Origin of the sequence: Pseudomonas danubii (genome assembly GCF_042980055.1) — a bacterium.
Classification (GTDB): Bacteria; Pseudomonadota; Gammaproteobacteria; order Pseudomonadales; family Pseudomonadaceae; genus Aquipseudomonas; species Aquipseudomonas danubii.
The window spans coordinates 5,128,256-5,243,598 of the sequence record NZ_CP116502.1 but is presented as its reverse complement, the minus strand read 5'-3'; the positions used below and the strand labels follow the sequence as shown (position 1 = coordinate 5,243,598).

General features: G+C 63.3%; 84 protein-coding genes and 1 tRNA gene (2 of these 85 running past the window's edge). 52 read left to right on the top strand and 33 right to left on the bottom strand.

Translation table 11 applies throughout. The features are described from left to right. From PFZ56_RS23640 to PFZ56_RS23590, 11 genes are all read right to left on the bottom strand, one after another. Positions 1 to 1,901 carry the 5' portion of a PAS domain-containing sensor histidine kinase gene (locus tag PFZ56_RS23640; protein WP_170004120.1) on the bottom strand. It extends 640 nt beyond the left edge of the window, so 1,901 of the gene's 2,541 nt are visible here — the first part of the coding sequence; its start codon is at positions 1,899 to 1,901; its stop codon lies beyond the left edge, outside the window. Positions 1,902 to 2,243: 342 nt separating this feature from the next. Next, complete coding sequence (locus tag PFZ56_RS23635; protein WP_170004013.1) at positions 2,244 to 4,199, bottom strand: acetoacetate--CoA ligase; 1,956 nt, start codon at positions 4,197 to 4,199, stop codon at positions 2,244 to 2,246. Between the two features lie 66 nt (positions 4,200 to 4,265). Continuing rightward, positions 4,266 to 5,039: a 3-hydroxybutyrate dehydrogenase gene (gene hbdH / locus PFZ56_RS23630; protein ID WP_102881504.1), complete on the bottom strand. Its 774-nt coding sequence runs from the start codon at positions 5,037 to 5,039 to the stop codon at positions 4,266 to 4,268. A 7-nt stretch (positions 5,040 to 5,046) separates the two neighbouring features. Beyond that, on the bottom strand, positions 5,047 to 6,438 hold the full coding sequence (locus tag PFZ56_RS23625; RefSeq protein WP_170004015.1) for a GntP family permease: 1,392 nt from the start codon (positions 6,436 to 6,438) through the stop codon (positions 5,047 to 5,049). Positions 6,439 to 6,757: 319 nt separating this feature from the next. Then, positions 6,758 to 8,176, bottom strand: a complete 1,419-nt coding sequence (locus PFZ56_RS23620; RefSeq protein ID WP_123394466.1) for a sigma-54-dependent Fis family transcriptional regulator — start codon at positions 8,174 to 8,176, stop codon at positions 6,758 to 6,760. Positions 8,177 to 8,551: 375 nt separating this feature from the next. Then, on the bottom strand, positions 8,552 to 10,126 hold the full coding sequence (locus PFZ56_RS23615; RefSeq protein WP_110653575.1) for an ABC transporter ATP-binding protein: 1,575 nt from the start codon (positions 10,124 to 10,126) through the stop codon (positions 8,552 to 8,554). A 14-nt stretch (positions 10,127 to 10,140) separates the two neighbouring features. Continuing rightward, on the bottom strand, positions 10,141 to 11,163 hold the full coding sequence (locus PFZ56_RS23610) for an ABC transporter permease (RefSeq protein WP_102881500.1): 1,023 nt from the start codon (positions 11,161 to 11,163) through the stop codon (positions 10,141 to 10,143). After that, a complete protein-coding gene (locus PFZ56_RS23605) occupies positions 11,163 to 12,227 on the bottom strand; it encodes a microcin C ABC transporter permease YejB (RefSeq protein WP_102864941.1) in 1,065 nt (354 codons plus the stop codon). Before PFZ56_RS23605 ends, PFZ56_RS23610 begins: the two co-directional genes overlap by 1 nt. Then, on the bottom strand, positions 12,227 to 14,089 hold the full coding sequence (locus PFZ56_RS23600; RefSeq protein ID WP_170004017.1) for an extracellular solute-binding protein: 1,863 nt from the start codon (positions 14,087 to 14,089) through the stop codon (positions 12,227 to 12,229). The genes PFZ56_RS23605 and PFZ56_RS23600 overlap by 1 nt, the downstream gene beginning before the upstream one ends. A gap of 131 nt (positions 14,090 to 14,220) precedes the next feature. Next, entirely contained in the window at positions 14,221 to 14,502 is a 282-nt protein-coding gene (locus PFZ56_RS23595) for a peptidylprolyl isomerase (protein ID WP_007924449.1), read from the bottom strand. A gap of 212 nt (positions 14,503 to 14,714) precedes the next feature. Beyond that, a complete protein-coding gene (locus PFZ56_RS23590) occupies positions 14,715 to 15,806 on the bottom strand; it encodes a 3-deoxy-7-phosphoheptulonate synthase (RefSeq protein WP_170004019.1) in 1,092 nt (363 codons plus the stop codon). A gap of 639 nt (positions 15,807 to 16,445) precedes the next feature. Here PFZ56_RS23590 and PFZ56_RS23585 point away from each other — a divergent pair. From PFZ56_RS23585 to PFZ56_RS23450, 28 genes are all read left to right on the top strand, one after another. Next, complete coding sequence (locus tag PFZ56_RS23585; RefSeq protein ID WP_170004021.1) at positions 16,446 to 17,201, top strand: carbon-nitrogen hydrolase family protein; 756 nt, start codon at positions 16,446 to 16,448, stop codon at positions 17,199 to 17,201. Continuing rightward, complete coding sequence (locus tag PFZ56_RS23580) at positions 17,201 to 17,665, top strand: GNAT family N-acetyltransferase (RefSeq protein ID WP_170004023.1); 465 nt, start codon at positions 17,201 to 17,203, stop codon at positions 17,663 to 17,665. The genes PFZ56_RS23585 and PFZ56_RS23580 overlap by 1 nt, the downstream gene beginning before the upstream one ends. Positions 17,666 to 18,106: 441 nt before the next feature. Then, on the top strand, positions 18,107 to 18,748 hold the full coding sequence (gene uvrY / locus PFZ56_RS23575; RefSeq protein WP_011061841.1) for a UvrY/SirA/GacA family response regulator transcription factor: 642 nt from the start codon (positions 18,107 to 18,109) through the stop codon (positions 18,746 to 18,748). Position 18,749: 1 nt separating this feature from the next. Then, positions 18,750 to 20,573 carry an excinuclease ABC subunit UvrC gene (uvrC, locus tag PFZ56_RS23570; protein ID WP_102864946.1) on the top strand — a complete coding sequence of 608 codons (1,824 nt, stop codon included), beginning with the start codon at positions 18,750 to 18,752 and terminating at the stop codon, positions 20,571 to 20,573. 32 nt (positions 20,574 to 20,605) lie between these two features. Then, on the top strand, positions 20,606 to 21,166 hold the full coding sequence (gene pgsA, locus PFZ56_RS23565) for a CDP-diacylglycerol--glycerol-3-phosphate 3-phosphatidyltransferase (RefSeq protein WP_060839891.1): 561 nt from the start codon (positions 20,606 to 20,608) through the stop codon (positions 21,164 to 21,166). A gap of 65 nt (positions 21,167 to 21,231) precedes the next feature. Next, positions 21,232 to 21,307 (top strand) — tRNA-Gly (locus PFZ56_RS23560). A 1,693-nt stretch (positions 21,308 to 23,000) separates the two neighbouring features. Then, positions 23,001 to 24,557 carry a type VI secretion system protein TssA gene (gene tssA / locus PFZ56_RS23555; protein WP_170004025.1) on the top strand — a complete coding sequence of 519 codons (1,557 nt, stop codon included), beginning with the start codon at positions 23,001 to 23,003 and terminating at the stop codon, positions 24,555 to 24,557. Between the two features lie 32 nt (positions 24,558 to 24,589). After that, on the top strand, positions 24,590 to 25,093 hold the full coding sequence (tssB, locus tag PFZ56_RS23550) for a type VI secretion system contractile sheath small subunit (protein WP_102864948.1): 504 nt from the start codon (positions 24,590 to 24,592) through the stop codon (positions 25,091 to 25,093). A gap of 26 nt (positions 25,094 to 25,119) precedes the next feature. Next, complete coding sequence (gene tssC, locus PFZ56_RS23545) at positions 25,120 to 26,595, top strand: type VI secretion system contractile sheath large subunit (RefSeq protein ID WP_102864949.1); 1,476 nt, start codon at positions 25,120 to 25,122, stop codon at positions 26,593 to 26,595. A gap of 14 nt (positions 26,596 to 26,609) precedes the next feature. Continuing rightward, positions 26,610 to 27,017: a type VI secretion system baseplate subunit TssE gene (gene tssE / locus PFZ56_RS23540; protein ID WP_102881492.1), complete on the top strand. Its 408-nt coding sequence runs from the start codon at positions 26,610 to 26,612 to the stop codon at positions 27,015 to 27,017. Between the two features lie 196 nt (positions 27,018 to 27,213). Further along, positions 27,214 to 29,001: a type VI secretion system baseplate subunit TssF gene (gene tssF, locus PFZ56_RS23535; RefSeq protein WP_110653589.1), complete on the top strand. Its 1,788-nt coding sequence runs from the start codon at positions 27,214 to 27,216 to the stop codon at positions 28,999 to 29,001. Beyond that, positions 28,965 to 29,972 (top strand): type VI secretion system baseplate subunit TssG, encoded by a 1,008-nt coding sequence (gene tssG, locus PFZ56_RS23530; protein ID WP_102881490.1) that lies wholly within the window; start codon positions 28,965 to 28,967, stop codon positions 29,970 to 29,972. Before tssF ends, tssG begins: the two co-directional genes overlap by 37 nt. A 13-nt stretch (positions 29,973 to 29,985) precedes the next feature. Beyond that, entirely contained in the window at positions 29,986 to 32,628 is a 2,643-nt protein-coding gene (tssH, locus tag PFZ56_RS23525) for a type VI secretion system ATPase TssH (RefSeq protein ID WP_394304473.1), read from the top strand. A gap of 10 nt (positions 32,629 to 32,638) precedes the next feature. Then, on the top strand, positions 32,639 to 34,156 hold the full coding sequence (locus PFZ56_RS23520; protein WP_110596735.1) for a sigma-54-dependent Fis family transcriptional regulator: 1,518 nt from the start codon (positions 32,639 to 32,641) through the stop codon (positions 34,154 to 34,156). Positions 34,157 to 34,248: 92 nt separating this feature from the next. After that, positions 34,249 to 34,389 (top strand): type VI secretion protein, encoded by a 141-nt coding sequence (locus PFZ56_RS23515; RefSeq protein ID WP_102864953.1) that lies wholly within the window; start codon positions 34,249 to 34,251, stop codon positions 34,387 to 34,389. Between the two features lie 17 nt (positions 34,390 to 34,406). After that, the gene (tagH, locus tag PFZ56_RS23510; RefSeq protein ID WP_170004029.1) at positions 34,407 to 35,603 is read left to right on the top strand and encodes a type VI secretion system-associated FHA domain protein TagH; all 1,197 of its coding nucleotides are present in this window, start codon (positions 34,407 to 34,409) and stop codon (positions 35,601 to 35,603) included. A 5-nt stretch (positions 35,604 to 35,608) separates the two neighbouring features. After that, the gene (tssJ, locus tag PFZ56_RS23505; RefSeq protein WP_102864955.1) at positions 35,609 to 36,112 is read left to right on the top strand and encodes a type VI secretion system lipoprotein TssJ; all 504 of its coding nucleotides are present in this window, start codon (positions 35,609 to 35,611) and stop codon (positions 36,110 to 36,112) included. Next, on the top strand, positions 36,112 to 37,443 hold the full coding sequence (tssK, locus tag PFZ56_RS23500; protein ID WP_170004031.1) for a type VI secretion system baseplate subunit TssK: 1,332 nt from the start codon (positions 36,112 to 36,114) through the stop codon (positions 37,441 to 37,443). Before tssJ ends, tssK begins: the two co-directional genes overlap by 1 nt. 5 nt (positions 37,444 to 37,448) lie before the next feature. Continuing rightward, positions 37,449 to 38,318 carry a type IVB secretion system protein IcmH/DotU gene (icmH, locus tag PFZ56_RS23495; protein WP_102881486.1) on the top strand — a complete coding sequence of 290 codons (870 nt, stop codon included), beginning with the start codon at positions 37,449 to 37,451 and terminating at the stop codon, positions 38,316 to 38,318. Between the two features lie 14 nt (positions 38,319 to 38,332). After that, complete coding sequence (gene tssM / locus PFZ56_RS23490; RefSeq protein WP_170004033.1) at positions 38,333 to 41,872, top strand: type VI secretion system membrane subunit TssM; 3,540 nt, start codon at positions 38,333 to 38,335, stop codon at positions 41,870 to 41,872. Further along, positions 41,872 to 42,600 (top strand): PP2C family serine/threonine-protein phosphatase, encoded by a 729-nt coding sequence (locus tag PFZ56_RS23485; RefSeq protein ID WP_102881484.1) that lies wholly within the window; start codon positions 41,872 to 41,874, stop codon positions 42,598 to 42,600. The genes tssM and PFZ56_RS23485 overlap by 1 nt, the downstream gene beginning before the upstream one ends. Next, on the top strand, positions 42,597 to 43,658 hold the full coding sequence (locus tag PFZ56_RS23480; protein WP_170004035.1) for a serine/threonine-protein kinase: 1,062 nt from the start codon (positions 42,597 to 42,599) through the stop codon (positions 43,656 to 43,658). Before PFZ56_RS23485 ends, PFZ56_RS23480 begins: the two co-directional genes overlap by 4 nt. 76 nt (positions 43,659 to 43,734) lie before the next feature. Beyond that, on the top strand, positions 43,735 to 46,782 hold the full coding sequence (locus PFZ56_RS23475; RefSeq protein WP_394304472.1) for a type VI secretion system Vgr family protein: 3,048 nt from the start codon (positions 43,735 to 43,737) through the stop codon (positions 46,780 to 46,782). 3 nt (positions 46,783 to 46,785) lie between these two features. Further along, a complete protein-coding gene (locus tag PFZ56_RS23470; protein ID WP_170004648.1) occupies positions 46,786 to 47,280 on the top strand; it encodes a hypothetical protein in 495 nt (164 codons plus the stop codon). A 218-nt stretch (positions 47,281 to 47,498) separates the two neighbouring features. Further along, positions 47,499 to 47,930, top strand: a complete 432-nt coding sequence (locus PFZ56_RS23465) for a hypothetical protein (RefSeq protein ID WP_267268423.1) — start codon at positions 47,499 to 47,501, stop codon at positions 47,928 to 47,930. Positions 47,931 to 48,001: 71 nt separating this feature from the next. Next, positions 48,002 to 50,176 (top strand): DUF3274 domain-containing protein, encoded by a 2,175-nt coding sequence (locus PFZ56_RS23460; protein ID WP_170004644.1) that lies wholly within the window; start codon positions 48,002 to 48,004, stop codon positions 50,174 to 50,176. Continuing rightward, entirely contained in the window at positions 50,176 to 51,765 is a 1,590-nt protein-coding gene (locus PFZ56_RS23455; RefSeq protein ID WP_346010648.1) for a DUF2875 family protein, read from the top strand. Before PFZ56_RS23460 ends, PFZ56_RS23455 begins: the two co-directional genes overlap by 1 nt. Positions 51,766 to 51,783: 18 nt before the next feature. Further along, positions 51,784 to 52,044, top strand: coding sequence for a PAAR domain-containing protein (locus PFZ56_RS23450; RefSeq protein WP_170004642.1), 261 nt, complete (start codon positions 51,784 to 51,786; stop codon positions 52,042 to 52,044). 125 nt (positions 52,045 to 52,169) lie between these two features. Here PFZ56_RS23450 and PFZ56_RS23445 read toward each other — a convergent pair whose 3' ends face one another. Continuing rightward, positions 52,170 to 52,772, bottom strand: coding sequence for a DUF4265 domain-containing protein (locus PFZ56_RS23445; RefSeq protein ID WP_262379912.1), 603 nt, complete (start codon positions 52,770 to 52,772; stop codon positions 52,170 to 52,172). A 216-nt stretch (positions 52,773 to 52,988) separates the two neighbouring features. Here PFZ56_RS23445 and PFZ56_RS23440 point away from each other — a divergent pair, with 216 nt between their 5' ends. Genes PFZ56_RS23440 through PFZ56_RS23415 form a run of 6 tightly spaced genes read left to right on the top strand, consistent with a single transcriptional unit; the run spans position 52,989 to position 58,587 of the window. After that, positions 52,989 to 54,062 carry a glycosyltransferase family 2 protein gene (locus PFZ56_RS23440; RefSeq protein WP_249735669.1) on the top strand — a complete coding sequence of 358 codons (1,074 nt, stop codon included), beginning with the start codon at positions 52,989 to 52,991 and terminating at the stop codon, positions 54,060 to 54,062. A gap of 53 nt (positions 54,063 to 54,115) precedes the next feature. Continuing rightward, complete coding sequence (locus tag PFZ56_RS23435; protein WP_170004638.1) at positions 54,116 to 55,138, top strand: hypothetical protein; 1,023 nt, start codon at positions 54,116 to 54,118, stop codon at positions 55,136 to 55,138. Next, a complete protein-coding gene (locus PFZ56_RS23430; RefSeq protein WP_170004636.1) occupies positions 55,135 to 55,869 on the top strand; it encodes a hypothetical protein in 735 nt (244 codons plus the stop codon). The genes PFZ56_RS23435 and PFZ56_RS23430 overlap by 4 nt, the downstream gene beginning before the upstream one ends. Next, positions 55,866 to 56,960 (top strand): hypothetical protein, encoded by a 1,095-nt coding sequence (locus tag PFZ56_RS23425; RefSeq protein WP_170004634.1) that lies wholly within the window; start codon positions 55,866 to 55,868, stop codon positions 56,958 to 56,960. Before PFZ56_RS23430 ends, PFZ56_RS23425 begins: the two co-directional genes overlap by 4 nt. A 51-nt stretch (positions 56,961 to 57,011) precedes the next feature. Beyond that, positions 57,012 to 57,635: a phosphatase PAP2 family protein gene (locus PFZ56_RS23420; RefSeq protein WP_170004632.1), complete on the top strand. Its 624-nt coding sequence runs from the start codon at positions 57,012 to 57,014 to the stop codon at positions 57,633 to 57,635. Further along, positions 57,622 to 58,587 (top strand): fatty acid desaturase family protein, encoded by a 966-nt coding sequence (locus tag PFZ56_RS23415; protein ID WP_170004630.1) that lies wholly within the window; start codon positions 57,622 to 57,624, stop codon positions 58,585 to 58,587. The genes PFZ56_RS23420 and PFZ56_RS23415 overlap by 14 nt, the downstream gene beginning before the upstream one ends. Here the strand turns inward: PFZ56_RS23415 and PFZ56_RS23410 are convergent. From PFZ56_RS23410 to PFZ56_RS23395, 4 genes are all read right to left on the bottom strand, one after another. Further along, the gene (locus tag PFZ56_RS23410) at positions 58,557 to 60,179 is read right to left on the bottom strand and encodes an EAL domain-containing protein (protein ID WP_170004628.1); all 1,623 of its coding nucleotides are present in this window, start codon (positions 60,177 to 60,179) and stop codon (positions 58,557 to 58,559) included. The two genes, PFZ56_RS23415 and PFZ56_RS23410, sit on opposite strands and share 31 nt — an antisense overlap. 176 nt (positions 60,180 to 60,355) lie before the next feature. After that, a complete protein-coding gene (locus PFZ56_RS23405; protein WP_170004626.1) occupies positions 60,356 to 62,095 on the bottom strand; it encodes a dipeptidase in 1,740 nt (579 codons plus the stop codon). Positions 62,096 to 62,306: 211 nt separating this feature from the next. After that, positions 62,307 to 63,551, bottom strand: a complete 1,245-nt coding sequence (locus PFZ56_RS23400; protein WP_102863073.1) for a saccharopine dehydrogenase family protein — start codon at positions 63,549 to 63,551, stop codon at positions 62,307 to 62,309. A 29-nt stretch (positions 63,552 to 63,580) separates the two neighbouring features. Further along, positions 63,581 to 64,678 carry a carboxynorspermidine decarboxylase gene (locus PFZ56_RS23395; RefSeq protein WP_102863074.1) on the bottom strand — a complete coding sequence of 366 codons (1,098 nt, stop codon included), beginning with the start codon at positions 64,676 to 64,678 and terminating at the stop codon, positions 63,581 to 63,583. Positions 64,679 to 65,030: 352 nt separating this feature from the next. Here PFZ56_RS23395 and PFZ56_RS23390 point away from each other — a divergent pair, with 352 nt between their 5' ends. The 7 genes from PFZ56_RS23390 (at position 65,031) to PFZ56_RS23360 (ending at position 73,354) form a co-directional block, all read left to right on the top strand. Beyond that, entirely contained in the window at positions 65,031 to 66,356 is a 1,326-nt protein-coding gene (locus PFZ56_RS23390; RefSeq protein WP_102880183.1) for an NAD(P)/FAD-dependent oxidoreductase, read from the top strand. After that, positions 66,356 to 66,766 (top strand): RidA family protein, encoded by a 411-nt coding sequence (locus PFZ56_RS23385; RefSeq protein WP_011061806.1) that lies wholly within the window; start codon positions 66,356 to 66,358, stop codon positions 66,764 to 66,766. Before PFZ56_RS23390 ends, PFZ56_RS23385 begins: the two co-directional genes overlap by 1 nt. A gap of 70 nt (positions 66,767 to 66,836) precedes the next feature. Then, positions 66,837 to 67,514: a DUF1028 domain-containing protein gene (locus PFZ56_RS23380; protein WP_170004622.1), complete on the top strand. Its 678-nt coding sequence runs from the start codon at positions 66,837 to 66,839 to the stop codon at positions 67,512 to 67,514. Continuing rightward, complete coding sequence (gene argE / locus PFZ56_RS23375) at positions 67,507 to 68,670, top strand: acetylornithine deacetylase (RefSeq protein ID WP_170004620.1); 1,164 nt, start codon at positions 67,507 to 67,509, stop codon at positions 68,668 to 68,670. The genes PFZ56_RS23380 and argE overlap by 8 nt, the downstream gene beginning before the upstream one ends. 221 nt (positions 68,671 to 68,891) lie before the next feature. Then, positions 68,892 to 70,382 carry an aldehyde dehydrogenase gene (locus PFZ56_RS23370; protein WP_170004618.1) on the top strand — a complete coding sequence of 497 codons (1,491 nt, stop codon included), beginning with the start codon at positions 68,892 to 68,894 and terminating at the stop codon, positions 70,380 to 70,382. 108 nt (positions 70,383 to 70,490) lie between these two features. Next, positions 70,491 to 71,939, top strand: coding sequence for an APC family permease (locus PFZ56_RS23365; RefSeq protein ID WP_394304470.1), 1,449 nt, complete (start codon positions 70,491 to 70,493; stop codon positions 71,937 to 71,939). 2 nt (positions 71,940 to 71,941) lie between these two features. Then, positions 71,942 to 73,354, top strand: a complete 1,413-nt coding sequence (locus tag PFZ56_RS23360) for an aspartate aminotransferase family protein (protein ID WP_102880188.1) — start codon at positions 71,942 to 71,944, stop codon at positions 73,352 to 73,354. A gap of 155 nt (positions 73,355 to 73,509) precedes the next feature. Here the strand turns inward: PFZ56_RS23360 and PFZ56_RS23355 are convergent, their stop codons facing one another. The 7 genes from PFZ56_RS23355 to PFZ56_RS23325 all read right to left on the bottom strand — a co-directional run bounded on the left by PFZ56_RS23355 (position 73,510) and on the right by PFZ56_RS23325 (position 83,207). Next, positions 73,510 to 77,688, bottom strand: coding sequence for a putative Ig domain-containing protein (locus PFZ56_RS23355; RefSeq protein ID WP_394304469.1), 4,179 nt, complete (start codon positions 77,686 to 77,688; stop codon positions 73,510 to 73,512). Positions 77,689 to 77,806: 118 nt separating this feature from the next. After that, positions 77,807 to 78,343 (bottom strand): GNAT family N-acetyltransferase, encoded by a 537-nt coding sequence (locus tag PFZ56_RS23350; RefSeq protein WP_102880190.1) that lies wholly within the window; start codon positions 78,341 to 78,343, stop codon positions 77,807 to 77,809. Continuing rightward, entirely contained in the window at positions 78,340 to 78,891 is a 552-nt protein-coding gene (locus PFZ56_RS23345; RefSeq protein WP_102880191.1) for a phage tail protein, read from the bottom strand. Before PFZ56_RS23345 ends, PFZ56_RS23350 begins: the two co-directional genes overlap by 4 nt. Before the next feature lie 29 nt (positions 78,892 to 78,920). Continuing rightward, positions 78,921 to 79,496: a phage tail protein gene (locus PFZ56_RS23340; protein ID WP_102880192.1), complete on the bottom strand. Its 576-nt coding sequence runs from the start codon at positions 79,494 to 79,496 to the stop codon at positions 78,921 to 78,923. A 35-nt stretch (positions 79,497 to 79,531) separates the two neighbouring features. Continuing rightward, positions 79,532 to 80,077, bottom strand: coding sequence for a phage tail protein (locus PFZ56_RS23335; protein WP_102880193.1), 546 nt, complete (start codon positions 80,075 to 80,077; stop codon positions 79,532 to 79,534). A 601-nt stretch (positions 80,078 to 80,678) separates the two neighbouring features. Then, entirely contained in the window at positions 80,679 to 81,812 is a 1,134-nt protein-coding gene (locus PFZ56_RS23330; protein WP_170004814.1) for a branched-chain amino acid ABC transporter substrate-binding protein, read from the bottom strand. Positions 81,813 to 81,947: 135 nt separating this feature from the next. After that, positions 81,948 to 83,207 carry a methionine gamma-lyase gene (locus PFZ56_RS23325; protein ID WP_170004816.1) on the bottom strand — a complete coding sequence of 420 codons (1,260 nt, stop codon included), beginning with the start codon at positions 83,205 to 83,207 and terminating at the stop codon, positions 81,948 to 81,950. 124 nt (positions 83,208 to 83,331) lie between these two features. Between PFZ56_RS23325 and PFZ56_RS23320 the strand changes: the two genes are divergently transcribed. After that, a complete protein-coding gene (locus tag PFZ56_RS23320; RefSeq protein ID WP_102863087.1) occupies positions 83,332 to 83,802 on the top strand; it encodes an Lrp/AsnC family transcriptional regulator in 471 nt (156 codons plus the stop codon). A 150-nt stretch (positions 83,803 to 83,952) separates the two neighbouring features. Here PFZ56_RS23320 and PFZ56_RS23315 read toward each other — a convergent pair whose 3' ends face one another. The 3 genes from PFZ56_RS23315 to PFZ56_RS23305 form a co-directional block, all read right to left on the bottom strand. Further along, positions 83,953 to 84,462, bottom strand: a complete 510-nt coding sequence (locus PFZ56_RS23315; protein WP_102880195.1) for a flavin reductase family protein — start codon at positions 84,460 to 84,462, stop codon at positions 83,953 to 83,955. A 113-nt stretch (positions 84,463 to 84,575) separates the two neighbouring features. Then, positions 84,576 to 85,610, bottom strand: coding sequence for a methionine synthase (locus tag PFZ56_RS23310; protein ID WP_170004818.1), 1,035 nt, complete (start codon positions 85,608 to 85,610; stop codon positions 84,576 to 84,578). Between the two features lie 27 nt (positions 85,611 to 85,637). Next, the gene (locus PFZ56_RS23305) at positions 85,638 to 86,621 is read right to left on the bottom strand and encodes a DUF1852 domain-containing protein (RefSeq protein WP_170004820.1); all 984 of its coding nucleotides are present in this window, start codon (positions 86,619 to 86,621) and stop codon (positions 85,638 to 85,640) included. 466 nt (positions 86,622 to 87,087) lie between these two features. On the opposite strand from PFZ56_RS23305, the gene PFZ56_RS23300 reads away from it, so the two are divergent. The 4 genes from PFZ56_RS23300 to PFZ56_RS23285 all read left to right on the top strand — a co-directional run bounded on the left by PFZ56_RS23300 (position 87,088) and on the right by PFZ56_RS23285 (position 91,132). Further along, entirely contained in the window at positions 87,088 to 88,143 is a 1,056-nt protein-coding gene (locus PFZ56_RS23300; RefSeq protein ID WP_170004822.1) for a sugar phosphate isomerase/epimerase, read from the top strand. A 22-nt stretch (positions 88,144 to 88,165) separates the two neighbouring features. After that, entirely contained in the window at positions 88,166 to 89,053 is an 888-nt protein-coding gene (locus tag PFZ56_RS23295; protein WP_102863092.1) for an alpha/beta fold hydrolase, read from the top strand. Between the two features lie 142 nt (positions 89,054 to 89,195). Beyond that, positions 89,196 to 89,792, top strand: coding sequence for a TetR/AcrR family transcriptional regulator (locus PFZ56_RS23290; protein WP_102880200.1), 597 nt, complete (start codon positions 89,196 to 89,198; stop codon positions 89,790 to 89,792). 161 nt (positions 89,793 to 89,953) lie between these two features. After that, on the top strand, positions 89,954 to 91,132 hold the full coding sequence (locus tag PFZ56_RS23285; RefSeq protein ID WP_102880201.1) for a sugar transporter: 1,179 nt from the start codon (positions 89,954 to 89,956) through the stop codon (positions 91,130 to 91,132). A gap of 307 nt (positions 91,133 to 91,439) precedes the next feature. Here the strand turns inward: PFZ56_RS23285 and PFZ56_RS23280 are convergent, their stop codons facing one another. The 7 genes from PFZ56_RS23280 to PFZ56_RS23250 all read right to left on the bottom strand — a co-directional run bounded on the left by PFZ56_RS23280 (position 91,440) and on the right by PFZ56_RS23250 (position 99,835). Continuing rightward, positions 91,440 to 92,654: an MFS transporter gene (locus PFZ56_RS23280; protein ID WP_110596534.1), complete on the bottom strand. Its 1,215-nt coding sequence runs from the start codon at positions 92,652 to 92,654 to the stop codon at positions 91,440 to 91,442. 3 nt (positions 92,655 to 92,657) lie between these two features. Beyond that, complete coding sequence (locus tag PFZ56_RS23275) at positions 92,658 to 93,488, bottom strand: ABC transporter ATP-binding protein (RefSeq protein ID WP_253085354.1); 831 nt, start codon at positions 93,486 to 93,488, stop codon at positions 92,658 to 92,660. Next, positions 93,485 to 94,552, bottom strand: coding sequence for an iron ABC transporter permease (locus PFZ56_RS23270; protein ID WP_123394426.1), 1,068 nt, complete (start codon positions 94,550 to 94,552; stop codon positions 93,485 to 93,487). Before PFZ56_RS23270 ends, PFZ56_RS23275 begins: the two co-directional genes overlap by 4 nt. Continuing rightward, positions 94,549 to 95,682, bottom strand: a complete 1,134-nt coding sequence (locus PFZ56_RS23265) for an ABC transporter substrate-binding protein (RefSeq protein WP_170004826.1) — start codon at positions 95,680 to 95,682, stop codon at positions 94,549 to 94,551. Before PFZ56_RS23265 ends, PFZ56_RS23270 begins: the two co-directional genes overlap by 4 nt. Beyond that, entirely contained in the window at positions 95,669 to 96,541 is an 873-nt protein-coding gene (locus PFZ56_RS23260; RefSeq protein WP_273923374.1) for a PepSY-associated TM helix domain-containing protein, read from the bottom strand. Before PFZ56_RS23260 ends, PFZ56_RS23265 begins: the two co-directional genes overlap by 14 nt. A 16-nt stretch (positions 96,542 to 96,557) precedes the next feature. Next, positions 96,558 to 98,789 carry a TonB-dependent siderophore receptor gene (locus PFZ56_RS23255; RefSeq protein ID WP_170004686.1) on the bottom strand — a complete coding sequence of 744 codons (2,232 nt, stop codon included), beginning with the start codon at positions 98,787 to 98,789 and terminating at the stop codon, positions 96,558 to 96,560. A 143-nt stretch (positions 98,790 to 98,932) separates the two neighbouring features. Then, on the bottom strand, positions 98,933 to 99,835 hold the full coding sequence (locus PFZ56_RS23250; RefSeq protein ID WP_102863102.1) for an AraC family transcriptional regulator: 903 nt from the start codon (positions 99,833 to 99,835) through the stop codon (positions 98,933 to 98,935). Between the two features lie 375 nt (positions 99,836 to 100,210). Here PFZ56_RS23250 and PFZ56_RS23245 point away from each other — a divergent pair, with 375 nt between their 5' ends. The 6 genes in view from PFZ56_RS23245 to PFZ56_RS23220 are tightly spaced (each overlapping or abutting the next) and all read left to right on the top strand, a layout consistent with a single transcriptional unit that may run on beyond the window. Then, positions 100,211 to 101,878, top strand: coding sequence for a (2,3-dihydroxybenzoyl)adenylate synthase (locus PFZ56_RS23245; RefSeq protein ID WP_170004684.1), 1,668 nt, complete (start codon positions 100,211 to 100,213; stop codon positions 101,876 to 101,878). Continuing rightward, the gene (locus PFZ56_RS23240) at positions 101,865 to 103,616 is read left to right on the top strand and encodes an ABC transporter ATP-binding protein (protein ID WP_222933850.1); all 1,752 of its coding nucleotides are present in this window, start codon (positions 101,865 to 101,867) and stop codon (positions 103,614 to 103,616) included. Before PFZ56_RS23245 ends, PFZ56_RS23240 begins: the two co-directional genes overlap by 14 nt. Then, the gene (locus tag PFZ56_RS23235) at positions 103,613 to 105,376 is read left to right on the top strand and encodes an ABC transporter ATP-binding protein (protein ID WP_170004680.1); all 1,764 of its coding nucleotides are present in this window, start codon (positions 103,613 to 103,615) and stop codon (positions 105,374 to 105,376) included. The genes PFZ56_RS23240 and PFZ56_RS23235 overlap by 4 nt, the downstream gene beginning before the upstream one ends. Next, positions 105,369 to 108,839, top strand: coding sequence for a non-ribosomal peptide synthetase (locus tag PFZ56_RS23230; protein ID WP_170004678.1), 3,471 nt, complete (start codon positions 105,369 to 105,371; stop codon positions 108,837 to 108,839). The genes PFZ56_RS23235 and PFZ56_RS23230 overlap by 8 nt, the downstream gene beginning before the upstream one ends. Further along, on the top strand, positions 108,836 to 114,256 hold the full coding sequence (locus PFZ56_RS23225; protein WP_170004676.1) for a non-ribosomal peptide synthetase: 5,421 nt from the start codon (positions 108,836 to 108,838) through the stop codon (positions 114,254 to 114,256). The genes PFZ56_RS23230 and PFZ56_RS23225 overlap by 4 nt, the downstream gene beginning before the upstream one ends. Continuing rightward, positions 114,253 to 115,343, top strand: the 5' portion of a protein-coding gene (locus PFZ56_RS23220; protein WP_222933849.1) for a saccharopine dehydrogenase NADP-binding domain-containing protein. Its footprint extends 25 nt past the window's final position; the window shows 1,091 of its 1,116 coding nt (coding positions 1-1,091); it begins with the start codon at positions 114,253 to 114,255; its stop codon lies off the right edge, out of view. Before PFZ56_RS23225 ends, PFZ56_RS23220 begins: the two co-directional genes overlap by 4 nt.

Here is a 115,343-nt window from a genome sequence, read left to right as displayed (position 1 = left end):
ATCACGTAGTCGCCGGCCTTGACCGGCTCCAGGGTGCTGATGTCGCTGCCGTCGAGGTAACTGTTGGCGGTCTCGATCAGCAGTCGGCCGCCGTCGGGCATGGCGTCGCGGGCGTTGATCACCAGATTGAGCAAGGCGTTTTCCAGCTGGCTGGCATCGGTGTTTACCGGCCACACCTCGTCCGCCAGTTGCATCTGCAGCTGGATGTGTTCGCCCTTGGTGTGGTTGAACAGCTCCTGCAGCGAGCGCACCAGCTGGTTCGGGTCCAGGGGCTGGCGGTCCAGGGACTGGCGTCGGGAGAAGGCCAGCAGGCGGTGGGTCAGGGACGCGGCACGTTTGGCCGAGGACATGGCGGCTTCGGTGAAACGACCGATCTCATCGCTGCGGCCGTTGTCGATGTAGCGCTGCATCAGGTCCAGACTGCCGATGATGCCGGTGAGCATGTTGTTGAAGTCGTGAGCGATGCCGCCAGTGAGCTGGCCCACAGCCTCCATCTTCTGCGCGTGGCGCAGGGCGTCCTCGGCGCGCTCGCGCTCGAACATTTCGTTCTGCAGGCGCTGGTTGACGGCGGCCAGCGCCTCGGTGCGGCGGTTGACCCGTTCTTCCAGGGTTTCGTTGAGGTTGCGCAGAGCCTCCTCGGTCTGTCTGCGCTCGGTTTCATCGATAACGAAAATGTAGAAACCGTTGATGGCACCGTCGGCGCCATGGCGGGGCAGGTACTTCATCAGGGCATGGCGCGGGCGGCCGTCGCGGTGGGGCGAGTTGGCTTCGAAGCTGCAAGGCTTGCCCGCCAATGCGGCGGCAATGTTCTCGGCGCGGGTGGCGTAGATCTCGTCGCCCACCACTTCGCGGATGGTCTTGCCGTACAGCTCCTGCGGGGTCAGGCCGTACCAGTCCAGATAAGCGCTGTTGTTCAGGCGAAAGCGCTCTTCGCGGTCGACATAACCGATCAGCACTGGCATGGCGTTGATGATCAGTTGCAGTTCGGTCTGGCTCTGACGCAGTGCTTGCTCCATCTGCTTGCGCTCGGTCAGGTCCAGGGCGGCGCCGAGAAAGCGCGTCGGTCGGCCGTGGTGATCCTTGTAGCAGCGACCCCGGGCGAACACCCAGCGCACCTGGCCGTCGGCCAGTTGCAGGCGGTATTCCTCGGCGTATTCGCTGCCCTGGGTGATGCAGTGCTTGATGCTCCGGGCCACCATGGCCCGGTCTTCCGGGTGCACGCCTTTGAGGTACTCACTGATGGGCAGTTGTCGGGATCGCTGCGGGTCGACGCTGTGCAGCTGGGCAAAATGGGTATCGGCGATAAAGCGATCTTCGCCAATGTCCCAATCCCAGGTGCCCACCGCATCGGTGGCCGCCAGGGCCAGTTGCAGGCGCTCCTCGGTCTCGTGCTGGGCCCGCAGGCTGTCGTCGGAGCGCTGCTGCAGTTCGAGGGCGATGCGCCGGCGCTCGTTGGTCTCGATGGCGGTCACCAGGATTCCGGCAACGTCGCCGCGTTCATCGCGGATCGGGCTGTAGGTCAGGTCCAGCCACAGGTCGTGTGCAGTGCCGTCGCTGCGTTGCAGGCTGAAGCGCTGCTCGCTGAAGCTGCGCACCTGGCCGTTGAGCACCGCGCGGTAGACCGGGTCGGTGAAGTCCATCAGCTCTGGCCAGATCAGGTGCGCCGGCTGGCCGAAGGCCTGGGGGTGCTTGTTGCCTGCCAGCAGGGCGAAGCCGTCGTTGTAGATCTGGGTCAGCTCGGAGCCCCACAGCAGCAACATCGGCATCGGCGAATGGATCACGATGTCCACAGCGGTACGCAGGCTCTGGGGCCAGTGGCCGGATTCACCGAGGGCCGTGGCGGACCAGTCCAGACGGGCTATCAGGTGGGCGGCTTCGCTGCCGGAGTGGGGGGCATTCATCTCGGGTGTGTCCTGGGCGCAGCGGTGTTACGCGGCAAGGTCATGGCTCGCGTACTGGAAAAGTCGCATGGACATGCCGTGCATATTCAAACGGATGGATTGTAGGTGTTTCTGGCGGGGTTATTTTCACCTGCTTTTGCGGCAGATGACCAGTCTAGAGGGGCTGAACGGTCTCTGTAGCCGCTGCCGCAGGCTGCGAACGCTCTGGGCGGCACTGCGTCGCAGGAAGCGCTGCTCTTGAGATCGCTGAAGGTCCTGCGGCCCTTTGCGCAGCCTCGCGGGCTCGGCAGCGGCTACAGGTCCTGCGTCGCGAAGGGCTGCGCCGGCGGTGGTTGGCCGTCGTCAGTGGCGCAATTCCTCGCGGTCGCGGAACTGCTCCAGGGCTTCGGGGTTGGCCAGGGCGTCGGTATTCTTCACCGGCAGGCCATGCACCACATTGCGCACCGCCAACTCCACGATCTTGCCGCTGATGGTCCGGGGAATGTCGGTCACTGCGAGGATCTTTGCCGGCACATGGCGCGGCGTGGTGTTGCTGCGGATCACCTGGCGAATCCGCTCCTGCAACGGCTCATCGAGCACCACGCCATCCTGCAGGCGTACGAACAGCACCACCCGCACGTCATGTTCCCAGCTCTGGCCGATGGCCAGGCTTTCCAGCACCTGTTCCAGCTTCTCCACCTGGCGGTAGATTTCCGCGGTGCCAATCCGCACTCCACCCGGGTTGAGCACCGCATCCGAGCGTCCGTGAATCAGCCAGCCGCCATGGGGCAGCTGTTCGGCGTAGTCGCCCTGGGCCCAGACCCCGGGAAACAGGCTGAAGTACGAGGCCTTGAGCTTGCTCTGGTCCGGGTCGTGCCACAGGCCTACGGGAATACTCGGAAAGTGCCGGGTGCACACCAGTTCGCCTTTCTCGCCGGTCACCGGCTGGCCCTGGTCGTTCCACACTTCGATGGCCATGCCCAGGCTCTTGCCCTGCATCTCGCCACGGCGCACCGGCTGGATCGGGTTGCCGGCGACGAAACAGGCGACGATGTCGGTGCCGCCGGACATCGAGGCCAGGCACAGGTCGTTTTTGATCTCGCGGTACACGTAGTCGTAGCTCTGTGGCGACAGCGGCGAGCCGGTGCAGAGCAGGGTCTTGAGGCTGTCCAGGCGGTGGCTGAGGCGCGGTCGGCTGCCGGCCTTTTCCTGGGCGGCCAGGTACTTGGGGCTGGTGCCGAAGACGCTGATGCCTTCGCTATCGATCAGGTCGATCAGGCGCTCGTTGGTGGGATGGAAGGGCGATCCGTCGTAGAGCACCAGGCTGGCACCGGTGGCCAGGGCCGAGACCAGCCAGTTCCACATCATCCAGCCGCAAGTGGTGTAGTAGAACAGCCGCTCGCCGGGCCCCAGGTCGGTGTGCAGGCCATGTTCCTTGAGGTGCTGCAGCAGCACCCCGCCAGTGCCGTGGACGATGCACTTGGGCACCCCGGTGGTGCCGCTGGAATAGAGGATGTACAGCGGATGGGCGAAGGGCACCGGGACGAATTCGGGTTCGCCGCCGGGCTGATAGAAGTCGTCCCAGAGGCTGATCCGGGCCTGGCTACGGTAGTCCTCGACCCGGGCTTGCGGACGGGCGTAGGGCACGATGAGCAACTGCTCCAGGGACGGCAGGCGCTCAAGGATCTCGTTGACCTTGGCGGTCTGGTCGATGTCCTTGCTGGCGTAGCGATAGCCGGCGCAGGTGATCAGCACCTTGGGTTCGATCTGGCCAAAACGGTCGATCACCCCCTGGGTGCCGAAATCCGGCGAACAACTGGACCACACCGCGCCGAGGCTGGTGCTGGCCAGCATGCCCACCAGGGTCTGCCAGGTGTTGGGCAGGCAGGCGGCAACTCGGTCGCCGAGGCCGACCCCGGCAGCCCGCAGGCTGCGTTGCAGGCCGGCGACCTGGGCCGCCAGTTCGGCGTAGGTCAGTGGTTCGCGCTCGCCGTTCTCGTTGATCGCCACCACCGCCACGGCGTCGTCCCGGCGCTTGAGCAAGTGCTCGGCGAAGTTCAGCGTGGCCCCTGGAAACCATTGGGCGCTGGGCATCTGCGGGCCTTCGCGCAGCACAGATTCAGCGGGTTGGTGAAAGCTGACCTCGAAGAAGTCGACGATGGTCTGCCAGAAGCTTTCTCGCTGGTCGATGCTCCACTGGTGCAGGGCGGGAAAGTCGGCCAGGTTGAGGTCGTGACGGTGGTTGACCAGGCGCCGGAAGGCTTCCATGCGGGTCTTGCTGATGCGCTCGGCGCTGGGTTGCCAGAGTATTTCGGACATGGGATGCCTCTTATTTTTCTTGAATTGCACGCAAACCGATTTTAATGCCGGATGCAGGGCGCGGGGTTATTGCGCCAACCAGCCGCCGTCGATGTTCCAGGCCGCACCGCGCACCTGGGCGCCGGCTTCGCTGCACAAAAATAGCACCAGCTCGCCCAGTTGCGACGGGGTGACGAATTCCAGGGACGGCTGCTTTTCCGCCAGCAGATCATGCTGGGCCTGTTGCGGGTCAGCCCCGGCCGCCACCCGGTCGTCGATCTGCTTCTGCACCAGTGGTGTCAGCACCCAGCCTGGGCAGATGGCATTGCAAGTGACGTTGCTGGTGGCGGTTTCCAGGCCCACTACCTTGGTCAGGCCGATCACCCCGTGCTTGGCCGCGACGTAGGCGGCCTTGCCCACCGAACCCACCTGGCCGTGCACCGAGGCGATGTTGACGATCCGTCCCCAGCCCTTGGCGCGCATCCCCGGCAACCCCAGGCGGGTGCTGTGGAACACTGAGGACAGGTTGATGGCGATGATCGAATCCCAGCGCTCCACGGGGAACTCCTCCACCGCCGCCACGTGCTGGATGCCGGCGTTGTTCACCAGGATATCGACGCCACCAAACTCCCGTTCGGCGTAGGCGAACAGCTCGGCGATCTGTGCCGGGTCGCTGACGTCCGCCGGGTGATGGCCGACCTGGCCGCCGAACTGTGCGACCTCGGCGATGGCCTTCGAGGCATCGCCAAAGCCGTTGAGAATCAGCTTGGCCCCGGCCTTGGCCAGGACCAGGGCGATGCCCAGGCCAATGCCGCTGGTGGAGCCGGTGACCAGGGCGGTCTTGCCAGAAAGAGTGGTCATGAATACCTCACACAATGCCGGTGGCGTAGAAAGTGGCGATGACGACGAAGACCGCCAGGGTCTTGATCAGGGTGATGCAGAAAATGTCCTTGTAGGCTTCGCGGTGGGTCAGCCCGGTGACTGCCAGCAGGGTGATCACCGCGCCGTTGTGGGGCAGGGTGTCCATGCCGCCGCTGGCCATGGAGGCCACCCGATGCAGCACTTCCAGGGGGATGTTGGCGGCATGGGCGGCGCTGATGAAGCTTTCGGACATGGCCGCCAGGGCGATGCTCATGCCTCCCGAGGCCGAGCCGGTGATGCCCGCCAGCAGGGTCACGGTAATGGCTTCGTTGACCAGTGGGTTGGGAATGTTTTTCAGCCAGTCCGCCAGCACCAGAAACCCTGGCAGGGAGGCGATTACCGCACCGAAACCGTATTCAGAGGCGGTGTTCATGGCGGCCAGCAAGGCGCCGCTGACCGCGCTTTTGCTGCCTTCGGCGAGCTTGCTGCGAATGGCCGAGTAGCCGCACACCAGCACCATCACAATGCCCACCAGCAACGCAGCCTGCACCGCCCAGATGGCGGTGAGCTTGGCGATTTCACTGGTCACCGGTGTTGCCATGCCCGGCAGGCTGAGGCTGTGGGTCTTGCCGTACCACTGGGGAATCCAGTGGGTGAACAGCAGGTTCATGATGCCCACCAGCAGCAGCGGCGACAGCGCCAGCCAGGGGTTGGGCAGCTTCAGGTCCTCGGCGGTTTCCGGCTCGTTGTGCAGCTCGGTGCCGTAGCCTTCACCGGCCTTCTGCGCCTTGTTGCGCTGGCGCTGGAGGAACAGCATGCCGGCGCAGAACACGAAAATGGTACCGATCACCCCCAGCCAGGGCGCGGCCCAGGCGGTGGTGTTGAAGAAGGTGCTGGGGATGATGTTCTGGATCTGCGGGGTGCCGGGTAGCGCATCCATGGTGAAGGAGAATGCACCCAGAGCAATGGTGGCCGGGATCAGGCGCTTGGGGATATTGCTCTGGCGGAACATCTCGGCGGCGAACGGGTAGACCGCGAACACCACCACGAACAGCGAAACCCCGCCGTAGGTCAGCAGGGCGCAGACCAAAACGATCACCAGTATCGCCTGGCGGGTGCCCAGCAGGCGGATCGCGGCGGCGACGATGGAGCGGGAAAAGCCCGACAGCTCGATCAGCTTGCCGAACACCGCGCCCAGCAGGAATACCGGGAAATACAGTTTGATGAAGCCGACCATCTTCTCCATGAACACCCCGGTAAAGGCGGGCGCCACGGCAGAGGGATCGGTGAGCAGCACCGCGCCGAGGGCGGCGATGGGGGCAAAGAGGATAACGCTGTAGCCACGGTAGGCAGCCAGCATCAGCAGCGCCAGGGCTGCCAAGGCAATGATCACACTCATGGTGTGTCTCTCCAGGATTGTTATTTTTGTCGGGTGTTGCGTGTGGAGAGCGTTATAGCGAGAACTGTGCCAAACAGATAAGTAATTGAAATATATGAGTATTTTTTATTTTTTTAAGTGTTATCCAGATTTTATTCTCCAAATGGAGACAGTAAGACGAAGGTGCAGGCTCCCGCTGGAGTGCGCGGCACTCCCCAGGCTGGCTGTCGGGTTGTATCAGAAAGTCCACAATCAAAGGGTTTGGGGGCACTGTCCGGCCCAGTGAAAGTAAACCCCTCGCGACAAAAGCAGCTGTCTCTAAATCGGGATCTATGTCTCGTTATTGAGACTCGACGATTCCCAGCGCCGCCATCTTCTTGTACAGCGTCGAGCGCCCCAGCCCCAGGCGTCGGGCCGCTTCATCCACCTTGCCGGCGCATTGGGCCAGGGTGGTGCTGATCAATTGCCGATCGAATCGCTCCCGGGCGGCGGCGAAGGTGTCCTGGTTCGGCGACTCGGCCGGCACCGGGGCCGCATTGCGTTGCACCGGGCTGAAGCTGCCAATCGCCGCGCGAATGTCCGCAGCATTGAGTATCAGGTCGTCGCTGAGCAGCGCCGCGCGCTCCAGCACGTTGCGCAGTTCGCGGATATTCCCCGGCCAGGCATGTTGCGCCAGCAGGGCCAGGGCTTCGCGATCCAGTTCATGCTGGCTGCGCAGCTCTTCGAGAATCCCTTCGCTCAGGGCCGGCAGATCGTCCAGGCGTTCGCGCAGGGCCGGCACCTGGATGGGCAGCACGTTGAGCCGGTAGTACAGGTCGGCCCGGAACTCGCCGCGCTTGATCGCCGCTTCCAGGTCGGAGGAGGTGGCGGCGATCACCCGCACATCGCTATGAATCACTTCGTTGGAGCCCACCGGCTCGAACTCTTTTTCCTGCAGCACTCGCAGCAACTTGCTTTGCAGGGGCAGGGGCATGTCGCCGATTTCATCGAGGAACAGGGTGCCGCCCTGGGCGATCTGCAACTTGCCGGCGCGGCCCTTGCGGTCGGCGCCGGTGAAGGCCCCAGGGGCGGTGCCGAAGAACTCCGCCTCCAGCAGCGCCTCGGGAATCGCCGCGCTGTTGATGCTGACAAAGGGCTTGTGGGCTCGGGGCGACGCGGCATGAATGGCCTGGGCCAGCAGTTCCTTGCCGGTGCCGGTCTCGCCTTGCAGCAGTACCGGGGATTCGGCGCTGGCGCTGCGTCGGGCCCGGCGTTTGACTTCCAGGCTGGCGGCGCTGGTGCCGATGAAATGGGCGAAGTTGTACTTGGTCTGCCGGGCCCGCAACAGAGAGCGGGTGGAGGCCAATTCTTCCTGCATGCTCAGGTAGCGCTTGAGCATCGGCGACAGGCTGCGCAATTCGTCGAACAGGGCAAAGCCGATGGCGCCGATCACTGTGCCGGCGGCGTCGTGGATCGGTAGGCGCATCACCACCAGCGGTTCCTTGGGGGTGTCCTGCATGTCCAGCAGGATCGGGCGGCCGGTGCGTACCACTTCCCGCAGCAGGCTGCCGGGGATCACGCTTTCGCAGGGCTTGCCGATGGCGAAGGCCGCCGATTCCAGGCCGAAGCGCCGGGCGTAGCGCTCGTTCATCCAGACGATATTGGCGTCGCGATCGACGATCACCGTGCCTTCGCTGGACTGCTCGATGATCTCGAACAGCGAACGGATCGCCAGTTGGCGCACACGCTGGTAATCCTTGAGGCTTTCGCTGTCGTTCATGGCGGCATCCTGAAAATGGGCGCAGGGATTATGCCGCAGTCTGCCCTGGTTGTTGCGCTGTAGCCGCTGCCGAGCGCCAGCGAGGCTGCGCAAAGGGCCGCAGGACCTTCGGCGGCCTCGAGGGCAGCGCCTGCTGCGCAGCCGTTCGCAGCCTGCGGCAGCGGCTACAAAGAACAGCGCGCCTTCTGTAGCCGCTGCCGAGCCTGCGAGGCTGTGCAAAGGGCCGCAGGACCTTCGGCGGTCTCAAGGGCGGCGTCTCCTGCGACGGAGTGCCGCCCAGAGCATTCGCAGCCTGCGGCAGCGGCTACACGATGCAGCATCTGTAGCCGCTGTCGAGCCTTGGCGAGGCTGCGAAAAAGGGACGTCGGCGACGGGTCAGCCGGGGTGGGCGGCGGCCAGCAGTTCCTGCGTGTAGGGGTGTTGCGGGTTGGCGAATACTTCATGGCTGGCGCCGCGCTCCACCACCTGGCCGTCCTTGATCACGATCATGTCGTGGGCCAGGGCCCGCACCACTGCCAAATCATGGCTGATGAACAGGTAGGTCAGGCCGTACTTTTCCTGCAACTGGCGCAGCAGGGCCACCACCTGTTTCTGCACGGTGCGGTCCAGGGCCGAGGTCGGTTCGTCCAGCAGGATCAGCGCCGGTTTGAGCACCAGGGCCCGGGCAATGGCGATGCGCTGGCGCTGGCCGCCGGAGAACTCGTGGGGGTAGCGGTGGCGGCTGCCGGGGTCGAGGCCGACTTCCTCCAGGGCGCGGATCACCTGTTCGTCGCATTGGCGGGCGTCGTACTGGCTGTGCACTTCCAGGCCTTCGCTGATGATCTGCGCCACCGACATGCGCGGGCTGAGGCTGCCGAAGGGGTCCTGGAACACCACCTGCATCTGCTTGCGCCAGGGCCGCAGTTGCTTCTGGTTGAGGCCATCCAGGGCCTGGCCCTGGAAGCGGATGCTGCCTTGGGAATCCAGCAGCCGCAGGATCGCCTGGCCCAGGGTGGACTTGCCCGAGCCGGACTCGCCGACGATGCCCAGGGTCTTGCCTTGCTCCACGCTGAGGCTGATGTCGTCCACTGCCCGCAGGTATTCCTTGCGCCGGAACAGGCCGCCGCCTATCTGGAAGTCAACGCTGAGATTGTTCACTTCCAGCACGGTTTCGCGGCTGTCGCGGCACAACGGTCGGCCCTCGGGCTCGGCGTGCAGCAGTTCGCAGCTGTAGGGATGTTGCGGGGCGTTGAACAGGGTGTCGCAATCGGCCTGCTCGACGATTTCCCCGGCCTTCATCACGCACACCCTCTGGGCGATGCGCCGCACCAGGTTGAGGTCGTGGCTGATCAGCAGCAGGGACATGCCCAGGCGCTGTTGCAAGGATTTGAGCAGCAGCAGGATCTTGCGCTGCACGGTCACGTCTAGGGCGGTGGTGGGTTCGTCGGCAATCAGCAGCTCCGGCTCGCAGGCCAGGGCCATGGCGATCATCACCCGCTGGCGTTGGCCGCCGGAAAGCTGGTGCGGGTAGGCCTTGAGTCGCTCCTTGGGTTTCTGGATGCCCACCAGTTCCAGCAGTTCGAGAATCCGCGCCTGGGCCTCCTTGCCCCCCAGGCCGCGATGCAGGAGCAGGGTTTCGCCGATCTGCTTCTCCACGCTGTGCAGCGGGTTGAGGGAGGTCATGGGCTCTTGGAAGATCATGGCGATGCGGTTGCCCCGCAGTTTTTGCAGGGTTGCCGGATCGCAGCCCATCAGCTCCTGGCCGCGGTAGCGCACGCTGCCGGAGCTGCTACAGCCGGTCTGCGGTAGTAGCTGCAGGATCGAGTGGGCGGTCACCGACTTGCCCGAGCCGGACTCGCCCACCAGGGCCAGGCATTCGCCGGGGCGGATGTCCAGGCTCAGGTCGCGAACCACGGTCTGCTCGCCGAAGGTGACCTTGAGCTGGCGGATTTCGATAAGGTTGTCAGGCATTTCTACAGTCCGCTTCAAGATCGTGGATCAAAGGCATCGCGCAACGCTTCGCCGATAAACACCAGCAGCGAAAGGATCAGCGCCAGGGTGAAAAACGCCGTCAGCCCCAGCCATGGCGCCTGCAGGTTCTGCTTGCCCTGGCCGATCAGTTCGCCCAGGGAAGCGCTGCCGGCGGGCATGCCGAAGCCGAGGAAGTCCAGGGCGGTGAGGGTCGAGATGGCGCCGGTGAGGATGAACGGCAGGTAGCTCAGGGTGGCGTTCATGGCATTGGGCAGGATGTGCCGCAGGATCACCTTGCGGTCGCTCAGGCCCAGGGCCCGGGCGGCCTTGACGTATTCCAGGTTGCGCCCACGGAGGAACTCGGCGCGCACCACGTCCACCAGGGCCAGCCAGGAAAACAGCGCCATGATTCCCAGCAGCCACCAGAAGTTCGGCTCGACGAAGCCCGAGAGGATGATCAGCAGGTAGAGCACCGGCAGCCCGGACCAGACTTCCAGCAGACGCTGGCCCAAGAGGTCGACCCAGCCGCCGTAATAGCCTTGCAGGGCGCCGGCGGCGATGCCGATCAGGGCGCTGATGGCGGTCAGCGCCAGGGCGAACAGGATCGATACCCGGGCGCCGTAGATCACCCGCGCGGCCACATCCCGGGCCTGGTCGTCGGTGCCCAGCCAGTTGACCTGGCTCGGTGGGCTGGGGGCCGGCTGGGTCAGGTCGTAGTTGGGCGTGTCTTCGCTGAAGGGGATCGGCGGGAACAGCAGCCAGCCACCGTCCTTGCGGATCAGCTGCTGCACGTAATCGCTGCGATAGTCGGCCTGGAACGGCAGTTGGCCGCCGAATTCCTGCTCGGTGTAGCGCTTGAACACCGGGAAGTACAGCGAGCCCTGGTAACTGACCACCAGGGGTTTGTCGTTGGCGATCAGCTCGCCGCCCAGGGTCAGGATGAACAGGCCGATGAACAGCCACAGCGACCACCAGCCGCGGCGGTTTTTCTTGAAGCGGTCCAAGCGTCGGCGGGCGACGGGAGAAAGCTTGAGCATCAGGCATTCCTCGCGGCGAAGTCGATACGCGGGTCGACCAGGGTGTAGCACAGGTCGCCGATGAGTTTTATCAGGAGGCCAAACAGGGTGAAGATGAACAGCGAACCGAACACCACCGGATAATCTCGCGACACCGCGGCTTCGTAGCTCATGCGCCCCAGGCCGTCGAGGGAGAAGATCACTTCGATCAGCAAGGAACCGGCGAAGAACACGCTGATAAAGGCCTGGGGAATCCCCGAGACCACCAGCAGCATGGCGTTGCGGAACACGTGGCCATAGAGCACGCGGCGCTCGCTCAGGCCCTTGGCCCGGGCGGTGACCACGTACTGGCGGGTGATCTCGTTGAGGAAGGAGTTCTTGGTGAGGATAGTCAGGGTGGCGAAGCCACCGATCACCAGGGAGCTGACCGGCAATACCAGGTGCCAGAAGTAGTCGGCGATCTTGCCCAGGGTACTCAGCTGTTCGAAGTTGTCCGAGACCAGGCCGCGCACCGGGAACCAGTTCAGCGAGGTGCCGCCGGCGAACAGCACGATCAGGAACATGGCGAACAGAAAGGCCGGCATGGCGTAGCCGATGATGATCGCGGTGCTGCTCCAGATGTCGAAATGGCTGCCGTGGTGCACGGCCTTGCGAATCCCCAGGGGGATCGACACCAGGTAGGTGATCAAGGTCGCCCAGAGACCGAGGGAAATGGTCACCGGCATTTTCTCCAGGATCAGGTCGGTGACCGTGGCGCCGCGGAAGAAGCTCTTGCCGAAGTCCAGTTGGGCGTAGTTCTTGAGCATCAGCCACAGGCGTTCATGGGCCGGCTTGTCGAAGCCGTACTGTTTTTCGATGTCCTGGATCAGCTTGGGATCGAGCCCGCGGCTGGCCCGGGAGCCGCTGCTGCTCATGGCATCGGCGGAGCCGCCGACGCTGCCGCCACCACCAATGCCTTGCAGGCGGGCGATGGCCTGTTCCACCGGGCCGCCGGGGGCCGCCTGGACGATGACGAAGTTGACCAGGAGGATGATCAGCAGGGTCGGAATGATCAGCAGCAGGCGCCGCAGAATGTAGGCCAGCATCAGTGGCGTCCTCCGGGTTTGCCACGGCGGATCAGCTCGGCGGCCATTTGTTCATTGGTCAGCGCGGTGCTGCTGACTTCCCACCAGCTTTCGATGGCTTCGTCGTTGCTTGCCGGCACCTTGGGGATGCCGAAGCGGTTCCACCACACCGTGGAGGTGCCGGGCGGGTAGTAGTTGGCGATCCAGTAGTAGTTCCACTGCAACACCCGGTCCAGGGCGTGGGCGTAGCGCAGCATCTCCGGCTGGCTGGTGGCCTTCACCAGGCCGTTGAGCAGGCGGTCCACTGCCGGGTTCTTGAGCACCATGTAGTTGTTGGAGCCCGGATCGTTGGCCGCCGCCGAACCGAAGTAGTTGTACAGCTCCATGCCCGGCGAAGTGGTCACCGGGTAGCCGGTGACGATCATGTCGTAATCCCGGGCCATCAGGCGGTTGACGTACTGCGAGGAGTCGATGCGGCGGATGTTAAGGCTGATGCCGATCTGCGCCAGGTTGCGCTTGTAGGGCAGCAGCAGGCGCTCGATGGAACCTTGGGTGATGAGGAAGGTGAAACTCAGGGGCTCGCCTTCGGCGTTGACCAGTTTGTCGCCTTCGGCTTTCCAGCCGGCCTGTTCCAGCAGGGCCAGGGCTTGCAGTTGCTTGTCGCGGATCACGCCGCTGCCGTCGGTTTTTGGCGCTTGGAAAACCTGGGTGAAGACTTCGTCGGGGATCTGTCCGCGCAGGGGTTCGAGGATCTTCAGCTCCTCGGCGTCCGGCAGGCTGCGGGCGGCCAGGGGTGTGTTGGAGAAGAAACTCTGCTGGCGGATGTAGAGGTTGCGCATCATCTGCCGGTTGCTCCATTCGAAGTCCCAGAGCAGGGCCAGGGCCTGGCGCACCCGGCGGTCCTGGAACACCGGCCGGTCGAGATTGAACACATAGCCCTGGGCCGGTTGCGGCGCCGACTGAGCCAGGTGGGCCTTTTGCAGGCGGCCGTCGTTCAGGGCCGGACTGTCGTAGCCGATGGAGTAGCCGGTGGCGGAGAACTCGCGGTTGTAGTCGTAGGCGCCGCCGCGCAGCACCTGGCGGGCGACGTCGATGTCGCCGAAGTACTCGACGCTGAAATGGTCGAAGTTGTACAAGCCGCGGCTCACTGGCAGGTCCTTGCCCCACCAGTCGGGGTTGCGGGCGAAGGTGATGCTGTTGCCCGAATCCACTTTGGCCACGCGATAGGGGCCACTGCCCAGGGGGGCTTCGTAACCGCCGCCGCCCGCGAAGTCGCGACTCTTCCACCAGTGTTCGGGGAACACCGGCAGGGTCGCGATATCCAGGGGCAGGGTGCGGTTTTCATTGCTCTTGAAGTCGAAGCGCACCACTCGTGGCGATTCCACGGTGACGCCTTTGACGTCCTCGAACTGGGTGCGGTAGCGCATGCTGCCCTGGGTCATCAGCAGGTCATAGCTGTAGCGCACGTCCTCGGCGGTGATCGCGGTGCCGTCGGCAAAGCGCGCCTTGGGGTTGAGGTAGAAACGCAGCCACAGGCCGTCTTCGGCGCGCTCCATCTTTTCGGCCACCAGACCGTAGACGGTGTAGGGCTCATCCAGGGAGCGCAGGGCCAGGGGCGAATAGACCAGGCCGTCGAGCTGGGACACGCCGATACCTTTGTCTATATAAGGCAGCACGTGGTCGAAGCGCCCGATCTCGATGGCCGAGCGGCGCAGGGTCCCGCCTTTGGGGGCTTGGGGATTGACGTAGTTGAAGTGGCTGAAGCCCTGGGGGTACTTGGCTGGTTCGCCGTAGACGGTCATGGCGTGTTGCGGGGCCGCCTGGGCACCCGTGGCCCCCAGCAACAGGACGGTGAAAAGCACGGTGGGGAAAAGCAGTCGCATTGTCAGCCTTACGAGCCGGGTGATCGATGACCACGATTTGTACGCTAGCGGCGCGTGACTGGCCAGCCGCTTTCACAAACACAACGGCCCACCAGGAGGCGGGCCGTTGAGCAGACGCAGTCGCGAGGGGATCAGTCCTGGCGGCTGGTGACTTCCAGCAGGTGGTAGCCGAACTGGGTTTTCACCGGACCTTGCACGACGTTCACGGGAGCGCTGAACACCACGGTGTCGAATTCCTTGACCATCTGGCCCGGACCGAAGGAGCCCAGGTTGCCACCGTCACGGCTGGACGGGCAGGTGGAGTTCTTTTTCGCGACTTCGGCGAAGTCGGCGCCGGCTTCGATCTCGGCTTTGAGTTCGTTGCACTTGGCTTCGCTGGCAACCAGGATGTGACGGGCAGTGGCTTTGGCCATGGATGTTGCTCCTTTCAAGAAAGTTGAGAGCCTACCGGATTCAGGTGGCTATTTCTTCTCAAAGTTCCTTCAAGGCGTTGCCGTCTGGCGCCTTCGCGGGCTGCCACGCTCCTGCGGGCGCGGCAGGTGTTACAGAAGCCGGCTTGCTGGCGAAGAAGTCGCTGCTCTTGGGGACGTCTTCGCTGGCAAGCCAGTGCCTGCAGCAGGGGCAGTCAGGCGGGGACGGCAGCGACCTTGTGTGCGTGCTGCAGTTGTTGCGCGGCATTGCGCAGCAATTGCTCGGTCGCGCTCCAGCCCAGGCAGCCGTCGGTCACGGAGACGCCGTAGCGCAGCTGGCCGCTCAGGGGCTGGCAGCCTTCGAACAGGTGGCTTTCCAGCATCACCCCCATCAGCGAGGTGTCGCCCTGCAGGCGTTGCTCCAGTACGTCGTTGAATACGGCCGGTTGGCGCAGTGGGTCCTTGCCGCTGTTGGCGTGGCTGCAGTCCACCATGATCCGCGCCGGTATCTTCAGCTTGTGCAGGTCGCGCTGGACCTGGGCCACGCTTTGGCGGTCGTAGTTCGGGCCGCTGTGGCCGCCGCGCAATACCAGATGAGTGTCGGGGTTGCCCGGAGTCTGGATGATCGCCGGATGGCCCTGGCTGTCGACGCCGAAATGGCGGTGGGGGTGGGCAGCCGAACGCATGGCATCACAGGCGATGGCGACGCCGCCGTCGGTGCCGTTCTTGAAGCCTACGGGCATCTCCAGGCCGCTGGCCATCTCGCGGTGGATCTGCGATTCGGTGGTGCGGGCGCCAATGGCGACCCAGCTCAACAGGTCGTCGAAGTAGCCGGCGGCCATGGGCTGCAGCAATTCGATGGCAATCGGCAGGCCCAGGCGTAGCATTTCGCGCATCAGCTCCCGGGACAGGGTCAGGCCGCCGGCCATGTCGTCGCTGCCATCCAGGTCCGGGTCGTAGGCCAGGCCTTTCCAGCCCACGGTGGTGCGGGGCTTTTCGACGTAGGCACGCATCACCAGGAGCATCTGGTCGCTCACCTCTTCGGCCAGGCGGGCCAGGTTGGCGGCGTATTCCAGGGCTGATTGCGGGTCATGGATGGAGCAGGGACCGACGATTACCAGCAGGCGGTGGTCTTGTCCATCGAGAATGGCGCGTATCGCCAGGCGGTGGTTGGCGACCTGCTGGCTCAGGGCCAGTGACAGGGGCAATTGCTGCTTGAGCTCCAGAGAGCTGGGCAGGCGCTGGGTCAGGGTTTCGTTGGCGCTGACTTGGGCGGACAGGGGCAGAGCGGATACGGACGAGTTCATGTTCGGTCTTCCTGGGCGGGCGGCGGGTGATGTCCCGCGCGCGGCCCTACTGGGGTGTTCGACAATTGGCCGTACTGGCCACAAGTGTGCAATTGCCACCGGTAGGTGACCGATCGGAGGCGGCAGGCTGTCCCGAGCGGAGGCTGCTAAATCGCCAGGTGGAGAACATGTCGTAGCGGTAATAGGTGGCGTAGTTCATGGGGCAAATCCTCTGTAAGTTCGGTGTGTTGCTGAAAGTCGTGGTTAAAAACGTTGGGCCTGAAAAAACAAAACCCCCGGTCGGGAGGCCGACCGGGGGTTGAGAATTCTCTGGTAGGCGACCCGTTAAAGTGGGCGCCGGTTGGGTATCAGGCGCGCCAGTGGCTAAACCAATACCCAAAATAAAAGCTCGCTGGAGCGCTGGTGCCGTTGACCCGAGCAGCCGCAACCGAACGCAGTGCGCTGGCGGTGTGGCGATGCAGGGAAAGGGTCTGGGACAACATGAGTTTCTCCGTGAAGTGGGGCGAGCTTACTAGAGGCCGGGGCCGCGATTCAATCAGTAATTTCTATGGAAGCTGATGCAATGAGCCATGGATTAAGCCGTGAAAGGATTTATGCCACACTCGCCGCTGCCTCTCGTTGTCTCGCCAAGGAACGTTCATGACCGTGCTGACCCTCGCTGCCGCCCAATCGGTGTCCATTGCTGGAGACTTGTCGGCGAATCTGGCCCGACATCAGCATTTGATGGGGTTGGCAGCGCAGGAGGGGGTGCAGTTGCTGGTGTTTCCTGAACTGTCCCTGACTGGTTATGAACCGCAATTGGTCGCAGAACTAGCGCTGCTGCCCGACTCCCCGCGGCTGCAGCCACTGCGCAATCTGGCCCGCGAGTTGAAGCTGACGACGGTGGTGGGCATGCCGATTCGCTTGTCCGTCGATGGACCGGTGCTGATTGGCGCACTGGTGCTGGGGGCGGACGGCTCGCTGGCGGTTTATAGCAAGCAGCATCTGCACCCTGGAGAGGAGCGGGTTTTTGCTCCGGGTAGCGGTGGTGCGTCGTTGCAGTTGGGGGATGAAGTCCTGGCCTTGGCGGTATGCGCGGATTTCTGTCATGCCAGCCATGTGCAGGCTGCGGTGGACGCTGGCGCCGGCATCTACGCCGCCGGGGTGTTGATCAGTGAAGGCGGGTATGCCGTCGACAGTGCTCTGTTGCAAGGGTATGCCCGGGACCACGGGATTCTGGTGCTGATGGCCAACCATGGCGGCCCCAGCGGCGGCTGGTCCTGTGCCGGGCGCAGCGCAATCTGGGGCGCCCAGGGACAATTGCTGGGTGCTGTGGAAGGTGTCGGCGAAGCGCTGCTGATCGCCCAGCGCGATGGGGGGCAATGGCGGGTCGAAGTGCGGGCGGTTGCGGGTTGATGAGCGCCTTTCAATTGCGTCCGGCGGCTGACGCGGATTTGGCCTTCGCCCGGGATCTGACGCGTTCCACGATGCTGCGCTATTACATTCGCAATGATCTGTTGTGGCTTGACGAGGCGTTTGATGTGGCGTGGGGCGGTCGCGAGAATCTTTTGATTTGCTCGGGAGCCGAGGTATTGGGGTTTGTCAGCCTGAGCAGGGACCTGCGCGCCGTCTACATCCGTGAGTTGCACGTACTGGAGGCGTGGCGGGGGCAGGGAGCCGGGGCCTGGACGCTGTTGCAGGTGATGGAAAAGGCCCGCTCGGAGCGGCGGGGCTTGTTGCGTCTGACAGTGTTCAAGGGCAACCCGGCACAGCGTCTATACGAGCGGGTGGGGTTGAAGGTGGTGGGTGAGGAGGAGTGCTTTTTGCGGATGGAATGCTCATCCGCCTCAGATCCTCTGGATGGCTCCTGCGGCAATTGAGCGCAACCTTGTGGGTTCAATCCCATTTGCTGTTCTTGCAGCCCGCCAGAGGTGGGAAGGTATGCGCGGGATCGAGCCTCTGCCAGTGGGAAAAGTGTTGAACCGATTTACCTTGAAGCTCGCGCCTGGCTTGGCTTGTGCGGCAATGCGGATACCGGGCATAGTTCAAAACCGTTCAAATTGCTGGAGGGTACTGTTCAAGGACGATCAGAGGGCAATCTTTCGTCTGACCAGGACCCTGGCGAGTTGTCGTAGATCCAGAGTCTGCGCAAAAAGCCCCTGATCGCCGAGCCCTGAAGCCAGAGCGTTTTCTTGCTTCTGGTTGGCGGCGTCTCTTATCGCTTGCCGATGTTTTTTATATAGCGCTTGTGATTAGGTTTGTACGTCGCTTTTTGCTAAGGTATCCGGCAACCTATAAAGACCAAATCGCGAGGTGTCTGCTTGATTAGGGTGCTAGTAGTCGATGACCATGATCTCGTTCGTACGGGCATTACACGAATGTTGGCTGACATCGATGGCCTGCAAGTAGTCGGGCAGGCGGAGTCAGGGGAAGAATCCCTGCTCAAGGCTCGGGAGTTGAAGCCCGACGTGGTCCTGATGGACGTAAAGATGCCCGGGATCGGCGGCCTTGAGGCCACGCGCAAATTGCTGCGAAGTCATCCGGATATCAAGGTCGTGGCGGTGACTGTCTGCGAGGAAGATCCTTTTCCGACGCGGTTGCTGCAGGCCGGTGCGGCGGGCTACCTGACCAAGGGCGCGGGCCTCAATGAAATGGTTCAGGCCATTCGCCTGGTTTTTGCTGGTCAGCGCTACATCAGCCCGCAGATTGCTCAGCAACTGGTGTTCAAATCGTTCCAGCCTTCCAGTGATTCCCCGTTCGATGCCTTGTCGGAGCGGGAAATTCAGATTGCGCTGATGATTGTCGGTTGCCAGAAGGTGCAGATCATCTCCGACAAGCTGTGTCTGTCGCCGAAAACCGTGAACACCTACCGCTATCGTATTTTCGAGAAGCTGTCGATCAGTAGTGATGTCGAGTTGACGCTGCTGGCGGTTCGTCATGGCATGGTTGATGCCAGCCTCTGAAATGACTGACCTGTTTGATCCCAGTGCTTTTCTTTCTACCTGCAGTGGCCGTCCCGGCGTGTATCGCATGTTCGACAGCGATGCACGCCTGCTTTACGTGGGCAAAGCCAAGAATCTGAAAAACCGGCTGTCCAGCTATTTTCGCAAGACCGGCCAGGCACCGAAGACCGCAGCCCTGGTGGCGCGTATCGCGCAGATCGAAACCACCATTACCGCCAACGAGACCGAAGCGCTGCTGCTGGAGCAGACGCTGATCAAGGAGTGGCGGCCGCCCTACAACATTCTCTTGCGCGACGATAAGTCCTATCCCTATGTGTTTCTTTCGGATGGCGATTTTCCGCGTTTCAGCATTCATCGCGGGGCGAAGAAGCACAAGGGCAAGTACTTTGGACCATACCCCAGTGCCGGTGCCATTCGTGAAAGCCTCAGCCTGTTGCAGAAGACCTTCATGGTCCGCCAGTGCGAGGACAGCTATTACAAAAACCGCACGCGGCCCTGCCTGCAGTACCAGATCAAACGCTGCAAGGCGCCTTGCGTCGGTCTGGTGGAACCCGAGATCTATGCCGAAGACGTGCGCCACTCGGTCATGTTCCTGGAAGGTCGTAGCAATGCCTTGACCGACGAACTTTCCAGTGCGATGGAGGCGGCCGCCGGCACTCTGGATTTTGAAAAGGCCGCCGAGTTGCGGGACCAGATTTCCCTGCTGCGCCGAGTCCAGGACCAGCAAAGCATGGAAGGTGGCACCGGTGATGTGGATGTGGTCGCGGCCTTCGTCAACCCGGGTGGCGCCTGCGTGCACCTGATCAGCGTGCGTGGCGGTCGGGTGCTGGGTAGCAAGAACTTCTTTCCCCAGGTGGGCATCGAGGAAGACGTGGCGCAAGTCATGTCGGCCTTTCTGGGTCAGTATTTTGTCAGCAGTCCTGAGCGCGATCTGCCTGCGGAGTTGATCGTCAACGTGGTGCACGAAGACTTCCCGACGCTGGTCGCCGCCATTTACGAACTGCGGGGCCGCGAGCTGACCATCAGTCACCGGGTCCGTGGCACCCGTGCCCGCTGGCAGCAACTGGCGGTGACCAATGCCGAACAGGCTCTGAGTGCACGCTTGGCCAACCGCCAGCACGTAGCCGCGCGCTTTGAAGCCCTGGCTGAAGTTCTGAACCTGGACGAGCCACCGCAGCGCCTGGAGTGCTACGACATCAGCCACTCCAGCGGCGAGGCGACTGTGGCTTCCTGCGTGGTGTTCGGTCCGGAAGGGCCGCTGAAATCCGATTACCGCCGTTACAACATTGAAGGTGTCACTGCCGGCGACGACTATGCGGCCATGCATCAGGCTCTTACCCGGCGCTTCAGCAAGCTCAAGGAAGGCGAAGGCAAGCTGCCGGATATCCTTCTGGTGGATGGCGGCAAGGGGCAGTTGTCCATGGCTCGCGACGTGCTCAATGAACTGGCGGTACCGGACCTGATCCTCCTCGGCGTAGCCAAGGGGGCGACCCGCAAGGCGGGTTTCGAGACCTTGTACCTGAATGACGCCGCCCACGAGTTCACCCTCAAAGGCGACTCACCGGCGTTACACCTGATTCAGCAAATCCGCGATGAGGCCCACCGCTTCGCGATCACCGGTCACCGTGCCCGACGTGGCAAGACCCGGCGTACCTCGACCCTGGAAGGGGTGGCGGGCGTTGGCCCGAAGCGTCGGCGGGACCTTCTTAAACATTTTGGTGGATTGCAAGAACTGTCTCGTGCCAGCATCGACGAGATAGCCAAAGCACCGGGAATCAGTAAAAAGCTCGCAGAGTTGATTTATGCAAACCTGCACAGCGAGTAGAATGCCCAATCACCTCGTAGCCAGTTGTGCCGATGAATATCCCTAATCTGATCACCGTTCTACGCGTCCTGCTCATCCCGATTTTCATATTGCTGTTCTATTTGCCCTATAGCTGGAGCTACATGGCGGCCAGTTCAGTCTTTGCCTTCGCGGCTGCCACTGACTGGTTGGATGGCTACCTGGCGCGACGCCTGCAGCAGAGCACGCCGTTTGGCGCGTTCCTCGACCCTGTAGCCGACAAGCTGATGGTGGCGGTGGCCCTGGTGCTGCTGGTGCAAGAGCACGGCAACCTGTGGCTGACCTTGCCGGCAGCCGTGATCATCGGTCGCGAGATTGTTGTTTCGGCACTGCGCGAATGGATGGCCGAACTTGGCGCCCGGGCCCAGGTGGCAGTGTCCAATATGGGCAAATGGAAAACAGCAGCGCAGATGCTGGCGCTGGTGATCCTCCTGGCCAACCCTTCGGACTTCAGCTTCTGGGTCCTGGTGGGCTATGCCTTGCTGCTGGTAGCGGCGGGGCTAACCTTGTGGTCGATGCTGCAGTATCTGCGGGCCGCCTGGCCGCATCTGAAAATCGACAACGAGAAAAAATAAGTATTTTTGAATCAAGGGCTTGACGCGCATTCGGATTTCTATAGAATGCGCAACACCAAGACGATGCGGGAATAGCTCAGTTGGTAGAGCACGACCTTGCCAAGGTCGGGGTCGCGAGTTCGAGTCTCGTTTCCCGCTCCAAATATAGCGTTGTAGAATTCAGTCGATTTCTACTACGATCGAAAAAAGGACCTACGGGTCCTTTTTTCGTTTCTGTGGTTTTCACTCAAATCCAGCATTATCCAGTGCGTTTAAGTCCAGAATTGAGTACGTTTCAAACGCTCAAATCTGGTCAAGTGCTGAATACGGTTTGTTGTCGGCGCATACCGATTTAGGTTATCCCCGCCCATCAACTCAATCGGACCTTGCGTGGGAAATCGCCCCACCGCGGGATCAGTCTTACTGAAGGTTCTGTAGTTCAGTCCTCTTTCCCAAACGTGATCCCCCCTGAAAACACAGATTCTGCTCCATCCGATTCTGCGATAACGTTCTCCTCATGCTTTGTAGTACGCGCGACACCTCGAGTCCTCCGACATCGGTCATTTCCTGCGGTGTGCCGATCTGGTTGGTATGGAAGTTGTAGGTCTGGCTGGGAAGGCCGAGGGCGTTTTCGATGCGCGGCTGATCAGATTGCCTCATGGCCAAGTTTCTCGCTGGCATAGCGGGTCATGCATTTACCGCAGTCGCCGATTTCGATGATTGTTGATCAGGCTGTGGATGCCTTCACCGTCCAGGCCGAACTACAAGAACGCCGGTTGGTTGAGTAGGCTTTTCAGCTCGACATTAGGCTCTGTCCGAACGAAGGTCAGGCAAGGCGAAAGTGGCCGAGGAACGGCCGGGGTCGCGTTCGACTTTACTGGGTGTAAATGAGCATTCCGATCGGACTCGCGCACGAGACCGTTTTCAACGCAGCATCACCGAGTATCAAGGGGTTTCGTACAAAGCCTAGGGTTGTCCGAAATCAGCTCGATACGGATCGCATACAGCTCGCAGATGGCTTCGCAACCCTTGAAGACCAGCCCCTTGAAGTCGTGGCGAACGGCAGGGATGGACAGCACAAAATGTGCAGTGTCGACTGACGCGAACATAGACTCATCCTTAAGCTTTAGAGAGGCCAGACCCGCACCTTGCCTGGCTCGGATGCAAGATGGCGCTCAATCTGGCAAAGCGTGAGCAAACGCTAATATGAGACCGATCTGTAAAGTCAGTTGAAACTTCTGAGCCTAAAAGTTGCCCTCAATTAAGAACGGTGATGTTTAGGCCTAGGGCTCCGCCCTGCATTCAAACGCCATGACCAAACAACACATCAGGACCATCTTGGGTAAGCAAAAACATAGCCAATGTCCGGTGCTACAACAACGCAAAGCCAGCACTCTCATAAGCAATTTCCATTTTTTTTGGAAGCTGTTGTACCGCTATTTCAGGGAGTTACACCTTGAGCCGAGTGTTCCTCTTGTTGGACGCGACCTTGAAAGGAGGTTGTGTTTTGGTTTCTAAGTAATTTTCTTATGTTATTGATAAACATGAACTAATTATATTTTTCTCTCGGTGCGCCGTTAGCTGAATAAGGTTGTCTCGCCTCGATTTTACTTTTTGATACAGCATGGTTAATGGAGGTATATATCTGTGGCAATGCATCGTGACGGCACTGCATGAGCGAAAAGGCCGGTAACAAAGGTCCTGGCGCGGAGTGCGCTTGTAGGAAAAATTGAAACTTTAAGGGAATTATTCTCGTAAGTTTAGGATTTTTCTTAAATTAATACTTATGGGTTAGGGGGTATATTTTTAAAGCACTAGCCATTTGTTCTGCGGCAAAGCTTTAAACAGGTCATGGATGAACTACTCAAATAAACTGTCTGCTCATTATCTTGAGATCGCCAAAGTCTCTATTTCCAAAGAGAGTTTTGCGGGCGCGGATGTTCGCTTTTCGAGTGAATACGAAGCCCTTGAAAACGAGTTGGCCAAAGCCCAGTCCATGCATGAAAGCGGTCAGATCGACTGGCTGAAAGTTCTTGAAAACAGTGAAAACCTGCTACGTGTGCAGTCCAAGGATCTGCGGGTGGCCGCCTGGCTCACTTGGGCGCTGTATCAGCGCGAGTCCTTCGCAGGATTGCTGGCGGGTTCCAGCCTCTTGCAGTACCTGTGTGAACAGCATTGGGTCGAGGTCCACCCCAATAAACTGCGTACCCGTGGTGCCGCCATCAGTTGGCTGGTGCCTCGACTGGAGCAGGCGTTAAGCGAAAACATCGCGATCAAGGAACAGTTACCGCTGTTTCGTCGATTGGTGCTGAATCTGGAAAAGCTTGATGCAGTACTGACCCAGCATCTTGGCGATGACGCTCCTTTGTTGCTGCCCATCTGTCGGCGGCTGTCGAGCATGATCCAGCGTGCCGTCGAGCATCAGCCAGAGCCCGGCGCCGTCGGCACGGTGGTAGCACAGGTCAAGCAGGCAGCGACCCAGCTCTTCTCATCGGCCTCGTCGATCGATAACGAAAAGGATGCTCAGAGGATCCTGCGTGCGCTGCAGGAGCATGCCCGACCTCTGTGCGCCTGGTGGCTCAAGCAGAAGGCTACCGACGTGCGCTCCCTGCGCCTGAACCGCACCATGCTGTGGTTGCCTATCGATAGTGTCCCGGAGCGTAACGCTGAACAGGTCACGGCATTGCGAGGGCTGCCTGGGGACAAACTCAAGGCTTACCAGGAACGCTTTGCCGGTGGTCAGTTCGCTGATTTGTTGCTGGAGCTCGAAGCCAGCCTGTCCAGGGCACCCTTTTGGTTCGACGGGCAGCGCATGGTCTGGGAGTGCTTGCAAGCGTTGAACGCCGATCAGGCCATGCGTGAAGTCGAATTTCACTTTGCGCTCTTGCTGCAGCGTCTACCGGGAGTGGTGGAGTTGCGCTTTCACGACGGCACTCCCTTCGCCGATCCGGCCACTCGAAGCTGGATCAGCGCCCATGTCATGCCTCACCTATCCGCCACCAGTGCACCGCGTCAGGTCGACGCCAGTTCCAGCCAGCCAATTTGGGAGGAGGCCCTGGAAGAGGTCTTGCCGATCCTGCGCAAGGATGGCCTCAAGGCGGCGGTACAAGTACTCAAGCCAGGCCTGCAGAGTGCGCGTGGCGGTCGCGTGAGGTTCTTCTGGCATTTCAGCCTGGCGCGGCTGTGTTTCATCGCCAAGAAGTACGAGCTGGCCAAGACCCAGCTGGAAACCCTTGATCAAGAATTGCAGAACTCAGGCTTGCACGCCTGGGAGCCGGATCTTGCGTTGGAAGTGCTGCACCTCCTGCATAGCTGCTGTGAGTTGTTGCCGCAGAACCACGCAGTGCGAGAACGCAAGGAAGAGATTTATCGCAGGCTGTGCCATCTCGACCTCGAGGTGGTACTCGAATAGGCCCACGGGCCGACAATCGCAAGGAAAGGACCATGGCCAAAGAAGGCTCTGTAGCCCCTAAGGAACGCATCAACGTCACCTTCAAACCCGCGACCGGCGGAGCTCAGGAGGAGATTGAGCTACCGCTGAAACTGCTGGCGATCGGCGATTACACCCAGCGTCCGGATGAACGCAAGGTGGAAGATCGCAAGCCGATCAGTATCGACAAAATGACCTTCGACGAAGTCTTGGCCAAGCAGGATCTGAGTCTGACGCTCAGCGTGCCTAACCGTCTTCAGGAGGACAGTGACGCTGATGAGCTGGCGGTCAGTCTGCGGGTCAGCTCGATGAAGGACTTCAACCCGGCCAGCTTGGTAGAGCAGGTGCCCGAGTTGAAAAAGCTGATGGAGCTGCGCGATGCCTTGGTGGCACTCAAGGGGCCTCTGGGTAATGCCCCTGCGTTTCGCAAAGCCATCGAAGGCGTTCTCGCCGACGACGAATCCCGCGTTCGCGTGCTCGGTGAGCTTGGCCTGAACGCCGCCGCCCCAGACGCCTGACCCATCAGACAAGGAAGCCACAACACATGACTACCCGTGCCGCGCAACACCAAAGTAACGAGAGCAGCGAGTACAGCATTCTCGACGGCATCATCGCCGAAACCCGTCTGACTCCGAACGACGAAGCCTACGATATCGCCAAGCGCGGAGTGTCAGCCTTCATCGAGGAGCTGCTCAAACCGCAGAACAGCGGCGAGCCGGTCAAGAAGGCCATGGTCGATCGCATGATCGCCGAGATCGATGCCAAGCTCAGCCAGCAGATGGATGAGATTCTCCACCACGAAGACTTTCAGTCGCTGGAGTCTGCCTGGCGGGGGCTGCAGTTACTGGTGGAGCGCACCAATTTCCGTGAAAACATCAAGATAGAAATCCTCAACGTCTCCAAGCAGGACCTGCTGGACGACTTCGAAGATTCGCCGGAAGTGATGCAGGCCGGCCTTTACAAACACATCTACACCGCGGAGTACGGTCAGTTTGGTGGCCAGCCAGTCGGCGCGATCATCGCCAACTACTTCATGTCGCCCAGTTCTCCCGACGTGAAGTTGATGCAGTACGTCTCCAGCGTTGCCTGCATGTCACATGCGCCGTTCATTGCCGCCGCAGGCCCGAACTTCTTTGGCCTGGAAAGCTTCACCGGCCTGCCGGACCTGAAGGATCTGAAGGATCATTTCGAAGGCCCGCAATTTGCCAAGTGGCAGAGCTTCCGGCAATCGGAAGACTCTCGCTACATTGCCCTGACCTTGCCGCGGTTCCTGCTGCGCAATCCCTATGATCCGGAAGAAAACCCGGTCAAGTCCTTCGTCTACAAGGAAACCGTTGCCAACAACCACGAGCACTACCTGTGGGGCAACACCGCATATGCGTTCGGCACCAAGTTGACCGACAGCTTCGCCAAGTTCCGCTGGTGCCCGAACATCATCGGTCCGCAGAGCGGTGGCGCGGTGGAAGACTTGCCGCTGCACCATTTCGAAAGCATGGGTGAAATCGAAACCAAGATCCCGACTGAAGTGCTGGTTTCAGATCGTCGTGAGTATGAACTGGCCGAGGAGGGCTTCATCTCCCTGACCATGCGCAAGGGCAGTGACAACGCCGCGTTCTTCTCTGCCAACTCGGTACAGAAGCCGAAGTTCTTTGGCATCAGCGCTGAAGGCAAGACGGCGGAGCTGAACTACAAGCTTGGCACCCAACTGCCCTACATGATGATCGTCAACCGCCTGGCTCACTACCTGAAGGTGCTGCAGCGTGAACAGCTCGGCTCATGGAAGGAGCGTACCGATCTTGAGCTGGAGCTCAATAAATGGATCCGTCAGTACGTGGCTGACCAGGAAAACCCCAGTGCCGAAGTCCGTGGCCGTCGTCCGCTGCGCGCTGCGCAGATCATCGTCAGCGATGTGGAAGGCGAGCCGGGCTGGTATCGCGTGAGCCTGAACGTGCGCCCGCACTTCAAGTACATGGGGGCCGACTTCACGCTTTCTCTGGTTGGCAAACTGGATAAAGAGTAACCGGGAGCCAGGTCATGAGCGGATACGGCAGCCTGTTTGAACGCCTGAGCGCAGAGGCCGACCAGCGTGTCGGCTGGAGCCGCGAGGTCGGCGCGATGGCATCGGTGGCTGCCCATCTGGGCAAGATGCTCAGCACCCGTGCGGGGAGCGTGCAAACGCTTTCCGACTACGGGTTGCCCGATCTCAACGACATGCGCTTGAGCTTGCACGATGCCCTGAGCCAGGCCCGCTTGGCCATCGAGCACTTCATCGAAGCCTACGAGCCGCGGCTCAGTCAGGTGCGTGTCGTTTCTCTGCCGCGTGATCATGACCCGCTCAAGCTGGCGTTCAGCATTGAAGGTTTGCTTGAGGTGGAAGGGATCAAGCGTCAGGTCAGTTTTTCCGCCTGCCTGGATGGCAGCGGGCAAGTCAAGGTCAGTTAAGGAGACGACGATGACAGCAAACCACGCAGTCTGCACCAGCCGGGTTGTTGGCTGCCCAGGCCACGACCTTTGTTGGCTATCCGGTACGCGTCGCGAACACGGCAAGGATCTTTGGAGAGTGGGGTAACGCGGCGCGGCTACTGGCAACGCGTTCCACCGCAGTGATCCATGACTCTTACTACCAGGCACTGAGCCCATGTCCTTTAACCACTACTACCAAAGTGAGCTTACCGCGCTGCGCCAGCTGGGCCGTCGTTTCGCCGAGCGCAGTCCGGCCTTGGCACCTTTTCTGGGGGAGGCCGGACGAGACCCGGATGTGGAGCGCCTGCTCGAAGGGTTTGCGTTTCTGACGGGACGTCTGCGCCAGAAGCTCGACGACGAACTGCCCGAGCTGAGCCACTCGCTGATGCACCTGCTGTGGCCGAACTACATGCGGCCATTGCCGGCGTTCAGCATCTTGCAGTTCGATCCCCTGCAGCAGTCCGGACCCGCCCAGCGCATACCGCGAGATACGCCGGTAGAGAGCAAGCCCATCGATGATGTCTGCTGCCGATTTCGCACCTGCTATCCGACCGACGTGCTGCCTCTGGACCTGACGGCATTGAGTTACTCGGTCAAGGGTGACGGTGCACTGTTGAGCCTGCGTCTGGAAATGAGTTGCGACGGTCATATTGGTGAACTGAACCTGGAGCGTCTGCGCCTGCACCTGGCCGGTGAGCGCTACATCAGTCAGATGCTTTACCTCAGCCTGCTGCGCAACCTTGAGGGCATCGAGCTGGTGCCGTTGGGGGTGGACGGCGAGCCGCTGGCCGGAGTCAACGGCGTTGGGATGTCCTTCAAGATACCGGGCAATCGTGTACAGCCTGTGGGCTTTGCTGAAGAAGAGGCCTTGATCCCGTACCCGCTGAATACCTTCCGCGGGTATCGCTATTTGCAGGAGTATTTTGCGCTCCAGGATAAGTTCCTGTTTGTCGATCTCAGTGGTCTGGATCTGCTGCAGAGGTTGGCGCAAGACATCCTTCAGCGCATGCACGGTTTGGAGTTGCGCTTCGATATTCGCAACAGTGGGGTGCAACGTCTGCGTCCGACACTGGACAACGTGAAGCTCTACTGCACGCCTATCGTCAACCTGTTCAAGCACGATGCCTTGCCGATTCGTCTGGACGGCAAGCAGGACGAGTACCTGCTGCTGCCTGCCAAGTACGAACTGGAACATTGCGGTGTATTTTCCATTGAGAGCGTCACCGGCTGGAAGCCGGGCGGCCTGGGTTATCAGGCGTATGTACCCTTCGAGTCGTTCGAGCATGATCCGAGTTTCGACGTGCCCCACAGCCGTCCGCACTACAGCATTCGCCAGCGCTCATCGTTGCTGCACGACGGCCTCGATACCTACCTGAGCTTCGGTATCCGTCACACCGATGCTCAGGAAACCCTGTCGATCGAGCTGATGTGCACCAACCAGAACCTGCCGCGTCGGCTCAAGCTCGGCGACATCAACCAGTTGTGCGAGGAAACCCCGGAGTTTCTCAGCTTCCGCAATATCACACCGGTCACGTCGAGCTACGCGCCGCCGCTGAACCGCGATTTTCTGTGGAAGCTCATCAGCAACATGTCGCTCAACTATCTGTCGCTGGCCAACGTCGATGCGTTGAAGGTGATCCTCGAAACCTACGATTTGCCACGCTACTACGACCAGCATCTGGAGAAGGTCAGCAAGCGTTTACTGGGCGGGCTCAAGTCGATACGTCACGAGCACGTCGACCGCCTGCACCGAGGCTTGCCGCTGCGTGGATTGCGCACCGAGCTGAGTATCGATCCCCAAGGCTATATCGGTGAAGGCGACCTGTTCGTTTTCGCGTCGGTTCTTAACGAGTTTTTTGCTCTTTACGCCAGTCTCAATTCCTACCATGAGCTGCGGGTAAAAAGTACACAGGGAGAGGTGTACAAATGGGCTCCACGCATGGGGCTGCAGCCCCTGCTTTAAGCAGACTGAGCACGGTAATACGAGAGTATTCGCTGTTTCAGGCCGTACTGTTGGTCGTCGATCGCTTGCGTGATGCCCATCCGTACCTGAGTGAAGAGGAACTCTACGATCAGTTGGAGTTCCAGGCCAATCCGAGCCTGGGTTTCCCTGGCAGCGATGTTGATCGCGTGGAGTTTTTTGAAGAGCGCGGCCAGATGCGTGCACGTTTGCGTTTCAACCTGATCGGGTTGTTCGGCGCGGGCTCGCCCTTGCCGGCCTTCTATGGCGAGCAGGCCCTGGGCGATGGCGAGGAGGGCAACCCGACACGCAACTTCCTCGATCTGTTCCATCACCGCCTGCAACGCCTGATGCTGCCGATCTGGAGTAAATACCGCTACCGCGCCAGCTTCAAGAGTGGTGCCCTGGACCCGTTTTCAGCTCAGTTATTTGCCTTGATCGGCCTGGGTGGCGAAGAGATCCGCAAGGCCAAGGAACTGAACTGGAAACGCTTGCTGCCATACCTGGGATTGCTCAGCTTGCGCGCCCATTCGGCGGCGCTGATCGAGGCGGTGCTGCGCTACTACTTCAAGCACGCAGACCTGGTGATCGAGCAGTGCATCGAGCGCCGGGTAGAGATTCTCGACGAGCAGCGCAATTGCCTGGGGCAGGCCAACAGCCTGCTCGCTGAGGACCTGGTACTGGGTGAGCGGGTGCGCGACCGCAGCGGCAAGTTCCGCATTCATATCAGCCAGCTCGACTGGCAACGCTTCCACGAATTCCTGCCGATCGGATTCGGTTACCAGCCCTTGTGCGCGCTGGTGCGGTTCACCCTGCGCGATCCGCTGGACTACGACATTCGCCTGGTGCTGCGCCAGGAGGAAATCCGCGAACTGTGCATCGGTGAACAGAACACCTGTCGTCTGGGGTGGACCAGTTGGCTCGGTCATGAAAAGGCCGACGGCGTGGTGACCTTGGGCAGCAAAATTCATTAAGGACAGATGACCCATGATCAACCTAGACCTGCAACAACTTATCCAGGCACTGGACGCTGAAACCCGCCGCGACCTGGAGCGTTCCGCTGAGCGCTGCGTCGCCCGTGGCGGCAACAAGGTGCTGGTCGAAGACCTGCTGCTGGGTTTGCTGGAGCGTCCCCAGGGTCTGCTTGCCCGGGCTTTGCAGGACGCGCAAGTCGAGGCCGGCGAGTTGATTGAGGCACTGCAATCGCAAGTCGGCGATGGCGGCTCGCGCAGCCCGGTGTTCGCTCCGGAATTGGTGCAGTGGCTGCAGGACGCATTACTGGTGGCCAATCTTGAACTGGGTCAAAGCCAGGTCGAGCAGGCGGCCTTGATTCTGGCCTTGCTGCGCAACCCGATGCGTTATGCCGGCAGTCGCTACCAGCCGTTGCTGGCGAAACTGAACATTGAGCGCTTGAAGGATTTTGCCCTGTCACAAGAGGACCGAACCTCCGGCGGCGGGCCGGCGGCAGTGGGGGAGTCGCTGTTGCAGCGTTTCACTCATAACCTCACCCAACAGGCGCGAGACGGCCAACTCGACCCGGTGCTGTGCCGCGACGATGCGATCCGGCAGATGGTCGACATCCTCGCCCGTCGCCGCAAGAACAACCCGATTGTGGTCGGTGAGGCCGGTGTCGGGAAAACCGCGGTCGTCGAAGGCCTGGCCTCGCGCATCGCCGCCGGAGAAGTACCGCCCGTGCTCAAGGACATTGAGCTGCTCTCGCTGGACATGGGGCTGCTGCAAGCGGGCGCCAGCGTCAAAGGTGAATTCGAGCGGCGCCTCAAAGGGGTGATTGACGAGGTCAAAGCCTCGCCCAAACCGATCATCCTGTTCATTGATGAGGCTCATACACTGATCGGCGCGGGTGCTAATGCCGGAGGCTCCGATGCGGCCAACCTGCTCAAGCCGGCCCTGGCCCGTGGTGAGCTGCGTACCATTGCGGCCACCACCTGGAGCGAATACAAAAAATACTTCGAGAAAGATCCGGCCCTGGCCCGGCGTTTCCAACCCGTGCAATTGCACGAACCCACCGTTGCCGAGGCGGTGACTATTCTGCGAGGCCTGGCCCAGGTCTATGAGAAGAGCCACGGTATCTACCTGCGTGATGACGCAGTGGTGGCCGCCGCCGAGCTCTCGGCCCGCTACCTCGCCGGGCGCCAGTTGCCGGACAAGGCCGTCGATGTCCTCGACACCGCCTGTGCCCGGGTTCGCATCAGCCTTGCAGCGGCGCCTGAGCGTCTGGAGCGTCTGCGTGGCGAGTGTGCTGAGGGACGGCGTCAGTGCCAGGCTCTGCGGCGCGATGCCGAAGCCGGACTGAAGATCGACCAGGAGGTCCTGGACAGCCTGGAAGCGCGGCTGGCCGATGCCGCGGAGCAACAGCAGGCCCTGGAAACACTCTGGCATGAGCAACGCACATTGGCCGAGCGCCTGCTGCAGTTACGTGTGCAATTGGCCAGGGCCCGCGACGCCAGCCCCCTGCGCTCGACACAAGACAGCGAAGGCTCGCCGGATGCCGGCCGGGAGACTGATGTACAAGCCGGGCCTGGCGTGGTGGAGCTGGAGTCGGCGCTCAACGACACCCATCGCGCCCTGAGTGAGGCACAAACCCGGGAGCGCCTGGTCAGTTTCGAGGTGTGTCCACGCCTGGTGGCTGAAGTCATCAGCGCCTGGACCGGCGTACCGCTGGCGCAACTGGCCCGTGAGCACAACGCCAAGGTGGCGAGTTTCGCCACTGACCTGAGTGCCCGTATTCGCGGTCAGGACCAGGCGGTACAGGTTCTGGATCGTTCGATGCGTGCCGTGGCCGCAGGCCTGAATAAACCAGACGCACCAGTCGGCGTATTTCTCCTGGTGGGCCCCAGCGGTGTGGGCAAGACCGAAACCGCCCTGGCCCTGGCAGACCTGCTGTATGGCGGTGAGCGTTTCATCACCACCATCAACATGTCCGAGTTCCAGGAGAAACACACCGTTTCACGCTTGATTGGCGCTCCGCCGGGTTATGTCGGCTATGGCGAAGGCGGCATGCTCACCGAAGCGGTGCGGCAAAAACCCTACTCCGTGGTGCTGCTCGATGAAGTCGAGAAAGCCGATCCGGATGTGCTCAACCTGTTCTATCAGATCTTCGACAAGGGCGTAGCCAACGATGGCGAAGGGCGTGAGATCGATTTTCGCAACACGCTGATACTGATGACCTCGAACCTGGGCAGCGAGCGGATCAGCGCGCTATGCGAGAACGGCGAGCGCCCGAGTGTCGACACCCTGGAGCAGACGATCCGTCCGATATTGAGCAAGCATTTCAAACCGGCGCTGCTGGCACGTATGCGCGTGGTGCCTTACTACCCGGTGAGTGGCCCGGTGCTGCGTGAACTGATCGAAATCAAGCTGGCGCGACTGGGTGAGCGGCTGAACGCTCGGCAGCTGGAGTTCAGCCACTGCCAGGCGTTGGTCGATCACTTGGCCGAACGCTGTACTCAGAGCGAAAGCGGTGCACGCCTGATCGACTACTTGCTCGACCTGCACGTCCTGCCGTTGGTGGCCGACCGCCTGCTGGCGGCCATGGCCACCGGCGAGAACCTCAAACGTGTGTACGCAACGCTCGATAGCAGCGGTGGCGTGGCCTGCGAGTTCACCTGAGGTGGGCGTCATGTTCACTCGGGTGCCGCAGCCGCTGGCCTATGCAGAGGCACTGCTGGCGCAATTTTCCGCTTTGTCCCGGGCGGCGCAAGGCGCTGTGCTGCTTGAAGACTTTGTGCGAGGCGCAGCACAGCTCAGTGGCTGTGAACTGAGTCAGCTGTATCTGCTCGATGCCACCCATAGCTGCCTGCAACTGCGCGCCGAATGCCTCGGCGGCCTTTTACAACCGCGGGAAGTGATCAACCTGCCGAGCGATTACAGCGGTGAGCAACTGCTGCAGTTTGCCCTGTGCCAGAACCGGGTGGTGAGCCTGGTGGGTCTGAACCACAGCCTCCACGACACCAGCTTCCTGCCCGTGCACAGCGCTGCGTGGCAGTCACTGTTATGCGTACCGCTGGTCAACGCGCGCAAGGCTGTCGAAGGCTTGCTGTTGTGTGCCAGCCCGCAACAGCAAGACCTGCAAGCCTTTGCCCAGTCGTTGGGCCAACTGGGGGCGTTTGTCCTTGGACAATGGGCGTTGCTCCAGCGTTTGCGTCTGCCCGCGGGCGAGCCTGCGCCGCTTCTGCCCCCCGAGGTCATCACCAGTGGTTATGGCCTGATCGGCACCAGTCCGGCGATGCGCCAGGCCTATCAGTTGATCAGCAAGGTCCTGCACAGCCCTTACACCGTGTTGCTGCGTGGCGAAACCGGTACCGGCAAGGAAGTGGTGGCGCGTGCCATTCATGATTACGGCCCGCGTCGTTCCCAGGCATTTGTGGTGCAGAACTGCGCGGCGTTTCCGGAAAACCTGCTGGAAAGCGAGTTGTTCGGTTATCGCAAGGGGGCGTTCACGGGCGCTGACCGCGATCGCCCTGGACTGTTTGATGCAGCCAATGGCGGCACTTTGTTGCTGGACGAAATCGGCGACATGCCGCTGTCCCTGCAAGCCAAATTGCTTCGGGTCCTGCAGGACGGCGAGATCCGCCCGTTGGGCTCCAACGACACGCACACCATCGACGTGCGGATCATCGCCGCCACCCACCGCGATCTGGCGGCGCTGGTGGGCGAAGGCAAGTTCCGTGAGGACCTGTATTACCGCCTGGCTCAGTTCCCGATCGAGTTGCCGGCTTTGCGACAGCGTGAAGGCGACATTCTCGACCTGGCCCGGCATTTCGCCGACAAGGCCTGTGCCTTCCTGCAAAAGGACCCGGTGAGCTGGTCGCCGACGGCCCTCAATCATCTGTCCGGTTACGCCTTTCCAGGCAACGTGCGCGAGCTCAAGGGGCTGGTGGAGCGTGCAGTGCTGCTCTGTGAAGACGGTGAACTGATGGCCGAGCATTTCTCCCTGAACGTTGAAGTCATGCCCGAAGAGCCGGGTCTGAACCTGCGCGAGCAGTTGGAAAAAGTCGAACGCCACCTGTTGCTCGATTGCCTGCGCAAGAACGACGGCAATCAGACCCTGGCGGCCCGGGAGCTGGGATTGCCCCGTCGCACGCTGCTGTACCGCCTGGGGCGCCTGAACATCAATCTTGACGACTTTGTGGTCTAGCGAGGCATGCAGCCTTGGCTGGTTTTTCGTACTTCTGGGCGCGCCTGCAAGGGAGGGCGTTTTGTGCACTGTCTACCTATGGAGACCTTCTGATGTCTGTTCGTCACTGGCAAGCCGTCCTCTTGACCCTGGTTGTTGTGGTCGGCCTCGGCGCCTGCAGCGGCAATTACAAATTCAACGATGACACCTATCGCCCGCTGGGTGATCCGCAGGCGGTCAATCGCGGCAAGTGAGCGCAAGGAGCAGCATCATGGAACTGGTTTTTGAAGTGCTCAATGCCAAGCAATTCGTGCCGGCGGACTTGAGCAGCAAAACTTTCAGGCGGGCGGGTGGCACCATCGGCCGGGCAGAGGATTGCGAGTGGCAGATTCCGGATAGCAACCGTCATCTGTCCAACCATCATGCGCTGGTCAGCTATCGCGATGGCCAGTTTTTCCTCACCGATACCAGCAGCAACGGTATTCAGGACCGTGGCAGTGGCGCGCGTCTGCGCAAGGGCCAAGCCCAGCGTATCGAGCAGGGCAGTGTCTACCTGCTGGGGGATTTCGAGATCCGTGCACGCCTGGTGCAAGCCCCGGAGGCCTTCGCCGTTGAGGCCGGTCGTCCACAAGGGGCCGGCAGCATCATTCCGGATAACGCATTCATTGACCTCGACCCGCTCAACGCATTGGACCAGCAGGAACACAGTGGGGTAGAGCTTGACGAGCTGAGCGCGCTTGATGTGCCACACCAGGAGCCTGGGCAGCGAGCTGACTATGCCCGCATCGATAGGGAATGCCTGTTGGTCCCGGAACTGGTGGCCCACCCCGAGCCGCAGGCGCTACCCGAGCCCAAGGCGCCGGCCTGCCAAAGTGAGGCTTTCTGGGCGCGTTTTGGCGCGGTCCTGGGGGTGGATCTGCAGGCGCTCGATAACGATCAGCGCGAGGCCTTGGCAGTCAATGTCGCGGGGCTGTTCAAGCAGAGCATGGGGGGCTTGCAGCAGAGCTTGCGAACCCGTAGCGAGCTGAAAAACGAGCTGCGCCTGGCCCTCACCACGGCCCAGGGCAACAGTCAGAACCCGCTCAAGTTCGCCGTGGATTGCGAAGCGCTACTGGGCATCCTGCTGCTGGACCACAAGCCAGGGCAATTGTCTGCCGAGCAGGCGATTTCCCGCGCTTTTCGCGACCTGCAGGCGCACCAGGTGGCGCTGCTCAGCGCCAGCCGCGCCGCAGTGCGTAGCACCCTCGAACACTTTTCGCCGCAACAGCTGACGCTACGTTTCGAGCGCGATGGCCAGCAACCGTTGCTGGCGACTTCAGGTAGCCGCTGGCGAGCGTACCGCCGCTATCACCAGGTGCTGTGCCAGGACGACGACTGGAACGAGCGCCTGCTGGCGCGGGATTTTGCTCAGGCCTATGAAGAGCAGATCCGCCTGATCTCCACCCTCCACCTCGATGATCAAGGATGACCTGCATGTCTCGCCGTACCCACCCATTACTCAAGGCCCTGACGCTGCTCATGGCCTTGGCGCTGTTGACCGGCTGCGCATCGATGTCGCCGTATTCGACCCTGACCAAGCTGAACCTGAAGCTCAGTGCCAGCGACCGGCTCAACCCCGATCTCAATGGGCGTGCGTCGCCGATCGTGGTGCGGTTGATGGAACTCAAGCATCCCGTCGCGTTCGAGAACGCCGACTTTTTCAGTCTCTACGAGCGCGCCAGGGAGTCCCTGGCACCGGATCTGGTGGCCAGTGAAGAGCTGGAGTTGCGCCCGGGGGAAAGCCTCGAATTCAAGTTGCGGGTCGAGGACGGGAGCCGTTTCGTCGGCGTGCTTGCGGCTTATCGTGATTTGCCGGAAAGCCAGTGGCGTTATGTGGTGCAGCTCACCCCGCAGGAGGTGACCGAGGTCGGCCTGATCCTCGACCAGTCCGGCATCCGCAACAGCAACGATGTGTCCACCCAAGCGGATGACAATTGATGAACGTGCATAAAATCATTTGGCAGGAAGGCATGTTGCTGCGGCCTCAGCATTTCCAGCACAACGATCGTTACTACGATTACCAGATGAAAACCCGTACCCAGCTGCTGGGTTGTTACAGTTGGGGATTTCTGGCGCTGGAGATCGATCTGCAGTTTCTCAACATGGGCAAGCTGGTGATCAGCCGGGCCTCCGGTATCTTGCCGGACGGTAGCCTGTTCGAGCTGGGGGACGATACCGAGCCACTGGCCCTGGATGTACCGCCCAACACGGGGAGCACCCCGGTCTACCTGGCTTTGCCGCTGGTCACGGGCAACCACATCGAAGCGCGGCGCGCAGAGCAATCCGATGTGCTGGCGCGCTACATCGTCTACGAGGCGGAAATCGCCGACTCCAACGCCGGTGATGATTCCAGCAGCCAGCTCAGTTGTGCCCGTCCGGACTTCCGTCTGCTACTGGGCGAGCAGCAGAGCGGGCAGGCCTATGTGAAGTTGAAAGTCTGTGAAGTGCTGGATGCCACCTCCGATGGCGTGATCAGCCTCGATCCGGATTTCGTGCCGACCTTCCTGCACACCCATGCCAGCACCTATCTGCTTTCGTGCCTTAAAGAGATCATCAGCATGCTCAGTCATCGGGGGGACACCATCGCCGAGCGGATTCGCTCCAACGGCAAGGTCGGTGGTGCCGAGGTGGGCGACTTCATGATGCTGCAACTGATCAACCGCACCGAACTGCTGTTGCGCCATTACCTGGATCTTGAACATGTCCATCCGGAGGAGCTCTATCGCTCGCTGCTGGTCATGCTCGGGGAGCTGGCGACTTTCGCCAGTGACAGCAAGCGCCCTCGGCTGGACAGCCGCTATCAGCACAGCGACCAGGGGGCGAGCTTTCGCAAACTGATGGACGCCATTCGCCAGGTGCTGTCGATGGTGCTTGAGCAGCACGCCATCGAGCTGGTGCTGCAGGCCCGTCAGTACGGGGTGCTGGTGTCTCCGCTGCATGATCACAAGCTGTTGGAGTCGGCCTCGTTCGTGCTTGCGGCCAGTGCCAACTGCGACTCCGAAGAACTGCGTCATCGCTTGCCGTCGCACCTCAAGGTCGGGCCGGTGGAAAGCATTCGGCAACTGGTCAACCTGCATCTGCCGGGGATCAAGGTCCGGCCCTTGCCGGTGGCGCCGCGACAGATCGCATTCCACTCCAACAAGACCTATTTCATCCTCGACCTCAGTCCCGAGGACTTGGCGCAACTGGAGCGTTCGGGCGGTTTCGCCTTCCACGTCTCCGGTGAGTTCGCCGAGCTTGAACTGAAATTCTGGGCCATCAGGAACTGAACGACATGATCAAGGATCTGGAACACCCTCAGGACGATAAAACCGTTTTGCTTGACCGCCTTGGGCATGGCCCGGCGCGCAACCCGCTGACCGACTTCGCCGATCCCCCGCGTTTCGAGCAGTTAGAGGAACGGATGATCTATGCCGCACGCCTGGGCCCTGCGCAATCCTTCAGCGTCAGCCTCAACCCGCTCGTGGCGGCGGCGTCCGACCTGCTGTCGGAAGTGGTTCGCCTCAAGCACAGCGAGGCGGCTGAAGACTTGCGTGCACTCAATACGCGCCTGAGTGCCGGCCTCAGGCAGTTCGACGCGCGAGCCCTGCAGGACGGTGCGCTGAGCAGCCAGGTGATGGCCGCCCGCTATGTGTTGTGCACCGTGGTCGACGAGGCGGTGGTGAGCACCTCTTGGGGCAATGAAAGCCAGTGGTCACAAATGAGTCTGCTCAGCAGCTTTCACAACGAAACCTTCGGCGGCGAAAAGTTCTTCCAACTGCTGGATCGGCTGTCGAAGAACCCGGTCAAGCATCTGCCGATGCTGGAGCTGATGTACCTGTGCCTGTCGTTGGGGTTCGAGGGCAAGTACCGGGTCATTCCCCGCGGCGTGCTCGAGCTTGAGGGGATTCGCGACGCCTTGTACCGGCAGATCCGCCAGCTGCGTGGCGATGTGCCTCGTGAGCTGTCGCCACATTGGGAAGGGCTCGGCGATCAGCGTCGCAGCCTGGTGCGCATTGTGCCGGGGTGGATGGTTGCGCTGTTCACCGTGGTTTGCCTGCTGGTGATGTACTCGGGGTTTGCCTGGGTGCTGGGCCAGCAGCGCGAAAGCCTGTTGCAGACGTATCAACCGCTTGACCCGGTGGTGGTCCAGCCCCAGCAGTAAGACAGGGACGTGTGATGAAAAACTTCTTCAAGAAAGCCGGCGCCTTGCTGCGTCAGACCTGGGTCTGGACGCTGCTGTTGGTGCTGAGTGTGGCGTTGCTGGTGTGGTTCGTCGGGCCGCTACTGGCCGTCAACGACAACAAGTTCTGGGCCAGCGCAACATCGCGCCTACTGACCATCAGTGCGTTGTTCCTGATCTGGGGCCTGGCGATGGTCTTTGTCAGCTGGCGCGCCGGTGTCCGCAAGAAAGCCGTCGAAGACAGCGAGGCCGGACAGCAGCGCATGCAGCGCGACGAGTTGATCGACCAGGAGCACAAAGAGCTCCATGAGCGCTTCAAGGACGCGCTGCGCACCCTCAAGACCTCAAGCCTGTACCGCGGTCGCAGCGAGCGTTGGCGCAGTGACCTGCCCTGGTACCTGCTGCTCGGTCCACAAGGCAGCGGCAAGACCAGCCTGCTGGACTTTTCGGGCCTGGAGTTTCCACTCAACAAAATGGGCCGCAAGCTGACCCGCGACACCAGCGGCACCCGGCACTGCGACTGGTACTTCGCCGAACATGGCGTGCTGATCGACACGGCCGGCCGCTACCTGAGCCAAGGCGCCGCCGACGTCGACGCCAGTGCCTGGAACACCTTGCTGGGTCTGTTGCGCAAGCGACGTCGTGGCCGCCCGCTCAATGGAGTGCTGGTGACGGTTCCGGTAGCGGCACTGCTGAGCGCCGACGAGCAGGAACTGGAGACTCTGGCGCAGCAGGTGCGTATGCGCTTGCAGGATGTTCATCAGAAATTGCATGTCGATGTCCCGGTCTACCTGGTGCTCAGCAAGGCCGACCAACTGGCGGGGTTTGACGAGTTCTTTGATCACATGAGCCGTGAGGAAAGCGATCAGGTACTCGGCGCCAGCTTTGGCAAGGAACAAAGCGGCACCGATGTGGCAGTTCTTCGCCAGGAGTTCGAGGAGTTGCTGCGGCGCTTGAACAGCCAGGTGATCATGCGCATGCATCAGGAGCGAGACACCCAGCGGCGTGGGCGCATTCTCGACTTCCCACACCAATTGGGACAGATCGGAGAGCGCTTGTGCCTGTTCGTCGACATGGCATTCACCGGCAACCGCTATCAGCGGCCCAGCCAGCTGCGGGGCTTCTACCTGACCAGTGCACCGCACCTGATCGAACAGCTCGATCAAGACACGGCCAGTATCGGCGCGACCCTGGGCATGTCGGCTGCCGTCCTGCCGACCCTGCGCGGCGGTCGCTCGCGCTTTATTCATCACTTGTTGAGCCGGGTGATTTTTCCCGAGGCCGACCTTGCCGGCCTGGACCAGCGCGAGCGCCGACGCATTCACTGGGGCCAGCGCGCCCTGTACGTGGGCGCCCTGGCGGCCCTGGCGGTGTTTGGCATGCTGTGGGCCGGGAGCTTCTCGGCCAACCACGGGCGCCTGGAGCAACTGCGTTCACTGGCGCAGAGCTGGAGTGAGCAACGCGCGGCCTTGAGTGCGCGGGATGACGCGCAGGCCCTGCTCAAACCCCTCGACACTCGTTATGCGGCCACCCAGGTCTTTGCGCCCGGGGGCGAGGTGGCGCTGCATGAGCGTGTCGGGCTGTATCAAGGCGATGCCAGTCGTCCGGTGCTCTTGCGTGCCTATGAGCGTGAGTTGCAGGAGCAACTGTTGCCAAGGGTTGCGCAGATGCTCGAAGGGCAGGTTCGCGCCAACATGCGCGATCGCGAACGCCTGCTCAACAGCTTGCGCGCGTATCTGATGCTGAACCTGCAGGATCGCCGTGATCCGTCCTTGCTCAAGGACTGGGTGGCGCGAGAATGGTCGAGCCGCTACGCCGGCAACAGCGCCTTGCAGAACGGTCTGAATGGGCACTTCGAACGCCTGCTCCAATTGCCATTCAGCTATCCGCTCAACGAGGCTCTGGTGAGTCAGGCCCGTCAGGTGTTGCGCAGCGAATCGTTGGCCAATGTGGTCTACCGAGTGTTGCGCGAGCAGGCTCGCAGCTTGCCGCAATACCGTCTGAGCCAGCACCTGGGGCCACAAGGCAATCTGTTTGTCGGCACTGACTATGTGATCCCGGGTTTTTATACCCAGCAGGGTTATCAGCAGTATTTTTCGATCCAGGGTACGGCGCTGGTCACCGATATCCTGCGTGACAACTGGGTGCTGGGCGAAGGTTCGGGAATCAGTGGCATGGATCTGCGTCGGCTGATGGTGGAGCTGGAGCAACTGTACTTTCGCGACTACGCCAACCACTGGAGCGAAGCCCTGGGCCGGGTCAGCCTGCCGCCGTTCAACGATGCCAGCGATGGGGCCGAACAACTGGCCAGTCTGACCGCGGCCAACTCGCCGCTCTTGCAATTGCTGGTGGAGATCCGGGAGAACACCCGCTTCCAGAGCGTGCTCGAGCCTGCCGACGAGGTGGCAGCGCAGGGAGGCAAGGCGGCGGAGCAGGGGGATGCACAGTCGACTGTGCAGGGCGAGGGGCTGGCCGCTGTCGCAGGTAAGGCCCGCCAGGCCCTGGCCAAGGGCCTGCCGGATACGGCGAAGAAGGCGCTGCAACGTCGCTTCGAGTCGCTGCACCGCTTGCTGGACGACAACAACGGCCCGGCGGCGGACCTGACCCCGGCGTTGCTGGCAATCAACGACCTGCAGCTGCAGTTGTCCAGCCTGGCGCGGGCCAGCCAGCCTGATCAGGCTGCCTTTGAAATGGCCAAGGCGCGCATGAGCGGCCAGCGCGATGCCTTGAGCAGCCTGCGCAATGCCTCGGTGCGCCTGCCGCGTCCGGTGAGCCTGTGGTTCAACACGCTGGCCGAGGACGCCTGGCGCCTGGTGCTCAATGATTCGTACCAGTACCTCAACCAGCGATACCAGAGCGAGCTGTACAGTTTCTACGGTAAGGCGATCCGCAAGCGTTATCCGTTCAATGCCCATAGCACCAGCGATGTGGCCATCAACGATTTTCGCGAGTTCTTCAAGGCTCAGGGCATCGCCGAGCGCTTCTTCGACACCTACATACGACCTTTCGTCAGTGGTGATCCGGGTAGCTACCGCTTGCGCAGCATCGACGGCCAAAGCCTGCCGATCAACAAGGCGTACCTTGAGCAGATGGTCGCCGCGCAAGTGATTCGCCAGGGATTCTTCGCCGAGAACCCGGCGGAGCCCCAGGTGCAGTTCAGGCTTGAGCCCTACACCCTCGACCCGGCGGTGAGTCGTGCCGAGTTCCGTTTTGGCAACCGGCAACTGGAATACCGGCATGGCCCTATTGTGCCCATGTCCTTCAAGTGGCCCACCGATGCTGAAGAAGGGCGTGCCAGCCTGGTGTTGGACAAGATGGTCGGCCGGCCCATCGGTATCGAGAAGAACACCGGGCCCTGGTCGTTGTTCCGTCTGCTCGACCTGATGCAGACCGAATACCTGACCGGTCGTGATGTGCTGGTACTCAAGGCTGAGCTGGGTGGCTTGCGTGCCAACTATCTGCTGCTGAGCCAGCGCACGCCGAATCCGTTCGACATGGGCGTGCTGCGCTCATTCCGTATGCCGGCGCAGCTCTGATGTCGGTTGCCGGCACCTGGCGCAGCGCCGCACGGACCGACCCGGGCAAGGTGCGGCTGCGCAATGAAGATGCCTTTCTCGATTGCCCGGAGCAGGGGCTCTGGGTGGTCGCCGATGGCATGGGCGGTCACCAGTGCGGAGATGTTGCCAGCCAGCTGATTGTCGCCAGCCTGGCGGAGTTGTCGCTGCATGACAGTTTCGAGGGGCGGCTCAATGACTTGCGCCAATGCCTGCACTGGCTCAACCGGCGCCTTGGCCAGGAGTTGACGGTCAGTGTGGGGCGCCAAGACAGCATTGTTGGCAGCACCGTGGTGGCGCTGTTGCTGCAAGGCAACCGCGCGGCCTGTATCTGGGCGGGCGACAGCCGCTGTTATCTGTGGCGTGGGCAGTGCCTGTATCAACTGTCCAAGGATCACTCGCTGAGGCAGCAATTGGTGGACGAGCAGCGGATGAGCCCGGAGCAGGCCAGTGCTCATCCCGACGCCAATGCCCTGACTCGCGCGGTAGGCGCCAGCGAGCGGTTGGCCCTAGATGTGCTGGAGTTCGAGGTCCATGCGGGCGATGTTTTTCTGCTGTGCAGCGATGGTCTTTACCAAGGACTTACCAGAGATGCCTTGGGCCGGGCGCTGAGCCTTGCGTCGCCACGGATTGCCCTGGAGCGCCTGTTTGAAGGGGCATTGCGCGGCGCAGCCAGAGACAACCTGACGGCCGTGGTGATCCGCCAATGACGGATATGAAGCCCGATATGCAGCGCATCCTGGCCGGTGAGGCTGAGGCCGGCGACCTGACCTATTTCGCCTTCGTCAAACCCCCACCTGCTGCGCCTGCCGTGGCGCGTCCCAGGGGCAAGGGCCGCAGCCGGGCGCGAAAACGTGGCAAAGCCAAACCTGCGCAAACTGCGCCGTTAGGCACGCTGCCGCGATTGCTGGCGGGTCGCTATCGTCTTGAGCGGCTGCTCGGTGCTGGAGGCATGGGCACGGTTTATCGCGCGCGCGACCTGCTGCATGAACAGTTTGGCGACCCCGACCCCTACATCGCCCTCAAGGTGTTGAGCGAGGAGTTTTCCGAGTCGCCGGATGCGGGCCTGGTGCTGTATAGCGAGTTCGCCCTGACGCGCCGCTTGCGCCATCCGAACATCGTGCGTTTGCACAGCTTTGAAGTGGATGCCCAATGTCAGTGTGCGTTCATCACCATGGAGCTGATGCGCGGGCTGACGCTGGACAAGCTGCTCTGCGAGCACCCGACGGGCCTGCCGTGGACAGCCTTGCAGCAGGTGGCCGTGCCGCTGCTTGACGCCCTGGCTTACAGCCACGGGCGCGGCGTGCTGCATGGGGATCTGAAACCGAGCAACGTGATGCTCGGTGAAGAGGGCGTGCGCCTGTTCGACTTCGGCCTGGGTCAGGCCGAGGCAGGTGTCTTGCCTGGCCTGCCTCACTTGAGCCGCAGTCGCTTCAATGCCTGGACGCCGGGCTACGCTGCCCCCGAATTGCTGGAGGGCGGTGCCTTGTCGGTCGCTGCCGATCTGTATGCCGTTGCTTGCGTGATTTTTGAACTGGCCTCTGGCAAGCATCCCTTCCGAGGCTTGCCGTCGACCCAGGCGCGTGATCAGCGACTGGAGCGCACCCTGCAGGCGCCCAAGCATCTTCCGGGGCATTGCTGGCCCGCCCTGCGAGCGGCGTTGGCCTTCAATGTGGAGGAACGTAGCGGCGGCCTTCAGGCACTGCGTGAGGCGCTGGGCGCGCAACCGTCCTGGATATCGCGCTGGATGTCGCGATGCAGAAGATAGCCCGTGAGTGGGGAGGGTTCCGGTCTTTTTCGTCGGGCTCGGAAGGCCAATGGTTCTCTAAGTGGAGATGTGTGTCATGCGCCAAAGGGATTTGAAATTCACGTTTTCCGTGCTGACCGCACAGGTGGCGTTCGAGGTTGTCGAGTTCACTCTGGAAGAGGCCTTGTCCGAGCCTTTTCGCCTGACGCTCGAACTGGCCAGCGACAACGGTGCCATCGATTTTGGCCAGATCCTCGACCAGCCGGCCTTGCTGACGATCTGGCAGGGCGGCCTGCAGGTGCGGCATGTCCATGGCTTGGTCAGCAGCTTCACTCAGGGTAAAACCGGGTTTCGCCGCACCCGTTACCGCCTGCTGGTGGAGCCGCAACTGGCACGCCTTGCCCTGAGTTCCGACTGGCGTATTTTTCAGCAGAAAACGGTGCCCGAGATCCTCAAGTCGGTGCTCGACGAGCACGGCGTCCTTGATTACCAGCCCTATATCCACACCCCGCATGCGCCGCGTGAATACTGCGTCCAGGCCGGAGACACCGACCTCTATCTGTTCGACCGCCTGTCCACCGAGGAAGGCCTGTTCTATTTCTTCAAACACGATGCCAACGCCCACACCCTGGTCCAGGGTGACAAGTTGTACGTCCAGGAGCGCATCCAGGGCGGGCCGGTGCTGTACACCACCCAGCCGGCCGGGGATGCCCCGCAACCGGTGCTGTACGCCTTCAGCTACACGGAAAACGTGCGTACCGCCGAGCAGACGCAGCGCGACTACAGCTTCAAGCGCCCGGCCTTCGACCAGCAGCAGCGAATGCTCGGCGATGACCTTGAGCATCAGGCCCAGCGCTATGAGCGCTACGATTATCCGGGCCGCTACAAGAGCAGCGCCGTCGGCCAACCCTTCACCCAAAACCGCCTGTTGGGCCATCGTCGCGATGCCCGGGTGGCGACGGTGGAAGGGGATGATCCGCGGCTGATTCCGGGGTTTTCCTTCCAACTGACCGGGCACCCCCGTGGCGACTTCAACCGCTGGTGGCGCTCGGTGCGCATCATCCACAAAGGGATACAGCACGCCAGCCAGCAAGAAGAGGCCGCTGGCGCCGAGATGGGCGTGAGTTACGACTTCAGCGCCCAGATCATTGCCGAGGACTGCGAATGGCGGCCGAGACCACTGCCCAAGCCGGTCATTGACGGCCCGCAGATAGCCACAGTGGTAGGCCCGGAAGGCGAGGAAATCCACACTGACGAATATGGCCGGGTGAAAATTCAGTTCCCCTGGGACCGCGAGGGCAAGCACAACGGCTTCAGTTCCTGCTGGGTGCGGGTTTCACAGAACTGGGCGGGGGCGCAGTGGGGCCATATGGCAATCCCACGCATTGGCCAGGAAGTCATAGTCGACTACCTGGATGGCGACTGTGACCAGCCAATCATCACCGGACGCACCTACCGGGCCAGCCATATGCCGCCCTACCGCCTGCCGGATCACAAGACGCTCAACACCCTCAAGAGCAAGGAACACAAGGGCAGCCGGGCCAACGAACTGCGCATCGATGACACCACCCAGCAGATCAGCGCCGCCTTGATGAGCGACCACGGCAGCAGTGCCTTGCACCTGGGGTACCTGACCCATCCCCGGCCTGAAGGGGGCGCACCCCGTGGCGAGGGCTTTGAACTGCGCACCGACGAGCGCGGCGCCTTGCGCGCGGCCAAAGGGCTGCTGCTCAGTACCGAAGCGCAACTGCAGGCCAATGCCGGGCAGCTGCAGCGTGGCGCCGCCATCCAGGTGCTGGAAGCCGCGCTGCAACTGGCCAAGGGGCTGGGTGACTATGCCGAAGACCATCAAGGCGTCGGGCACGACACCCAACCGCAGCAAACCCTCAGCGAAGCGGTGCGCGACCTGGGGCATGGCGCCAACGACGAGTCGCAGCAGAGCAACGGCGGCAACCCGGCCATTGCCCTGAGTGGCCAGGCGGGCATCGCCGCGGTGTCTCCCCAGAGCGTCACCCTGGCGGCGGGCGAGCATATCGACAGCGTCGCCCAGCAGAATCAGCAGCTCACCTCGGGACAGAAATTCGTGGTCAATGCCGGTAGCGATCTGGGCCTGTTCGCCCAGAGCGGCGAGATGCGCCACATCACCCACCAGGGGCCGATGTTGCTGCAGGCGCAACAGAACAGCATTCGCCTGGAAGCGGATCAGAGCGTGGAAGTCAGCGCGGGCCAGCAGCACGTGCTGGTGTCTGCCAAGGAGCACATCACCCTGATGTGCGGCGGGGCCTACCTGACGCTCAAGGGCGGCAATATCGAGCTGGGCATGCCGGGGAATTTTACGGTCAAGGCGGCCAAGCACAGCCTCGTGGGCGGGGCCAGTCTTGCGGCGCAGTTGCCGAACTTCAACGTGGGCGATACCCAGCGGCGCTTCATGCTCAAACAGATCGATGGTCAGTCGGCCATGCCCAACGTGCCTTACACGATCACCCTGGCCAATGGCGAAATCGTCGAAGGCGTGACCGATGCGCAAGGCGCAACGCAGCTGTTGCAGAAAGATGCCATGAGTATTGCCAATGTGAGCATGAAGCGTTCGAGCAAGCCGCTGGTCACGGCCGCTGCAGCAGTGGGAGCGGCCGCTCTCGTGGCAAAGGTTTTCTCCGAACCTGATAGTGAAAAAGGGCGGGCCCTGACGGAGGGAGAAATCACTCTGGCGAAACGTGTGTTTGGCGACTCTATCGATTACGACAAGGTGCGCTTGCGTGATGAGGACTATGTGCCGTGGCAGGGGGCAACTTATGCCATTTCACCCAATGGGCATATTTACTTTGGAGAAAGCTTGCGTGGCGTTTCCGACTGGAGCCTTGAGGAGCCGGAATCACAGGGATTCTTCATTCACGAAATGACTCATGTCTGGCAACACCAACACGGAGTGAACGTACTGTTAGTGGGTGCCTATCAACAGGTAAAACAATTTTTGGTAAGCAATCAATACGCTTACCACCTAGAGCCAGGAAAAACTCTCAAAGACTTCAATATCGAGCAGCAAGGCGACATCGTCCGCGACTACTTTATGGCAATGATTAAAGGGACAGCTGAGCCGATAGCCAAATTTGCATCCACATTAAAAAACTTTCCGGCAGGGTACTAAGTCATGAAAAAACAATTATCTCTTTTACTCATGACAACGGTCCTGATTACAACGCCTGTCCATGCCATTTCCAAAATGCCGCCAGCAACCCCTGTATTGATCAAGGATGACCAGCCTGTTGTTGATCTTCGGCCCTTGCTGGCTGGAACCAACAATGTAGAGATTACACATGTGTTTCTCTGTCGCCTTACTGCGCTGCGCTGCGCTGAAACGATATGGGACATTGATCTTCCTGCTGGCTGGCAGCAGCCGGAAATCACTTTGCTTGGCGACTATTCGGGAGCCATCGTAAGAGTGCTCAGAAAGGAGGCTTTACAACCAGGAGGCAGTTACAACCTTTTCATTAACTTTAACGAGCGGAGCCGACGGCATCAGCAGACCGTTGACAACACGGTTACCGAGTTTTGTCTGGAAAGAAAAACGGGCGCCTTGCAAGTCCTATCCCGGAAAGATTGCCGAGCCCGAAGAATCGCCGAACAACATGGAACGCGCCAATGAACGGTGTGGCTATCAGGGCAAGCGCTCAAGAAGTTCAACAACGAGCAGCAAGGCGACATGTGCGTGACTACTACCAGGGCCCGGATTTGGGATACATCGAGGCACAGGCGCAGTTTCATCGAGTGCTGGACAATTTTTCGCTTGGGTACTGAATCATGAGGTACTCGATACGGGCTGCGTTGTGTGTTGCGTTGTTCATGCCATCAGTAGCAGAGGCCGTGTCCAAGCGTCCTCCGGATATTCCCGTGATGATGGAACTCGGGCGCCCAGTGGCAGACCTTGGACTTTTGTTGGCCAACACCAAAAATCTAGAAATCACTCATGTATTTCTCTGCCGTCGGACCGCCAGCAAGTGTTACGAAACGCTATGGGACATTGATCTTCCTGATGGGTGGATTCAATCCCGAATAGTGTTGTTAGGGGACTACCCAGGTGCGGTTGTCAGAACGATGAACCCCGAAGCGTTGCAGCCGGGAGGCAGTTACAACCTTGGTATTTACTTCAATGAGCGCAGTCGCTGGCACAAACAGACGGTCTCTAGCACCTTCTTGGAGTTTTGCGTGATAGAAGACGACGGCGTGTGGCAAATCCAGGATCCGGCGCTCTGCCTGGCTCGAAGAAATGCCGAAGAGCGTAAGTCTCGCCGCTGATATTGATTGGATGTAACCCCGTGGCGAGGCCTGGAAGCTCGCTATCGATGCCATCAAGGAGGAACTGCACGATGAACGACGCGCTTCGCACCAGGACCATTTGCACCGGCCAGGCAATCACTATGCCGGGCGGTGGCGACGTACACCTGATCGCGCCGCCGCCCAAGCCCTGCGTGACCATCGTGGTGCACGGCGTCAACGACCTGGCCGGTTGCTACGAGCGCATCGAGCGCGGCCTGTGCGAAGGGCTCAACGAGCGCCTGGACATGGCGCCGACCCTGCCCAATGGCGTGAGCAACCCGGGCTTTCTGCGTCCGGCCAGCTACAGCCTGCCCGAGGACGATGAGGGCAAGGCCAGCAACCCCGACGCGGTGTACTATCGGCGCAAGTTCGCCGCCGCGGCCAATGGCACCGACGCCCGCAGTGTGGTCATTCCGTTCTACTGGGGCTTTCGCGAGGAAGAGCGGCACATTATCAAGGACGCGCCCCACGGCGAGTGGATGGATCGCAACAGAAACCGCCTGGACAAGGCGGGCACGCTGGAGGGGGGACATTTCGTCAATGCCACCACCAACCTGCCGGACATGTGGGGCAAGGGTTTCAACGGCAAGCTGTTTGGCTTCATTTCCCTGGATCTGTTTGCCGGAGAGCTGACTCACCCATTGTTCTCCGCGCCTGGACGCCGCTACATGGTGCTGGCGGCGATGCGCCTGGCGATGCTGATCAGGATCATCCGCAAGCGCTACCCCAACGACACGGTGAATGTGGTGGGCCACAGCCAAGGCACGCTCATCACGTTATTGGCCCATGCTTTTCTCAATGAAGACAAGGTGCGGCCAGCCGACGGCGTGGTGATGATCAACTCGCCCTACAGCCTGTGCGAACCCAACATGGAGAAGCTTCAGGGCTTCGGCGCGCAGCAGACGGCCGAGGCCCGCCTGGCGACGCTTGACGCCATCCTGAAGTTCATTGCCGCAGCGCCCAATCCGTATCCGGCCTTGTCGAGTATCGCCCTCAAGAACTGCCAGGGTTATGGCGCTATTGGCGGGCCTGGCTGGAGCGGTGGTAGCGCCTGCGAAACCACGATTGACGCCAAGCGCATTGCCTTCAACGAGCGCGACAACCGAGGCAGTGTCTACCTGTATTTCACCCCACAGGACCAGACCGTTGGCCTGGCCAACGTCCAGGGAATCGGCTGGCAGGGTGTTGACGAGCAGCTGTATGGCAAGCCATTGCGCCGGACCTTGCCGCTGAGTTTCCACCAGCGAATCTTTACCCTGCGCAAGCGCGGTGGCGAAAAGGAACTGATCGGTTTGCACACGCCGCCCCATGCCTACCCATTGCTGCTTCAGGGGGAGGACACCTGGGAAGACACCGGTCTGCCTTGCCTGCAGCGGATGTCCGTGGCCCGCGCCTCCCTTGAGCAAGGGAAGTCGGTGATGCTGACCGCACCGTTATTGCCAGTGCCCGTTGAAACCAACTTTGACGCCGATGGCACAGTGGTCATGCCGGGAGCGGACTCCAACAGCGGTGTCTATCAGATCAAGGACAAACTGGCGCCCATCGACGCCGCGATTGCGATCAGCAATAAAGCCTGGACCCCCGAAAGCACCCGGCACAGCCGGCTGGAGGCGATCGACGAGGCCGTCGCCTTCAAGCACGGACGCGACATTGGTAGCGTTCAAAAGGCCCTCAACGAAGGCAAGGAGATATCTGAAACCACCCACGTGTTTGCCGCACGAGCGACCGATGACGGCAAGGTGCTGGTGACCCGTTCAGAAACTCCCTACGAGGCACGCATGCGCCTGCAAAGTGGCGGCAAGGACAAGGAGCACGAAGAGGCGCTGTCTTTCCACTCGGCCATTCCAAACAACCCTGAACACAGCCGGCGAGTGCTGGCGTATGACGTGGCGATAGGGGCGGGGGAGAGCGTGGATGATGTGACGTTTTATGCGTATTTGTGTCGGGTGGCGGATTGGCGGTTGGATTGGGAAAACACGAAAGCAAAGGGAAGGAGCCAAGTTGACTCGGAGGTTGACCACGACTTTCCAGATGAAGCGGTGGAGATGCTTTATCAGAAAGAGGAAGAGAAAAATCGAGACCTTATCGATGCCACAGCTAGATACCGAACAACTGGCACGCTACCAACCACGGTCGTGAACAACATGCCCTCCTTGGTGTTCTCGCAGACCTTGGCGGAGCGAAAAGCTGGCAAGCCTATTGGCCAGGGAGGCGAAGTAATCTGATGTGCTCGATATTTATCAGTTTGAGTATTGCCAGCCTGCTGCTGGTCAGTTGTTCAACGTTGGCCGGGCAAACTCCATTAACGCTGACCCGCTGTTTTGCCAACCCGGCGACGCCCGTGCCTGCCTACCCTCTAACCAAGAAGACCGCTGATATGTCTGCTGATACTCGCTACCGAGCACCGACTACCTCACCTCGTCTAGAAACCCTGGATGTGCTCAGCATCGGCATAAGCCTGGATGTATTTCGTCAAGGGCAGACCTGGCAGGCTTTGCAAGAGCAGAGTGCGAAGCAAATGGAGTCACTGCACGTAGGCAGTATCTTGCCCATGGATCCAAAGAAGTACCCAGTCACTGCTGATGACAAAGATACGGCCTCTGAAAAACGTGAAGCCGATGCGCTTGAGTTAGGGCTCAGGGACTTTCTGGAGAAATGGCCGATTCCTACCGTCACTGTGGTTCGAGGTTGGAACCCTAAAACACCGAACCTTCGCTTCTCGCCTGAAAGAACTCAGCGCAGCTTGTCTGTCATGGTCAATAACATGCGAACCCCTGCTGGACTACATTGGCATCGTATTCGTAACTTACAGGACGGCATTGTCTGCAATGACACCCCCGAGGGCGTCATGGAGTCCCTGTTCCAACTATTCGAACAGCACCCAGACCTCCCGGCGCTGCTGGTGTACGTCAATGAAGGCTTCAACATGGCGTTGTCATTGACAACGAAAGGCAATAAGCCAATAGGACTTGGAACCGGCCCTCGACAACCTGGGGAGCTCACCGACTCAATGGTCGCCCTAGTCGTCGGTCGCCCCGAACGTGTCGAATGGCTGCGCTACTACGCACCCTTCACCAAGATCAACAAGAACAAAATCGATCCTGAATTCACCGGTTGGGGCTGGCGTAAACCTCCCGTCGAGTTCCAACCTTCTGAGTTCATCCCGCAACCTTGGACCGAGCGCGCTTTTGAACAATGGGACGCCTTGCCAGTGCTGGCCAGGATTCATCGCCCGGTCACGGTTTCCCTGCAGCGCCCGGACAACGGCGAGCGCCTCAAGCGCGAAGCCTTGACCGCTCAACTGGCCACTGGCTGGAAAAAAGCCACTGATGCCGTTACGCCCGCACCGGCCCGGGTGTTCTACGACGGCGGCCTGAACAGCACGCCACTGGCCGAGCTGCTTCCTGCGTTGACGGCTGCCCGCAGCTCGCTGGATTTGCTCGACTCCCGTGAGGGCTACGACCTGACCCAGCGCCTGGGCGATACCGGCGCCGCCTCGCCGTTCGTGGGGATCGCTTTGGCCACTATGGCCAGTTATTTGAACGCCGATACCAGCGTGGTCGTGCCCATGCGCCGTCAAGATCAGGCGACGATTATTGCCATCACCTCGCCGACACCGGGAAAAAAACCGGCTAATCAGTATTTTGGTGTGAGGTTGATGCCGCAGACCGCCAGTAGTGACGACGGCGCCCCGGTAAACCCTGCACCAGTTGCTCCTGCGGCATCGCGGATGCCGGTTGTGGAAGAGGACTACACGCTGGAAGAGTTTCTGGCCGAGCTGAGGCCCAAGGACAATTGGATGGATGACCTTTAAGGTCGCTTAGGAGTGGGCATGGACATTATTCGACTTGGGGACAGTACCAGTCATGGCGGTACTGTCATTGAGGCATTCAGCCAAACCGACTTGAACGGTAAACCCATGGCGGGTGTCGGGCACAAGGTTGTGTGTCCTCTATGCAAAGGGGTGTTTCCTATTGCAGAAGGCAGTGCCCTGTTGGATGTCGGTGGTATTGCAGTGGCCCTTGACGGTATGAAGACCGCGTGTGGCGCCAGCCTGATCGCGAGCGGTCCCAAAGCAAGGGCTGCGTGTTAGCCGGGTAACGGCGTCGAAGTGTTCAAGAGCGCAGGGGGGCTGGCGCTGATCGATGAGCCTCGGTCACGGCTTCTCAGGCCGGGCCATAGAGTGCCGTGGTGCTTGCCTTCTGCTGAGCTGACCGCTCAATGGGTCATGCGTGGTAACGATGCCAGGGATGAGCATTGCGATTGTCGTGCGAAGTCGATCCCGTGATGCTGCAGGCAGGCGTCTTCATAGGCAATCTGGTCATCGTCAGCGATCGAGCAAAGGTAGGCGTCTATAGGTTCGAAGCGGCACTCTGGCGCTATATCAACCGAGAAGAGCGACAGGCTATGAGTCACTGAACAGTGGGCACCCAACTGTTGCAGTGTCTTGATGATATTGGCTTTGTCCTGTGCATTTTCAGCGAAGACTCTGAGGGTGGAGTGGCCTCCTTGTTGAATGACGACGGTAGCGATCAGCTCGTTGTTTTCCTGTCGCGTATCAATCAGGTCGCCTTTGCTGAGTCCATAAATGTAATAGGGCGTGTTGTCGACGATGTAGGTCGTTTCGCCTTGTTTGATGCCCCAAAGGGATTCGGCAGCGACGGGTGGGTAACCGTCATCGTCCTGTTTCAGGAGGATGGTGATCTTGTGAAAAACTTCGGGGTGATGCTGTTTCATGCCCATGGGCTCCGCCCGCTCGAACGTGTCCGAGAGTAGTGATAGCTGATTCGCGCCGAAGAATACCTTATCCAATCGCTCCATCAGGACAGATTCCAGCGGCTATGTGGGGGGCACTTCAATGGTGCTCCTGAAGAATCCGGGGTCTCGAATCGCAGCTGGGTCCAGCGACTGCGTTGGCCATCACACGGGGCGCACTTGGCGTTTGAATAATCTCGGGAATAATGCTGTGATTGCGCCCGTCGCGCCCCCGGGTGGCCGCGCTTTTTTCAGAGATTCAGTGAAATGGATAGCCAAGCAATGACAACCAGGACGTCGCAGCTGCCTCCCGGCAGCGATAGGCGCGAGCGCCTGGTGGGTATCGCAGCCCATACCGCGCTGGTGTTGGAGACCAACAACCTGCGTGGCGGCAAGGATGCACAGGAGGCCTTGAACAGCCTCAAGCGGCTGATCGCACGCCTTGCTCTGCAGAGTCTGCCACCCCAGAATTTTGCCCAGTGGGTCATCACCCACGATGGCCTTGATCCTGTGGCGCGCCAGGCCCTGTGTGCACTGGCCGGACGGGAACTGGACTTTGTCGAGATCGATACCCTCACCGGTTACTACGATGCCAAGAATGTCGGTTTCGACGCGGTCGACCAGGGGCGCTGCCAGTACGTGGTCTTTGCCGATGCCGATTGCATTCCCTGTAGCCATTGGCTGGAGCAGTTGCTCGTGCCTTTCGCCGAGGACGACGCGCCGTTGGCAGTTGCCGGGCGTACCAGTTATGCGCCCAGCGTCGCCGGCAGTGCCCTGACCGCCATCGACTTCATGTACTTCCCCAGCCCCTTGCGCCGCGGCGCCACGCGTAATTTCTACGCCAACAACGTGGCCTTTCGCTGTGACACCTTCGAGCAATATCGCTATGAGCCGCTCGATGGCATCTATCGCGCCCATTGCCAGGTCATGGGCCTGCGCTTGCAAGCGGCGGGCGTGGCGGTGGTCTATGCGCCAGGCGCCCATACCGAGCATCGACTGCCCGACAGCCAGGGCGAAGTGCTCAAGCTGCGCTGGCTCAGGGGCGGTGACAGCGTCGGCCTGACCCCCTATCTGGTCCGTGCCTATATGCCGGGCTGGCTGCAATGGCTTGGGCGCAGTGGTCCGATCGGCCCTCTGTGCGTGATGCTCGGGCGCCTCGGCTACAGCCTGCGGGCCCTCAACCATCAGGACTTGCCGCCCTTGCGCGGGCTCCGACGTCTTGGGGCGACGCTGGTGGTCATCGGCATGTCGTTGCTCGACACCGCCGGCGCTGTGGTGCGTGGCATGGGCATCAGTGTCGGGCGCCGCAGCGCCGCTCACAGTGAAGCCTTGTCGTATCACCGCAACCTGGATTGACCCCCGTCGCGCCGTATCGTCGCACGCAGGCTGCGTGCCCACAGGACTCCCCCATGAAAACACCTTCGCTCGCTTCATTCGGCTACTCCCTGGCCTGCCTGGCATTGCTGGCTTTGAGCGGCCAGGCCAATGCCGCGCCTTCCGAGTTCAGTGGTCGCGGGGTGTTTCACTTCGCCTCGGACAGTGGCTGCGCGACCGTCACCCGCAGCACCGACCGCGACTGCAACCGGATTGCCCTGGATGTGGCAGATGCCCAGGCCAGCGTCGACCCGCAAACCCACGCCATCGTGATTGGCGCTGACGACCACCATGACAGCAAGACGGTGATCGGCGACGTGCTGCTGCACGGCAGTGGCATCGCCGCCGATGGCCAGCGCGTGCCGCTGAGCCTGCAGGTGCTGTTGCGGCGCTCGGGCACGAAGTGGAAGTCCGACACCTATGTGCACTCGCCCGTGCGCGGCAAGTTCCGCGACATCGTCCTCGACCCCTATCAGATCAGCGTCCGTGAAGGCGCCGGCGAGCGTGTGCTGTTCACCGCCGAGCAGGCGCGCAAGGTCCTGGCACAGCCGTCAATCGCCGCACGAGTGGCCAGCTACTTCGTGGTCGTGCGTCCCAGCGATGCTCAGAACCCGGCGGCCGACGACATCACCATCGGCCTGGGTGTCGGACGACTGTCCAAGTCGGTGATGCGTGCCAGCTTCACCGCGGCGCAACCGGGCACTGGCGAACTGGATGCGTTGCTGGCAACGGGCACCTGGAACCTTAACCTGCAGGCCCTGAGCGGCCAGATTCCGTTGTGGGTGGTTCAGCGCCAATTGTTCGTGTTCGGCCTCGAAGACAGTCCTCTGCTCAAGGAGGTACGCCAACGCGGCCTGAACAAGCGCGACGTCCTCGAGTTGGGGGCGGTCAACGGCAAGGGCTACCTGCGTTACAACGGCCATGAACAACCCTTTGCCAATGCCGGGGCGTCCGGAACGGCCTTTATGCGTGACAGCTTTATCGGCCTGATCCTGGCCTGGCATCGCAGCCAGCAGGTAGCCACGGTATCCGCCACTGCCCCGCAGCCTGCGCAATGAGTGGGGGTGAAGCAGTCGCCACCGAGGCGGACTTCAGCTGCCTGAGCATGCCTCAGGCCCAGGGCCTGGGGGCGGTGCAGGCGCGCCTGGTGGATCGCATCAAGCGCGCTGCGCTGCGACGCCTGCACCGTAGCCCCCACGGGGAGCGCTTGTTGTTGCGCATGTACCTGGCCGGCGAAGACGCCACCGAGCGCACGCTGCTGGAAGACTTGCTCCCCCAGTCGCCGCCCTGGCTTGAGCGTCAGGTACAACAGCACCTGGCCGATGAGCGTCGCCATGTGACGCTGTTTGCCGACGCTTTGCGCGGCCTGGGCGACGACGGCTCGGTGCGCCTGGAACCGGACTGGCTCAGCCGGCGCAAGATCCGCCGCTGGCAGCGCCTGGCCCATCGCTATGCGGCACATTTCGAGCATGGCCTGCTGGTGCCGGCCTACGCCACCGGGCTCTGTGCCGAGCAGATGGCCCAGCGGGTATTGAGCCGCCACTGTGCGGTGATCGGCACCGGGCATGAGCTGTATCCGTTGCTGTCGCGGGTCCTGACCGACGAGAAGGCCCACGTGCGCTTGTGCGAGAACACCTTGCGCTGCATCGTCGCGCCCCATGAGTCTGTACACCTGGACCTGTTGCTCAAGGACATTCGCGCAGTGGATGCCAGTTTCGGCGTGACCGGTGCCCTGGCCATGTACGTCGCCGGTTGGGTCCTGGGCGGTGTGGGCAGCGCGGCCCGATGAGTAAACGGATTCTTTATCTGGCGACCGCCGATGCCCGTGGCCACCTGATGCGTGCGCAGTTGCTGGTGCATGCCCTGCGCGAGGCGGGGGCCCAGGTCGAGGTGCTGACGACCTCGGAGCAGGGGCAGCACTTTCTGCAACGCTTCGGCATCGAGGCCGAGCTGCTGTCCACGCACTATGCGGTGCAGTTCGACAGCGAGCAGAACATGCTGCGCCAAGCCACCAATCGCAATGTCGCCCATTACCTGTTTCGTCCCGGACGGATGCTACGGGACATTCTGCGTCTGGGGCGCAGGTTGCGCAGTGTGGATCTGGTGATCAACGACTCCTTCCATCCGGCGCTGCTGTACATGGGCATGCTGCCGGGATGGCGACGCAAGGTCGTGCACGTGTACGGCGCGAGCCTCAAGGTGGCGCTGCTGAACAATTTCGCGGGCATGTGGCCGCGGCAGTTCGGGCGGTTGTTCGGCTGGATTGTCGACCGCCAGATCAACGCGGCGCGAGCCTGCATCGAGCATGATTTCGCCTATGAAGTGGACGACGCCCAGGCGCCGTTGCTGTATCGCCTGCCGACTCCGGTGGCCCTGGCGGCGGTGATGCCGGAACCTGCGGCCCCCGGGGCTGCGGTGTACCTCAATCCGCATTTCAGCGAGCCCAGCCTGGCCGATGCCTTGGGTGCGGGCCTGGAGGACGCCGGCCTGGACGCGCATCGGGTGGGCGAGGGCTATGCCGGGCGCCATGGCTGGCTCGGGGTCGACCCGTACTGGGCCAGCCGCGCCGCCCAGGCCCGGCTGATAGTGTCAGCGCCGGGCATGGCGGCACTGTCCATCGCTCGGGTCTATCAGCGGCCGATCCTCCTGGTGCTCAGCGATCAGCCCGAACAGACCCGCAACGCGGCGCGTGCCGCCCAGCTACAGCTACTGCATCGGGTGGTGACCTGGCGCGGCGATGCCGCGGATTTTCGCCGCCAGGTGGCTGCAGCGGCGCAGCAATTGACCGCAGCGGCGGGGGCCGAGTCGACAGCGGCTGCCGGTCGGGCGCGGGCCCAGGGGCGGATCGACGCCTGGGTCAGCCGCCTGCTCAGCCTGTGAACACGCCGCTATGGGCCGCGATCCACTCTTGCATCCACTAAGCGAGCAGCCATGAGCAATCCCTTGCCCAGCCCGACCCCGAGAGCCAACTATCGACAGACGCTGGTTGCGCTGCTGGGCCTGTTGCTGGGCCTGAGCATTTTCATCGGCGTGCAGCGACTGATCACGCCGCGCTACACCTGGGTCACGCCGCTGGATGAATGGATTCCTTTCATTGCCCAGTCCTGGTGGCTGTACGTGCTGTTCTTTCCCTTCGTGCTGCTGGCGGCGACCTACGCCAGTGCCGAAGCGTTCAGGATGTTCAAGAACGCCACGGGGATGGCCTTCGCCATTGCCCTCCTGTGTTTCTGGCTGTTCCCCGAGCACCTGCCCAGGCCCGATCTTGGCAACCTCGACAATGCCTTTTTGCATCAGCGCCTGAGCCGCATGTGGCAGCTGGACCTGGCGTCCAACGGCTGTCCCAGCCTGCATGTGGCGGTAACGTGCCTGGCCTGCCGTGCGCTCTGGTCCCACCCCGGCAAATGGCTGATCGGCATCACCGGCCTGCTGATCTGCCTGTCGACCCTGACCCTCAAGCAACACACGCTGCTGGATGTCGCAGGCGGCCTCCTGCTGGCCCTGGTCTGCGCCCTGGCCACCCAACGACAAGGAACCCATGCCCGTGTCCCAGCCTAATGCCCGCGCCGGCGACAATCAGGCGCTCAAGGCCTTTGTCCCGGCCGCCGAGCTGTTTGTCCTCAAGCCCTGGATCGGGATGCTGGCGCTGCTGGCCGACTGGCTGCTGATCGCTGCCGCGTTCGTCTGTGCCGCACGCTGGCCGCACCCGGTCACCTACCTGTTGGCGGCGCTGATCATTGCCCGCAGCCAGTTGGCCCTGGCGGTGATCATGCATGAGAGTGCCCATGGCCTGCTCCTGCGCCGGCAGGCACTCAATGATGGCGTGGGTCAGCTGTTGGCGGCTGGCCCGCTGTTTCTTTCCATGGCCACCTACCGCGCCGGCCACCTGAAGCACCACCGGCAGCCGATGCTGCATGACGACCCGGTGATGGCGGTGTTTGGCATGGGGGACTACCCGCTGCCTCGGGGCAAGCTGGCCAGGCGCTTGCTGGCGGACCTGTTCGGGGTGGGCTACTTCATCAGTGCCTGCAAATTTGCCCGGGGTGATTACCGCGCCATCATGCCCAAGGTCGACAAGTCTGCGAGGCAGGTGTCCTGGGAGATCTGTTCAATGCTGCTGGTCAACGGCGTGCTGTTCGGCTTGCTGAGTGCGTTCGGGCACCCCTGGCTCTACCTGGGTTTGTGGTTGTTGCCGGCCATCACTTTGCTGCCGTTGATGGGCCGGGTCCGGGCGCTGATGGAGCACGCCGGCTTGCCCGCTCATGCTGACCAGAGCCAGAACGCCCGCAGCATCGTGCGTCCGAACGGGCAGACCTTCTTCTTCGGTCCCCATGGGATTCACTACCACATCGAGCATCACCTCTATGTGCGCGTGCCGTTCTACCATTTGCGCGGCCTGCATGAACAACTGGCAGCGCGGCAGTTGCTGCCTGCGGCGAATCTCTATGGCGGCTACATCGGGGTACTGCGGGATGTCAGCTACCCGGCGTTGAAGCCGCCGGCGGCCTGACTCTCTGCGACGTCCCCGGTCCCATCCCCCGGATGCTGATCGATGAACTCCCGCAGTTGCTGAATGCTCATCGGGCGGCCGAACAGCCAGCCTTGGGCGTACTGCACGCCATGCTTGCGCAAAATGTCGCGCTGGAGCGGATTTTCGACGCCCTCGGCAATCATCTGCAGGCCCAGGGAGCGGGCCAGTTCGATGATGTGCATCGTCACCAGGCTGGTGGGGGCGTCGGTGCCCAGGGTGTCGACAAACATCTTGTCGATCTTCAGGTAGTCCAACTCATAGGTGGCCAGGTACGACAGGCTGGAATGACCGGTGCCGAAGTCGTCGATGGCCACCTGGAAACCGTTGGCCCTGACCGCCAGTAGTACGGCGCGGGACTTGTCGGGGTCCATCAGGCCGCGCTCGGTGATTTCCACCATCAGGCTGCGCGGTCCCATGCCGGCTTCTTCGGAGAGTTTCTTCAAGCGCTGTTCGGCGTCCTGAGTCTTCAGATCCTCGCTGGAAAGGTTGATGGCGATGTGCAGGCGTTCATCGGCGCGCAGCAGTTCCGCGGCATCGCGCACCACGATTTCCATGACCCGGGCGGTGATGCGCTGGATCAGTCCGTTGGCTTCGGCCATGGGAATGAAGACACTGGGGCTGATCAGCTTGCCGCCCTGGGTGCGCCAGCGCGCCAGGGCCTCGGCACCGACGCAGCGGCCATTGTGCAAGTCGATGATGGGCTGGTACTCGATGAAAAACTCGTCGCGTTCCAAGGCCGCTTGCAACTCCCCCTTCAGGGACAGGCGCCGCCGGGCCAGATAGGCGACCAGAGCGGCCAACAGCAGGCCCAGCACCAGCCCCAAAGGCGCGATGATCAGCGCGAGGCGCCGTACCCGCTCGGCCACCACCGATGAGGATTGAGCGGCCAATGCCGCGGTTTCGCTGTTGGACGCCGGCACAATGACGACGAAGTAGCCGTCATCTTCGAATTCCAGCGCTTTGCCATCGCCGCTGTAGCGCTGTACCCATTGCTCCTTCACCACGCCGCGCTGGCCGATGATGCTGCGCAGCCGGGTTTGCAGGAAGGCGCTGGACACCGATGACTGCTGATTCAGCAGGTCCAGGGCAAAGTCGGGGTGAATGATGGCGGCGTAGTTATCCCGGGCCACCACGGCAAACACCTGATCCGGCAGACCGGGCAGATGTACTTTGTTCCAGAAGCGCAGGCCGCTGGGGTCCGGGCCCGAAAAAGCGCCCAACGCCAGGGGTTCGGTTTGGGCTTGCAGGGTGTTGCACAGCAGCGTCGAGCCGGCCATGCCGGCCATGCCCACGATGTGGCGATAGCCCAGTACCAGTCTGTGCATGTCTTGGAGCTGTTGGCTGGAACAGAAGGCTTGAGGAGGTTGCTGGTTGAGCTGGCTGATGGCGGCATTGATCTGCGCGCGCTGCAGGCGGGCACGCTCCAGAACGTCGTTGGCCACCTCGTGCAACGAGGACATGACCGCTTCACGGCCCTGGCTTTGGGCCAGGTAGAGGGACAGCGACAGGGGCGCAAGCAGCGCCAGTAGGCCGACGGTGCAGGCCAGCAGGAGGACACCCAGCTTGTTCATTGAACTCTCCGTGACCCACTGACGGCCTCGCAAACGCTTGGCTGGGCCTTGATGACGTTCGGGAAAATGGACAGGAAAATGCCGAATGGCTTATGGGAGGGGAGTATAGAAGGCGCTGGGCAATCAATCGGAACAAGGTCATCGGACCCGCCATTGCAGCGGGTCCGACAGGTGTGTCAAAGCTTGGGCAGTTGCCCGATACGCCCGACCATCTCGGTGACGATCTGCAAGTCCAGGAGGAACTGATCCACGGTCTTGAACTCGTTGTCGGTGTGGCCGGTGTACTTGACTTCGGGCCGCGCCAGGCCGAATTGCACGCCGTTGGGCAGTTCATGCACCGAGGTGGCACCGGCGGAGGTGCCGAACTGGTGTTGCATGCCCAGGTTCTCGCTGGCCACCGCCAGCAAGGCCTTGACCCATTCGCCTTCGGGGTTGCGGTACATCGGTGCGGCGATGGAGGTGTCGAGCGTCACCGCCACCTGGGTCTTCTTGCTCCAGGCCGCCAGTTTGTCGGTGATTTCAGCCTTCAGCACGTCCGGGGTCTTGCCCTTGGGCACTCGCAGGTTGACCGCCAGTTTGAAGGCTTTGTCATCCACGCCGACGAAGGTCGGGGAGGTGGTCAGCGGGCCCATGAAGGCGTCGGCGAAACCGATGCCCAGCTTGTTCCCCAGGTAGTCCAGGCCCCAGTTGTCGGCGGCATAGCGGGCTCCGTCGGTGAACGCGTTGTGCTTGAGAGCGATCTTGCCGTCGAGGCTGTTGATGAAGTCCAGCATCCGCGCCACCGGGTTGACCCCGGACTCGGGTTCGGAGGAGTGGGCGGACACGCCGGTGACGGTCAACTGCACATCCTTGTCCACCACCTTGGCGGTGATCTGGAAGTTGCCGCCGTTGGCCTTGGCATAGGCGGCACCGGCTTGCTGCAGGCTGGCCACCAGTTCGGCGGGTGTGTCGGTCTTGAAGGTGGCCACCGAGGTGGAAGGAATCTGGTTGGTGGCCAGGCCACCGGTCAGCCCGGTCATTTCCGCGCCCTTGCCTTCGGCGGCACGCCGGGCAAAGGTCGCCATCACCGTGCCGTAGCCTTTCTCGGCGATCACCACCGGGTAGCCGCCATCCAGCGCCAGGTTGTAGTTGGGCGTCGGGTTGCGTTCGAAGTAGTAGGGGATGGCGTCGCCGCTGGTTTCCTCGGTGGTGTCCACCAGCAGTTTGAAGTGGCGTGCCAGGGGCAGCTTCTCTTCCTTGATGATCTTCATGGCGTAGAGCGCGACCACGATGCCGTTCTTGTCGTCCTCGGTGCCGCGGCCGTACATGCGGTCGCCGATCAGGGTGACCTTGAACGGGTCGAGGCGGGTGCCGTCTTCCAGGACCCAGTTTTCCGGGGTCACCGGCACCACGTCGGCGTGGGCGTGGATGCCGACCACTTCGTCGCCGGTGCCTTCCAGGGAGATCTCGTAGACCCGGTTGTCGATGTTGCGAAAGTTCAGGTTGAAGGCCTTGGCCAGGCCCTGGATCTTCTCGGCGATCTTGAGAAACTCGGGGTTCTTGTACTGCGGCACACCGTCGATGTTGAAGGTGGGAATGGCCACCAGTTCACGCAGGGTCTCGGTGGCGGCCTTGCCGTACTTCACCCGGGCGTAGAGGCCCAGCAGGCGATGGATTTCGTTCTGCTGTTCGGCGGACAGGCTCTTGTTGTCGAGAAAGGCGCTGATGGCCGGGCCCAGGTTGGCGTCCTTGCCCGCTTCGCTCTTGGCCAGGCTGCCGAGGAACTGACGGAAGTCGCTGACCGAGTGGTCACTGAAGGACTTGAGGATGGCCGCGCTCTGTTGCGGGGTGATATTGGCCTGGGCGGCGCTGGAAAACGCGGACAGGCTGGCGAGCATCAGGGTGGCCGCAGCCAGGTGCTTGAGAGAAAAATCCATTGTTGAGGGCATTCCTTTGCAGGTGATGAGTGGGAAGTGTCTGATGTTTCAGACAGAAACGTTCCCAAGCTAACACTACGAAGGAGGGCGGCGGGAGTCCCGGATGTGGGATCTGTCGCACAGAAATGCAAAAGCGGCGCACAAACGAAAGATGTTACAGGGCGGGGAACAGCGGGCGCCTGGGTCGGCGCCCGCTGTGGGTGGGGCAGGATCAGATGGCGGCGTCCCAAGGACGGTCGCCATGCTCGTCCTTGATACGGGTCGGCAGGCCCATCACGTCCAGCGCCTTGAGGAACGGCTTGGCCGCCAGCTCCTCGACGTTGACCATGCGTTGCACGTCCCACTCGCCACGGGCGACCAGCAGGGCGGCAGCCACTGGCGGTACACCGGCGGTGTAGGAAATGCCCTGGCTGTCAGTCTCGGCGTAGGCTTCTTCGTGGTCAGCCACGTTGTAGATGAAGACTTCGCGCGGCTGGCCATCCTTGGTGCCCTTGACCAGGTCACCGATGCAGGTCTTGCCGGTGTAGCCCGGGGCCAGGGAGGCCGGATCAGGCAGTACGGCCTTGACCACTTTGAGCGGCACCACTTCCAGGCCTTCGGCGGTCTTGACCGGTTGCTCGGAGAGCAGGCCGAGGTTGCGCAGCACGGTAAACACATTGATGTAGTGCTCGCCGAAGCTCATCCAGAAGCGCACGTTGGGCACGTCGAGGTTTTTCGACAGCGAGTGCACTTCGTCGTGGCCGGTCAGGTACAGGTTCTGCGAGCCGACTACGGGCAGGTCGTCGGTACGCTTGACTTCGAACATGGTGTTGCTGGTCCACTGGCTGTCCTGCCAGCTCCACACCTGTCCGGTGAATTCGCGGAAGTTGATTTCCGGGTCGAAATTGGTGGCGAAGTATTTGCCGTGGGAACCGGCATTGACGTCGAGAATGTCGATGGAATCAATGCGGTCGAAATGTTCTTGCTTGGCCAGGGCGGCATAGGCGTTGACCACGCCCGGATCGAAGCCCACGCCGAGAATGGCGGTGACTTTCTTCTCCTGGCATTCCTCGAGGTGCTTCCACTCGTAGTTGCCGTACCAGGGTGGGGTCTCGCAGATCTTGCCCGGCTCTTCGTGGATCGCGGTGTCCAGGTAGGCCACACCGGTATCGATGCAGGCACGCAGCACCGACATGTTGAGGAACGCGGAGCCGACGTTGATGACGATCTGCGATTCGGTTTCGCGGATCAGCGCCTTGGTCGCTTCGATGTCCAGCGCGTTGAGGGCGAAGGCTTTTATTTCAGCGGGCTGTTTGAGGCTGCCCTTGGCCTTGACGCTGTCGATGATGGCCTGGCATTTGGAGATGTTGCGCGACGCGATAGCAATACGACCGAGTTCGTCGTTGTGCTGCGCGCACTTGTGGGCCACCACCTTGGCGACACCTCCTGCACCAATGATAAGAACATTCTTCTTCAATTTATTTACTTCTCCTCGTGTCTGTCCGCTCAGGAAAGGCTGGACAGGTAGTCTTCGAAACCAAACTCGCGCACCACGTCGATGCTGCCATCGAGTTGTTTCACGACAATGGACGGCATTTTCAGACCGTTGAACCAGTTTTTCTTGACCATGGTGTAACCCGCAGCGTCGATGAACGACAGTCGATCGCCGATGGCCAGCGGACGATCAAATTGGTATTCGCCGAAGATGTCCCCGGCCAGGCAGGATTTGCCACACACCATGTAGGTATGTTCACCCGTGCTTGGTGACAGCTTGGCGTTCAAGCGATAAATCAGCAGGTCGAGCATGTGGGCTTCGATGGAACTGTCCACCACCGCCAGGTGCTTGCCGTTGTACAGGGTGTCGAGCACGGTCACTTCCAGGGACGCGCTCTGGGTGATGGCGGCTTCGCCCGGCTCCAGGTAGACCTGCACGCCGTACTTCTCGGAGAAAGCCTTGAGGCGCGCGCAGAAGGCGTCCAGGGCGTAGTCCTCGCCGGTGAAGTGAATGCCGCCGCCGAGGCTGACCCATTCGACCTTGTGCAGCAGGTGGCCGAAGCGCTCTTCGATGGTGGTCAACATCTGGTCGAACAGGCCGAAGTCGCCGTTCTCGCAGTTGTTGTGGAACATGAAGCCGGAGATCTGTTCGATCACGCCTTCGATCTTCGCCGGGTCCCACTCGCCCAGGCGGCTGAACGGGCGCGCCGGGTCGGCCAGCAGGTAGTCCGAGCTGCTCACCTGGGGGTTGACCCGCAGGCCGCGGACCTTGCCGCTGGAGGCATCGGCAAAGCGCTGCAGCTGGCTGATGGAGTTGAAGATGATCTTGTCGCAGTTGGCGAGCATGTCCTCGATCTCGTCGTCGGCCCAGGCCACGCTGTAGGCATGGGTTTCGCCTGCGAACTTCTGCCGGCCGAGCTTGAGCTCGTACAGCGACGAGGAGGTGGTGCCGTCCATGTACTGCTGCATCAGGTCGAACACCGACCAGGTGGCGAAGCACTTGAGGGCCAGCAGGGCCTTGGCGCCGGACTGCTCGCGCACGTAGGCGATCTTCTGCATGTTGCTCAAAAGCTTCTGCTTGTCGATGAGGTAGTACGGCGTCTTGATCATTTCAGGGTCTCCGGCAGGGCCAGCCAAAAAGGTAGGCATTGTGCCCTCAGTGCCTGCAGATCGAAAGCACGGAAATGCATTTTCGCCGGGTAATCATCTGAACGGCCAAACTGATCAGTCTGATGGCCGCGGGTTAACGCCCGGACGTCCCCGATCACAGTCCGGCCTCGTGCAATCCGTGGCCGCAGGCCCTCGTGCTGCCTCGTTTTTTCTTATCCAGGGAGCACATTTTTAGTCATTTTCCTTCGCCGACGTCTGTCGCACCATCTGCTGCATCCGACTCACACCCGGGTTCTGAACCAGGTGTCCAGCGCTTGCGCTGACGCCCTTCGTCTTGCAGAAGGACACACACATGACCGTAGAACAAATACAAGTGGATACCTTGGTGGTCGGCGCGGGCCAGGCCGGCGTGGCCATGAGCGAACACCTGAGCAAGCTCGGGGTGCCCCATCTGGTGCTGGAGCGCAGCCGCATCGCCGAGGCCTGGCGCACCGGACGCTGGGACTCGCTGGTGGCCAACGGGCCGGCCTGGCATGACCGCTTTCCCGGCCTGGAATTCGATACCCCTGCCGATGCCTTCCCGGCCAAGGATCAGGTGGCGGACTACTTCGAGGCCTATGCCCGCCAGTTCAATGCGCCAATCCGCACCGGTGTGGAAGTGCGCAAGGTGCAGCGCAATATCGGACGCCCCGGCTTCACCGTCGAGACCTCCGAGGGGGTGATCCAGGCCCAGCGCGTGGTGGCCGCCACCGGACCTTTCCAGCGCCCGGTGATTCCGCCGATTGCGCCCAAGGATGCGCGGGTTGAGCAGATCCATTCCGCCGCCTACCGCAATCCGCAGCAACTGCCGGCGGGTGCGGTGCTGGTGGTGGGGGCGGGTTCCTCCGGCGTGCAGATCGCCGATGAGCTGCAGCGAGCGGGGCGCCAGGTCTACCTGTCGGTGGGGGCCCATGACCGTCCGCCGCGCGCCTACCGTGGCCGGGACTTCTGCTGGTGGCTCGGGGTGCTGGGGGAATGGGATGCGGAGATTGCCAAACCGGGCCGGGAGCACGTGACCATCGCTGTCAGTGGTGCCCGCGGCGGCCAGACCATCGATTTCCGCGCCCTGGCCCATCAAGGCATCACCCTGGTGGGGCTGACCCAGGCCTTCGACGGTGAACGGGTGACCTTCCGGGCTGACCTGGTGGACAACCTGGCCCGAGGCGACGAGAACTACCTGGCGCTGCTGGACGCGGCCGATGCCTATATCGCCCGCAACGGCCTCGACCTGCCGCCGGAGCCCGAGGCTCGGCAGCGTGTCCCTGATCCGCAGTGCGTGAAGCAGCCGATCCTGGAGCTGGACCTGCTGGAGGCGGGGATCACCTCGATCATCTGGGCCACCGGCTATGCCGTGGACTTTTCCTGGCTGCAGGTGGACACCTTCAGCGAACAGGGCAAGCCCCTGCACCAGCGCGGTGTGTCCCGCGAGCCCGGGGTCTATTTCCTCGGCCTGCCCTGGCTGTCGCGTCGGGGTTCCTCCTTTATCTGGGGCGTCTGGCACGACGCCAAGCACGTCGCCGATCACATCGCGACCCAGCGCAAATACCTGGCCTACAGCCAAGCCCGGCAGTCCTCGACGCAGACTTCAGCGCAACCAGAGACACCGATCCACAACCTCGACAGCGTGGGAGCCCACTGATGCCTACTCATACCCGTATTCGCATGTTCAACACCAAGGACACCTATCCCAACCAGTCCCTGGACAATGACCTGTGCCAGGCGGTGCGTGCCGGCAACACGGTGTATGTGCGCGGTCAGGTCGGCACTGATTTCGACGGTCGGCTGGTGGGCCTCGGCGACCCGCGAGCCCAGGCCGAACAGGCGATGAAAAACGTCAAGCAACTGCTGGAAGAAGCCGGCAGCGACCTGTCCCATATCGTCAAGACCACCACCTACCTCACCGACCCGCGTTACCGCGAGCCGGTCTATCAGGAGGTGGGCAAGTGGCTCAAGGGCGTATTCCCGATTTCCACCGGCCTGGTGGTCTCGGCCCTCGGCCAGCCGCAGTGGCTCATGGAAATCGACGTGATCGCGGTCATTCCCGAGTGACCCCTGTGCGGTTGTTTCCAGCGGCGCCGAGTCGAGCGCCCATGCAGGCCCAGTGGGCCAAGGAGTTGCCATGACTTTTTCCATCGTTGGCCGCTGTGCCGAAACCGGCCAGTTGGGCATTGCCATCAGTTCGTCGAGCATCGCCGTCGGCGCTCGTTGCCCCTGGGTGCGAGCGGGAGTGGGGGCGGTGGCCACCCAGAACGTGACCCTGCCGGCCCTGGGGCCGCAGATTCTCGACCTGCTGGAGAACCACAAGCTCGATCCCGGCACGGCCCTGGACAAGGCCCTGGGCAGCAACGGCTGGAGCCAGTACCGCCAGGTGACGGTGATCGACGGCCAGGGGCGCACAGCGCTGTTCAGTGGCCAGCAAGCCCTGGGTCTGCACAACGCGCTGGCGGGCGAACAATGCGTGGCCGCCGGCAACCTGCTGGCGGGCACAGGAGTGATCGAGGCCATGGTCGAGGCGTTCGAACAGACGCCGGGCATTCTCGTCGAGCGCCTGCTGGCGGCCATGCACGCGGCCATGGCTGCCGGGGGCGAGGCGGGGCCGGTGCATTCGGCGGCGCTGAGCGTGGTGGATGACCTGACCTGGCCCATCGTCGACCTGCGGGTGGACTGGGCCGATGAAGACCCCATCGGTCAGTTGGCCGGTCTCTGGCAGGCCTATCGGCCGCAGATGCAGGACTACCTGACTCGGGCCCTGGACCCCACGGCGGCGCCCAACTACGGAGTGCCGGGCAATGAGTGAGCATTCGAGCCGCGAGCTGCTGGCGCGGCTGGTGGGGTTTGCCACAGTCAGCCGCGACTCCAACCTGGAGCTGATCGGTTTTATCCGCGACTACCTGGCGGGCCATGGGGTGGACAGCGAACTGATCTACAACCCGCAGCGCACCAAGGCCAATCTGTTTGCCAGCATCGGCCCCAGCGATCGCAGCGGTGTGGTGCTGTCCGGGCACACCGACGTGGTGCCGGTGGATGGCCAGGCCTGGAGCGTCGAGCCGTTTGTCTTGAGCGAGCGGGAAGGGCGCCTGTACGGCCGTGGCACCGCTGACATGAAGGGCTTTATCGCCTCGGTGCTGGCGGCGGTGCCGGGCTTGGTCCGGCGAGAGCTGCGCATACCGATCCACCTGGCCTTTTCCTACGACGAGGAGGTGGGCTGCCTGGGCGTGCGGCCGATGCTCGAACGATTGCAGCAGCGCCCGCACAAGCCGTTGCTGTGCCTGATCGGCGAGCCCACCGAACTGCGCCCGGTGCTGGGCCACAAGGGCAAGCTGGCCATGCGTTGCCAGGTGCGTGGCGCGGCCTGTCATTCGGCCTATGCGCCGTATGGGGTCAACGCCATTGAGTACGCGGCGCGGCTGATCGGCAAGCTGGGGGAGATCGGCGGCCAACTGGCCCGTCCCGAACACCACGACCCGCGCTTCGATCCGCCGTTCTCCACGGTGCAGACCGGCACCATCAAGGGCGGTCGGGCGCTGAACATCGTGCCGGCGGACTGCGAGTTCGATTTCGAGGTGCGCACCCTGCCGGAGTTCGATGCCCAGGCGGTGGTGGATGAACTGCAGCGTTATGCCCAAGACCAATTGCTGCCGCAGATGCAGGCGGTACAGGCCGACACCGGGATCGCCCTGCAACCCTTGAGCGCCTACCCCGGGCTGGCCACCGCCGCCGACAGCGAGGCCGCAAAACTGCTGGCACTGCTCAGTGGTTCGCGGGCGTTCGGCACTGTGGCGTTCGGCACCGAGGGCGGGCTGTTTCATCAGGCCGGTATCCCTACGGTGGTCTGTGGCCCGGGCAGCATGGACCAGGGGCACAAGCCGGACGAGTTCATCAGCCTTGAGCAGTTGCACGCCTGCGACGCCATGCTGCGGCGCCTGGGGGATTGGCTGGAGCGTCCGACCTGAGCTTGCCCAGCGGTTGACGGGCTCCGTTTCACGCCCCAGGCCATCTCCCGGATGGCCTGGGCGTTGGCGTTTGTGCGGCCCGGCCCAGGGCCTTGGCTACAGAGCTTTTTCATGGTGCCGGAGCATATTTTTAGTATTTTTCCTCTCGCTCGCGGTGCCGCACCATCCTCCCTACCTACCTAACAACCAGGCCGTTACAACGGTCGACGAGGGAGTGCAGCGTGTTCGATCTCGGTTACTGGCAGCAGCGAGCTGCCCGGCAAACATTCATTGACCAGGCGCTGATCGGCGGCCAACGGTTGTCCGCCCAGTCCGGCGCCACGTTCGATGCCATCAACCCCGCCACCAATCAACGCTTGGCCCGGGTCAGCGCCTGTGGCGCCGCCGAGGTGGACCTGGCGGTGGCCGCCGCGCGCCGGGCCTTCGACCAGGGGCCCTGGGCGCGCATGGCCCCGGTGGAACGCAAGAAGGTGCTGCTGCGTCTGGCCGAGCTGATGCTCGCCCACCGCGAGGAACTGGCCCTGCTGGAATCCCTGAACATGGGCAAGCCGGTGATGGATGCCTGGAACATTGACGTGCCCGGCGCCGCCAACGTCTTCGCCTGGTACGCCGAAAGCGTCGACAAGCTCTACGATCAGGTGGCCCCCGGCGCCCGCAACAGCCACGCCAGCATCAGCCGTGAAGCCTTGGGGGTGGTCGGCGCCGTGGTGCCCTGGAACTTCCCCCTGGACATGGCGGCCTGGAAGCTGGCACCGGCCCTGGCGGTGGGCAACTCGGTGGTGCTCAAGCCCGCCGAGCAGTCGCCGTTCTCGGCCCTGCGCCTGGCCGAATTGGCCCTCGAGGCCGGGTTGCCGGAAGGGGTGCTCAACGTGGTGCCGGGCCTGGGCGTCGAGGCCGGTCGCGCCCTGGGCCTGCACCCGGATGTGGATTGCCTGGTGTTCACCGGCTCCACCGAAGTGGGCAAGTATTTCATGCAGTATTCGGCCCAATCCAACCTCAAGCAGGTCTGGCTGGAATGTGGCGGCAAGAGCCCGAACCTGGTGTTCGCCGACTGCCAGGACCTGGACCTGGCCGCGGAAAAAGCCGCCTTTGGCATCTTCTTCAACCAGGGCGAGGTGTGTTCGGCCAACTCGCGGCTGCTGGTGGAACGTAGCATTCATGACCAGTTCGTCGAACGCCTGCAAGCCAAGGCTCGGGACTGGCGGCCGGGCAATCCCCTGGACCCGGCCAGCCGTGCCGGGGCCATGGTCGATGCCCGCCAGACCGCCAGCGTCATGGGCTATATCAAGGGCGCCCGGGAGCAGGGCGCCGAGCTGGCGTGCGGCGGCCGGCAACTGATCATCGATGGCAGCGACAACTACATCGAACCGACCATTTTCACTGGCGTGGATCGCCAGATGACCCTGTTCCGCGAAGAGCTGTTTGGCCCAGTGCTGGCGGTGACCGCCTTTGACCACGAGGAACAGGCTGTAGCGTTGGCCAACGACAGCGTCTATGGCCTGGCGGCGTCGCTGTGGAGCGATGACCTCAACCGTGCCCACCGGGTGGCCCGGCAACTGCGGGCCGGCACGGTGTCGGTGAACACCGTGGACGCCCTGGACGTCACCGTGCCCTTTGGCGGCGGTCGGCAATCGGGGTTTGGTCGCGACCTGTCGCTGCACGCTTTCGACAAGTACACCCAACTGAAAACCACCTGGTTCCAGTTGCGCTGAGCCATGCCTTGCGACCTGCTCGCCAGGTCCAGTGCCGCGCCGTCAAAGCGCGTCTTTACCTGCCGCTTCGGCGGCAGGCCCACAACAATAAAAAGCGGAGTGTGTGCCATGACTGCAAGTGTCTCCATCGGGGCCGCAAGCCCCTTGCAACGCGGCGGTTTGCGCCGGGTCCTGGGCCTGGGTTCGCTGGTCTCGGTGGCCGTCGGCCTGGTGGTGTCCCAGGGGGTGATGGTGCTGATGCTGCAAGGGGCGGGGATGGCCGGGCTGGGCTTCTTCATGCCCCTGCTGCTGGCCTATCTGATGGCCCTGACCTACGCGCTGTCCTTTTCCGAGCTGGCGTTGATGGTGCCTCGGGCCGGCAGCTTGAGCAGCTACACCGAAGTGGCCATCGGGCACTTCCCGGCGATCCTCGCCACCTTCTCCGGCTACATGGTGGTGGCGATGTTCGCCCTGTCCGCCGAACTGCTGCTCCTGGACCTGATCATCGGCAAGGTCTACCCCGGCTCGCTGCCGCCGATGCTGGTGGCCTATGGCGTGCTGGGCACCTTCACCTTGCTCAATCTGCTGGGCATTGACGTCTTCGCCAAGCTGCAGACGGTCCTGGCGGTGGTGATGGTGGTGATTCTGCTGACCCTGGGCCTGGGCGCCATCGGCAGCGCGCAGGCGGATCTGCAACTGCCGCTGGATCAGGGCTGGAACCCCATGGAAGTGGGGGCGCTGGCGTTGGCCGCGATGGCCATCTGGGGCTTTGTCGGTGCCGAGTTCGTTTGCCCGCTGGTGGAGGAAACCCGCAACCCGGAACGCAATATCCCGCGCTCGATGATCATTGGCCTGAGCATCATTTTCCTGGTGATCACTCTGTATTGCCTCGGCGCACTGCTGTGCATTCCCCGGGAGCAACTGGCGAGCAACCCGCTGCCGCATTTCCTTTTCGCCACCTCGGTGTTCGGTGAGGCCGGCAAGCTGTTCCTGGTGGGCGCGGTGATCACCGCGACCTGCAGCACGGTCAATTCGTCCCTGGCGGCGCTGCCGCGCATGCTCTACGGCATGGCGCAGAACGGCCAGGCCTTTCCCCAGTTCAAGCGCCTGAGTCCGCGCACCCGTACGCCCTGGGTGGCGGTGCTGTTCATTGCCGCCCTCACGGGCCTGCCGATCCTGCTGCTGGGCCAGGACCCGGATTCCATCAGCCTGCTGCTGTTGGCCGCGGCCCTGGCCTGGCTCTTGGCCTACATCATCGTGCACATCGACGTGATCGCCCTGCGGCGTCGCTACCCCGAGGCGCCACGGCCGTTCCGTTCACCCTTCTACCCCTGGCCTCAGGTGCTGGGCATCGTCGGCATGCTGTTTGCGATCTATCACGTCTCACCGTCGCCGCAGATGACCGCGCGGATCTTCGGCAGCGCCGGGGTGGTGCTCGGGGTGATCTCGGTGATTGCCGTGCTCTGGATCAAGCTGGTGATGCGCAAGCCACTGTTTGTTCCCGAGCCGCTGTTGCCCCTCGAACCGGGGCCCGCTGCAACCTCTTCCCTTGAACCCACTTGCCGTGCAGGAGAATGACCATGAGTGCTTCCAACCCTCAGCCAGACAACGCCCCGCAACGCAGTACCCAGGACTACCAGGCCGCCGACGCCGCGCACCATATCCATGCCTTTCTCGACCAGAAGGCGCTGAACGCCGAAGGCCCGCGGGTCATCGTCCGTGGCCAGGGCCTGCACCTGTGGGACAACGACGGCAAGCGCTACCTGGACGGCATGTCCGGCCTGTGGTGCACCAACCTGGGCTACGGCCGCAAGGACCTGGCGGCCGCCGCCAGCGCCCAGCTGGAACAGCTGCCGTACTACAACATGTTCTTCCACACCACCCACCCGGCGGTGGTGGAGCTGTCGGAGTTGCTGTTCAGCCTGCTGCCGGGGCACTACAGCCACGCCATCTACACCAACTCCGGTTCCGAGGCCAACGAGGTGCTGATCCGCAGCGTGCGCCGCTACTGGCAGATCCTCGGCCAGCCACAGAAGAAGGTGATGATCGGCCGCTGGAACGGCTATCACGGCTCGACCCTGGCGGCCACCGCCCTGGGCGGGATGAAGTTCATGCACGACATGGGTGGCTTGATCCCGGACGTGGCGCATATCGACGAGCCTTACTGGTTCGCCCACGAAGGCAACCTGACGCCCGCCGAATTCGGTCTGCGCTGCGCCCGCCAGTTGGAAGAAAAAATCCTTGAGCTGGGGGCCGAGAACGTCGCCGGGTTCATCGCCGAGCCGTTCCAGGGCGCGGGCGGCATGATCTTCCCGCCGGACAGCTACTGGCCGGAGATCCAGCGCATCTGCCGCCAGTACGACGTGCTGCTGTGTGCCGACGAAGTGATCGGCGGTTTCGGCCGTACTGGCGAATGGTTTGCCCACCAGCACTTCGGTTTCGAGCCCGATACCCTGTCGATCGCCAAGGGCCTGACCTCGGGCTACATCCCCATGGGCGGCCTGGTGCTGAGCAAACGCATCGCCCAGGTGCTGGTGGAGCAGGGCGGGGTGTTCGCCCATGGCCTGACCTACTCCGGGCACCCGGTGGCGGCCGCCGTGGCCATCGCCAACCTCAAGGCCCTGCGCGATGAGGGCGTGGTGAGCCAGGTCAAGAACGACACCGGTCCCTACCTGCAGCAATGCCTGCGCGAAGTGTTCGGCAAGCATCCGCTGATTGGCGAGATCCAGGGCACCGGGCTGGTGGCGGCCCTGCAGTTCGCCGAGGACAAGGCCACGCGCAAACGCTTTGCCAACGAGAACGACATCGCCTGGCGCTGTCGCACCCTGGGCTTCGAAGAAGGCGTGATCATTCGCTCGACCTTCGGGCGCATGATCATGGCCCCGGCCCTGGTGGCCAGCCGCGGTGATATCGATGAGTTGATCGACAAGACCCGGCGCGCGGTGGAGCGCACGACCCAGGAAATCGAGGCCGGGCAACTGCCGACGGCCTGAGGACTGCTGCTGGATCGAGCGCTTGTCGGCGCTGTTAAAACACAACACCCCGCCAGAGTCGGACTCTGGCGGGGTGTTGTTTTGTTGCCGTGGCTCAAGGGGAGCCATTTCCATCTGTGGGGTTCAGCCCTGGGCCACTAATCTGTGGCCAGGGTTCAGAACTTACCGTTGAGACCCAGGCGGAAGGTGTCGTTGCGTTCGTCCGAGCCCAGGGCGGTCTTGTACGAGACGCCCAGTTGCCAGGCGCGTCCTAGGTTGAAGTCCACCCCCATGTCCAGGCTGGCGAAATCGCTGTCCAGGGCATCGGGTTTGAGCCGGTACAGGGTGCCTTCGTCGCCCTGGTCGGTGTAGCGCATCTTGTAGTCACTGCTGTTACTGAAGTTGTGGCCCCAGGCCAGGCCGACCTTGGGCGTGACCACACCGATAGGGGTCATCAGGTCGTAGCCCGAGCGCACGCCGAGGTAGGAGGTGAAGTTCTGCTGGCGCTGCTCGTCGTAGGACAGGCCATAAATGCCGCCGCCACTTTCACGGTAGGCGTCCAGGCGGGTGGTGCTGGCATTCAGCCGGCTGTAAGGGGTCAGCGACAGCGGACCCTGGCGGTACTCGTAGCTGGCGGTCAGGGAGGCGAACAACTGGTCGGCATCCCGCGAGCCACGGGCATAGTCATCGGCACTGCCGGTGATGTAGCGGCGTGAGTCGAAGCTGATGCGGTTGTAGCCCAGCAGGCCGTCGACATACACCTGCGGGGCCAGGTTCAGGCTCAGGTAGGTGGCGATGCCGATAGCGTCCGCGTCGCTGCGGGTGTGGTTCTTGCCGATGTCACTGCGGTCGTTGCCGTAGCCGAAACCGATCCCGGCAACGGCCGTGGGCGACAGGCGATAGTCGACCCCGGCGCTCAGGCCCAGGGTGGTAAAGCTGTTGTCCCGGGCGCCCCGTGCGTGGGTCGAGCCGACGTTGACGAAGCCGTCGCTCCAGAACGCCAGGGCATCCTGTTGGCAATTGTCTTTGAGGGCGGCAGCGGCTTCGCGTTTTTCCTGCTCGGTCTGGTTGGCCGAGGCCCCCAGTTGGTCCTGGACGGCCTTGGCGATCTCGCCCAGCGGCACTTCGCGGCCTTCCTTGCGCAGGCTGGCGTTGAACGAATTGCGGTCGCAACTGATCTGGTGCAGTTGCTCCAGACGCCGGTTGAAGTTGTCCATCTGGGTGCTGGCAAAGCGTTCCGCGGCTCGGGTCTGGGCGTTGAGCAGGCCAATCACTTCGGCGTCCTTGGTGGGGTCCGAACGTTCCTGGATGGTGAAGGTGATGGTGCTCGAGGCGCTGGAGCCGCTGCCGTTTTGCAGGCTGAAGCTGACGATCGCGGTGCCGGCGAAAGCGGCCGACGGTACGAAGCGCATCGAGAACGGACCCATCATCCTCGCCTGGCCGGCCGAGGCCGGGGTGACCGAGCCCAGGACGGCCTGGGTGAATGGACCGCCGGTGGCGCCTTGGGTCAGGTCGACGGTGGCCGACTGGCCCGCAGCGAGGATCTGGCTGGAGGCGGGCACGCTGATTGCCACCGCGGCGATGGTGATCGAGTAGGCCTGGGAGCCTGTAGCGCCGTTGGCATCGGTGGCGGTGATGGTCAGGTTGGCAGTGCCGCTGGTGCTCGGCGTACCGCTGATCAAGCCGCTGGCGGTGTTCAGGCTCAGGCCCGCCGGCAGGCTGCCGCTGCTGATGCTGTAGCTGTAGGGCGCCGTGCCGCCGGAGACGCTCAGGGCCGCGCTGTAGGCACTGCCCGCGGTACCGGCGCCGAGGGAGGCTGGGGTCAGCACCAGGGTCGGTGCGCTGACGGTGATGGTCACCGTGGCCGGGCTGGAAGTGCCGCTGGCGTTGGTGGCGGTGTAGGTGAAGCTGTCGGAACCGGAGAAACCGGCGGTCGGGGTGTAGGTGATGCTGGTGCCGCTGGCGCTGGCGGTGCCATGGCTGGCCGCGCTGGCGACGGCCACGCTGGTGGCCGCGCCACCGCTGAGGTTGAGGGTGATCGGGTTGGCGCTGCTGTTGGCCGCCACCGTGGCGCTGACGGCGCCTGCCACCGGTGCCTGGGCGCCGATGGTGATGGAGTAGGCCTGGGAGCCGGTGGCGCTGTTGGCGTCAGTGGCGGTGATGGTCAGGTTGAAGGTGCCGCTGGCGCTCGGCGTGCCGCTGATTGCACCGGTGCTGGTGTTCAGGCTCAGGCCGGTTGGCAGAGTGCCGGCGGTGATGGTGTAGCTGTAGGGCGCGGCTCCGCCGGAAGCACTGAGGCTGGCGTTGTAGGCCGTGCCGACGGTGCCGTTGCTCAGGGAGCCGGGGCTCAAGACGATGCTCGGCGCGCTGACGGTGATGGTCACCGTGGCCGGGCTGGAGGTGCCGCTGGCGTTGGTGGCGGTGTAGGTGAAGCTGTCGGAACCGGAGAAACCGGCAGTCGGGGTGTAGGTGATGCTGGTGCCGCTGGCGGTGGCGGTGCCATGGCTGGCCGCGCTGGCCACGGCCACGCTGGTGGCGGCGCCACCGCTGAGGTTGAGGGTGATCGGGTTGGCGCTGCTGTTGGCCGCCACCGTGGCGCTGACGGCGCCTGCCACCGGTGCCTGGGCGCCGATGGTGATGGAATAGGCCTGGGAGCCGGTGGCGCTGTTGGCGTCAGTGGCGGTGATGGTCAGGTTGAAGGTGCCGCTGGCGCTCGGCGTACCGCTGATTGCACCGGTGCTGGTGTTCAGGCTCAGGCCGGTCGGCAGGGTGCCGGCGGTGATGGTGTAGCTGTAGGGCGCGGCGCCGCCCGAAGCACTGAGGCTGGCGCTGTAGGCCGTGCCGACAGTGCCGTTGCTCAGGGAGCCGGGGCTGAGGACGATGCTCGGCGCGCTGACGGTGATGGTCACCGTGGCCGGGCTGGAAGTGCCGCTGGCGTTGGTGGCGGTGTAGGTGAAGCTGTCGGAACCGGAGAAACCGGCAGTCGGGGTGTAGGTGATGCTGGTACCGCTGGCGGTGGCGGTGCCATGGCTGGCTGCACTGGCCACGGCGACACTGGTGGCAGCGCCGCCGGTGATGTTCAAAGTGATCGGGTTGGCGCTGCTGTTGGCCGCGACGGTGGCGCTGACGGCGTTGGCAACCGGCGCCAGGCCGTTGATCACCAGGCTGTAGGCGCGGGAACCGGTGGCGCTGCTGGCGTCAGTGGCGGTGACGGTCAGGTTGTTGGTGCCACTGGCGCTCGGCGTGCCGCTGATCACGCCTGTGCTGGTGTTCAGGCTCAGGCCGGCCGGCAAGCTGCCGGCGCTGATCGCGTAGGTGTACGGCGCGGTACCGCCGGTGGCGCTCAGGGTCTGGCTGTAGGCTGCGCCCTGGGTACCGTCGGGCAGCGTCGTCGGCGTTATCGCCAGGGTCGGCGGGGTGACGGTGATGGTCACCGTGGCCGGGCTGGAAGTGCCGCTGGTGTTGGTGGCGGTGTAGGTAAAACTGTCGGAACCGGAGAAACCGGCGGTCGGGGTGTAGGTGATGCTGGTGCCGCTGGCGGTGGCGGTGCCATGGCTGGCCGCGCTGGCCACGGCGACGCTGGTGGCCGCGCCGCCGCTGAGGCTCAGGGTAATCGGGTTGGCGCTGCTGTTGGCCGCCACCGTGGCGCTGACCGGGCCGACGGTAGGGGCCGGCACGGCGTAGGTATAGCCATTGGTCAGGGTGGCGCTGCCCCCCGGTGTGGTGACTGCAACGTTGACCGCACCTGCAGCATGGGCCGGGGTGGTGGCGGTGATGGTGGTGGCGTTGTTGACGATGTAACCGGTGGCGGCTGTCCCGCCAAAGCTCACCGCTGTGGCGCCGGTAAAATTGGTGCCGGTGAGGGTGACGGAGGTGGCGCCTGCGGTGCTGCCGGTGTTCGGGGTGACCGAGGTCAGGGTCGGAGTCGCGGAGCTGGTGACCAGCAGGTTGTAGGTGGCGACCCCGCCATCGTTGTTGCCGTCATTGAGGGTGATGCTGAAGGTGTAGTTACCGGCGGTGGTCGGGGTGCCGTGCAACACCGTGGTCGCGCTGCCGGGGGACGCATCGAGGATCAGGCCCGGTGGCAGGCAGGGGGTCACACCATCGTAGTCCGGATCGTTGGCGTCGCACTCCACCCAGCGGTCCAGGGGCATGGTGCCGCCGACAGAGCTGATGGTGATGCTCATGCTCTGACCCACCGCGATGGTGGGCAAGGTGCTGCCGGAGGCCGGGTTGGTGATCACGGGGGCAACCGCCATGGCCTGGCTGCTCATGCTCAGCATGACCAGCAACAGAAACAGTGAAATCAGCGGGCGTGTCAGCCAGTTACCTGGCGCGGTCAGCGGTGTTCTCATGAGGGCTTCCTGCCTTGCGACCGGTTTGAGGGTCGTGTCCAGCGTAAGTGTTGATAAAGGTCCAGCGGTTACAGCACGGCTACAGCCGGCCCCTTGGGGGGCAGGTATTACTTGATGCTCAGGGACTGTCGATCTCTTCCCGGGCGGCCATCCGCGCGGGACGCTGCATTTGGGTGTACAGGCCACTGTCGGCACCGGCCCGGAAGCCCAGCCGCTCATACAGCCGGCGGGCACGGCTGCCCTGTTCGACGCTCAGGCTGCAGCTCTGACGCTGGGCGTCGGCCTTGGCCAGTACCGTGCGCAGCAACTGGGTGCCGATGCCCCGGCCATGCCAGTCCGGTAGCAGGGCAATATCGACAATGCGCACATCGTCGGCCGCGTACTGCACACACAGGCGCCCGATCGGGCTGCCGGCCTGTTCGACGATCAGAAAGTCCGCGGCGGGAAAGTGTTTTTCATAATGCTGGCGTTGCAGCTCGGCCTGGGAGTGCAGGAAAGCCCGGCGCTGGGCGTCGTTCCAGCCAGGCACTGCACTGACTTCGGCCCAGCGGCGTGAGGCGTACAGCGCCTGGAGAAATCCCAGGTCATGGCTGTTCTGCTTGCGCAGTACAGCCACGTTGCCTGCCGGCAAATGGAGAGCGGTGATGTGAGTCATGAGCTTCTGATCGGGTACTCGCCATCCAGGCAGATGCAGTAGGACAGTGTCTGGAAGGGTTGCATGGTGTTGCGCAAGGCCGTCGACGTTGCGCCGCTACCGGTGTCGCCCACCGTGGTGGCCGCCAGTGTCTGGTTTGTCGCCGTTGGTGCGGTGTTGTTGTACAGGCGGACGTTGCGCGGTTGTGCCAGGTAGGCGGTGTTGTTGGGAATATCCAGAGCGGCCGCCGATTCGCTGCCGTCCTTGGCCAACACCTGATGGGTATGCGGGGCGAAGTTGCTGGCCACCATGGTTATCCGGTCGGCTCCCACGGCCGTGCCAACTGGCCTGTCGGTCAGCCCGGGGCCGGGCCCGGCCCCCATGGCCACGCGCCCGTTGAGATTGGGCAGATTGAAGTTCTGTCCGGGAGTGCCGCCATACAGGTTGCCAATCACCGAATAGAGGGCTGGATTCTGCTGGACGGTGATGAGCGAGCCATCGCAGTACGCCCAGTTTTGCGGGACGAAGTTGTAGGGGAACAGTCTGATTTCACCGGTAAAAGCGTCCATGATCGGTCATTCCAGATTGAGTGAGGGGGTCACTGCTGTCGGGTCGGATAGAGGCCGACCAGGCAAATGATGTAGTTGATCGCCAACGAACCCATCAGGTTGCTGTGGGGGGTCGTGGCGCCACCGCTCGGGGTCAGTGCCGAGTCGAGAAACTGCGGGTTCATCGCAACGGTGACGGATGTTCCGGTTCCTGCGCTGTACAGTCCGGTGATGATCCCCGCGCCCGGGAATTTGCCAAAGGTCATGCTATTGGCCGTTGCGGCTGGGGATGGGATCGGCGACGTGGCATCTTGGGCGCTCACCATAAAGCCATGGGTGTGGGGGGCAGTGTTTTCCGGCCTCATGGTCACGGTTTCCACGCCAAACTTCTGCGTTAGTGTCCTTGGGGTCAGTCCGGTGCCGGCGCCTTGGCCCACGGGGAGCCGGCCACGGTAGTCCGGGAGACCGAAGTTGGTGCTGCCGTTGCCGCCGTACAGGGTGCCCAGTAACGAGTAGAGGACCTGGAAGTTGCTGATGGGCATCAGCGAACCGTCACAGAACGCCCAATTCTCTGGCGCATAGTTGCCGGCGAACATGCGGATTTCTCCGACGAAAGCTTCAGACATGTCAGTTTCCTTGCTTGAGGGTCTGTAGACAGCCGTTACTGGCGCGGCGGGTAGATGCCCGTCGTAGCGATGCAGAAATAGCCCACGATGGAGGGCTGCACATTCGGCATGGGCATGCCTGGCGTTGGGGTGACGGTCGCGCTGTTGAGGGCGATCAGAGTGCCGGTTGCCGGGGTATAGGTCGGTTTTGCCGGGACCCCCTTGGTGTTCGAGCTGACAGCGGGAATATTGCCGCCCGGGTCATCGTTGCCCGGATCGTTGGAGACGTGCGTGGCGTGGTTATGCTTTGCCACCGAGTTTTGCGGCATCGTCACGGTTTCGCTACCGCCTTTGGTGCCCAGCGCGTGCACATCCATGATCGGATCGACAGTGGAGGCCCTGTAGTTCTGCCCCAGAGCGACCCGGCCACGCAGATCCGGCAGGCCGAACGTCGTACTGCCGTCACCGCCATAGGTTCTGCCCAGTAGGGAAGCCAGCGCCACATGGGTGTTGATGGGTAGAACCTGGCCCTCGCAAGGGAGCCAACCCTCAGGTGCCCAGCCCCAGGGGAACAAGCGAATTTCTCCGATAAAAGGATCCACGTTCTTTTCTCCTTGAACAAGTTTTTGACGCCGGGAATCCGTCTCTTACTAATAGGCTAGCAAGGGCGTAGGCGCACAATAAACAAAAGTGAATTTAGTGTGCAAATGTTATTTCAAGTTGTTTGGTGGTAATTAACGGAGGGGGTGTCTATTAGCAGGTAGTTGACTATTTGGCTAAGAGATTTCAAGAGGGAAGTCTTTCACAGTGTTACTGGTTGTCGCTCGGTTCAGGGCGTTATGTCCAACGGCGGCGGGGGTGAAGGCGGGATGTTCAGGCAGGGTGCAGGCTTTTGAGTTCGGATTTTCGGAATCGTAAGTTCATTGTCAAGTAACTAAGCGTGCTAACGATCTACGCCGAAAGTATTGCTTGTCTAGTCTGGGTTTTGGCGGATTTACAGCATGCTTGAAGTGTTGCGGTAACAGGTCTTAGTTGCTGTTGTGGGGTGGTTATTCCCAAGTTGATAAGTAGGGTATTATTTTTGCGGGGGGGCGGAGTAGTAAAGTTTTTTGCTCTAAGACCCTGTTTTGTTTGAGGTTATTGTTTTTTTTTTGACGCCAGCGGCGCGCCGCTCCCGGGGAGGAGCGGCGCGCCGTTACCGGCTTACAGCCCGGCGCTTTCTACCGCTACGCTCTTGGGCTTGCCGTAATGCCATTCATAGACCACGAACTTGAAGTCCTTGAGGTCGCCTTTCTCGTCGAAGCTCAAGTCCCCGGTGGGGGTCTTGAAGGTGCCTTTGTGGATCGCCTCGGCGACTTTCTCCGGGTCTTCGCTCTTGGCCGCGGCGATGCCCCCGGCAATCACTTCCACGGCCGAGTAGGACGGCAGCACGAACGGGCCGCTGGGGTTTTCCTTCTTGGCTTCGAAGGCTTCCACCAGGGCCTTGTTGGCCGGGTCCTGGTCGAAGGACTTGGGCAGGGTTACCAGCATGCCTTCGGAGGCGTCCTTGGCGATCTGCGAGATCGAGTCGTTGCCTACGCCTTCAGGGCCCATGAAGCGCGCGGTCAGGCCCTTTTCCTTGGCCTGGCGCAGCAGCAGGCCCATTTCCGGGTGGTAGCCGCCGAAGTACACGAAATCGACATTGGCCTGCTTGAGCTTGGCCAGGATCGACGAGTAGTCGCGCTCGCCGACGTTGATGCCTTCGAACATCGCGACCTTGATGCCTTCCTTGCCGAGGATGTCCTTGACCGAGCTGGCGATGCCTTCACCGTACTGCTGCTTGTCGTGCAGCACCGCCACATTGGTCGGTTTCAGCTGGGCGATGTAGCGTGCCGCCGCCGGGCCCTGGGCGTTGTCCAGGCCGATGGTGCGGAACACCATCTTGTAGCCCCGGGCCGTCAGCTCCGGGCTGGTAGCCGCCGGGGTGATCATCACGATGCCTTCATCTTCGTAGATGTCGGACGCCGGCTGAGTGGAGCTGGAGCACAGGTGCCCGACCACGAACTTGACGCCGTCATTCACCACTTTGTTGGCCACGGCCACCGCTTGCTTGGGGTCGCAGGCATCGTCGTATTCCACGGCCACCAGTTGCTTGCCGTCGACGCCACCCTTGGCGTTGATCTGCTCGATGGCCATGCGCGCGCCGCTGAACTGCATGTCACCGTATTGCGCCACCGGGCCGGTCTTGGCCCCGGCGATGCCGATCCGGATGCTGTCGGCTGCCAGGGAATGGCAGGCGAGACCGGCAAGGATCATGGCGCTGAGCAGTTGGGTGGCTTTGTTATTGATACGACTCATATGTTGTTCCACTCCTGTGGGTAACGATTCAAAGGGTGTTGCGGGTGTTGCTTGGATGCATGATGCGCCGCAGGCAGCGGCGCATCGGCAACTCGGGGTTGTAGACCGGACAGCCCGGAACGGCGTTGACCCGGCTCAAGGAAGGGCCTTGCCGATCCTGGCCACGGCCTCGACGGCCGGTAGCGGCGCCGCAGGTTCGACACAGGCATCCAGGGCCTGGGCGAGATCGGCCAGCAGGTCGGCGATGTCTTCCAGGCCCACCGACAGGCGCACCAGGCCTTCGGCGATGCCGTGTTCGGCCCGTTCTTCCGGGGTGTAGGTGGAATGGGTCATGCTCGCCGGGTGCTGGGCCAGGGACTCGGCGTCCCCCAGGCTCACTGCGCGACTGAACAGTTGCAGGGCGTTCATGAAGCGGCTGCCGGTGGCCAGGCCGCCCTTGAGTTCAAAGGCGAGCATGCCGCCGGGCAATTTCATCTGCTGTTGCGCCAGGCCGTATTGCGCGAAGGACGGCAGGCCGGGGTAGGCGACCCACTGCACCCGCGGATGCTCTTGCAGGTACTCGGCGATGATCTGGGCGTTGCTACAGTGGCGCTCCATGCGCAGGGCCAGGGTCTTGAGGCCGCGCATGAGGAGAAAGGCGTCCTGCGGCGAAAGCACGGCGCCGGTGAGGTCCTTCAGGCCCTGCAGGCGAATGCGCTCCGCCAGGCTCTGGCGGGTGACCACGATACCGGCAGTGATGTCACCGTGGCCGTTGAGGTATTTGGTCGCCGAATGCACCACCAGATCGGCCCCCAGCTCCAGTGGGCGCTGCAGGTAAGGGGTGCAATAGGTGTTGTCCACGGCAAAGGTGATGCGCGGATGCTGGCGGGCGATTTCGGCCACGGCGGCAATGTCCACCAGTTGCATGTTGGGATTGGCCGGGGACTCGCAATAGATCATGCGTGTGGCCGGGCTGATGGCGGCCCGCAGGTTGCCCAGATCGCTCATGTCCACATGGCGCACCTTGACCCCGAACTCGGCCAGGCCGTGGTGCAGGAGCGCGAAGGTGCAGCCATACAAGGTCCGGCAGACGATGATTTCGTCGGTGGGGCGCAGCAGGGTCCACAGGGTGGCGGCAATGGCGCCCATGCCGGAACCGAAGGCCACTGCAGCTTCGCCATTTTCCAGGGCCGCCATGCGCGCTTCCAGCAACGCCAGGGTCGGGTTGCCGATGCGGGTGTAGAAGTAGCCGGGTTCTTCGCCGGCAAAGCAGCCAGCGCCATATTCGGTGGTGGCGAAGGTAAAGGTGGAGGTCAGGTAGATCGGCGGAATCAGCGCGCCCTGATGCTCCTGAGGGTTATAGCCGTGGTGGATGGCTCGGGTGGAAAAACCAAGGTCACTGTTTTTATTGTTCATGGTGAACACTCTCGGATTTTCCCTAATGCTATGCTCAAATCCGGCGCAATAAATTCTAATCTGGCTCCAAAAAAAGCACTTGATTGGAATAAATCATCATAAAAACAAGATAAAGAGGCAAAACATGCCCCAGAGCCTGGATCGTACGGACAAAGCCCTGCTGATTGCCCTGCAAGACAATGCCCGGCTGACCAATGCCGAGCTGGCGGACAGCGTGGCCCTCACCACCTCGCCGTGCTGGCGCCGGGTCAAGTTGCTGGAAGAGAGCGGGGTGATCACCGGCTACCAGGCGATCCTCTCGCCCAAGGCGCTGGGCTATGGGGTCACTGCCTTTGTCAGCGTGATGATGGAATCCCATTCCCGGGAGACGGCTCGGGCTTTCGAGCAGCGGCTGCTGGAAATCCCGGAAATCATCGCCTGCCACAACGTCTCCGGGCGCTATGACTTTCTTCTCGAAGTGCTGGCCAAGGACCTGGAGTCCTTCGGCGAATTTGCCCGAGAGGTGCTGCAGACCCTGCCGGCGGTAAAGGAAATCTACTCGAGCTTTTCCTTCAAGTCGGTGAAGCCGTTGCGGCAGATTCCGGTACAAGAGTGAGGGGGAGGTGCGGCCGTTTGGCGGCTATCGGCGGCGTCGTGGTTCGGCACTATCGCCAAGAGGCCGCGGCAACGGCGTCTGTCTGATTCGCAAGCAAGCCAGTGGCCTGCAACAGGCCCTCAGCGAAAGGGCACCGCGCAGCTCAAGGCTTCAAACCGAGCCATGGGCTGCGAGGTTGCAATACTGCCCTTTGAAATACAGCAATGGCTGCGCAGCCGCCGCTTGTTGCAGGTTCAACGCTTTCACTTCACCAATCACGATCAGGTGATCACCTGCGGCGTGTTCGGCGTGAATGTCACAATCCAGCCAATGCAGGCTGCCGGCAATGATCGGATTACCCAGCGGCGATTCCTGCCATTGGACGCCATGCCACTTGTCCGTGCCTTTGCGAGCGAACTGGTTGGAAATCCTGACCTGCTCACCGGACAGGATATTGACCGCGAATCGACCCGCCTGGCGAATCTTGGGATAGCTGGCCGAGCCGGACATGACGCTGAATGACACCAGTGGCGGGCTCATCGACACGCTATAAAACGACTGGCAGGTAAAGCCGATCGGCTCGCCAGCAACCTGCGAGGTAATCACCGTGATACCGGATGCGTAGTGCCCGAGCGCTTCGCGAAAGCTCAATGGCTCGATAGCCGTTCTGGGAAGTGACATGGAGGGTCCTAAATATCGGGTGCTGCTCGAAAGTGTCGAGGAGGGCCTGAAGCAGCCCGGTAACTTTTTAATCCACTGCTTCAATCCTCCCGCACAGCATTTCCGGCTTCAGCTCAGCACGGGTTCGAGAGTTCTCTTCGGATAATGTCTGCACCAGCGCTTAATGCCTTTAGCTTGCCTCTTGCCACTCCACGAGCTAATGGCGCCATGCCACAGTTGGTGCATGGATAGAGTTTGTCGGCCTCTACGAACTGCAGTGCTTTGCGTAGGGTATTGGCCACTTCCTCTGGTGTTTCAATGGTGTTGGAGGCCACGTCAATGGCCCCGACCATCACTTTTTTGCCTCTGATGAGTTCAATGAGATCCATTGGGACATGAGAGTTGTGACATTCCAGCGAGACTATATCGATACTGGATTTTTGCAGCTTGGGGAAAGCCTCTTCATATTGTCGCCACTCTGATCCCAGAGTCTTTTTCCAATCTGTGTTGGCCTTGATGCCGTAGCCATAGCAAATATGGACCGCCGTTTCACACTTGAGGCCTTCAATGGCCCTTTCCAGGGTGGCCACTCCCCAATCATTCACCTCATCAAAGAAGACGTTAAAGGCGGGCTCATCAAACTGGATGATATCCACACCGGCAGCCTCTAACTCTCGGGCTTCCTGATTGAGGATCTTGGCGAATTCCCAAGCCAGTTTTTCGCGACTTTTATAATGGCTGTCATAAAGCGTGTCGATCATGGTCATGGGGCCTGGCAGCGCCCATTTTATGGGTTGTTTGGTTTGCTGACGTAAAAACTTGGCATCTTCAACAAATACCGGTTTTTGCCGAGCAACAGCACCCACCACCGTTGGCACGCTCGCATCATAGCGATCACGAATTCTAACGGTTTCACGTTTTGCAAAATCAACGCCGCTGAGGTGTTCAATAAAGGTAGTGACAAAGTGTTGGCGCGTTTGTTCGCCATCACTGACGATATCAATACCGGCCTGTTGTTGTTCCTGCAGTGACAAACGTAAAGCATCGTGTTTGCCCTCGACCAATTCCTCGCCTTGCAACTTCCAGGGCGACCACAGTGTTTCAGGTTGTGCAAGCCAGGAGGGTTTAGGCAAGCTGCCGGCAGTTGAGGTGGGTAACAGTTTTTTCATCATCAATGGCCTTGTGATTTCAATGAGTCAAAGAGCGCAATGGGCGGACCACTGCTCAAGGATGGCCTGGTACGGCTTGATGAAGTTCTCCTCAACAAACTGCCCCTGCTCAATAGCCAGGCGGCTACGTTCCTCTCGGTCATAGACGATACGAGTCAGTGAGTAATCCTGGTGTTTCAGACTTGGTTGATAGGATTTTCCTGCCGCAGAATTGGCATTGTAGATTTCAGGGCGGTAAATCTTCTGGAAGGTGTCCATCGTGCTGATGGTGCTGATCAACTCAAGATTGGTGTAGTCACTGAGCAAGTCGCCGACGAAATAGAAAGCCAAAGGCGCAACGCTGTTTGCAGGCATGAAGTAGCGAACCTTCAATCCCATCTTCTTGAAGTAATCATCGGTTAAAGAATATTCATCCTGCTGGTATTCAAAACCCAAGACAGGGTGCTGGTTCTCAGTCCGATGATAGGTTCGGCTGCTGGAAACACTGAGGCAAATAACCGGTGGTTTGCTAAAGTTTTCTTTGTAGGCGCTTGAGTGGATGAAGTGCTTGAACAGCTTTCCATGCAGCTCTCCAAAGTTGTCGGGAGTGCTGAATTCTGGCTGGTCCTTGTTGTGGTTCAATAACAGAACGCTAAAGTCATAATCTCGTACGTAAGAGGAGAAGTTGTTTCCGACAATGCCTTCCAGGCGCTCATTGGTCTTTCGGTCGAAAATGTTCGTTTTCAGTATTTCAATCAAAGGGATGGCGTTGCCACTGTTTTCAGTATCAATGTCCATTTCAACGGAAACGATTTCAAGTTCGACAGCGTAACGATCGCCTTTGGGGTTGTCCCAATGCGCCAAGGCATTGAAGCGGTTGTCAATCATTTTCAACGTGTTGCGCAAGTTGTCTTGGCGGCTTTTGCCACGGGCCAAGTTGGCGAAATTGGTAGTGATACGGGTGTTTTCGGAGGGGTGATAGTTTTCGTCGAAGCAAATGCTTTTGATGGTAAATGTAAGCTCTTTGTTCATGGCGTCCTGGTTTCCGAGATGGAACCTGAGTTTATTTATCGGCTCTCTGTACTTTCCAATGTTATTGCTAGGTTCTTTTGCTTAGTGGTGTTTCTAAGCTATCGATCATTGAGCTGCAGTTTATGCTGGGCTATTAATTGAGGGGTAATGAATTGATTTCACTGAGTCTTTAGTCACATTCATGATGTGCTGTTCATTCAGTTGTAGAAGGCTATTGCCCGCAGGACTCATTGATAGGCGAAACCAACAACTGAACGTGTGCGAGCTGGCGAGTGTGTGGAGAGCGCCATGCGCTTCCCGTTCATGTACCCGGCGCGTTCGCGTTTGCAGAACGGCGCCATCCCTGGCAAGCCAGCTGCTACCGGTGATCAGCCCGCCCCCAAAGCATTTTCCGCACACCGATGATTGACGTGGCAACAGCGGCTCCCTATTCTTTGTCGACCAACAAAGAATAGGGAGCAATTCGATGAAAACCCTCAAGGGCCCCAGCCTGCACCTGGCACAGTTCAGTGCCGATAGCGCCCCCTTCAACAGCCTGTCGGGCATTGCCCAGTGGGCTGCTGATCTGGGTTTCAAGGCACTGCAGATTCCTGCCTGGGATGCGCGTCTGTTCGACGTCGCCACCGCGGCGGACAGCCAGGATTACTGCGATGACCTCAAGGGCCAGCTGGCGCAAAAGGGTCTGGTGATCAGTGAGCTGACCAGTCATATCTTCGGCCAGCTGGTGGCGGTGCATCCGGCCTACGACGCAATGTGCGACAACTTCGCGCCCCAGGCGCTGCGGGGCAATCCCCAAGCCAGAACAGCCTGGGCCATAGAGCAGATGAAGCTGGCGGCCAAGGCCTCGCGCCGCCTGGGGCTCGGTGACATGGGCACCTTTTCCGGGTCCCTGGCCTGGCCCTATCTGTTTCCCTTTCCGCAACGCCCAGAAGGCTTGATCGAAGCCGCTTTCGAGGAGCTGGCGCGGCGCTGGCGGCCGATCCTCGATCTGTGCGAAGAGCAGGGGGTCAACCTGTGCTACGAGATCCATCCCAGCGAGGACCTGCACGACGGCACCAGCTTCGAGCGCTTCTATGAATTGGTCGACCGTCACCCGCGCTGCAACATCCTCTTTGACCCCAGCCATTTCGTGCTGCAGCAGTTGGACTACCTGAGTTACCTGGACATCTACCACGAGCGCATCCGCATGTTTCACGTCAAGGATGCCGAGTTCAATCCCAGCGGCCGCCAGGGCATCTACGGCGGCTACAGCTCCTGGGTCGAGCGGGCCGGGCGCTTCCGTTCCCTGGGCGACGGCCAGGTCGACTTCAAGGGGATCTTTGCCAAGCTGGCGCAATACGACTACCCGGGCTGGGCGACCCTGGAGTGGGAGTGCTGCCTCAAGGATCAGGAGGACGGCGCCCGGGAAGGTGTCGAGTTCATCAACCGCCACATGATCCAGGTCACCGAGCGGATCTTCGACGACTTCGCCGGGGCCGGGATCGACCGCCAACAGATCAACCGCATGCTCGGCATTGCCTGAACCCTTCATCAAGAGAACCCCCATGACTGCATTCACCGACAACACCCAGGCCGACACTGGCGGCCTGACCCATCGCTATGTGCGCATCGACGGCCAGCGCATCCACTGTGTCAGCGCCGGCACGGGCCGGCCGGTGCTGCTGATTCCCGGCTGGCCGCAGACCTGGTACGCCTGGCGCGAAGTGATCCAGGCCCTGGCTGCCCGGGGCTTCCAGGCCATTGCCGTGGACCCGCCGGGCAGCGGCCAGTCCGACCGCCCGGAGCAGGGCTACGACACCGGCCATGTGGCCGGGGTGCTGCACCAGGTGATGGGGCAGTTGGGCTTCGAGCGCTACAGCGTGGTCGGCCACGACGTCGGCATGTGGATCGCCTACGCCCTGGCCAGCGATCATCCGCAGGCGGTGGAGCGCCTGGCGCTGACCGAAGCGGTGATCCCGGGGCTGGCGGCGGCGCCGCCGATCTTCGTCGCGCCAGAGCAGAACATCTTTCTCTGGCACTTCATGTTCAACCAGCTGCGGGACCTGCCGGAAGCCTTGATCGCCGGACGCGAGCGGGCCTACCTGAATTACATCTTCGATCACTGGTCCCATCGCCGCGAGGCGGTGGCCGCCGAGGTCTATATCGAGGCTTACGCCGCGCCGGGTGGCCTGCGTGCGGGTTTTGCCTACTACCGGGCGATTCCCGAGACCGTGCGCCAGAATCAGTTGCGCGCGCAGCGGCCGCTGGCAATGCCGGTGCTGGCCATTGGCGCCGAGCACGCCACCAACGATGCGCCCTTGCTGACCCTGCAGGGCCATGCCACGGATCTGCGCGGCGCCATCGTGCCCGACTGCGGGCACTTCATCATGGAAGAGGCGCCGGAGGAGTTCCTCGCTCACCTGCTGCCCTTTCTTCAGGAGGGCGCCGACTGAAGAAAGGGCAGGCGGTCCCGGGCCATGGAAAATGGCCGGGGCCGGTGCAAATCTAATATCATTTCGTCGCGGCGCCTTGCGCCAACCCACTGACCGGCCCCTGCCGGTCAGTTTCCTTGTCCTGACGAGATACCCGACCCCCATGGCTGGAAGACCCCGCGAATTCGATCGCAACCAGGCGTTGCGCCAAGCGCTCGAGCTGTTCTGGGCCCGTGGATTTGAAACCACCTCCATGGCCGATCTGGTGGCGGCCCTGGGGATCGCCTCGGCGCGGATCTACGCCGCCTTCGGTTCCAAGGAGGCGCTGTTTCGCGAGGCCATCGAACTCTATGAAAGCCACGAGGGCGGCTTTGCCGACCAGGCCCTGGGCGAAGCCAGCGCCTATGTCGCCATCGAGCGCATGCTCAAAGAGGCGGTGGCGCTCTACACCCGGGCCGGTCATCCCCAGGGCTGCATGGTGGTGTCCTCGGCGGTGAACTGCTCCAGCGACAACGACGGCGTGCGTGAGTGGCTGGCCGAGCATCGCCGGGCCCGTACCGCGAGCATCATCCAGCGCCTGGAAGCGGCGGTGCAGTCCGGCGAACTGCCGGCACACACCGATGCAACTTCCCTGGGGGATTATTACTCTACGGTGCTGCACGGGCTGTCGGTACAGGCCCGGGACGGGGTCCCCCAGGCGCGCCTGCTCAAAGGGGTGGCGCTGGCCATGACGGTCTTCGAGGCGGCGCAGGGCAACTGACCAGGCGCCTGCCAGCCTGTGTCGCGCAAAAAAAACAGGCAGCGACACCGCGCACCAGCTGCGCAAGCGGGCAGCCCCCGGTCATGGTTCCTGGCCCGGGTTGTGCATTTTTATCGGGTCCTGGACCTGTTCGATCATCGATAGAGTATTACGACCCGCCCATGAGCAACTCCGCGGCTACACCTCAAGGTAACTGGCAGCCGGTCATCGCGTTGGCGCTGGCGGCCTTTGTCTTCAACACGACGGAATTCGTGCCGGTGGGGCTGCTCAGCGCCATCGGCGCCAGCTTCGACCTGCCTACCGCGCGGGTCGGGCTGATGCTGACCATCTACGCCTGGATCGTGTCCCTGACCTCGCTGCCGGTGATGCTGCTGACCCGCAACGTCGAGCGGCGCCGGTTGCTCACGGTGCTGTTCGGGCTGTTCATCGTCAGCCATGTGCTGTCCAGCCTGGCCAACAGCTTCGGCCTGTTGATGCTCAGCCGCATCGGCGTGGCCCTGGCCCATGCCCTGTTCTGGTCCATCACCGCGTCACTGGCGGTGCGCCTGGCGCCGCCGGGCAAGCAAGTGCAGGCCCTGGGCCTGCTGGCCACCGGCACTTCCCTGGCCATGGTCCTGGGCATTCCCCTGGGGCGCCTGCTGGGCGAGGCCCTGGGCTGGCGTACCACCTTCGGCGTGATCGCGGCCATGGCCGGCTTGCTGGTGCTGTGGTTGATCCGCACCTTGCCGCTGCTGCCCAGCCAGAACTCCGGCTCCCTGCGCAGCCTGCCGCTGCTGTTCAAACGCCCGGCGCTGGTGGCGATCTATGGGCTGACGGCCCTGGTGGTCACCGCGCAGTTCACCGCCTACAGCTACATCGAGCCGTTCATCAAGGTAGCGGCGGGCCTGGGGGGCGATGTGGTGACCCTGATCCTGCTGGTGTTCGGCGGTGCCGGGATCATCGGCTCGCTGCTGTTCAGCTGGTTGCACCGCCACAGTCCCCAGGGCTTCCTGCTGACGGCGGTGACCCTGCTGGCGCTGTGCCTGAGCCTGCTGTTGCCCCTCAACGGCCATGTCTGGTCACTGGTGGTGCTGAGCGTGGTCTGGGGCATGGCGATCATGGGCTTCGGCCTGGCCCTGCAATCCAAGGTGCTGGTGCTGGCGTCGGACGCCACCGACGTGGCGATGGCGATGTTCTCCGGGATCTACAACATCGGCATCGGCGGTGGTGCGTTGCTCGGCAGCTGGGTCGGCGGACAGTTGGGTTTTGCCTATGTCGGGCTGGCGGGCGGCGCCCTGGCGGGCCTGGCCTTGCTGCTCTACAGCCTGGCCCTGCGGCGCATGGCCCGCAGCAACGTGTAGCCGCTGCCGCAGGCTGCGAACGGACGGCATTGTGACCTGGCAGACGCGGCGATCTTGAGGCCGATAGAGGTTTGGCGGGAGATCGCCAGGCAAGGTCCTGCGGACCTTTTCGCAGCCTCGCCACAGGCTCGGCAGCGGCTACAGGGACCGCGCTGCCTTTGTCATGTGTAGCCGCTGCTGAGCCCCGGCGAAGCTGCGAAAAGGCCCTGCGGGCCTTGCTTGGCGATCGACCACCGAACCTGTTTTGTCTTGCAGATCTTTGCGAGCGCTATGTCGGAATGCCGCCCAAGCCGGTCGCCCGCCAAGGTCAGCGGCGTCGGGCCTCAGGCCAGCAGGCCACCAGCAACAACAGCAACGCCGCCAGCAGGTAGGGCAGGCGCGGCTCCACCGCGTAGATCAGGGTGCCCGCCAAGGGCCCGACCACCACCCCCAGGCCCTGGGCGGCACCGACGGAACCGGCGGTGGCGCCTTGCTCGGCAGCGTCCACTGCGTTGCTGGCCAGGGCAGCGAAGGAGGGGAAGATCCAGCCCATGCCGGCGGCCGAGACAAAGAACCCCAGCCACAGCACCCAGGCGTGAGCGGCGAGGATGCTCGCGGCAAAGCCCATTGCAGCCACCAGGGCGCCGACGCGGATCATCCGCAGTGGCGGCCACTCCAGCTTGCGCACCAGCAGTTGCGAGGCAATCAACGCCAGCCCCACCAGGGTCAGGGCGACACCGGCGGTCTGCGCCGCCTCCGCCGGACCCATGCCCAGGCGGTCGAGGGCGAAGAAGCCGACGGTGATCTGCGCCATGGCCACGCACAGCATCGAGACGAACGCCACCAGCAGCGGCCGGCGCAGGCGCGGGTCCGTCAGGCTCACCGACTTGGGCGGTTGCTTGAGGTGCAGCTCCTGACGCGGCAGCCGCGCCTTGAGGAAGGCGAAGCCCAGCAGCGGCAGCAGCGCCAGCACATAGAACGGCAGGCTCAGGCTGTAGCGGGCCAGCAGTGCGGCAATCGCCGGGCCCAGGACCAGGCCGCAAGCGTTGGCCGCCCCCAGCGAGGCCATGGCCCGGGCCCGGTGCTCGGGCTCGATGTTGTCGGCGATCAGCGCGTAGCCGCCCACCGGAATCGCCGCGTAGAACACCCCGATCAGGCCGCGTCCCAGCAGCAGCCCGGCAAAGGCCAGGATGGCCGAGGGCAGGGCGTGCAGCGCCAGGTCGATGAATAGGCTCAGGGCGAGAAAGGCCAGGGTGAAGCCGCCGGTGCCCAGCAGCAGGATCTGCCGTCGGCCCAGGCGGTCACTGGCCCGGCCCCAGGGTCGGGCCAGGAGCATCCAGATCACCCCGGAAACGGTCACCGCCATGCCTGCTTGCCAGGTTGCCAGGCCGAGAATTCGTGCGATGGGACCGATCAGCGAGACAAAGGCCATCATCGCCATGGTGCAGGCCAGGTTGGCCACCAACAGCGGACGCAGGTCGAAGGCCGGGGCGGCCTGGGGCGTGTCCAGGGTGTCGAGGGGCAACTGTTGTGAGTGGGTCATGGTTTATCCCAGGGCTGAGTGAAAGGGCAGGCGGCCGTCGACCATCACCAGCGGTCGACCGCGCACCTGTTCCAGGCGCCCGTCGACGCCATAGACGTCGCGCAGCAGCTGTTGGTTGATCACCTCCAGGGCCGGTCCGGCGGCGGCCAGACGGCCGTTGTGCAGGACCACCACCTGCTGGCTGAAACCCAGGGCCAGGTTGATGTCGTGGACCACCACCAGGGTGATCAACTGGCGTTCGCGGGTGGCCCGGGTAATGGCCTCCACCACCTGGCACTGGTGGTACAGGTCCAGGGCGCTGGTGGGTTCGTCCAGCAGCAGTACCCGAGGCTGGCGCACCAGGGCCTGGGCCAGCCCCACCAACTGGCGCTGGCCGCCGGAGAGGGCATCGATGGGACGGTCGGCCAGGGCGGTGAGGTCCAGGTCCCGGAGCACCTGTTCGACCCCGTGCAGCACCGCGGCGCTGGGTCGGCCGGGGGCGAAGCCGGCACCGCGATGCCCGGCCATGGCCGCGCTGAGCACCGCTTCGAAGGCGCACAGGCGCGTGCGTTCCGGCAGGCTCTGGGGCAGGTAGACGATGTGCTGCGCGCGCTCGACCTGGGGCAGGCGGTTGAGGTCGACGCCATCGAGCAGCACCTGCCCGGTGGTTTTCTGCAACCCGGCGATGCCCCGCAGCAGGGTCGATTTGCCCGCCGCGTTGGGGCCGATCAGCGCGGTCAGGGTGCCGGGGGCCAGGGGCGGCAGGCTCACGTCGCGCAGTACCTGGTGGCTGCCGTAATGCATGTTCAGGCCGGCTGTGCTCAGCCCGGGCGTGGAGGGGGCGTTAAGGCTCACAGGACACCTCGACGGTTGCGCATGACGATGGCCATGAAAAACGGAATGCCCACCAGGGCGGTGACGATGCCCACCGGCACCAGCACCCCGGGGATCAGGGCCTTGCTGGCGATGGAGGCCATGGACAGGATCAGCCCGCCGCTGAGCACGCTGGCCGGCAGGAACAGCCGATGGTCCTCGCCCACCAGCAGCCGGGCGATGTGCGGGGCGATCAGGCCGATAAAGCCGATGGTGCCGACAAAGGACACCGCCAGGGCCGACAGCAGGCTGATGCGCAGCAGCGCCAGCAGACGCAGGCGACCGACGTCGATGCCGAAGCTGCGGGCCCGTTCCTCGCCCAGGGTCAGGGCGGTCAGGGCCCAGCTCTGGCGCAGGGAAAACGGCAGGCACAGCAACAGCGCCACGGCCAGCACCCCGAGCTTTTCCCAGGAGGCCCGGGCCAGGCTGCCCAGGGTCCAGAACACCAGTTGCTGCAGGCTGTCCTGGGTGGCGACGAATTGCAGCAGGGCCACCAGGGCGTTGAAGGCGAACACCAGGGCGATGCCGAACAGCACCAGGCTTTCCACGCCGAAGCCACGCCAGCGCGCCAGCAGGTAGAGCAAGGCCACCGAGGCCAGGGCAAACAGGAAGGCATTGGCCGAGATCAGGTACTGCGCCGGCACCCCGGGAAGGCCCAGGCCCAGGACAATGGCCAGGGCCGCGCCAAAGGCTGCGGCGGCGGACACGCCGAGGGTGAAGGGGCTGGCCAGCGGGTTGTCGAGCACGGTCTGCATCTCCGCTCCGGCCAGGGCCAGGGCGGCGCCCACCAGCACCGCCATCAGGGCGTAGGGCAGGCGCACGTTCCACACGATCACCGCTTCGACCCGGGGCATCGAGCCCGGGTCCCAGAGCACCTGCAGCAGGCGCGAGAGGCTCATGCCCGAAGGCCCGGTGGTGATGTCCAGGGCCAGGGACAGCAGCAAGGCCAGGGCCAGAGCGGACAACAGCAGCACCCGGCGGCCATGGCGTCTTTGGTAATGCCCTGAGGCAACGCGCTCCTGCACGTCGGTGGCAGCCTGGGTCATGGTTGCAGGCTCGTAGCGAACACGCCGCTGGCGGGAATCGGCATGAAGCGCTGGTACAGCTCGCGGCGAGTCTGGTCCGGGTCCAGGTCCTTGAACAGCTCCGGGTGCAGCCACTTGGCCAGGGCCTGGACCGCGATCAGGTGCTCTGGCGAGTCGTAGAAAATGTGCCACAGGCCATGCACATTGCCCTCGCGCACCGCCCGCAACTCGTTCAGCGGTGGGCGCTGGGCGGCCTGGCGCAGGCTGTCCCGAGCCTGTTGCAGGGTGGCGGAATAACCCAGGGTCACGCCGCCCTGGCCGGCAGCGAACACCCCGGTGGCCACGTACACATCCGGATCGCTGGAAAGGATGTACTCCACGTTGAGCACGCCAATGGGCCCGGGAATGCGCCCGTCGGCGATGTTGCGCCCGCCCGCCAGCTTGATCATTTCGCCGAAGTTGCCGGTGCCCGGGGAGCCGCAGCAATCCTGCAAGCCGGCGAGCATGTCGACGAAGATCTTCGGCTGCGGGACCTTGCCGGCCTTGGCCAGGGTGTCGCTGACCCGGGCCAGGGACTGCTGGTAGAAGGCGATGAACGCCTCGGCCTGCTGTTCACGGCCCAGGGCCTGGCCCAGCAGGCGCATGCTGGGCACGGTGTTGCTCAGGGGATGGTCGCTGAAGTCGACGAAGATCACCGCCACCCCAGCCGCTTCCAGCTGCTTCACCGCTTCGCTGTGGGGGCTGGGCCCGTGGCCGCCGCTCAGGGCCATGATCGCCAGGTCCGGGTGCACCGCCAGGGCCTTTTCGACGCTGAAGGTTTCGGCGGACGTGCCGCCTACCAGCGGCACCTTGTCCGCCTCGGGGAAAGCCTTGTGGTAGGCCTCGTAGCCCTGCACGTCGAGGCCGCGAAAGTCCCCTTGCCAACCGGCGAGACGGGCGAAGGGATTCCGGCCTTCGAGCAGCGACAGGGAATAGATCATCCGTCCTTCACCCAGGAGGATGTGCTCGACCTTGTCCGGCACCTGGACCTGGCGTCCGGCCAGATCGGTGAGGGTCGCGGCGCTGGCCGTGGCGGCCCACAGCAGGCCCAGGGGCAGCAGGCCGAGCAAGAGCCCGCGCTGGGCGCGGCGCAAGAAATCACGGTGTGTCATGTAAGGTTTCCTTGAACGATTGAACGGCCCGGCGAGCGACGCGCTTGCGCCACCACAACAACAGGCCGGTGATGTACAGCAGGGGTAACGAAATACCGCAGAGAAAAGCCAGCCAGGCGCCGGGTGTGCCCAGCAGCAAATGCCCGTGGGCGGCGGAAAACAGCGGCTTGACCGCCATCGGCGTGGCTGTGAGCCAGCCAAACAGCTCCGGGCGCGCGAGCCAGGCACCGCTGGCGGCGATCAGCAGCAGGGGCAGGCACAACCACGCGGCGGCGAGGTTGTGCCATTCGCGCAGGCGCCGGGTGCCCTGGCTGCCGGGGCGCAGGCTGGCGGCTTTCCACCAGCTGCGGCGGCCCGGCCACCACAGGTACAGGCCGCTGCCCAGGGAGCCCAGCAGCACTAGGCCGCACACCAGCACCAGGGTCGAGCCCAAGGCCTGCGGCAACAGCAGGCTGCGGTGCAGCGCCACCAGCTTGGCCAGCCACAGGTCCTCGAAGACGAAGAAGCCCCGGGGCGCGCCGTTGTAGGGATCGATCATGGCGATGCCGGTGCCGGGACGCTCCTTGAGGGCACCGAAGACGATCACGTTGTCCGATTCGAGAAAGCCCTGGCGCGGTGGCGCCGCGCCGAAGACTTTGTGCAACTGCGGGTAGGCGTCGGAGGCGGCCTTGATCCAGGCGTCCTGTTCCAGCCGCGTGCCGTGCTCGCCGGGGGCCAGTTGCAGCATCGTTGCACCGACCTCCCAGCGCAGGATCGGTCCCTTGAGCTCCAGCAAGGCGCCGCTCAGGCCCAGTAGCGCCAGGAGCAGCCCCAGGCTCAGGGCCAGCCAGCGATGCAGCCGCAGCCAGAGTTCACGCATGGGCAGCATCGGCGGCTTACCAGCGGTAGCGCAGGCTGGCGATGACGCTGCGGTCATAACCGGCGCTGCAATTGGTCAGCGAGCAGCCTTCGTAGTAGCGCTTGTCGGTGAGGTTGGTGGCGTTCACCGCCAGGCGCAGGCCCTTGGCCGCCGGGATCAGCTTGTCGAAGTCGTAGTGCACCGCCGCGTCCAGCAGGGTGTAGGAGGGCACGCTGACGGTGTTGGCGGCATCGGCTTGGGTAGACCCGATGTAGCGCACGCCGGCACCAAAGCCGAGGCCGCCGAGCGGGCCTTCGGGTAGGGTGTAGTCGGCCCACAGCGAGGCCATCTTTTCCGGGGTGTCGGTGGGGCGCTGGCCTTTCTCCAGCGGGTTGTTGCTCTTGCTCACCTCGGCGTCGTTGTAGGTCAGCGCCGCCAGCAGGTCCAGGCCCCGGGCCAGGCTGGCCTTGCCTTCAAGCTCGATGCCGCGCACGTTCACCTCGCCGGTCTGCAGGGTGTTCAGGCGTTGGGCCGGGTCGGCGGTCTTGACGTTTTCCTGGGTCAGGTCAAACAGCGACAGGGTGATGTAGCTGTCGATCCCCGGTGGCTGGTACTTGACCCCCACTTCCGATTGCTTGGCGCTGGTGGGCTTGTACGGCGTGCCGTAGAAGTTGGTGCCCAGTACCGGGTCGAAGGACGTGGAGTAGCTGATGTACGGCGCCAGGCCGTTGTCCGCCAGGTACACCAGGCCGGTGCGGTAGGTGAACTTCTCGTCGTTCTGCTTGCTGCCGCTGTCGTTCATGCGGTTATCGGTACGGGCGCTGGAGCGGTCCTGGCGGCCACCGACGCTGAGCACCCAATGCTCGTCGAAGGTGAACTGCTGCTGGGCGTAGACCCCGACCTGATCGGCGCGCTGCACGGTGTTGGTGAACGGCGTGTTGGGGTTGAACACGCCGCCATGCACCGGGTTGTAGATGTCGATGGACGAGGCAGCGCCGCCGCGCAGGTAGTAGTCCTCGCGGGTGCGCCGGTAGTCGACCCCCAAAAGCGACACCATGTGCGTATTGCCCAGGTTCCAGCGGGCCTGGAGGTTGTTGTCCAGGGAGTAGGTGTCGCCGACGATGCGGAAGCGATAGGCATCGCGTTTCAACGTGCGCAGATCGGGCTCCAGGGCTCTGCCGCTGGCGGTGTTGGTCAGCAGGTTGACGTGGCCGTAGCGGGCGCTGGAATTGAGGCTCCAGACATCGTTCAGACGCTGCTCCAGCAAGTAGCCCAGTGAGTACTGGGTGCGGTCGTTGTCCAGCCCCGGTTCATCGAGGAAGACGTTGTGCTTGAGCTTGCCATTGGGGTTGCCGAGCAGGGTGCCTTGGGCCGGCAGGGACACCCTGGGCGCGCCGAACGCATCCTGGGTGTAGTCGGCCAGCAGGGTCAGGCGGGTGTCGTCGTTGGGCTTCCAGGTGAAGGAGGGCGCGAAGTACTGCTTGTCGTCCTTGATGTGCTCGAACTGGGTGCCGCTGTCACGTTCCAGGCCCACCAGGCGGTAGAGGAACTGCCCCTCATCGTCCAGCGGGCCGCTGAAGTCGAACTGGCCCTGGGCCCGATCGAAGCTGCCGCCCTGGATCTGCACTTCATGGAAGGGCTGCTCCAGCGGGCGCTTGCTGATCTGGTTGACCACGCCTCCGGGCGAGTTCTGGCCGAACAGCACCGAGGCCGGGCCCTTGAGCACATCGATGCGTTCCAGGCCATAGGCTTCGACCTTGGGCCAGGCCTGGGCGGTGTTGCCCTTGAGGCCATCGCGGAGCATGCCGGTGGTGACGTCGAAACCGCGGATCGAGATCGTGTCGAAACGCTGGCTGGCGGCGGTGGTATTGGCCTGCACCCCGGCGGTGTAGCGCAGCGCCTCGTTCACCGACTGCACCTGCTGGGCATCCATCTGGTCGCGGGTGATCACGGAAATCGACTGGGGAATCTCACTCAACGAGGCATCGGTCTTGGTCCCGCTGAGGCTGCGCTTGGCCACGTAGCCGCTTTGCTGGCCAGTAGGGGAGTCGACCTGGGTGGCGCTGATCACGCTGGTGTCCAGGGTCAGCGGCGGCTGCGGCTCGCGCTCGGCGTCCGCGGCCAGCGCGCTACCGGCCTGGGTCAACGACAGGCCCAGGGCCAGGCCGTGGATCAGGCACGCCAGCGGACTGCGGCGCAGGGGCGGGCGAGGAACTGCAGAATCGACTGGCCAACCTGAGGTGTTTCGGTGCGCAACGCTGGTGCCCATGCTTCACTCCGTGATGGGGATTAAATGAGAATGCAAACGTATCTCATTTGTGAGCATGGGTTAGGGCCTAAAACTTTGGCTTGAGCGATCATTTCTTTCGTTTGCGGTACGGCGGGGCAAGGTCAAGGGCAAGTGCGCCGGACTCAGCGCAGGGACTTGGGCGAAACCCCGAAGCGCTTGCGAAAGGCGGTGGAGAAATGCGCCGGGCTGTAGCCGACCCGATAGGCCGCGCTGGAGACATTGGTCTCGCCGCTGGCCAGCAAGCGGTAAGCCTCGCCCAGGCGCTGCTCCTGCAGATAGGCATAGACGCTGGTGCCGAACACCTGGCGAAAGCCGGCGGTGAGCTTGCGCGGATTCAGACCCACCTGACGCGACAGCTCCGACAGCGACGGCGAGTCCTGCAATGAGTTGAGCAGCAGGTCCCGAGCGGCGTGGATACGTTCGATGTCCGCCGCGCTGCCGGGGCTGTCCTGCAGCGGCCGCGACTCGGCATGGGCGAGGATGCCCTCGACCCCCAGGGCGGTGAGCTCCAGGGCCTTGCCTCCCAGGTAGAAGGAGCGGGTCGGGCCTTGCAGTGGGCAGGTGAAGATTTGCTGGGCCAGGGCCAGCAGTGGCTTGCTGGCCGGCTGGCAGAACAGCATCGGCCCGCCGCCTCGCGGGTCCAGCAGGCGCTCGGGTTCCAGGCCGGCATTGCGGATCGACGGGAAGTCCAGTTGCACCGTGGTGTAGCGCACCGGTACGCCACGGGCGAACAGGTGGTCGCCGCAGTGCTCGCCCTGGTTGGCCACGGCGCACAGGGTCGGGCCGCGAATTTCCACTTCCGGCTGGCCCTCGACCCGGCAATTGAGCTGGCCGCTGAGCACCAGGATGATTTTCAAACCTTGCCAGAGCGGCTCTTGCATCCACATCTGGCTGTCCATCAGCACAGTCCCGGTGGACAAGGTGATTTCCGGCACCACCGCCGCCGTGCCGGCGTGCTGCGGATTGGGAAACTGCAGGGTGAAATCCCTTTGGACAGGCTGCGGCGCAGCGTGGGGGCTGAGCATGGCGAACTCCCTGTGAACCCGAAAAAGAGGCCATAAGCTATCAGGAAAATCCGCCCCTGTAATTAAGAATGATTATCCTTTAGCTTTCTGGCCCCGTCCTGTCAGGGCCTGCCGGGGCCGCGCCGCGCAATCAAAAGAAAAAGCCGCGCAAACGAATGTCCTGCCGATTGCCGGGCCTTGGAAATTGCCGGTTAATAATCACTCTCATTTGCAAGCACGGCAGCCCTTCATGGACGACACCCCACGCAACAGCACCGCAGGAGCGCCTGTGGAGCTTCATTTCCTTCCGCGCTGACGACGTTTTTCCGTTCATTCCAAGGGCCTGGCACCTCAGGTCCAGGGCCGCTTTTTGCGTCAAAAAACTCAGGAGACAGCATGTCCACTTTCGATGATCTGCAGGATTGCCCCTCTTGGCCCGAGGCGTTTGCCCAGCGCTACCGCCAGGCCGGTTACTGGCGCGAGGAAACCTTTGGCGACCTGCTGCGGGTGGCGGCCCAGGCTTTTGCCGAGCGCGAGGCGCTGACCGATGGCGAACAGCGCCTGAGCTATCGGCAGTTGGACCTGCGGGTCGATCAACTGGCCGCCGGCCTGTACCGCCTGGGCTTGCGGGCCGGGGAGAATGTGGTCCTGCAATTGCCCAATCGCAGCGCTTTCGTCGAAACCTGCTTTGCCCTGTACCGCCTCGGCGTGCGGCCGATCTTCGCTTTGCCGGCGCACCGGCATCTGGAGATCGGTCGTTTCTGCGAATTCGCCCAGGCCCGGGCCTACCTGTGCACCGACTGTGACGCCGGCTTCGATTACCGGGCCATGGCCCGGGATCTTAAGGCCGGTCATCCGCACCTGGAGTGGGTGATAGTGGCCGGCGAGGCCGAGGAATTCACCGCCCTTGATGGCCTGTATGACCCGGCCCCGTCGCCGGCTTTCCCGGCGCCGAGTGCCGATGCCGTGGCCTGCTTCCAGTTGTCCGGCGGCTCCACCGGGATTCCCAAGCTGATCCCGCGGCGGCACAACGAATACCTCTACAACCTGCGGGCCAGCGTCGAGCGCTGCGGTTTGTCCAGTGCCAGCGTGTACCTGGCGGTGCTGCCCATGGCCCACAACTTTCCCATGTGCTGCCCGGGGTTCATGGGCACCTTGTCGGTCGGCGGGCGCGTGGTGCTCGGCCACTCGCCAAGCCCGGAAGTCTGTTTCGAACTGATCGAGCGCGAAGCCGTGACCCATACCGCCCTGGTGCCGCCCCTGGCCCTGGTCTGGATGGAGGCGGCCCAGGCTCGCGGACGGGGTCTTTCGTCGTTGCAGCTATTGCAGGTGGGCGGGGCCAAGCTCAGTTTCGAGGCGGCGCGGCGTATCGAACCGGTGCTCGGTTGCCGCCTGCAGCAAGTGTTCGGCATGGCCGAAGGGCTGATCTGCTACACCGACCCGCAAGACCCGCCCCAGCGGGTGCTGCACACCCAGGGCCGGCCCCTGTCGCCGGCGGACGAAATCCGCGTGGTGGACGAGCAGGACCAGCCCGTCCCGGTGGGGCAGGTGGGCCAGTTGCTGACCCGTGGCCCCTACACCATCCGCGGCTATTACCGCTATCCCGAGCACAATGCCCAGGCCTTCACCGCCGACGGCTTCTATCGCACCGGTGACCGGGTGCAGCTCACCGCCGACGGCTACCTGATGGTGGAAGGGCGGGACAAGGACCTGATCAACCGCGGCGGCGAAAAGATCGCCGCCGAAGAAGTGGAGAACCTGTTGCTGAGCCATCCGGCGGTGGCCGACATCGCCCTGGTGGCGATGCCCGATGCCTTCCTCGGCGAGCGCACCTGCGCCTTCGTCATTGCCCGTGGCCAGGCGCCCCGGGCTGTGGAACTGCTGCGCCATCTGCGGGCCCAGGGCCTGGCGGCGTTCAAGCTGCCGGATCGCTTCGAGTTCATCCCGGCCTTTCCCCAGACCGGGGTCGGCAAGGTCAGCCGCAAACACCTGCGTGAGGCCATTCAGGCCTTGTACTTCGGTGCTGAGGCCCAAACCCGGGTGGGAACTGATGCCCGTGGCTGAACAACCAGGATTGACTGAACTGTTGCAACCGGTGCGCGGGCGTCTGCTGGCGGCGATGCTGCTGCAGGTGCTGGCGGCGCTGGTGGGCCTGCTGCCGCTGATCGCCGTGGCCGAACTGGCGCCGCTGCTGCTGGCGGGTGAGCTGGACGTGGACCGCGCGGGCTTCTGGCTGCTGGCCGGGGGCGGGGCCTTGCTCCTGCGTCTGTTGGGGCTGGCGGCGGGGTTGCAGATCACCCATCTGGCCGACAGTGACCTGCAGCGCCATCTGCGCCAGCGCATCGCTGCCCATCTGGCGCGGGTGCCCCTGGCCTGGCTGGATGGGCAGCGGCAAACCGCCGAGCGGGTGTTGCTGGAGGATGTCGGCGCCCTGCATCAGTTGGTGGCGCACCTGCCCAACAATCTGGTGGCGGCCCTGGTGGTGCCCTTGGCCAGCCTGATCTACCTGCTGACCGTGAGCCTGCCCATGACCCTGGTGGTGCTGGCGCCACCGCTGGTTGCGCTGTGGCGCCTGCGGGTGATGCGTACCCCGGCGTACCACGCCGAGCGCCAGCGCTTGGGCGCGGCCATGGGCGCGCTGTCGACGGCGACCCTGAACTTTGTGCAGAGCATCGCCATGGTCAAATCCTTTGGCCGGGTGGAGCGGGTGCAGGACGACTTTTTCCAGGCCGTAGAGGATTTCGGCCGTTTCTTCTCCCAGTGGGTCGAGCGCTGGGCCGGCCTGGGGGCCAGTGTCGAAGTGCTGCTCTCGCCTCTGCTGGTGCTGGCTCTGGTGCTGGTGGGCGGGGTGGCGCTGATTGCCGGCGGCGGGCTGCAGCCGGCGCAGTTGCTGGCGTTTGCCTTGCTGGGCCCGGCCCTGGCGGCGCCGGTGGCGGCCCTGGGCCATGGCGCCGATTCCCTGGTCCAGGGCCGGGCGGCGGCGCAGCGCATCAGCGCGGTACTGAGCACGCCGGTGCTGGCGCAGCCGGCGTTCTCCCGAGAGCCCGAAGGCGCCCTGGTGACCTTTGACTCCGTGGACTTCAGCTACCCCGACGGCACTCAGGTGCTGCGGGGCATCGATCTGCGCCTGCAGCCCGGCACCCTGACCGCCCTGGTGGGGGATTCCGGGGCCGGCAAATCCACCCTGGCCACCTTGCTTGCGCGCTTTGCCGATGTCAGCGCCGGGGCGATCCGCATCGGCGGTGTCGACCTGCGGGACATGGACAGCGCGACCCTGTATCGCCAGGTGGCCTTTGTCTTTCAAGAGGTGCGTGTGCTGCGCGCCAGCGTCCTCGATAACCTGCGCCTGGGGCGCCCCGAGGCCAGCCTCGCAGAGGTCGAAGAGGCGGCTCGGGCCGCGCAGATCCACGAACGCATCTGCGCCTTGCCCGAGGGGTATCACACCCTGCTGGGGACCGGCGTGCAGTTGTCCGGCGGCGAGGTCCAGCGCCTGGGCATTGCTCGGGCCATGCTCAGCCAGGCACCGATCCTGGTGCTCGACGAGGCCACCGCGGCCAGCGATCCGCAATCGGAAGCGGCGATCCAGCAGGCCCTGTCGCGATTGGCAGCGGGGCGCACGGTGCTGGTGATCGCCCATCGCTTGAGCAGCATCCAGGACGCCGACCAGATCGCTGTGCTCCAGGGCGGGCAATTGCGCGAGTGCGGTCGGCACCAGGCCCTGCTGGATCAGCAGGGGGTGTATGCCGGGCTGTGGGCGGCGGAGCAGTTTGGCGCGGCCCCGTTGACGAGGGCCCTGTCATGATCGCTGCCCTGTTACGCAGCTTGCAGCCCAAGGAAGCCGGCCTGCTGCGCCGGGCGCTGCTGGCCATGGCGGCCAGTGCCTTGGCCCAGGGCCTGGCGCTGGCCTTGCTGCCCATGGCGTTTGCCGGTGTCTTCGACGCCGCGTCGGGCAAGGCGCCCTGGCTCTGGGCCGCGGCTTTTACCGGGTTCGCCGGGCTGTGCCTGGGGTTGCGCCGCCATGCCCAGCTGGCCGGCTACAGGGCCGGGGCGGCGGCCGCGCAGTCGCTGAACCTGCGCATCGGCCAGCAGTTGGCGCGCCTGCCCCTGGAGTGGTTCGTCGAGCGGCGCGGCGCCGAGCTCAACCGCCTGGTGACCCACACCGTGGCGCAGATCATGAGTGCCCCGGCGCACCTGCTGCAGCCCATGGCCAACGCCTTGCTCACACCCCTGGCGTTGCTGCTGGCGCTGTTTTTCTACGACCGCTCCATGGCCCTGGCCGCCTTGGCCAGTGTGCCCCTGCTGCTGTTGTTCTATCACTGGGGCGTGCGTTGGGGCGGGCAGGCCGAGCGCCTCAGCGAAGCGGCGGCCGGCGAAGCGGCGGCGCGGGTCCTGGAGTTTCTGCGGCAGCAGCCGCTGCTGCGCTCCAGCGGGCGCAACGCTGAAGGCTTCAGCCTGCTGGGCGAGGCTTTGCAGCAACAGCGTCAGGCCCAGCGCCGGGCCCATTGGCGCACTTTTCCGGCGGCCCTGGGGCTGGTGGTGGTGCTCCAGGCCGGCTACACCGCCGTGTTGCTGTGCGGGCTCTACGCGGTCCTCGGTGGCAGTCTCGGGGCCGTGCAGTACCTGGCCCTGGCGGTGCTCGCCACTTGCCTGGTGGAGCCCATGGGCGCCTTGGTCAATCTGGGCACCACCTTGCGCCAGACCCGCCACGGCGTGGACAGCCTGTGCCAGTTGCTGAACCTGCCGCCCCTGCCGGAGCCGAGCGAGCCCCAGACGCCGCAGGGGCAACGGGTCGAGGTGCGGGAGCTGGGGCTGGTGCGCCAGGGCCGAGCGCTGCTGCAGGACATCAGCTTCGAGCTGGAACCGGGCTCCCTGAACCTGCTGGTGGGGGCCTCGGGCTCCGGCAAGTCGAGCCTGTTGCGCTTGCTGGCGCGCTTTTGCGATGTCAGCAGCGGCGCCATCCTCCTGGGGGGCGTGGACCTGCGCCAGCTCTCGGCCCGGCAGCGCGACCAGGACATTGCCCTGATGTTCCAGGACTGTCCGCCGCTGGCCGCCAGCCTGCTGGACAACCTGCGCCTGGGCCGCCCCGAGGCCAGTGAGGCACAACTGATGAGCGCGGCCCACGCCACCGGCCTTGACCGCCTGGCCCAGCGCCTGCCCCAGGGCTGGCAGACCCGGGTGGGCGAGGGCGGCGTCAGCCTCTCCGGCGGCGAACGCCAGTGCCTGGCCCTGGCCCGGGTCATGCTCAAGGACGCCACGCTGATCCTGCTGGATGAACCCACCGCCGCCCTGGACGCCATCAGCGAGGCGCGGGTCAACCGCAGCCTGCTGCAACTGGCGCGCAAGCACACGGTGCTGCTGGTGACCCACAAGCCGACCCTGGCCCCCCACGCCGCGCAGATCCTCCTGTTGGACCAGGGCCGCCTGGGCCAGCGCGGCACCCATGCCCAACTGATGGCGGCTACCGGCCGTTATCGCGAACTGTTCCACGAGCGCGAGGCGATCAATCGCTGGCGCTTGCGACCTACCCCTTCCGTACCCCATAGGACCGTCCACCATGACTGATAACCCAGCACTGGCACGCGCTCATCCAGCGCACGCCGGCCTGAGTCATTCACCCCAAGGCCTCTGCGCGGGCATAGCCCGGCTGCTCGACTACGCGCCCGAGGAGCTTGAGGCGGATGTTTCGCTGATCGAGCAGGGTCTCGATTCGGTGAGCATCATGCGCCTGCCGGCGTTGCTGGCCGCCGAGGGCGTGACCCTGAGTTTTGCCGAACTCATCCAGCAGCCGACCCTGGACGCTTGGTGGGCGCTGATCGAGGCCCGTCGCGGCCTTGCGGCGCCAAGCCTGCAGGCGGTAGCCGACGCCGGCGACGACGCTGATTTTCCTCTGACCCCGCTGCAACAGGCGTACTGGTTCGGTCGCGATCCGGGCATGCCCCTGGGGGGCGTGGGTTGCCACCTGTATCAGGAACTGGATGGCCAGGGCCTGGAACCCCAGCGCCTGGAGCAGGCCGTGCGCCGCCTGTACCAGCGCCACCCGATGCTGCGGGCCTGTTTCATCAATGAAACCTGCCAGCGCATCCTGCCCCACAGCCCCTGGCCCGGGCTGACCGTCCACGACCTGCGCCAGGCGTCCCGTGTGGGCGTCGCCGAGGCCCTTGAGCAGATCCGTGAGCAACTGTCGCACCGCTGCCTGGAGGTCAGCAGCGGGGAAGTCTTCGATGTGCAACTGAGCCTGCTGCCCGAAGGCCGTAGCCGTCTGCACCTGAACATCGACCTGCTGGTGGCGGATGTCCTGAGCATTGGCATCCTGCTGCGGGATCTGGCCCTGATCCATGCCGGTCTCGAACAGCAACTGCCGGTGCTGGAGTGGGACTTTGCCCATTACCTGAAAGCCGAGCAGGCGGCCCGGGCGCCGCAATTGGCGACGGCCCGGGACTACTGGCTGCCGCGCCTGGAGGAGTTGCCCGACGGCCCGCAATTGCCCCTGGCCCGGGAGCCGCAGCAACTGGGTAGGCCACGCTTCCAGCGTCTGGCCATGCGCCTGGATAAAGGCCAGTTGCAGGCCCTGGAGCACAAGGGCCGGCAGCACGGCCTGACCCTGGCCAGCGTGCTGGCCTGCGCCTATGCCCAGGTGCTGGGGCGCTGGAGTGCCAGTCAGCATTTCCTGCTCAACGTGCCGCTGTTCAACCGTCAGGAATTGCACCCTTGCGTGCCCCACCTGCTGGCGGACTTCTCCAATCTGGTGCTGCTGGAAGTGGATCAGCGCCAGCCCCTGGATTTCTGCCAGCAGGCCCTGGCGCTGCAGGCTCAGTTGCACCGGGATATCGCCCACAGCGCCTGGCCCGGGGTCGAGGTGCTGCGCGAGCGTGCGCGCCTGCGTCAGGGCGGCGGTCAGGGGGCGCCGGTGGTGTTTGCCTGCAACCTGGGCCCGGCCTTTGTCGATGACACCTGCCGCCAGCAACTGGGCGAGCCTGGCTGGGCGCTGTCGCAGACGCCCCAGGTGTGGCTGGATCACCAGAGCTACCCCATGGCCGACGGCCTGCTGCTGAACTGGGACGCGGTGCAGGGGCTGTTCCCCGAGGGCCTGCTGGAGCAGATGTTCGAGGCCTATCGCAATCTGCTGCTGTGGCTTTGCGAGCATGACTGGCAACAGGTGGCGCCGTTGCCCCTGCCGGCCGACCAGCAGCGGGTGCGCAGCGCGGTCAACGACTGCCGGCACGCGACCCCGGCCCAGCTGTTGCACCAGGGCTTCTTCCAACAGGCCCAGGCCCATCCCGAGCGGCTGGCGCTGATCTGCGACCAGGGTCAGTTGAGTTATGCCGAGCTGGCCCGGCAAGCCCTGCAACTGGCGGGCGCCCTGGTGGAGTGGGGCGTGCAACCCGGCGAGGCGGTGGCGATCACCCTGCCCAAGGGCCGCGAACAAGTGATCGCGGTGCTGGGGATTCTCGCCGCTGGTGCGGTCTACGTGCCGGTGGGCATCGAGCAGCCACCGGCCCGACGCGACATGATCTATCAGCGTGCCGGAGTGCGCGTGGTACTCACTGACACGGCTCACCGTGACGGCGGCATCTGGCTCGCCGCACTGCGGGTGGTGACCCTGGCCCAGGCGCGCCCGGCAGCCGCCCTGGCACAGCCTTTGCCGCTTGCGGCCGATGCCCTGGCGTATGTGATCTTCACCTCTGGCACCACCGGTGAACCCAAGGGGGTGGAGCTGTCGCACCAGGCGGCGATGAACACCATCGAGGCGCTCAACCGGCGTTATCGGGTCAGCGCCGAGGATCGGATGCTGGGCGTCTCGGCCCTGGATTTCGACCTGTCGGTGTACGACCTGTTCGGCCTCTTGAGTGTCGGTGGCGCCCTGGTGCTGCCGGCCGACGCTTTGCGCAAGGAGCCTCAGGAATGGCTGCGCCTGATCCGCGAACAGCGGGTCACCCTGTGGAACTCGGTACCGGCGCTGCTGGACATGCTGACCTTGCAGGTACGGGACGCTGGCGGCCTGGCGTCGTTGCGCCTGGCCATGGTTTCCGGGGACTGGGTCGGCCTCGACCTGCCACGCCGTTTGCGAGAGGCGGCGGGGCGTGACCTGCAGTTCGTGGCCCTGGGTGGCGCCACCGAGGCGGCGATCTGGTCGAACTGCCAGGACGTGGACGCGGTGCCCGGGCACTGGCGTTCGATCCCCTATGGCCGGCCCCTGGACAACCAGTGCTTCCGGGTGGTGGACAGCCAGGGCCGGGATTGCCCCGACTGGGTGCCGGGCGAGCTGTGGATCGGCGGCGCCGGGGTTGCCGCGGGCTATCGCGGCCTGCCCAGCCTGAGTGCCCAGCGCTTTGTCGAGCATGACGGCGGGCGCTGGTACCGCACCGGCGACCAGGGTCGCTACTGGGCCGACGGCACCCTGGAGTTCCTCGGACGCCTGGACCATCAGGTCAAGGTCCGCGGCTTTCGCATCGAACTGGCGGAAATCGACCTGGCCCTGGAGCGCCACCCGGCCATCAGCCGTGCCCTGAGCCTGGTGCTGCCCGGCAGCGAGCCGCAGCTGGCGGTGGTGCTGGTGGCCCATGAGCCGCTGCCCTCGACCCAGGCCCTGCGGCAGTGGCTGGGCCAATGGCTGCCCGAACACATGCTCCCGGACAGCTGGCTGACCCTGGCCGAGCTGCCGCTGAGCAGCAACGGCAAGGTCGATCGCGCGGCCTTGCTGTGGCTGCTGCAGGAGCAGCGACGCGGCATCGCGCCGCACAGCGCCGAGCCTCCTCAAGGGGAGTGGGAAGAGGCCGTGGCCGCCCTTTGGCAGGAGTTGCTGGAGGTGCCACAGGTGGGCCGGCACCAGGGCTTTTTCGCCCTGGGTGGCAACAGCCTGCTGGCCGCCCGCTTGATCGAACGCATCGCTCGGCAGTTCCAGCTGGAACTGTCGCTCAAGGACTTTTTCAACGCGGCCACCGTGGCCCTGCAGGGGCAGTTGCTCGCCTCGCGCCGGGAACAGCGGCCCGTCACTCAGAACGCAATGGTGGAGGGCGTGTTATGACGCTGCAGCAACTGCAACAGGATCTGCAACAACTGGGCGTGGAGCTCTGGGAAGAACAGGGTCGCCTGCGCTATCGGGCCCCGGCCGGGGTCATGGACGACGCACGCCTGCAGCAACTTCGGCAACACAAGGACGCGCTGCTGCAACAGCTGCAGGCGGCGCAGATGCCGACCCTGGAGGCCGACCTGCCGGCCCGGGAAGAACCCTTCCCGCTGACCGATGTGCAGGCGGCCTATCTGCTGGGCCGCACCACGGCCTTCAGCTTTGGCGGCGTGGCCTGCCACGGTTATCTGGAGTTCGCCCAGCAGGACCTCGACCCACTGCGTCTGGAACAGGCCTGGAACCAGCTGATCGCCCGTCACGAGATGCTCCGCGCCGTGGTGCTGGAGGAGGGCTACCAGCGCATACTGCCCCAGGTGCCCCATTACGCCATTGCGAACCACGACCTGAGCCAGGACGACGGCAGTGCCTTGCAGGCCCTGCGCGAGCGCATGGAACTGCGCCGCGCCACGCCTCAGCAATGGCCCTTGATCGAATTGTGCGTGAGCCAGGGCCGCGACACCTCGCGCCTGCACCTGTCGGTGGACCTGCTGGTGTGCGACTACCAGAGCGTGCGCATGCTGCTGGCCGAGTTGCAGCAGCTGTACCGCGGTGAGGCCCTGCCGGCCCCGGCGCAGATCAGCTTCCGCGACTACGTGCTGGGCGAGCGGCGCCTGCGCGAGCAACCGCGCTACCAGCGCGACCGTGACTACTGGTGGGCGCGGGTCGACAGCCTGCCGGGGGCACCGGAGCTGCCGTTGCTGGGGTCACCCACCGGGCCACGCTTCCAGCGCCGGGCCATGAGCCTGGAAGCGCGGGACTGCAACGCCCTGCGCCTGAATGCGGCCGCCGCCGGGGTCGGCGTGTCGGCGGCGATTCTCTCGGCCTATGCCGAAACCCTGGGCCGCTGGAGTCGGCGCGGACACTTCTGCCTGAGCCTGACCCTGCTCAATCGCCTGTCCCTGCACCCTCAGGTCGACCGCTTGGTGGGGGATTTCAGCTCGGTGGAACTGCTGGAAGTGCAGACTCTGCAAGGGGGCAGTTTCGGCCAGCGCAGCCAGCAGTTGCAGGAACGGCTGTGGCAGGACATGGACCATCGCCTGTGCTCGGGCATCGAAGTGCTGCGCGAGCTGGCGCGGCGCAAGGGCCAGGATGCGGCGCTGATGCCGTACGCCTTCACCAGCACCCTGGGCGCAGGTGGCGAAAGCGGCGGCGGGGCCTTCATGCCAGGGGCCGAGCTGGTGTTCGGCATCAGCCAGACGCCCCAGGTGCTGATCGATTGCCAGGTCAGCGAACGGGACAACGGCCTGGCGATCAACTGGGACATTCGCGAGGGGGTGTTCAGCGAGGCGCTGCTCGACGACTTGTTCGATACCTTTGAGCGGCTGCTCAAGCGCCTGGCCCGGGAACCCTCGGCCTGGACCCTGGACGATTGCCTGGAATTGCCGGCGGCCCAGCGCCTGCAACGCGAGCTGGTGAACCAGACAGCGGCGCCGTTGCCCACCGGCGGGTTGCATGAGCCGTTCTGGCGTCAGGCAGCTGCTGCGCCCCAGCGTGTGGCCTTGATCCAGGGTGCCGGGCAACTGAGCTACGGCGAGCTGGCCGGACGCGCCGAAGCCGTGGCCGAGGCCCTGCTGAACGCCGGCTGCCAGCCGGGAGAGCGGGTCGCGGTGTGCATGGACAAGGGCCTGGAGCAGGTGATCGCGGTGCTGGGCATTCTGCGAGCAGGGGCGGCCTATCTGCCTCTGGACACCAACCAGCCCGAGGCCCGGCGCCAGTTGATCCTGGATAACGCCGAGGTCGGCCGGGTGCTCAGTCAGTCCTGGTTGAGCGATGAGTTGTGCTGGCCGGCGCGGGTGACCCAGGTGATCCAGGTCGATCAGGGCCCGCTGGCGGCGCAAGCTCCGTTGCCGGTGCTGGACATCGATCCGCAGCAGCTGGCCTACGTGATCTATACCTCCGGCTCCACCGGGGTGCCCAAGGGGGTGATGATCAGCCATCAGGCGGCGCTCAATACCATCGTCGACATCAACCAGCGCTTTGCCATCGGCGCCGAGGATCGGGTCCTGGCCCTGGCCAGCCTGGGCTTCGACCTTTCGGTGTATGACCTCTTCGGCCTGCTGGCCGTGGGCGGCGCCCTGGTGCTGCCCGACCCGCAACGCCGCGCCGATCCTTCGCACTGGGCGGCGTGTGCCCGGGAGCATGGGGTCACGCTGTGGAACTCGGTGCCGGCGCAATTGCAGATGCTTACCCACTACCTGCAGGCGGTGCCGTCCATGGCCCCCGGAACCCTGCGCCTGGCGCTGCTGTCGGGGGACTGGATTCCCCTGAACCTGCCGGCGGAGGCTGCCCAGCTGTTGCCGCAGTTGCGGCTGATCAGCCTCGGGGGGGCCACGGAAGCGGCCATCTGGTCGATCTACTATCCGATCACCCAGGTCGATCCGCAGTGGCGCAGCATTCCTTACGGCGCGCCCCTGGCCAACCAGCGCTTCATGGTCCTCGACGAGCAGGGCCGCGACCGTCCTCAAGGGGTGGCCGGCGAGCTGTACATCGCCGGTAGCGGCCTGGCCCTGGGTTACCTGGGGGACGCCGAGAAAACCGCCGAGCGCTTTGTCGATCACCCTCGCAGCGGCGAGCGCCTGTACCGCACCGGCGACCTGGGCCGCTACCTGGAAGATGGCCTGATCGAGTTCCTTGGTCGCGAGGATTTCCAGGTCAAGGTGCGCGGTCATCGCATTGAGTTGGCGGAGGTGGAAAGTGCACTGCTCAGCCATCCCCATGTGGAGTCCGCGGTGGTGGTGGCCGCTGGCGAAGGGGCCTTCGAACGGCGGCTGCAGGCCTGTCTGCGGGCCAGTTTGCGGGACATGCCGCTGGCCTGGCCGGAGCAGCTGGAGGCGCGTACCCAGGCCGCGGCCCAGGCCGTGCGCGGTGACCTGAGCGATGCCCTGGTCAGCGAGATGTCGGCCTGTGTCGAGCGCGCCGCGCTGCTGTCCATGGGCCTGGCCCTGCAGCGTCCCGGGCTGTTCCAGCAGGCGGGGCAGCGTCACTCCCTGGAAGAAGTGTGGGCCTTGAGCGAGGTCGCGCCGCGCAACCAGCGCTTGATCCGGCGCTGGTTGCAGGCCCTGGCCCAAGAAGGGCTGGTGCAGCATGACCGGCAGTCCGGTGGCTACTCGGACCTGCGGGTGCAGCGCGAGGAATACCTTCAGCTGTGGCAGCGCATCGAAGCCTTGGAGCCTTGCGTAGGCTGGGGCGCCGAGGTCCTGCGTTATCTGCGCGAAAGCCAGGAGCAACTGCCGGCGCTGATGAGCGATCAGCTGGACCCGCTGCACCTGCTGTTCCCCGAGGGCCGTACCGATACCGCCGAGGGCGCCTACCGCAAGAACCTGATCAGCCAGTACCTGAACCAGGCAGTGTGCGCTGCGGTGCAGGAGATCATCCGCCAGCGTCCTGCCGGTCAGCGCCTGCGCCTGCTGGAAATCGGCGCCGGGGTCGGCGGCACCAGCGCCGATTTGATCCCGGCCCTGGACGGCCTGCCGGTGGACTACCAGTTCACCGACCTGTCGCAGTTCTTCCTCAACGAGGCCCGGGAACATTTCGCCGCCTATCCCTGGGTCAGCTACGGGCTGTTCGACCTCAACCAGGACCACTGGGCCCAGGGCGTGGCCGCCAACTCCCTGGACGTGATTCTCTGCGCCAACGTGCTGCACAACTCGCGGCATGCCAGCCGGGTGCTGGCGCGGCTGCGGGAGATGCTGGCCCCGGGGGGCTGGCTGATCTTCATCGAAGCCACCCGCGACACTTACCAGATCATGGCCTCCATGGAGTTCAAGGAAGGCCTGACCGCGTTCGAGGACTTCCGTGCGGAACTGGACACCACCTTCATCCGGCGCGAGCAGTGGCAGCAGTTGCTGCTGGAGGCCGGGGGCGAAACCCCGCTGTGCCTGCCCAAGGCCGATGACGCCATGTCGCAGATCGGTCAGCACCTGTTCATCACCCGCTTCAAGAGCGAGCGCCAGACCCTGGAGCCCGAGCCACTGCGTGCCCATCTGGCCCAGCGTCTGCCGGACTACATGATCCCGGCGGACTGGCAGATCCTCGACGAGATGCCCCTGACCGCCAACGGCAAGGTCGACCGCCAGGCCCTGGCCCGGATCGGCGTGGCCGGGCCCGAGCAACAGGTCAACAGCGGCGCGGCACCGGTGGACGATCTGGAACGCAGCATCGCCGAGGTCTGGCAGACCCTGTTGCGGGTGCCGGCGGTGGGCCGCGAGCAGGGCTTCTTCGAGCTGGGCGGCGACTCGTTGCTGGTGGCGCAAGTGGTGGGTCGCCTGCGCGAAGCCTTGCCCCAGGCCCGGCAGTTGCCCTGGAGCGACTTGCTGCGGCAGTTGATCAACCAGCCCACCGTAGCGGCCCTGGCCGACTACCTGCGCGGGCAGGGGGGGCAAGGCGATTCACCGCTGGTGCGCATCAGCGACAAGGTGCAGGGCCCGACACGGATCTTCGTCCACGACGGCAGCGGCACCCTGGCGCCGTATCGCGCGCTGTTCGCTGCCCTGGGGGAAGACGCGCCCCTGGAAGGGCTGGTGCTCAACGACGTGCCGGGGTATCTGGCGCTGGAGCCGGCCACGGCGATTCGCCGGTTGGCCGAGCGCTATGCCGACACCCTGCAGGCCGAAGGCCGGCGCCAGGTGAGCATCGTCGGCTACTGCCTGGGCGGGTTGCTGGCCACCGAACTGGCGGCATGCCTGGCGGCGCGTTCCATCGAGGTGCTGCAGCTGAGCGTGATCAGCAGCTACCGGGTGCCGTTCATGATCGAGGACGACCTCTTGGCCGAGTACGTATTCGCCCGGGTGATGCAGGCCGATCCGCTGGTGCTGGGGTATCCCGAGGACGAGCAGGCCATGGAGCGCAGCATCGCCCGGGTCCTGGCCCAGACCCCAGGACGGGTGCCCCAGGGTTCGCTGTTGGCCTTGAGCGACGATGGCCAATGCACCTCGGCCCTGGCCTGTCTGCGGCGCCTGGCTGAGAAGACCCCCGAGCAGCGCCTGCAGGCGATTGCCGAAGCCATGCGCCACGCCGGTTCGCAGTTGAGTGACCTGGACTGGCTGCGCGAGCAATTGCAGGTGTTGCGTCACAGTCTGGCGGCGGTGGCCCTGCATGAGGCCACGCCGTATCAGGGCGACTTGCTGTTCATTCGCCAGAGCGGAGAGGTCCAGGTACTGCCGGGCATGCACCGCGACATGAGCGCTTACTGGCAGGCCCTGTGCCTGGGCGAACTGCGGGTGGTGGATGTGCCTGGGGATCACTTCAGCTGCATGCAGCAGCCTCAGGTACAAGCCGTGGCCCGGGCCTTCGACGCCGCCGAGGTGGCGGCATGAGTGGGGCGCTTATTGGTCTGGTCGGCGCGTATGGCAGCGTCGGCCGTCAGGTGGCGCAACTGCTGGCACCCAGGCTTGCCCTGCGCCTGGGCGGACGCGACCGGCAGCAGGCCGAGCAGTTGAACCAGCAGTTGGGGGCGTGCGCCGACGTGCGCGCCCTTGACCTGTGGGATGAGCAAAGCCTGGCCAGCTTTTGCGCCGGCTGCACCCTGGTGATCAATTGCGCCGGGCCCAGCTACCGGATTCTCGACCGGGTGGCCCGGGCCGCGCTGGCGGCGGGCGCCGATTACCTGGATGTGGGTGGCGACGACCCGGTGCACGAGCGTCTGGCCGGTCAAGTGCCCGCAGGGCGCCGGGTGCTGTTGTCGGCGGGCATGCTGCCGGGGCTGTCGGGGGTGTTTCCGCGGTTGCTGGCGCAGTCCTTCCAGCGAGTCGACGAGATGCGCTGCTATGCCGGCGGCCTGGGACGGCTGTCCGTCACGGCCGCCGAGGACTTCCTGCTGAGCCTGGGCAATGGCTTCGGCCAGGCCCAGTGCGGCTGGCGCGAGGGACAGGTGGTGCGCAGCACGGGCAGCGCCCGGCAGCCTCTGCAACGGGACTGGCTGCCGGTGGCCGGGGTACAGGCCTATCCCTACCTGAGCACCGAGCAGCAGCGCTTGTTCAGTGACCTGCAAGTGCCCCATGGACAGGGCTTCAACCTGTTCGAGGGCGGGCAACTGGCGGCGACTTTGCAGCGTATCCAGGGCTCGGCGCCAGAGGCGCGCAACACGCCGCAGAACATCGCCGCGCTGGTCCAGGCCAGTGCCCTGGATGTCGCCGGACGGCGGCCATACCAACTGCTGGCGGTGGAGGTCGACGGCCTGCGTGATGGCCGCCCGCAGCAGGCCAGTGCCTGGTTGCGGGCCGGCGACGGTTCGCGGTTGACCGGCAGCGTCGCGGCGTTTTGCGCGCTGCATTGGCAGCTATTGCCCCAAGGCCTGCATTACGCGGCCCAGGTGCTGGATGCTCAAGCCTGCCTGGAGCAGGTCTGTCAGTGGTTGCCGGACACCCGGGTCAGCCTGGGCCTGGGCGCCGGTACTCCGCTGGC

Coding starts and splice junctions, on each gene's coding strand:
- PFZ56_RS23395 (WP_102863074.1), bottom strand. CDS start 64,678: ATGATCAAGACGCCGTACTACCTCATCGACAAGCAGAAGCTTTTGAGC.
- PFZ56_RS23620 (WP_123394466.1), bottom strand. CDS start 8,176: ATGAACGACAGCGAAAGCCTCAAGGATTACCAGCGTGTGCGCCAACTG.
- PFZ56_RS23485 (WP_102881484.1), top strand. CDS start 41,872: ATGTCGGTTGCCGGCACCTGGCGCAGCGCCGCACGGACCGACCCGGGC.
- PFZ56_RS23300 (WP_170004822.1), top strand. CDS start 87,088: ATGAAAACCCTCAAGGGCCCCAGCCTGCACCTGGCACAGTTCAGTGCC.
- PFZ56_RS23245 (WP_170004684.1), top strand. CDS start 100,211: ATGTCCACTTTCGATGATCTGCAGGATTGCCCCTCTTGGCCCGAGGCG.
- PFZ56_RS23310 (WP_170004818.1), bottom strand. CDS start 85,610: ATGAAAAAACTGTTACCCACCTCAACTGCCGGCAGCTTGCCTAAACCC.
- PFZ56_RS23390 (WP_102880183.1), top strand. CDS start 65,031: ATGACCGTAGAACAAATACAAGTGGATACCTTGGTGGTCGGCGCGGGC.
- PFZ56_RS23605 (WP_102864941.1), bottom strand. CDS start 12,227: ATGCTGGCCTACATTCTGCGGCGCCTGCTGCTGATCATTCCGACCCTG.
- PFZ56_RS23515 (WP_102864953.1), top strand. CDS start 34,249: ATGTCTGTTCGTCACTGGCAAGCCGTCCTCTTGACCCTGGTTGTTGTG.
- PFZ56_RS23600 (WP_170004017.1), bottom strand. CDS start 14,089: ATGCGACTGCTTTTCCCCACCGTGCTTTTCACCGTCCTGTTGCTGGGG.
- PFZ56_RS23305 (WP_170004820.1), bottom strand. CDS start 86,621: ATGAACAAAGAGCTTACATTTACCATCAAAAGCATTTGCTTCGACGAA.
- tssK (WP_170004031.1), top strand. CDS start 36,112: ATGAACGTGCATAAAATCATTTGGCAGGAAGGCATGTTGCTGCGGCCT.
- PFZ56_RS23440 (WP_249735669.1), top strand. CDS start 52,989: ATGACAACCAGGACGTCGCAGCTGCCTCCCGGCAGCGATAGGCGCGAG.
- PFZ56_RS23615 (WP_110653575.1), bottom strand. CDS start 10,126: ATGCCTGACAACCTTATCGAAATCCGCCAGCTCAAGGTCACCTTCGGC.
- tagH (WP_170004029.1), top strand. CDS start 34,407: ATGGAACTGGTTTTTGAAGTGCTCAATGCCAAGCAATTCGTGCCGGCG.
- PFZ56_RS23460 (WP_170004644.1), top strand. CDS start 48,002: ATGAACGACGCGCTTCGCACCAGGACCATTTGCACCGGCCAGGCAATC.
- hbdH (WP_102881504.1), bottom strand. CDS start 5,039: ATGACCACTCTTTCTGGCAAGACCGCCCTGGTCACCGGCTCCACCAGC.
- PFZ56_RS23445 (WP_262379912.1), bottom strand. CDS start 52,772: ATGGAGCGATTGGATAAGGTATTCTTCGGCGCGAATCAGCTATCACTA.
- PFZ56_RS23455 (WP_346010648.1), top strand. CDS start 50,176: ATGTGCTCGATATTTATCAGTTTGAGTATTGCCAGCCTGCTGCTGGTC.
- PFZ56_RS23470 (WP_170004648.1), top strand. CDS start 46,786: ATGAAAAAACAATTATCTCTTTTACTCATGACAACGGTCCTGATTACA.
- argE (WP_170004620.1), top strand. CDS start 67,507: ATGAGTGAGCATTCGAGCCGCGAGCTGCTGGCGCGGCTGGTGGGGTTT.
- PFZ56_RS23475 (WP_394304472.1), top strand. CDS start 43,735: ATGCGCCAAAGGGATTTGAAATTCACGTTTTCCGTGCTGACCGCACAG.
- PFZ56_RS23265 (WP_170004826.1), bottom strand. CDS start 95,682: ATGACACACCGTGATTTCTTGCGCCGCGCCCAGCGCGGGCTCTTGCTC.
- PFZ56_RS23410 (WP_170004628.1), bottom strand. CDS start 60,179: ATGAACAAGCTGGGTGTCCTCCTGCTGGCCTGCACCGTCGGCCTACTG.
- tssA (WP_170004025.1), top strand. CDS start 23,001: ATGAACTACTCAAATAAACTGTCTGCTCATTATCTTGAGATCGCCAAA.
- tssE (WP_102881492.1), top strand. CDS start 26,610: ATGAGCGGATACGGCAGCCTGTTTGAACGCCTGAGCGCAGAGGCCGAC.
- PFZ56_RS23255 (WP_170004686.1), bottom strand. CDS start 98,789: ATGGGCACCAGCGTTGCGCACCGAAACACCTCAGGTTGGCCAGTCGAT.
- PFZ56_RS23520 (WP_110596735.1), top strand. CDS start 32,639: ATGTTCACTCGGGTGCCGCAGCCGCTGGCCTATGCAGAGGCACTGCTG.
- PFZ56_RS23295 (WP_102863092.1), top strand. CDS start 88,166: ATGACTGCATTCACCGACAACACCCAGGCCGACACTGGCGGCCTGACC.
- PFZ56_RS23260 (WP_273923374.1), bottom strand. CDS start 96,541: ATGCGTGAACTCTGGCTGCGGCTGCATCGCTGGCTGGCCCTGAGCCTG.
- PFZ56_RS23365 (WP_394304470.1), top strand. CDS start 70,491: ATGACTGCAAGTGTCTCCATCGGGGCCGCAAGCCCCTTGCAACGCGGC.
- PFZ56_RS23595 (WP_007924449.1), bottom strand. CDS start 14,502: ATGGCCAAAGCCACTGCCCGTCACATCCTGGTTGCCAGCGAAGCCAAG.
- PFZ56_RS23315 (WP_102880195.1), bottom strand. CDS start 84,462: ATGTCACTTCCCAGAACGGCTATCGAGCCATTGAGCTTTCGCGAAGCG.
- tssC (WP_102864949.1), top strand. CDS start 25,120: ATGACTACCCGTGCCGCGCAACACCAAAGTAACGAGAGCAGCGAGTAC.
- PFZ56_RS23420 (WP_170004632.1), top strand. CDS start 57,012: ATGAGCAATCCCTTGCCCAGCCCGACCCCGAGAGCCAACTATCGACAG.
- PFZ56_RS23285 (WP_102880201.1), top strand. CDS start 89,954: ATGAGCAACTCCGCGGCTACACCTCAAGGTAACTGGCAGCCGGTCATC.
- tssF (WP_110653589.1), top strand. CDS start 27,214: ATGTCCTTTAACCACTACTACCAAAGTGAGCTTACCGCGCTGCGCCAG.
- PFZ56_RS23270 (WP_123394426.1), bottom strand. CDS start 94,552: ATGACCCAGGCTGCCACCGACGTGCAGGAGCGCGTTGCCTCAGGGCAT.
- PFZ56_RS23425 (WP_170004634.1), top strand. CDS start 55,866: ATGAGTAAACGGATTCTTTATCTGGCGACCGCCGATGCCCGTGGCCAC.
- PFZ56_RS23250 (WP_102863102.1), bottom strand. CDS start 99,835: ATGCTCAGCCCCCACGCTGCGCCGCAGCCTGTCCAAAGGGATTTCACC.
- PFZ56_RS23385 (WP_011061806.1), top strand. CDS start 66,356: ATGCCTACTCATACCCGTATTCGCATGTTCAACACCAAGGACACCTAT.
- PFZ56_RS23580 (WP_170004023.1), top strand. CDS start 17,201: ATGAGCGCCTTTCAATTGCGTCCGGCGGCTGACGCGGATTTGGCCTTC.
- PFZ56_RS23230 (WP_170004678.1), top strand. CDS start 105,369: ATGACTGATAACCCAGCACTGGCACGCGCTCATCCAGCGCACGCCGGC.
- PFZ56_RS23345 (WP_102880191.1), bottom strand. CDS start 78,891: ATGGACGCTTTTACCGGTGAAATCAGACTGTTCCCCTACAACTTCGTC.
- PFZ56_RS23290 (WP_102880200.1), top strand. CDS start 89,196: ATGGCTGGAAGACCCCGCGAATTCGATCGCAACCAGGCGTTGCGCCAA.
- PFZ56_RS23330 (WP_170004814.1), bottom strand. CDS start 81,812: ATGAGTCGTATCAATAACAAAGCCACCCAACTGCTCAGCGCCATGATC.
- PFZ56_RS23405 (WP_170004626.1), bottom strand. CDS start 62,095: ATGGATTTTTCTCTCAAGCACCTGGCTGCGGCCACCCTGATGCTCGCC.
- PFZ56_RS23585 (WP_170004021.1), top strand. CDS start 16,446: ATGACCGTGCTGACCCTCGCTGCCGCCCAATCGGTGTCCATTGCTGGA.
- PFZ56_RS23355 (WP_394304469.1), bottom strand. CDS start 77,688: ATGAGAACACCGCTGACCGCGCCAGGTAACTGGCTGACACGCCCGCTG.
- icmH (WP_102881486.1), top strand. CDS start 37,449: ATGATCAAGGATCTGGAACACCCTCAGGACGATAAAACCGTTTTGCTT.
- PFZ56_RS23435 (WP_170004638.1), top strand. CDS start 54,116: ATGAAAACACCTTCGCTCGCTTCATTCGGCTACTCCCTGGCCTGCCTG.
- PFZ56_RS23450 (WP_170004642.1), top strand. CDS start 51,784: ATGGACATTATTCGACTTGGGGACAGTACCAGTCATGGCGGTACTGTC.
- PFZ56_RS23635 (WP_170004013.1), bottom strand. CDS start 4,199: ATGTCCGAAATACTCTGGCAACCCAGCGCCGAGCGCATCAGCAAGACC.
- PFZ56_RS23320 (WP_102863087.1), top strand. CDS start 83,332: ATGCCCCAGAGCCTGGATCGTACGGACAAAGCCCTGCTGATTGCCCTG.
- PFZ56_RS23480 (WP_170004035.1), top strand. CDS start 42,597: ATGACGGATATGAAGCCCGATATGCAGCGCATCCTGGCCGGTGAGGCT.
- tssH (WP_394304473.1), top strand. CDS start 29,986: ATGATCAACCTAGACCTGCAACAACTTATCCAGGCACTGGACGCTGAA.
- PFZ56_RS23610 (WP_102881500.1), bottom strand. CDS start 11,163: ATGCTCAAGCTTTCTCCCGTCGCCCGCCGACGCTTGGACCGCTTCAAG.
- PFZ56_RS23360 (WP_102880188.1), top strand. CDS start 71,942: ATGAGTGCTTCCAACCCTCAGCCAGACAACGCCCCGCAACGCAGTACC.
- pgsA (WP_060839891.1), top strand. CDS start 20,606: ATGAATATCCCTAATCTGATCACCGTTCTACGCGTCCTGCTCATCCCG.
- PFZ56_RS23325 (WP_170004816.1), bottom strand. CDS start 83,207: ATGAACAATAAAAACAGTGACCTTGGTTTTTCCACCCGAGCCATCCAC.
- PFZ56_RS23430 (WP_170004636.1), top strand. CDS start 55,135: ATGAGTGGGGGTGAAGCAGTCGCCACCGAGGCGGACTTCAGCTGCCTG.
- tssB (WP_102864948.1), top strand. CDS start 24,590: ATGGCCAAAGAAGGCTCTGTAGCCCCTAAGGAACGCATCAACGTCACC.
- tssJ (WP_102864955.1), top strand. CDS start 35,609: ATGTCTCGCCGTACCCACCCATTACTCAAGGCCCTGACGCTGCTCATG.
- PFZ56_RS23235 (WP_170004680.1), top strand. CDS start 103,613: ATGATCGCTGCCCTGTTACGCAGCTTGCAGCCCAAGGAAGCCGGCCTG.
- PFZ56_RS23625 (WP_170004015.1), bottom strand. CDS start 6,438: ATGAGTGTGATCATTGCCTTGGCAGCCCTGGCGCTGCTGATGCTGGCT.
- PFZ56_RS23350 (WP_102880190.1), bottom strand. CDS start 78,343: ATGACTCACATCACCGCTCTCCATTTGCCGGCAGGCAACGTGGCTGTA.
- PFZ56_RS23240 (WP_222933850.1), top strand. CDS start 101,865: ATGCCCGTGGCTGAACAACCAGGATTGACTGAACTGTTGCAACCGGTG.
- PFZ56_RS23340 (WP_102880192.1), bottom strand. CDS start 79,496: ATGTCTGAAGCTTTCGTCGGAGAAATCCGCATGTTCGCCGGCAACTAT.
- PFZ56_RS23590 (WP_170004019.1), bottom strand. CDS start 15,806: ATGAACTCGTCCGTATCCGCTCTGCCCCTGTCCGCCCAAGTCAGCGCC.
- tssG (WP_102881490.1), top strand. CDS start 28,965: ATGGGCTCCACGCATGGGGCTGCAGCCCCTGCTTTAAGCAGACTGAGC.
- PFZ56_RS23380 (WP_170004622.1), top strand. CDS start 66,837: ATGACTTTTTCCATCGTTGGCCGCTGTGCCGAAACCGGCCAGTTGGGC.
- tssM (WP_170004033.1), top strand. CDS start 38,333: ATGAAAAACTTCTTCAAGAAAGCCGGCGCCTTGCTGCGTCAGACCTGG.
- PFZ56_RS23225 (WP_170004676.1), top strand. CDS start 108,836: ATGACGCTGCAGCAACTGCAACAGGATCTGCAACAACTGGGCGTGGAG.
- PFZ56_RS23280 (WP_110596534.1), bottom strand. CDS start 92,654: ATGACCCACTCACAACAGTTGCCCCTCGACACCCTGGACACGCCCCAG.
- uvrC (WP_102864946.1), top strand. CDS start 18,750: ATGACTGACCTGTTTGATCCCAGTGCTTTTCTTTCTACCTGCAGTGGC.